Origin of the sequence: Salegentibacter sp. 24 (assembly GCF_004362395.1) — a bacterium.
Classification (GTDB): Bacteria; Bacteroidota; Bacteroidia; order Flavobacteriales; family Flavobacteriaceae; genus Salegentibacter.
Genome location: NZ_SNWE01000006.1, coordinates 1 through 115,343, shown reverse-complemented (window position 1 = coordinate 115,343; position 115,343 = coordinate 1). Strand labels below are relative to the sequence as shown.

112 protein-coding genes and 1 pseudogene (1 of these 113 running past the window's edge) are annotated in these 115,343 nt (G+C 36.1%); 60 read left to right on the top strand and 53 right to left on the bottom strand.

What is annotated here, in order from left to right:
* The 4 genes in view from DET49_RS05925 to DET49_RS05910 are tightly spaced (at most 25 nt apart) and all read right to left on the bottom strand, a layout consistent with a single transcriptional unit that may run on beyond the window.
* Nucleotides 1-325 carry the 5' end (the start) of a nucleoside phosphorylase gene (locus tag DET49_RS05925; protein ID WP_133547176.1) on the bottom strand. 545 nt of this gene lie to the left of the window's left edge, so the window shows 325 of its 870 coding nt (coding positions 1-325); its start codon is at nucleotides 323-325; its stop codon lies beyond the left edge, outside the window.
* Between the two features lies 1 nt (nucleotide 326).
* On the bottom strand, nucleotides 327-1,259 hold the full coding sequence (locus DET49_RS05920) for a DUF1835 domain-containing protein (RefSeq protein ID WP_133547175.1): 933 nt from the start codon (nucleotides 1,257-1,259) through the stop codon (nucleotides 327-329).
* A 25-nt stretch (nucleotides 1,260-1,284) separates the two neighbouring features.
* A complete protein-coding gene (locus tag DET49_RS05915; RefSeq protein ID WP_133547174.1) occupies nucleotides 1,285-1,635 on the bottom strand; it encodes a translation initiation factor in 351 nt (116 codons plus the stop codon).
* A 3-nt stretch (nucleotides 1,636-1,638) separates the two neighbouring features.
* Complete coding sequence (locus DET49_RS05910) at nucleotides 1,639-2,589, bottom strand: isopenicillin N synthase family dioxygenase (protein ID WP_133547248.1); 951 nt, start codon at nucleotides 2,587-2,589, stop codon at nucleotides 1,639-1,641.
* A gap of 127 nt (nucleotides 2,590-2,716) precedes the next feature.
* On the opposite strand from DET49_RS05910, the gene DET49_RS05905 reads away from it, so the two are divergent.
* The 14 genes from DET49_RS05905 to DET49_RS05840 all read left to right on the top strand — a co-directional run bounded on the left by DET49_RS05905 (nucleotide 2,717) and on the right by DET49_RS05840 (nucleotide 15,689).
* A complete protein-coding gene (locus DET49_RS05905; protein WP_133547173.1) occupies nucleotides 2,717-4,723 on the top strand; it encodes a thiamine pyrophosphate-dependent enzyme in 2,007 nt (668 codons plus the stop codon).
* Nucleotides 4,724-4,851: 128 nt separating this feature from the next.
* Nucleotides 4,852-5,013 (top strand): DUF1328 domain-containing protein, encoded by a 162-nt coding sequence (locus DET49_RS05900; protein WP_070055250.1) that lies wholly within the window; start codon nucleotides 4,852-4,854, stop codon nucleotides 5,011-5,013.
* A 94-nt stretch (nucleotides 5,014-5,107) separates the two neighbouring features.
* On the top strand, nucleotides 5,108-5,587 hold the full coding sequence (locus DET49_RS05895; protein ID WP_133547172.1) for a lipocalin family protein: 480 nt from the start codon (nucleotides 5,108-5,110) through the stop codon (nucleotides 5,585-5,587).
* 15 nt (nucleotides 5,588-5,602) lie between these two features.
* Nucleotides 5,603-6,301: an OmpA family protein gene (locus DET49_RS05890; protein WP_133547171.1), complete on the top strand. Its 699-nt coding sequence runs from the start codon at nucleotides 5,603-5,605 to the stop codon at nucleotides 6,299-6,301.
* A gap of 74 nt (nucleotides 6,302-6,375) precedes the next feature.
* Nucleotides 6,376-7,503: an NAD(P)/FAD-dependent oxidoreductase gene (locus tag DET49_RS05885; protein ID WP_133547170.1), complete on the top strand. Its 1,128-nt coding sequence runs from the start codon at nucleotides 6,376-6,378 to the stop codon at nucleotides 7,501-7,503.
* Nucleotides 7,500-8,219, top strand: coding sequence for a methyltransferase domain-containing protein (locus DET49_RS05880; protein ID WP_243729543.1), 720 nt, complete (start codon nucleotides 7,500-7,502; stop codon nucleotides 8,217-8,219). Before DET49_RS05885 ends, DET49_RS05880 begins: the two co-directional genes overlap by 4 nt.
* The gene (locus DET49_RS05875; RefSeq protein WP_133547169.1) at nucleotides 8,216-9,268 is read left to right on the top strand and encodes a type III polyketide synthase; all 1,053 of its coding nucleotides are present in this window, start codon (nucleotides 8,216-8,218) and stop codon (nucleotides 9,266-9,268) included. The genes DET49_RS05880 and DET49_RS05875 overlap by 4 nt, the downstream gene beginning before the upstream one ends.
* Complete coding sequence (locus DET49_RS05870; RefSeq protein ID WP_133547168.1) at nucleotides 9,262-10,056, top strand: enoyl-ACP reductase; 795 nt, start codon at nucleotides 9,262-9,264, stop codon at nucleotides 10,054-10,056. The genes DET49_RS05875 and DET49_RS05870 overlap by 7 nt, the downstream gene beginning before the upstream one ends.
* A 7-nt stretch (nucleotides 10,057-10,063) precedes the next feature.
* Nucleotides 10,064-10,510, top strand: a complete 447-nt coding sequence (locus DET49_RS05865) for a 3-hydroxyacyl-ACP dehydratase FabZ family protein (protein WP_133547167.1) — start codon at nucleotides 10,064-10,066, stop codon at nucleotides 10,508-10,510.
* Between the two features lie 10 nt (nucleotides 10,511-10,520).
* Nucleotides 10,521-11,783 (top strand): beta-ketoacyl-[acyl-carrier-protein] synthase family protein, encoded by a 1,263-nt coding sequence (locus tag DET49_RS05860; RefSeq protein ID WP_133547166.1) that lies wholly within the window; start codon nucleotides 10,521-10,523, stop codon nucleotides 11,781-11,783.
* 10 nt (nucleotides 11,784-11,793) lie between these two features.
* Nucleotides 11,794-12,048 (top strand): acyl carrier protein, encoded by a 255-nt coding sequence (locus tag DET49_RS05855; protein WP_133547165.1) that lies wholly within the window; start codon nucleotides 11,794-11,796, stop codon nucleotides 12,046-12,048.
* Nucleotides 12,045-12,608, top strand: a complete 564-nt coding sequence (locus tag DET49_RS05850) for a 4'-phosphopantetheinyl transferase superfamily protein (RefSeq protein ID WP_133547164.1) — start codon at nucleotides 12,045-12,047, stop codon at nucleotides 12,606-12,608. Before DET49_RS05855 ends, DET49_RS05850 begins: the two co-directional genes overlap by 4 nt.
* A 73-nt stretch (nucleotides 12,609-12,681) precedes the next feature.
* Entirely contained in the window at nucleotides 12,682-13,398 is a 717-nt protein-coding gene (locus tag DET49_RS05845) for a hypothetical protein (protein ID WP_133547163.1), read from the top strand.
* A gap of 269 nt (nucleotides 13,399-13,667) precedes the next feature.
* A complete protein-coding gene (locus tag DET49_RS05840; protein ID WP_133547162.1) occupies nucleotides 13,668-15,689 on the top strand; it encodes an aconitate hydratase in 2,022 nt (673 codons plus the stop codon).
* A 149-nt stretch (nucleotides 15,690-15,838) separates the two neighbouring features.
* On the opposite strand, the gene hpf is transcribed toward DET49_RS05840, so the two are convergent.
* Complete coding sequence (hpf, locus tag DET49_RS05835) at nucleotides 15,839-16,144, bottom strand: ribosome hibernation-promoting factor, HPF/YfiA family (RefSeq protein WP_133547161.1); 306 nt, start codon at nucleotides 16,142-16,144, stop codon at nucleotides 15,839-15,841.
* 239 nt (nucleotides 16,145-16,383) lie between these two features.
* Here hpf and DET49_RS05830 point away from each other — a divergent pair, with 239 nt between their 5' ends.
* Nucleotides 16,384-16,878, top strand: a complete 495-nt coding sequence (locus DET49_RS05830) for a DUF4251 domain-containing protein (RefSeq protein WP_133547160.1) — start codon at nucleotides 16,384-16,386, stop codon at nucleotides 16,876-16,878.
* A gap of 148 nt (nucleotides 16,879-17,026) precedes the next feature.
* Here the strand turns inward: DET49_RS05830 and DET49_RS05825 are convergent, their stop codons facing one another.
* Nucleotides 17,027-17,920 carry an AraC family transcriptional regulator gene (locus tag DET49_RS05825; RefSeq protein WP_057483189.1) on the bottom strand — a complete coding sequence of 298 codons (894 nt, stop codon included), beginning with the start codon at nucleotides 17,918-17,920 and terminating at the stop codon, nucleotides 17,027-17,029.
* Between the two features lie 182 nt (nucleotides 17,921-18,102).
* Between DET49_RS05825 and DET49_RS05820 the strand changes: the two genes are divergently transcribed.
* The 5 genes from DET49_RS05820 to DET49_RS05800 all read left to right on the top strand — a co-directional run bounded on the left by DET49_RS05820 (nucleotide 18,103) and on the right by DET49_RS05800 (nucleotide 22,234).
* Nucleotides 18,103-19,293, top strand: coding sequence for an aldo/keto reductase (locus tag DET49_RS05820; RefSeq protein WP_133547159.1), 1,191 nt, complete (start codon nucleotides 18,103-18,105; stop codon nucleotides 19,291-19,293).
* 79 nt (nucleotides 19,294-19,372) lie between these two features.
* Nucleotides 19,373-20,485, top strand: coding sequence for an alpha/beta hydrolase (locus DET49_RS05815; RefSeq protein WP_133547158.1), 1,113 nt, complete (start codon nucleotides 19,373-19,375; stop codon nucleotides 20,483-20,485).
* 6 nt (nucleotides 20,486-20,491) lie between these two features.
* Nucleotides 20,492-20,965, top strand: a complete 474-nt coding sequence (locus tag DET49_RS05810) for a cupin domain-containing protein (protein WP_133547157.1) — start codon at nucleotides 20,492-20,494, stop codon at nucleotides 20,963-20,965.
* 20 nt (nucleotides 20,966-20,985) lie between these two features.
* Nucleotides 20,986-21,591: a flavodoxin gene (locus DET49_RS05805; RefSeq protein ID WP_133547156.1), complete on the top strand. Its 606-nt coding sequence runs from the start codon at nucleotides 20,986-20,988 to the stop codon at nucleotides 21,589-21,591.
* A 4-nt stretch (nucleotides 21,592-21,595) separates the two neighbouring features.
* Entirely contained in the window at nucleotides 21,596-22,234 is a 639-nt protein-coding gene (locus DET49_RS05800; protein WP_133547155.1) for a carboxymuconolactone decarboxylase family protein, read from the top strand.
* A 532-nt stretch (nucleotides 22,235-22,766) separates the two neighbouring features.
* On the opposite strand, the gene DET49_RS05795 is transcribed toward DET49_RS05800, so the two are convergent.
* The 6 genes from DET49_RS05795 to DET49_RS05770 all read right to left on the bottom strand — a co-directional run bounded on the left by DET49_RS05795 (nucleotide 22,767) and on the right by DET49_RS05770 (nucleotide 27,380).
* Nucleotides 22,767-23,222, bottom strand: a complete 456-nt coding sequence (locus DET49_RS05795) for a KTSC domain-containing protein (RefSeq protein WP_133547154.1) — start codon at nucleotides 23,220-23,222, stop codon at nucleotides 22,767-22,769.
* A gap of 280 nt (nucleotides 23,223-23,502) precedes the next feature.
* Nucleotides 23,503-23,718: a VF530 family DNA-binding protein gene (locus DET49_RS05790; RefSeq protein WP_133547153.1), complete on the bottom strand. Its 216-nt coding sequence runs from the start codon at nucleotides 23,716-23,718 to the stop codon at nucleotides 23,503-23,505.
* Between the two features lie 3 nt (nucleotides 23,719-23,721).
* A complete protein-coding gene (locus DET49_RS05785) occupies nucleotides 23,722-25,023 on the bottom strand; it encodes a DEAD/DEAH box helicase (RefSeq protein WP_133547152.1) in 1,302 nt (433 codons plus the stop codon).
* Nucleotides 25,024-25,146: 123 nt separating this feature from the next.
* Nucleotides 25,147-25,599, bottom strand: a complete 453-nt coding sequence (locus DET49_RS05780; protein ID WP_133547151.1) for a cold-shock protein — start codon at nucleotides 25,597-25,599, stop codon at nucleotides 25,147-25,149.
* Nucleotides 25,600-25,802: 203 nt separating this feature from the next.
* Nucleotides 25,803-26,519: a TVP38/TMEM64 family protein gene (locus DET49_RS05775; protein ID WP_133547150.1), complete on the bottom strand. Its 717-nt coding sequence runs from the start codon at nucleotides 26,517-26,519 to the stop codon at nucleotides 25,803-25,805.
* Nucleotides 26,520-26,528: 9 nt separating this feature from the next.
* On the bottom strand, nucleotides 26,529-27,380 hold the full coding sequence (locus tag DET49_RS05770; protein WP_166636548.1) for an SdiA-regulated domain-containing protein: 852 nt from the start codon (nucleotides 27,378-27,380) through the stop codon (nucleotides 26,529-26,531).
* A gap of 764 nt (nucleotides 27,381-28,144) precedes the next feature.
* Here DET49_RS05770 and DET49_RS05765 point away from each other — a divergent pair.
* Entirely contained in the window at nucleotides 28,145-30,439 is a 2,295-nt protein-coding gene (locus DET49_RS05765; protein WP_133547148.1) for a penicillin-binding protein 1A, read from the top strand.
* An 80-nt stretch (nucleotides 30,440-30,519) separates the two neighbouring features.
* Here DET49_RS05765 and katE read toward each other — a convergent pair whose 3' ends face one another.
* Complete coding sequence (gene katE, locus DET49_RS05760; protein ID WP_133547147.1) at nucleotides 30,520-32,670, bottom strand: catalase HPII; 2,151 nt, start codon at nucleotides 32,668-32,670, stop codon at nucleotides 30,520-30,522.
* Nucleotides 32,671-32,995: 325 nt separating this feature from the next.
* On the bottom strand, nucleotides 32,996-34,510 hold the full coding sequence (locus DET49_RS05755; protein ID WP_133547146.1) for a DEAD/DEAH box helicase: 1,515 nt from the start codon (nucleotides 34,508-34,510) through the stop codon (nucleotides 32,996-32,998).
* 159 nt (nucleotides 34,511-34,669) lie between these two features.
* Between DET49_RS05755 and DET49_RS05750 the strand changes: the two genes are divergently transcribed.
* On the top strand, nucleotides 34,670-35,386 hold the full coding sequence (locus tag DET49_RS05750) for a Crp/Fnr family transcriptional regulator (RefSeq protein WP_166636547.1): 717 nt from the start codon (nucleotides 34,670-34,672) through the stop codon (nucleotides 35,384-35,386).
* Between the two features lie 104 nt (nucleotides 35,387-35,490).
* A complete protein-coding gene (locus DET49_RS05745) occupies nucleotides 35,491-36,048 on the top strand; it encodes a hypothetical protein (RefSeq protein ID WP_133547144.1) in 558 nt (185 codons plus the stop codon).
* A 58-nt stretch (nucleotides 36,049-36,106) separates the two neighbouring features.
* Here the strand turns inward: DET49_RS05745 and cysM are convergent, their stop codons facing one another.
* On the bottom strand, nucleotides 36,107-36,991 hold the full coding sequence (gene cysM, locus DET49_RS05740) for a cysteine synthase CysM (RefSeq protein ID WP_133547143.1): 885 nt from the start codon (nucleotides 36,989-36,991) through the stop codon (nucleotides 36,107-36,109).
* A complete protein-coding gene (locus DET49_RS05735) occupies nucleotides 36,991-37,779 on the bottom strand; it encodes a serine O-acetyltransferase (protein WP_133547142.1) in 789 nt (262 codons plus the stop codon). Before DET49_RS05735 ends, cysM begins: the two co-directional genes overlap by 1 nt.
* Before the next feature lie 762 nt (nucleotides 37,780-38,541).
* Between DET49_RS05735 and DET49_RS05730 the strand changes: the two genes are divergently transcribed.
* On the top strand, nucleotides 38,542-39,471 hold the full coding sequence (locus DET49_RS05730) for an MFS transporter (protein WP_243729541.1): 930 nt from the start codon (nucleotides 38,542-38,544) through the stop codon (nucleotides 39,469-39,471).
* On the opposite strand, the gene DET49_RS05725 is transcribed toward DET49_RS05730, so the two are convergent.
* From DET49_RS05725 to DET49_RS05715, 3 genes are read right to left on the bottom strand one after another with little or no spacing between them, the layout of a single operon-like run.
* A complete protein-coding gene (locus tag DET49_RS05725; RefSeq protein WP_133547141.1) occupies nucleotides 39,460-41,313 on the bottom strand; it encodes a T9SS type B sorting domain-containing protein in 1,854 nt (617 codons plus the stop codon). The genes DET49_RS05730 and DET49_RS05725 overlap by 12 nt on opposite strands.
* Before the next feature lie 18 nt (nucleotides 41,314-41,331).
* Nucleotides 41,332-41,853, bottom strand: a complete 522-nt coding sequence (locus DET49_RS05720) for a DUF6155 family protein (RefSeq protein ID WP_133547140.1) — start codon at nucleotides 41,851-41,853, stop codon at nucleotides 41,332-41,334.
* Entirely contained in the window at nucleotides 41,854-44,097 is a 2,244-nt protein-coding gene (locus DET49_RS05715; RefSeq protein ID WP_243729539.1) for an FUSC family protein, read from the bottom strand.
* 294 nt (nucleotides 44,098-44,391) lie between these two features.
* Between DET49_RS05715 and DET49_RS05710 the strand changes: the two genes are divergently transcribed.
* The gene (locus tag DET49_RS05710) at nucleotides 44,392-45,387 is read left to right on the top strand and encodes an NADP-dependent oxidoreductase (RefSeq protein ID WP_133547139.1); all 996 of its coding nucleotides are present in this window, start codon (nucleotides 44,392-44,394) and stop codon (nucleotides 45,385-45,387) included.
* Nucleotides 45,388-45,491: 104 nt separating this feature from the next.
* On the opposite strand, the gene DET49_RS05705 is transcribed toward DET49_RS05710, so the two are convergent.
* From DET49_RS05705 to DET49_RS05685, 5 genes are all read right to left on the bottom strand, one after another.
* Complete coding sequence (locus tag DET49_RS05705) at nucleotides 45,492-46,238, bottom strand: SDR family oxidoreductase (RefSeq protein ID WP_133547245.1); 747 nt, start codon at nucleotides 46,236-46,238, stop codon at nucleotides 45,492-45,494.
* Between the two features lie 179 nt (nucleotides 46,239-46,417).
* Entirely contained in the window at nucleotides 46,418-47,473 is a 1,056-nt protein-coding gene (locus DET49_RS05700) for an ArsO family NAD(P)H-dependent flavin-containing monooxygenase (protein WP_133547138.1), read from the bottom strand.
* Between the two features lie 11 nt (nucleotides 47,474-47,484).
* Complete coding sequence (arsB, locus tag DET49_RS05695) at nucleotides 47,485-48,522, bottom strand: ACR3 family arsenite efflux transporter (protein ID WP_133547137.1); 1,038 nt, start codon at nucleotides 48,520-48,522, stop codon at nucleotides 47,485-47,487.
* A gap of 49 nt (nucleotides 48,523-48,571) precedes the next feature.
* A complete protein-coding gene (locus DET49_RS05690) occupies nucleotides 48,572-48,904 on the bottom strand; it encodes an ArsR/SmtB family transcription factor (RefSeq protein ID WP_133547136.1) in 333 nt (110 codons plus the stop codon).
* A gap of 99 nt (nucleotides 48,905-49,003) precedes the next feature.
* Complete coding sequence (locus tag DET49_RS05685; protein ID WP_133547135.1) at nucleotides 49,004-49,714, bottom strand: SDR family oxidoreductase; 711 nt, start codon at nucleotides 49,712-49,714, stop codon at nucleotides 49,004-49,006.
* A 243-nt stretch (nucleotides 49,715-49,957) separates the two neighbouring features.
* Between DET49_RS05685 and DET49_RS05680 the strand changes: the two genes are divergently transcribed.
* The 4 genes from DET49_RS05680 to DET49_RS05665 all read left to right on the top strand — a co-directional run bounded on the left by DET49_RS05680 (nucleotide 49,958) and on the right by DET49_RS05665 (nucleotide 52,243).
* Nucleotides 49,958-50,332 (top strand): hypothetical protein, encoded by a 375-nt coding sequence (locus DET49_RS05680; protein WP_133547134.1) that lies wholly within the window; start codon nucleotides 49,958-49,960, stop codon nucleotides 50,330-50,332.
* Nucleotides 50,333-50,433: 101 nt separating this feature from the next.
* A complete protein-coding gene (locus DET49_RS05675; protein ID WP_133547244.1) occupies nucleotides 50,434-51,051 on the top strand; it encodes a YqaA family protein in 618 nt (205 codons plus the stop codon).
* Between the two features lie 168 nt (nucleotides 51,052-51,219).
* Entirely contained in the window at nucleotides 51,220-51,993 is a 774-nt protein-coding gene (locus tag DET49_RS05670) for a DUF1206 domain-containing protein (protein ID WP_133547133.1), read from the top strand.
* Between the two features lie 91 nt (nucleotides 51,994-52,084).
* Entirely contained in the window at nucleotides 52,085-52,243 is a 159-nt protein-coding gene (locus DET49_RS05665) for a YqaE/Pmp3 family membrane protein (protein WP_133547243.1), read from the top strand.
* Between the two features lie 66 nt (nucleotides 52,244-52,309).
* Here DET49_RS05665 and galE read toward each other — a convergent pair whose 3' ends face one another.
* The gene (galE, locus tag DET49_RS05660) at nucleotides 52,310-53,350 is read right to left on the bottom strand and encodes a UDP-glucose 4-epimerase GalE (RefSeq protein WP_133547132.1); all 1,041 of its coding nucleotides are present in this window, start codon (nucleotides 53,348-53,350) and stop codon (nucleotides 52,310-52,312) included.
* A gap of 156 nt (nucleotides 53,351-53,506) precedes the next feature.
* Here galE and DET49_RS05655 point away from each other — a divergent pair, with 156 nt between their 5' ends.
* From DET49_RS05655 to DET49_RS05630, 6 genes are all read left to right on the top strand, one after another.
* Nucleotides 53,507-53,791, top strand: a complete 285-nt coding sequence (locus DET49_RS05655; RefSeq protein WP_133547131.1) for a DUF3817 domain-containing protein — start codon at nucleotides 53,507-53,509, stop codon at nucleotides 53,789-53,791.
* Between the two features lie 3 nt (nucleotides 53,792-53,794).
* On the top strand, nucleotides 53,795-55,102 hold the full coding sequence (locus tag DET49_RS05650; RefSeq protein WP_133547130.1) for a mechanosensitive ion channel family protein: 1,308 nt from the start codon (nucleotides 53,795-53,797) through the stop codon (nucleotides 55,100-55,102).
* 121 nt (nucleotides 55,103-55,223) lie between these two features.
* On the top strand, nucleotides 55,224-56,312 hold the full coding sequence (locus DET49_RS05645; protein ID WP_133547129.1) for an endonuclease/exonuclease/phosphatase family protein: 1,089 nt from the start codon (nucleotides 55,224-55,226) through the stop codon (nucleotides 56,310-56,312).
* Nucleotides 56,313-56,517: 205 nt separating this feature from the next.
* Nucleotides 56,518-58,365, top strand: a complete 1,848-nt coding sequence (locus DET49_RS05640) for a flavohemoglobin expression-modulating QEGLA motif protein (RefSeq protein WP_133547128.1) — start codon at nucleotides 56,518-56,520, stop codon at nucleotides 58,363-58,365.
* Nucleotides 58,362-59,411 carry a glutathione synthetase gene (locus DET49_RS05635; RefSeq protein WP_133547127.1) on the top strand — a complete coding sequence of 350 codons (1,050 nt, stop codon included), beginning with the start codon at nucleotides 58,362-58,364 and terminating at the stop codon, nucleotides 59,409-59,411. The genes DET49_RS05640 and DET49_RS05635 overlap by 4 nt, the downstream gene beginning before the upstream one ends.
* Nucleotides 59,412-59,432: 21 nt before the next feature.
* Nucleotides 59,433-60,353, top strand: coding sequence for a succinylglutamate desuccinylase/aspartoacylase family protein (locus tag DET49_RS05630; protein ID WP_133547126.1), 921 nt, complete (start codon nucleotides 59,433-59,435; stop codon nucleotides 60,351-60,353).
* A gap of 73 nt (nucleotides 60,354-60,426) precedes the next feature.
* Here DET49_RS05630 and DET49_RS05625 read toward each other — a convergent pair whose 3' ends face one another.
* The 3 genes from DET49_RS05625 to corA form a co-directional block, all read right to left on the bottom strand.
* Entirely contained in the window at nucleotides 60,427-60,753 is a 327-nt protein-coding gene (locus DET49_RS05625; RefSeq protein ID WP_133547125.1) for a hypothetical protein, read from the bottom strand.
* 65 nt (nucleotides 60,754-60,818) lie between these two features.
* Nucleotides 60,819-61,946, bottom strand: coding sequence for a lactonase family protein (locus tag DET49_RS05620; protein WP_243729537.1), 1,128 nt, complete (start codon nucleotides 61,944-61,946; stop codon nucleotides 60,819-60,821).
* 7 nt (nucleotides 61,947-61,953) lie between these two features.
* A complete protein-coding gene (corA, locus tag DET49_RS05615) occupies nucleotides 61,954-63,030 on the bottom strand; it encodes a magnesium/cobalt transporter CorA (RefSeq protein ID WP_133547123.1) in 1,077 nt (358 codons plus the stop codon).
* 234 nt (nucleotides 63,031-63,264) lie between these two features.
* Here corA and nhaA point away from each other — a divergent pair, with 234 nt between their 5' ends.
* The 10 genes from nhaA to DET49_RS18820 all read left to right on the top strand — a co-directional run bounded on the left by nhaA (nucleotide 63,265) and on the right by DET49_RS18820 (nucleotide 73,341).
* Nucleotides 63,265-64,590 (top strand): Na+/H+ antiporter NhaA, encoded by a 1,326-nt coding sequence (gene nhaA, locus DET49_RS05610; RefSeq protein WP_133547122.1) that lies wholly within the window; start codon nucleotides 63,265-63,267, stop codon nucleotides 64,588-64,590.
* Nucleotides 64,591-64,663: 73 nt separating this feature from the next.
* Complete coding sequence (locus DET49_RS05605; protein WP_133547121.1) at nucleotides 64,664-67,069, top strand: heavy metal translocating P-type ATPase; 2,406 nt, start codon at nucleotides 64,664-64,666, stop codon at nucleotides 67,067-67,069.
* 60 nt (nucleotides 67,070-67,129) lie between these two features.
* Nucleotides 67,130-67,318: a cbb3-type cytochrome oxidase assembly protein CcoS gene (gene ccoS / locus DET49_RS05600; protein WP_133547120.1), complete on the top strand. Its 189-nt coding sequence runs from the start codon at nucleotides 67,130-67,132 to the stop codon at nucleotides 67,316-67,318.
* Between the two features lie 2 nt (nucleotides 67,319-67,320).
* Complete coding sequence (gene ccoN, locus DET49_RS05595; protein ID WP_133547119.1) at nucleotides 67,321-69,522, top strand: cytochrome-c oxidase, cbb3-type subunit I; 2,202 nt, start codon at nucleotides 67,321-67,323, stop codon at nucleotides 69,520-69,522.
* Nucleotides 69,523-69,524: 2 nt separating this feature from the next.
* Nucleotides 69,525-69,713, top strand: coding sequence for a CcoQ/FixQ family Cbb3-type cytochrome c oxidase assembly chaperone (locus tag DET49_RS05590; RefSeq protein WP_133547118.1), 189 nt, complete (start codon nucleotides 69,525-69,527; stop codon nucleotides 69,711-69,713).
* Nucleotides 69,710-70,591, top strand: a complete 882-nt coding sequence (locus DET49_RS05585) for a cbb3-type cytochrome c oxidase N-terminal domain-containing protein (protein WP_133547117.1) — start codon at nucleotides 69,710-69,712, stop codon at nucleotides 70,589-70,591. Before DET49_RS05590 ends, DET49_RS05585 begins: the two co-directional genes overlap by 4 nt.
* A gap of 23 nt (nucleotides 70,592-70,614) precedes the next feature.
* Entirely contained in the window at nucleotides 70,615-72,030 is a 1,416-nt protein-coding gene (gene ccoG / locus DET49_RS05580) for a cytochrome c oxidase accessory protein CcoG (protein ID WP_133547116.1), read from the top strand.
* Nucleotides 72,031-72,041: 11 nt separating this feature from the next.
* The gene (locus DET49_RS05575) at nucleotides 72,042-72,488 is read left to right on the top strand and encodes a FixH family protein (protein WP_133547115.1); all 447 of its coding nucleotides are present in this window, start codon (nucleotides 72,042-72,044) and stop codon (nucleotides 72,486-72,488) included.
* Complete coding sequence (locus DET49_RS05570) at nucleotides 72,489-73,190, top strand: sulfite exporter TauE/SafE family protein (protein ID WP_133547114.1); 702 nt, start codon at nucleotides 72,489-72,491, stop codon at nucleotides 73,188-73,190.
* Between the two features lie 16 nt (nucleotides 73,191-73,206).
* Nucleotides 73,207-73,341, top strand: a complete 135-nt coding sequence (locus DET49_RS18820; RefSeq protein WP_262707971.1) for a hypothetical protein — start codon at nucleotides 73,207-73,209, stop codon at nucleotides 73,339-73,341.
* Between the two features lie 89 nt (nucleotides 73,342-73,430).
* Here DET49_RS18820 and hemN read toward each other — a convergent pair whose 3' ends face one another.
* Nucleotides 73,431-74,786, bottom strand: coding sequence for an oxygen-independent coproporphyrinogen III oxidase (gene hemN, locus DET49_RS05565; protein WP_133547113.1), 1,356 nt, complete (start codon nucleotides 74,784-74,786; stop codon nucleotides 73,431-73,433).
* Between the two features lie 295 nt (nucleotides 74,787-75,081).
* On the opposite strand from hemN, the gene DET49_RS05560 reads away from it, so the two are divergent.
* The 6 genes from DET49_RS05560 (at nucleotide 75,082) to DET49_RS05535 (ending at nucleotide 80,694) form a co-directional block, all read left to right on the top strand.
* Nucleotides 75,082-76,152 carry an AI-2E family transporter gene (locus DET49_RS05560; protein ID WP_133547112.1) on the top strand — a complete coding sequence of 357 codons (1,071 nt, stop codon included), beginning with the start codon at nucleotides 75,082-75,084 and terminating at the stop codon, nucleotides 76,150-76,152.
* 43 nt (nucleotides 76,153-76,195) lie between these two features.
* On the top strand, nucleotides 76,196-77,026 hold the full coding sequence (locus tag DET49_RS05555) for a DUF1853 family protein (protein WP_133547111.1): 831 nt from the start codon (nucleotides 76,196-76,198) through the stop codon (nucleotides 77,024-77,026).
* A gap of 86 nt (nucleotides 77,027-77,112) precedes the next feature.
* Nucleotides 77,113-77,994 carry a cation diffusion facilitator family transporter gene (locus tag DET49_RS05550; RefSeq protein ID WP_133547110.1) on the top strand — a complete coding sequence of 294 codons (882 nt, stop codon included), beginning with the start codon at nucleotides 77,113-77,115 and terminating at the stop codon, nucleotides 77,992-77,994.
* A 227-nt stretch (nucleotides 77,995-78,221) separates the two neighbouring features.
* Nucleotides 78,222-79,382: a hypothetical protein gene (locus DET49_RS05545; protein WP_133547109.1), complete on the top strand. Its 1,161-nt coding sequence runs from the start codon at nucleotides 78,222-78,224 to the stop codon at nucleotides 79,380-79,382.
* Between the two features lie 91 nt (nucleotides 79,383-79,473).
* Complete coding sequence (locus DET49_RS05540) at nucleotides 79,474-80,214, top strand: NYN domain-containing protein (protein WP_133547108.1); 741 nt, start codon at nucleotides 79,474-79,476, stop codon at nucleotides 80,212-80,214.
* 81 nt (nucleotides 80,215-80,295) lie between these two features.
* A complete protein-coding gene (locus DET49_RS05535; protein WP_133547107.1) occupies nucleotides 80,296-80,694 on the top strand; it encodes a GlcG/HbpS family heme-binding protein in 399 nt (132 codons plus the stop codon).
* Between the two features lie 59 nt (nucleotides 80,695-80,753).
* Here DET49_RS05535 and hisIE read toward each other — a convergent pair.
* The 21 genes and pseudogenes from hisIE to DET49_RS05430 all read right to left on the bottom strand — a co-directional run.
* Nucleotides 80,754-81,374, bottom strand: a pseudogene (hisIE, locus tag DET49_RS05530) (bifunctional phosphoribosyl-AMP cyclohydrolase/phosphoribosyl-ATP diphosphatase HisIE); the annotation flags it as partial.
* Nucleotides 81,375-81,414: 40 nt separating this feature from the next.
* On the bottom strand, nucleotides 81,415-82,170 hold the full coding sequence (gene hisF / locus DET49_RS05525; RefSeq protein ID WP_133547105.1) for an imidazole glycerol phosphate synthase subunit HisF: 756 nt from the start codon (nucleotides 82,168-82,170) through the stop codon (nucleotides 81,415-81,417).
* Nucleotides 82,171-82,200: 30 nt separating this feature from the next.
* Nucleotides 82,201-82,941 carry a 1-(5-phosphoribosyl)-5-[(5-phosphoribosylamino)methylideneamino]imidazole-4-carboxamide isomerase gene (gene hisA / locus DET49_RS05520; protein ID WP_133547104.1) on the bottom strand — a complete coding sequence of 247 codons (741 nt, stop codon included), beginning with the start codon at nucleotides 82,939-82,941 and terminating at the stop codon, nucleotides 82,201-82,203.
* A 43-nt stretch (nucleotides 82,942-82,984) separates the two neighbouring features.
* On the bottom strand, nucleotides 82,985-83,566 hold the full coding sequence (hisH, locus tag DET49_RS05515; RefSeq protein ID WP_133547103.1) for an imidazole glycerol phosphate synthase subunit HisH: 582 nt from the start codon (nucleotides 83,564-83,566) through the stop codon (nucleotides 82,985-82,987).
* A gap of 46 nt (nucleotides 83,567-83,612) precedes the next feature.
* A complete protein-coding gene (hisB, locus tag DET49_RS05510; protein ID WP_133547102.1) occupies nucleotides 83,613-84,755 on the bottom strand; it encodes a bifunctional histidinol-phosphatase/imidazoleglycerol-phosphate dehydratase HisB in 1,143 nt (380 codons plus the stop codon).
* A 40-nt stretch (nucleotides 84,756-84,795) separates the two neighbouring features.
* Nucleotides 84,796-85,839 carry a histidinol-phosphate transaminase gene (gene hisC / locus DET49_RS05505; RefSeq protein ID WP_133547101.1) on the bottom strand — a complete coding sequence of 348 codons (1,044 nt, stop codon included), beginning with the start codon at nucleotides 85,837-85,839 and terminating at the stop codon, nucleotides 84,796-84,798.
* Between the two features lie 141 nt (nucleotides 85,840-85,980).
* A complete protein-coding gene (gene hisD / locus DET49_RS05500) occupies nucleotides 85,981-87,270 on the bottom strand; it encodes a histidinol dehydrogenase (protein ID WP_133547100.1) in 1,290 nt (429 codons plus the stop codon).
* 1 nt (nucleotide 87,271) lies between these two features.
* The gene (gene hisG / locus DET49_RS05495; RefSeq protein ID WP_133547099.1) at nucleotides 87,272-88,135 is read right to left on the bottom strand and encodes an ATP phosphoribosyltransferase; all 864 of its coding nucleotides are present in this window, start codon (nucleotides 88,133-88,135) and stop codon (nucleotides 87,272-87,274) included.
* A 293-nt stretch (nucleotides 88,136-88,428) separates the two neighbouring features.
* Entirely contained in the window at nucleotides 88,429-89,727 is a 1,299-nt protein-coding gene (locus tag DET49_RS05490) for a serine hydrolase domain-containing protein (RefSeq protein ID WP_133547098.1), read from the bottom strand.
* Between the two features lie 7 nt (nucleotides 89,728-89,734).
* Complete coding sequence (locus DET49_RS05485) at nucleotides 89,735-90,553, bottom strand: prohibitin family protein (RefSeq protein WP_133547097.1); 819 nt, start codon at nucleotides 90,551-90,553, stop codon at nucleotides 89,735-89,737.
* Nucleotides 90,554-90,567: 14 nt separating this feature from the next.
* Complete coding sequence (locus tag DET49_RS05480) at nucleotides 90,568-92,598, bottom strand: vWA domain-containing protein (protein ID WP_133547096.1); 2,031 nt, start codon at nucleotides 92,596-92,598, stop codon at nucleotides 90,568-90,570.
* 63 nt (nucleotides 92,599-92,661) lie between these two features.
* Nucleotides 92,662-93,408 carry a 3-oxoacyl-[acyl-carrier-protein] reductase gene (gene fabG / locus DET49_RS05475; RefSeq protein WP_133547095.1) on the bottom strand — a complete coding sequence of 249 codons (747 nt, stop codon included), beginning with the start codon at nucleotides 93,406-93,408 and terminating at the stop codon, nucleotides 92,662-92,664.
* A 102-nt stretch (nucleotides 93,409-93,510) separates the two neighbouring features.
* On the bottom strand, nucleotides 93,511-96,483 hold the full coding sequence (locus tag DET49_RS05470; RefSeq protein WP_133547094.1) for a M16 family metallopeptidase: 2,973 nt from the start codon (nucleotides 96,481-96,483) through the stop codon (nucleotides 93,511-93,513).
* Between the two features lie 90 nt (nucleotides 96,484-96,573).
* On the bottom strand, nucleotides 96,574-97,449 hold the full coding sequence (gene sucD, locus DET49_RS05465) for a succinate--CoA ligase subunit alpha (RefSeq protein WP_133547093.1): 876 nt from the start codon (nucleotides 97,447-97,449) through the stop codon (nucleotides 96,574-96,576).
* A 140-nt stretch (nucleotides 97,450-97,589) separates the two neighbouring features.
* Nucleotides 97,590-97,985, bottom strand: coding sequence for a nuclear transport factor 2 family protein (locus DET49_RS05460; protein ID WP_133547092.1), 396 nt, complete (start codon nucleotides 97,983-97,985; stop codon nucleotides 97,590-97,592).
* A 5-nt stretch (nucleotides 97,986-97,990) separates the two neighbouring features.
* Nucleotides 97,991-98,920, bottom strand: coding sequence for a UDP-3-O-(3-hydroxymyristoyl)glucosamine N-acyltransferase (locus DET49_RS05455; protein ID WP_133547091.1), 930 nt, complete (start codon nucleotides 98,918-98,920; stop codon nucleotides 97,991-97,993).
* A gap of 135 nt (nucleotides 98,921-99,055) precedes the next feature.
* Nucleotides 99,056-99,622 carry an elongation factor P gene (efp, locus tag DET49_RS05450; RefSeq protein WP_133547090.1) on the bottom strand — a complete coding sequence of 189 codons (567 nt, stop codon included), beginning with the start codon at nucleotides 99,620-99,622 and terminating at the stop codon, nucleotides 99,056-99,058.
* Nucleotides 99,623-99,632: 10 nt separating this feature from the next.
* Nucleotides 99,633-100,418: an acyl-ACP--UDP-N-acetylglucosamine O-acyltransferase gene (gene lpxA / locus DET49_RS05445; protein WP_079734985.1), complete on the bottom strand. Its 786-nt coding sequence runs from the start codon at nucleotides 100,416-100,418 to the stop codon at nucleotides 99,633-99,635.
* 5 nt (nucleotides 100,419-100,423) lie between these two features.
* A complete protein-coding gene (locus DET49_RS05440) occupies nucleotides 100,424-101,824 on the bottom strand; it encodes a bifunctional UDP-3-O-[3-hydroxymyristoyl] N-acetylglucosamine deacetylase/3-hydroxyacyl-ACP dehydratase (protein ID WP_133547089.1) in 1,401 nt (466 codons plus the stop codon).
* Nucleotides 101,814-102,842, bottom strand: a complete 1,029-nt coding sequence (lpxD, locus tag DET49_RS05435; protein ID WP_133547088.1) for a UDP-3-O-(3-hydroxymyristoyl)glucosamine N-acyltransferase — start codon at nucleotides 102,840-102,842, stop codon at nucleotides 101,814-101,816. The genes DET49_RS05440 and lpxD overlap by 11 nt, the downstream gene beginning before the upstream one ends.
* Nucleotides 102,843-102,866: 24 nt before the next feature.
* Entirely contained in the window at nucleotides 102,867-104,096 is a 1,230-nt protein-coding gene (locus DET49_RS05430) for an HD domain-containing protein (RefSeq protein ID WP_133547087.1), read from the bottom strand.
* Nucleotides 104,097-104,204: 108 nt separating this feature from the next.
* Between DET49_RS05430 and DET49_RS05425 the strand changes: the two genes are divergently transcribed.
* The 6 genes from DET49_RS05425 (at nucleotide 104,205) to DET49_RS05405 (ending at nucleotide 108,897) form a co-directional block, all read left to right on the top strand.
* A complete protein-coding gene (locus DET49_RS05425) occupies nucleotides 104,205-105,755 on the top strand; it encodes a PglZ domain-containing protein (RefSeq protein WP_133547086.1) in 1,551 nt (516 codons plus the stop codon).
* 84 nt (nucleotides 105,756-105,839) lie between these two features.
* On the top strand, nucleotides 105,840-106,244 hold the full coding sequence (gene tsaE, locus DET49_RS05420; RefSeq protein WP_133547085.1) for a tRNA (adenosine(37)-N6)-threonylcarbamoyltransferase complex ATPase subunit type 1 TsaE: 405 nt from the start codon (nucleotides 105,840-105,842) through the stop codon (nucleotides 106,242-106,244).
* Between the two features lie 280 nt (nucleotides 106,245-106,524).
* Nucleotides 106,525-106,671 carry a hypothetical protein gene (locus tag DET49_RS18415; protein WP_166636546.1) on the top strand — a complete coding sequence of 49 codons (147 nt, stop codon included), beginning with the start codon at nucleotides 106,525-106,527 and terminating at the stop codon, nucleotides 106,669-106,671.
* Nucleotides 106,610-107,206: a hypothetical protein gene (locus DET49_RS05415; protein ID WP_133547084.1), complete on the top strand. Its 597-nt coding sequence runs from the start codon at nucleotides 106,610-106,612 to the stop codon at nucleotides 107,204-107,206. The genes DET49_RS18415 and DET49_RS05415 overlap by 62 nt, the downstream gene beginning before the upstream one ends.
* A 59-nt stretch (nucleotides 107,207-107,265) precedes the next feature.
* Entirely contained in the window at nucleotides 107,266-108,465 is a 1,200-nt protein-coding gene (locus tag DET49_RS05410) for an alanine dehydrogenase (protein ID WP_133547083.1), read from the top strand.
* 42 nt (nucleotides 108,466-108,507) lie between these two features.
* Nucleotides 108,508-108,897: a DUF4258 domain-containing protein gene (locus DET49_RS05405; RefSeq protein ID WP_133547082.1), complete on the top strand. Its 390-nt coding sequence runs from the start codon at nucleotides 108,508-108,510 to the stop codon at nucleotides 108,895-108,897.
* Nucleotides 108,898-109,013: 116 nt separating this feature from the next.
* Here DET49_RS05405 and bcp read toward each other — a convergent pair whose 3' ends face one another.
* Entirely contained in the window at nucleotides 109,014-109,469 is a 456-nt protein-coding gene (gene bcp / locus DET49_RS05400; RefSeq protein ID WP_133547081.1) for a thioredoxin-dependent thiol peroxidase, read from the bottom strand.
* A gap of 118 nt (nucleotides 109,470-109,587) precedes the next feature.
* Here bcp and DET49_RS05395 point away from each other — a divergent pair, with 118 nt between their 5' ends.
* Nucleotides 109,588-110,244, top strand: a complete 657-nt coding sequence (locus tag DET49_RS05395; RefSeq protein ID WP_133547080.1) for an endonuclease III domain-containing protein — start codon at nucleotides 109,588-109,590, stop codon at nucleotides 110,242-110,244.
* 52 nt (nucleotides 110,245-110,296) lie between these two features.
* On the opposite strand, the gene DET49_RS18410 is transcribed toward DET49_RS05395, so the two are convergent.
* Together DET49_RS18410 and DET49_RS05390 are read right to left on the bottom strand one after the other, a co-directional pair.
* Nucleotides 110,297-110,449: a hypothetical protein gene (locus DET49_RS18410; RefSeq protein WP_166636545.1), complete on the bottom strand. Its 153-nt coding sequence runs from the start codon at nucleotides 110,447-110,449 to the stop codon at nucleotides 110,297-110,299.
* 59 nt (nucleotides 110,450-110,508) lie between these two features.
* Entirely contained in the window at nucleotides 110,509-111,093 is a 585-nt protein-coding gene (locus DET49_RS05390) for an RNA polymerase sigma factor (protein ID WP_133547079.1), read from the bottom strand.
* Nucleotides 111,094-111,327: 234 nt separating this feature from the next.
* Here DET49_RS05390 and uvrA point away from each other — a divergent pair, with 234 nt between their 5' ends.
* Nucleotides 111,328-114,114, top strand: coding sequence for an excinuclease ABC subunit UvrA (gene uvrA / locus DET49_RS05385; protein ID WP_133547242.1), 2,787 nt, complete (start codon nucleotides 111,328-111,330; stop codon nucleotides 114,112-114,114).
* A gap of 179 nt (nucleotides 114,115-114,293) precedes the next feature.
* On the top strand, nucleotides 114,294-115,343 hold a 1,050-nt coding region (locus tag DET49_RS05380), incomplete at its 3' end, for a hypothetical protein (protein WP_133547078.1).

Sequence of the window (115,343 nt, the reverse complement as noted above, 5' to 3'; positions counted from 1 at the left end):
AACTTGTAGTTTCCTTTTTAAGCTCTCGGGTTTTAAAATCAATGTTAACCAGAGCGTCGAGTTCATTTAAAACAATATCAATATTATCCGATCCAATTCCCGTAGAAATTACGCTGATACGTTTTCCTTTGTAAATTCCGGTTTGGGTATGGAACTCCCTTTTTTTTATTTTGAATTCTATTTTATCAAAATGCCTTGTAATTCTTTCTACACGATCCGGATCACCTACAGTAATTACGGTATTTGCAAGATGTTCCGGAAGTAAATTTAAATGGTAAACGCTACCATCGCTATTTTGTATAAATTCTGAAGCTTTTATTGGCATATTATAATTTTAAAACTTTGTGAGAATCAGAGTCGTAAAGAAAGTCGAAAACTCGTGCACCTCCTAAAAATTCATCATTTTTAAGTTCCTGGTAAAAATTTTTCTTTTTATTTAATACTTCCTGGCCTTTCTGGCTAAGTATCACCCGATCTTCTTCTACATTATAGAAAATATCTAGTTTATTCAGCACTCTTTCCATTTGAGAATCGCTATAACCGTAATATCCCTGATACTGTAAGGCATAACCTAATAGTTGGTTCTTGGAAGTTATATGTTGATTTTCCACTAATTTAAGGACATTTTTCTCAAGAGAATTAATGCCTGTTTTACTGTTTGGGAATCGCTCTATATGAGCCCTTATGCAACTGGATAAATATTCAAAATTAGAAGTTTTCTTAATCTGTTGTTTTAGTTTTATAGGATCTTTACCACAATAAAGTTCCCATACCAAACTCGCAAGCTCCAGATCTTCTTCCTGTAATTGAATTTTATGTTTAAAATGGTTAAGTAAATGCTTATCAGTAAGCCTGGAGAGGGGTAGGAATTCATCTTCACCTTTCAACCGCTTACTGCAAACCAGGTAAAAAGGAACCTTTGGTTGATGCTCTAGATAAAAACTTATTGCAGCGATCATATTAATATGACAAAAAAGATCGAACTCAAACCAGAGAACCACGTGATCATAATCTTTAGCTTCTTTTAGCCTTTTAAGCTGAGAAACAAAGCGCTGCTGATAATTTTCAGAAGAAATATCGTAAGCTTGCTTTAAAAAATTTTCCCTTTGTTTAATGAATTTTAAAGATCCTACCTCTTTAACACATGGGCCTTCACATAGAAGTTCCCGCCACACAATAATTTGTCCTCTTAGGTCGAGTTGCTCAACTTGTTCGGTTAAGCTATCACCATTCACTATATGCAGCGCTGTACCATCCATAGGGAGAATTTAAAAGTAGTGAAAATTAACCACCTACCCGTTTTACATTATATCCATCTTTTTCAAGCAGTTCCATAATCTTTTCGCGATCATCTCCCTGAATAATAATTTCACCATCCTTTGCCGAACCACCAACACCGCATTTCTTCTTTAGCTTTTTTCCAAGAATGACCAGATCATCATTAGTTCCCTGGAAACCTTTAATAATAGTCACCGTTTTACCACCGCGACCTTTACTGCTAAAATGAGCTTCGAGTTGCTGTTCTTTCGGGGCTAAAGTTATATTGGTTTCCTCGTGTTCATTTCTATCAAAATCTTCGTTTGTAGAAAAAACAAAACCGCCTAGGTCTTCAAGTCCCAATTTTTTCTTTGCCATGATTTATTTTTTTAAGAGTCCGATTTCAACCAGACGTTGATGTAAAAATTCGCCTGCACTAATATCCTCGTATTGTTTTGGATTTTTTTCATCGATACATTCTTCAAGACAATCAAGACGCATTTCACTTCTGGGATGCATAAAGAAAGGTATGGAATATCTTGGCTTGCTCCATTCTTCTTTTGGAGGATTAATGACTCTATGAATGGTAGAACGTAACTTGTTATTGGTATGTCTTTCCAACATATCACCAACATTTATAACCAGTTCATCCTCCTGTGGGATAGCATCAATCCACTGACCATCTTTTCTCAACACCTGCAAGCCACCGGTAGAAGCTCCCATCAATAAGGTGATAAGATTTATATCTCCGTGAGCACCTGCTCTCACAGCGCCTTTGGGTTCCTCAGTAATCGGAGGGTAGTGTATAGGCCTTAAGATGCTGTTTCCATTGCTGGCCCAGTGGTCGAAATAATGTTCTTCTAAACCAATATATAAAGCTAAAGCCCTTAGTACATAAATACCAGTTTTCTCCAGCATTCTGTAAGCTTCCATCCCTACTTTATTGAAATCCTTAAGTTCAGCCACCTGCACGTTTTCAGGATATTCCTCAGTTAGTTTAGCATCCTTTTCGGGTTCCTGACCAAAATGCCAGAATTCCTTTAAATCACCTTCCTTTTTACCTTTGGCGTGCTCTTTTCCAAAGGAAATATAACCTCGCTGCCCGGCAAGTCCTTCAATTTCATATTTCTTTTTAACCTCCAATGGCAGGCCAAAAAAACTTTTTACCTCTTTATAAAGGTTTTCTTCCAGCTCGCTTTCAAGAAAATGATTTTTTAAAGCTACAAAACCAATTTCTTCATAAGCTTTACCAATTTCCTCAACGAATTTTTGTTTTCTATTTGGATCGTCAGAAAGAAAATCAGCAAGATCTACACTGGGGATATTATTCATCGCCATAATATGCTTTGTTTTTTGAGAATTTAACATACAAAGTTAAATAAAAATAAGGAGTTGTCGAGGCTTTTAATATTTCTTAGCATATATAATTTTGGTTACATTTGGTAAACAATTTCATATTATGCAACCAAATTCTACAGCAGAATCCACTATAAAATTTAATAAAGGCATACTCTCCTCTGCTCAATTATTAGATTTATATAAAGAGCTATTAAAACCCCGGCTTATTGAAGAGAAAATGCTAATTCTGCTCAGACAGGGTAAAATATCCAAATGGTTTAGTGGAATAGGGCAGGAAGCCATTTCTATAGGAGTAACTAAATCGCTAAATGCACAGGAGTATATTTTGCCGATGCATCGAAATCTGGGAGTGTTTACTGCCCGGAATGTCGCTTTAAAACGCCTTTTCTCACAATGGCAGGGTAAGCAAAACGGATTCACCAAAGGGCGTGATCGAAGTTTCCATTTTGGAACGCAAGAATACAAGATTATAGGAATGATCTCCCACCTTGGCCCGCAACTTGGCGTTGCCGATGGGATTGCATTAGCGCACAAACTAAAAAAAGAGAATATGGTCACGGCGGTTTTTACCGGTGAGGGAGGAACAAGTGAAGGGGATTTTCACGAAGCCCTAAATATTGCTTCCGTATGGGATTTACCAGTTTTGTTTTGCATAGAGAATAATGGCTATGGACTTTCAACCCCCACAAATGAACAATATCGTTGTAAAGATTTGGCCGATCGTGCTAAAGGATACGGTATGGAATCCCATATTATAGATGGCAATAATATTATTGAAGTCTATACTAAGGTAAGTGAAATTGCAGCACGTATAAGACAAAATTCCCGTCCTGTTTTATTGGAATTTAAAACCTTTAGAATACGAGGCCACGAAGAAGCCAGTGGAACCAAATATATACCTGATGACTTATTGAATTTCTGGCAGCAAAAAGATCCGGTAGATAATTTCAGGAGATTTTTAACCGATGAAAATATACTTTCTAAAGAGCAGGATGCTCATTTTAAAAATGAAATTAAATCCGAAATAGATTTAAACCTTAAGGAAGCTAACCAAGAAGCAGGTTCGGAATTCAATAAAACCATTGAATTAAATGATGTTTATCAAGAGTTTGTTGATGAGCAATATAAGGAAGGAGACCACACTGAGAATATAAGGTTTGTAGACGCCATTGCACAAGCTATCAGACAATCTATGCAAAGGCATAACAACCTGGTTTTGATGGGACAGGATATTGCAGAATACGGAGGAGTTTTTAAAATTACAGAAGGATTGCTGGAAGAATTTGGTAAAGAAAGGGTTAGAAACACTCCCATTTGTGAGTCAGCCATTGTAGGGACCGCAATGGGACTTTCCATCAATGGGATGAAGGCCATGGTAGAAATGCAGTTTGGAGATTTTGTGAGCTCAGGTTTCAATCCCATTGTGAATTACTTGGCTAAAAGTAATTATCGGTGGAATCAGAACGCGGATGTGGTGATAAGAATGCCTTGTGGTGCAGGCGTGGGAGCAGGACCTTTTCATAGCCAGACAAATGAAGCCTGGTTTACTAAGATTCCCGGACTAAAAGTAGTTTATCCTGCCTTTCCTTACGATGCAAAGGGTTTACTCAATACCGCTTTTAACGATCCAAACCCTGTAATGTTTTTTGAACATAAAGCCTTGTACCGAAGTATTCGCCAGGAAGTCCCTATTGATTACTATACCTTGCCATTTGGAAAAGCATCAGTTTTAAAAGAAGGGGAAAAACTCACTATAATTACTTATGGAGCCGGAGTACATTGGGTTTTAGATATTATTGATGAAATGGAAATAAAAAGTATTGAACTTCTAGACCTGAGAAGCCTGCAACCTTTAGATAAAAATACAATTATAAACTCGGTGCAGAAGACCGGTAAAGCACTTGTTCTTACAGAAGATTCTTTATTTGGTAGTTTGGCGTCAGAGGTTTCAGCGATTATTTCAGAGGAATGCTTTGAGTATTTAGACGCCCCTGTTATGCGGTTAGGTAGTGAAGAAATCCCCATTCCTTTTGCTACAGCGCTCGAAGATGGCTATCTTCCTAAAAAAAGATTGAAAGAGAAAATACAGCAATTAATAGACTATTAATAATAAGTAGCCCAATAATTATATATTTTAAGATTCCTTAACAGTTCTGCTGTTAAAGTATTAATAATCTTTTGTCTCAGGACTATACCTACTGTAATTTAGATTTAACTAATCAAAAATCTTATATTATGATACGATTAATCGTTATTTTTCTAATCATTGCTTTGGTGGCAGCCATCTTTGGTTTTGGTGGAATTGCTGAAGGTTTTGCAGATATTGCTAAAATAATTTTTTACATTTTTCTTGTATTGTTAGTGATTTCATTAGTAAGCAGACTTTTCAGAAGATAAAACATAATTAACTATAAAGGAAAAAATCCAATGTATTGCGCCAGATGATTATCGGCAAACATTGGGTTTTTATGTATAACCCAAATAACTAAAAATGAAAAAAATATTAATTCTTGGTTTGGTAGCCGTATTATTTGCCGCATGTGGACCGAGTAAAACTGCAAAAGAAGCAAGAAAAACCTTCAATGGAGACTGGACCCTTACCAATGTTACTTACCCAAATAGTTCGGGAGAGTATGATGTAACTTTGTTTAATGATGCTGATGCTTCATGTTTTGAAAATAGCACATGGAATTTTGTTTCTAATAACAATCAAGGAGCATATTCTGTTCAGGGTGCTAATTGCAATGGAGGCCAGCGATATTTTATATGGTCAATAGACGAGGAAAATACTGTTAACGGCGTTTACGATTTCTTACTGAAACCTACCGATGAAGATTATAATTCAACAACCGGAAATCAAGGATTCCGTTTAAATTTAAAATCACTTTCGGAAACCCAAATGGTTTGGGAGCAATCTGTAATGTTAGAGGGCTCTCCCTTTGTGATTCGAATGAATTTTTCTAAACTTTAAATAAATCAATTTACTATGAAGACAACTATAAACAGAATATTTGTTATTCTATTCTCAGCTACTTTACTTTTTAGTTGTGAAGCCACTAAGAATGCAAATAATAAACAAAAAGGAGCCGTAATTGGTTCAGCTGGCGGTGCCGTAATTGGCGGTGTTATTGGAAATAATACCGGTGATGGAAATACTGCACTTGGTGCTATAATCGGTGGAGTTGTAGGTGGAGCAGCTGGTGCAATTATAGGGGATAGAATGGATGAACAGGCAAAGGAAATAGAACAAGAAATTCCTGGCGCTGAAGTCGAAAGAGTTGGTGAAGGTATAAACGTTACTTTTGATGAGAGTAGCGGGGTATATTTTGACAGTGAGCAATATAATATCAACGCCAAATCTGAGGCTACCTTAAATAAATTAGCAGATATTTTTGAAGAATACCCAGACTCTAATATACTGATAGAGGGCCATACTGATAATACTGGTAGTGAATACTACAACTTAACGCTGTCTAAAAATAGAGCTCAGGCTGTGACTGGTTTTTTATTAAACCAGGGTTTAAACAGGGAAAGGTTCGAAACCAAATGGTATGGAGAATCTCAACCTAAGTATGATAACTCAACAGCTGAAGGCCGTGCTAAAAACCGCAGGGTAGAGTTGGCAATTGTTGCCAGCGAGGAATTAAAAGAGGAAGCCAAAAAAATGGCAGAACAGCAGGATTAACCTTTATCCCTAAAACAACTATTAAATCCCGGAATTTTCCGGGATTTTTTTATCCTTTTATTTATCTTCAACCGATGGCAGACTTTAAAGTGATTATTGTAGGTGGAGGCCTGGCAGGATTAACTGCTGCAATCCATCTTTCCCGGGAAGGCCAGCAGGTTTTGCTAATTGAAAAAAAGGCTTTTCCAAGACATAAAGTATGTGGGGAGTATCTTTCCAACGAAGTGCTCCCTTATTTCAATTTTCTAGATATAGACCTCAAGGGCAGCTTAAAACCCATAAATATTCAAAGATTGCTCTACAGCACTCAGAATGCAAAGACTATTGAAACCAAGTTGGAACTTGGCGGAATGGGAATAAGCCGTTATAATTTGGATAACTTTCTCTTTAAGAAAGCGCAAGAATATGGCACGGAAATTCTCTTGGGATCAGTGGAAAATATCAATTTTGAAAATGATGAATTCAGACTAAAACTTTCTTCTGGAAAAGAATTTAAAACTGCAATAGTTTTAGGAGCATTTGGAAAACGCGCTAATCTTGATAAAAGTCTCGGACGGGAGTTTGAAAAGCAAAAATCCTCATGGCTAGCTTTAAAAGGACATTACGAGAATCCTGAATTTCCGGATAATTTAGTAGCCCTGCATAATTTTGAAGGCGGATACTGTGGTTTATCAAAAATAGAAACTGGTTTGGTGAATGCCTGTTATATGGTTTCTTATAAAAGTTTCAAAAAGTATAAGAATACCAAAGAATTCAAAAAACAAATTTTATTTAACAATCCATATCTAAAGGGGTTTTTTATAAAAGCAAAACCTGTTTTTGAAAATGATCTGAGTATCGCTCAGATTTCATTTGAGGAAAAATCAATTATTAAAGAACACGTTTTAATGTTGGGAGATGCTGCTGGATTAATTCATCCCTTATGTGGCAACGGAATGGCTATGGCAATTCATTCTGGAAAAATAGCCTCAGAAGCTGTCCTGAGTAATTTACAAGGAAATAATTTAAATCGGGAAAACCTGGAAAATCAATATAGAGAGAACTGGAACTCCCAATTCCGTAGCCGATTAAGAACAGGAAGAATACTCCAGAAGATACTAATAAATCCTCTTCTAGCTACCACTTCACAAAATTTGGTCAAAAATTTTCCATACTTATTAGAGAAAATTATTAATAGAACCCACGGACAACCAATTATATGAGTATAGATACCTCAAAAAGAATCAAAGCGGTTGAAATTATGGATGATTTTGATCTGCAAGGAAGTGAATTGGATAAAACTTTGCGTGATCTGGATAAGATTAATAAATGGCTAGGGGGAAATAAAATTACCCTGGAAGGAATTAAAAATATTGTTACCAAAGTTTCGTATAATCAACAGCTCCATATTGTTGATGTAGGTTGTGGTAATGGAAGCGTTTTGCGGGAGATTGCAGATTGGGGAAGAAAACAGGGGTATAAACTTAAACTTACCGGTATTGATGCCAACTCCCATGCCATTGCCCTTGGTAAAACAATGTCTACTGACTTTCAAGAGATAGAATTTCATGAAATAGATATGCTTAGCGAGGATTTTAAAAGCTTAAGATGTGATATTATTTTATGTACCCTAACGCTTCATCATTTTAAGGACAGAGAGATTTTAGCCTTATTGAAAAAATTTAATGATCAATCTAAATTAGGAGTGATTATAAATGATTTGCACCGATCAAAATTTGCTTATAGATTATTTCAAGCTTTTTGTGCGGTGTTTATCAATAATGAGATTGCTCGAAAAGATGGTTTAATTTCTATTCTACGCGGTTTCAAAAAGGAGGAACTACAGTATTTTGCTGAAAGAATTCCGCGGACTAGTCATAGAATTACCTGGAAATGGGCATTTCGCTATCAATGGATAATTCAGAAAGAAAAAATATGAGTGTAAAAATTGTAAGTGTAGAAAAAGAACTGCCTGATTATTCCAGTGAGACCAAAGATATTCTGCCATTTGTGGAGGATTGGCTGGGAAAGCAAGATGATCGATTCCGTAGAAAGGTTTTAAAAATCTTTGAGGGAGCAGATGTAGATAAACGCTATTCCATTATGGATCCTAAGGAAGTATTCACAGCGAGTTCCTTTGAACAGAAGAATAATATTTATGTCAGGGAGGTAAAAAAACTTGGGAAGAACGTATTGCAAAAAGCTCTAAAGAGTATGGAATGGAATGCAACTTCAATAGATTTTATTATCACCGTGAGTTGCACAGGAATTATGATTCCCTCCTTGGATGCCTATTTAATCAATTCATTGGAAATGCGAAAAGATATAACCCGTTTGCCGGTTACAGAAATGGGTTGTGCGGCCGGAATTTCCGGAATTATATATGCAGCAAATTTTCTTAAAGCCAATCCAGGAAAACGTGCTGCTGTAATCGCGGTTGAAAGTCCTACTTCAACATTTCAGCTAGATGATTTTTCTATGGCTAATATGGTAAGCGCTGCTATTTTTGGCGATGGCGCCGCCTGTGTTTTGCTTTCTTCAGAAGATCAAGCCCAAGGTCCAAGAATTGTAGGTGAAGAAATGTATCACTTTTATGAGGCTACTCATTTAATGGGTTTTGATCTCACTAATCATGGACTTAAAATGATCCTGAATGAAGCAGTACCGCAAACTATCGCAACGCATTTTCCCGAGATTGTACATCCATTTTTACAAAAACTGGATTCAAATATAGAAAGGCTTAATCATCTGATTTTTCATCCAGGAGGTAAGAAAATTGTACAAACTGTTGAAGATCTTTTTGGTAACTTAGGGAAGAATATAGACGAAACTCGTGAAGTACTGCGGAAATATGGGAACATGAGCAGTGTGACAGTTTTATACGTACTAGAGGAATTTATTAAAAAACAGCCAAAAACTGGAGAACAGGGCTTAATGCTAAGTTTTGGTCCGGGTTTTTCGGCACAAAGAATTTTATTAGAATGGTAACCGAATTTAAAGACAAAAACTACTGGGCAATTATTTTAGGAGGGAGTAGTGGCCTTGGGTTTGCTACAGCCAGGAAACTGGCACATCACGGAATGAATATAATTATTATTCATCGTGACAGGCGTGCTGATATAGCTGAAATTGAAGAAGCTTTTGAAGATATCAGAGAGCAGGATGTCCATTTTGAAAGTTTTAATATTGATGCAACAAATGCCGAAAAAAGACAAATTCTGATCGACCAAATTCATAAAATTCTGGGAAAGGAAGGCAAAGTAAGGACTCTGGTACATAGTTTAGCTAAAGGAAATTTAAAACCGATGACCGGGGAGGGACCGAATCTTGAAAATGTAGATTTCCAGCTCACCATAGATGCTATGGCCATTAGCCTCTACGATTGGGTAAAAACTATTTTCAATGCTAAATTATTTGCCAAAGACGCTAGAATTATTTCCTTCACCAGTGAAGGCAATAAAAAAGCCTGGGCCAATTACGCAGCAGTTTCTGCGGCCAAGGTTGCACTAGAAGCAATAACCAGAAGTATTGCCCTGGAATTTGCACCTCACGGTATCCGTGCCAATTGTATTCAGGCTGGAGTTACAGTTACTCGGTCTTTTCAAATGATACCCGGCAACGAAACTTTAAGGGTACACGCGCTAAAACATAATCCATTTAAACGGCTTACGGTTCCTAATGATGTTGCCAATGTGGTTTACCTTTTGAGTAAAGATGAAGCTGGCTGGATTACCGGTACTATAATTCCGGTCAATGGAGGTGAACATTTAAAATAGGCGAATTTTGGATTATACAGAAATACTTGAGAAGCTTCCGTATTCAGTTCCATTTCTTTTTGTAGATAAATTGGTGAATATTGATGAAAAATCTGCGGAAGGTTTTTATACTTTTCCTATAGATTCCTTTTTCTATAAAGGACATTTTAAAAACAATCCGGTAACTCCTGGAGTTATTTTAACGGAATGTATGGCGCAGATTGGTGTAGTATGTCTGGGTATTTTTCTTCTTCAGGAGGAGAAAAATGAGCCATTGGATATAAAATTAGGATTAAGTTCTTCGGAAGTAGATTTTTACCTTCCAGTTTTTCCTGGAGATACGGTTAGGGTAGTTTCTGAAAAGCTTTTTTTTAGGTTTAATAAATTGAAATGTGAAGTAAGAATGTATGATAAATCAGACAAATTAATTTGCCGCGGTAAGATCGCGGGAATGGTGAAAGGCAAATCTGTTTAGAATTTCTTGGATGAATAAACGAGTGGTTATAACTGGAATGGGAGTTGTTGCGCCAAATGCGGTAGGTTTGAGCAACTTTGAAGAAGCCCTTCGAATGGGTAAAAGCGGGATTCGGTTTCAAGAGGAATTGCAGCGTTTGAAATTCAGTTGCCAGATTGCGGGAAAACCTGAAGTTTCTGAAAAAAAAATTGCTGAATATTTCACAGCACTTCAACTTAGAGGTTTAAATTCCAGCGGTTTAATTTATGGAGTAATGGCAGGTACCGATGCCTGGAAAGACGCCGGACTTAAAATTGAAGAAAGCGAAACACCCCAATGGGATAGTGGGATAATTTTTGGCACCGGAATTTTAGGGGTGGATAAATTTAGGGAAGCTATTCACCTTATTGAACAAGGGAAGACAAGACGTTTGGGAAGTACAAGTGTAATGCAAACTATGGCCAGTGGCATTAGCGCCTATCTGGGTGGAATTCTTGGTTGCGGAAACCAGGTGACCACTAATTCTTCAGCATGCACTACGGGAACCGAAGCCTTATTAATGGGTGCTGATAGAATTGTTGCCGGTAAAGCAAAACGAATGCTAATTGGAAGCTGCAGTGATCATGGACCATATATTTGGGGCGGGTTTGATGCCATGCGCATTTTACCGGCAAAATATAATAAGAATCCCACTATAGCTTCTCGACCGATGAGTGCAACGGCCTGTGGTTTCGTCCCTGCAAGTGGGGCTGGAGCACTGGTGCTGGAAGAATATGAAGCTGCTAAGGAGCGGGGTGCAAAAATTTATGCCGAAGTTTTAGGAGGAGCAGTCAATAGTGGTGGGCAACGAGGTGGTGGTAGTATGACCGCTGCCAATAGTGAAGCTGTTATTCGTTGTATCAAAGAAGCTATTGAATGTTCAGGAATTTCTAAAGAAGAAATAGAGGTAATTAATGGTCACCTTACCGCTACTACAAAGGATGCCTTGGAAATCGAGAATTGGAAAATAGCACTTAAACGAAAAGATTTTCCATATATAAATTCTTTAAAAGGAATGACAGGGCACTGTCTGGCTGCATCAGGAAGTATAGAATGCGTAGCAAGTGTGCTCCAACTGGATAAAAATTTTATCTTCGGTAATGTGAATTCCGAAGATTTAAACCCTCAGATTTCTAATCTGATTTCCGAAGATAAAGTTCCAAGGAAAACTATAGAGAAATCTGTGAAGATTATCGCTAAGTCGAGTTTTGGATTCGGAGATGTAAATGCGGTAGTGATTTTTAAGAAATTATAATTTTAAAAAAATGAATGATACAAAAATACTTGATTCCATTAAAAAGATTGTGACGCCTTATACTCAGAGAAAAGAAGGTCTAGATAATTTCAATGAGGATACGGATTTTATAAAGGATCTTGAAGTGAACTCAGCTAACCTGGTCGATGTTATTCTAGATGTAGAAGACGAATTTAATATAGAAATAGATAACGAATCTATGAGTGGAATGCTTACTGTGGGCAATGCTAAGAATATCATTGAACAGAAACTAGGAAAAACATGATAGGCAATGATATTATAGACTTAAATTTAACTAAGTTTCAGAGTAACTGGTCAAGACGGGGTTTTCTTCAAAAAGTATTTACAGAGAAGGAGCAAAGGTTTATATTGAATTCGGCAAATCCTGAAGTTAATATTTGGTTATTTTGGAGCATGAAAGAGGCCGTTTATAAAGCTGTGCAGCGAAAATATAAATTGGTCCGTTTTTATAATCCGACACGATTTATCTGCCACCAAATTGATTTTAATTCCAAAAGGTCTATGGGAGTTGTCAATTTTGATAATGAACTTATAAAGACCATTTCAGTTTTAACTTCCGATAAAATCCACTCATTTACAGCCAATACTGAATTTTCATTGATTTCAGAAGGTAATAATTCCAATTCCAATCTTCTCCATAAAATCTCCAACCAACTTAATATTACATTAGAATCCCTTAACATTAGTAAAGATAAGGAGGGAATACCTTTTATAACCTACCATGGTGATAATCTGAGAATTCCATTTAGTCTTTCTCACCACGGAGCTTATTCTGCTTATGCTGTCTCGTTAAATATGTCCTAAAACCCGATTCCAGCATTGTAAAAGCCTCGCCTTATTTGTATCTTGAAACAACTAATTTAAAACGATTTTGATTATGAAGACTGTTGATAAAATGGAAGTACTGCACAGCCAAAGTGCTGAATTTGTTGAAAAAGGTGAAAGCGGTAAATTTTTAAAATTAATTCCCGATACTTTTATAATTAAAGGTGAAGAAAAGGATGGTATATTCAATCAGGGTTACGCTCTAAGACATATTAATAGACAAGATATTTTACTAATAGATGTGGTAGAAGATTCTACCAAAGATGCGGTAAAGAAATTACTTACGGATGGTTATAAAATTAAAGGTATTTTAATCACCTGCGACGGAATTTTAAAAGATGCTTATGCCGATCTAAAAACTATTTCTGAAGATGCCGGTGGTGCGCCTATTTTCGCCCATCCACGTAACAATTTTAAAGATAATTTTAAAACAAAAGATATTACCGAAAGAAAAGGAGTCTTAAAAGATTTCGGTCTAAAAGTATTTGATTTACCTGGTAATGGCGGAGCTACAGTGGTAATTTATTCAGAGATCAATGACGGTATGTTATTTCCGGGGGAAGATGCGGAAGGCTCCCCATATAATTCTGATTTAAATACTTTTAAACGTCCAAAAATGGACAGGTCGAATGATGATTTCGGTCTAGCAGGGAGTTGGAGTGCTTTTGATGAAGAGTTTACATATTTATTTCCCAGAAAAGGTAAACCGGGCTTTAACATTGAAGAAGGTCAACAGACCGATATTCTAAATACCCTAAGTAAGAATTGAAAAATAATCAGGCTGTTTCGAGAATAACCGGATGGATATTTCACAACTAAGGTTCAGAATATTTTAAAGGCTATTTTTCAAACAGCTTTTTTAGAAAGCAGCCATAAAAAATGAAGTTGATCTTCTTTTTTATGGCTTTTTTTCTGCTGAATAATTTGAAATTGATTCGTTAATAGAAGATTAAGTTTAGCCCTTAAGATATAAGATATTGTTAAACGGAGCCATTTTTCTTCGAAATTGTAATATTTTAAAGTTTAAAATAACCAACTATGTCGAAATTAAATGTAACACAGAAATTAATTAAGGAACATTTGCTTAAGGGGGAAATGACCGCCGGAAAGGAAATTGGAATTAAAATAGATCAGGCTTTACTTCAGGATGCAACGGGAACCTTAGTACAGTTGGAATTGGAGGCTATGGGATTGGATAAAGCACAAACCGAAGTAGCCGTTCAGTATGTAGATCACAATTTATTGCAAACTGATTTCAAAAATGCGGATGATCACTTGTTTTTACTATCTGCTGCACAAAAATTCGGGCTATGGTATAGTCGACCAGGAAATGGAGTAAGTCACCCGGTGCACATGGAACGCTTCGGAAAACCTGGAAAAACTATGGTTGGATCCGATAGTCATACACCAGCTGCAGGATCTTTAGGAATGCTTGCCATTGGAACCGGTGGACTTGACGTAGCTGCAGCTATTGCGGGTCAACCTTATTTTGTAAAAATGCCCCAGGTTTGGGGCGTTAAACTTACCGGTAATTTACCTGATTGGGTAAGTGCGAAAGACGTGATCCTGGAGATGCTTCGTCGGCATGATGTAAAAGGTGGAGTTGGAAAAGTAATAGAATATTATGGTGATGGCCTTAAAAATCTAAGTGCCATGGACCGTCATGTAATTGCTAATATGGGTGCTGAACTTGGTGCAACAACTACTGTTTTTCCAAGTGATGGGGAAACAAAAAGATTTTTAAAATCTCAGCAAAGAGAAAACGATTGGCGCGAATTATTAGCCGATGAGGGTTGCGAATACGATCTTCATGAAGAAATAATTTTAGATGATCTTGTTCCACTAATTGCCTTGCCAACGAGTCCCGGAAATGTAGTGCCGGTAAGCGAGGTTGCAGGAAAACCTATTAGCCAGGTGGTTATTGGTTCCTCGGCAAACCCAGGTTTACGTGATTTCTGGATAGCAGGAGCTATAGTTGAGGATAAAGCAATAAGTAGCGATGTCTCATTTGATATTAATCCCACCTCCCGGCAGATTATTCAAAATATGATCGAAAACAAGACTTTTGCTAATTTAATTAAGGCAGGAGCACGTTTTCACCAGTCTGGATGTATGGGGTGTATAGGTATGGGACAAGCACCTGCATCCAATACTATTAGTTTACGTACGATGCCAAGAAATTTTCCAGATCGTTCAGGAACAAAAGATGATCAGGTATATTTATGCAGTCCTGAGACCGCAGCTGCTTCAGCTTTAACCGGAAAGATCACAGACCCCAGGGATTTGGAAAAGCTGTACAATATGAAATATCCTCAGTTTGAATATCCGGAATTTCATATTATTAAAGAGGATATGCTTGTAGCTCCGCCGGAGGACGGATCCAAAGTTGAACTTCAGAAAGGACCGAATATTAAATCACTTCCTTATATTGAACCAATGCAGGATCATTACAGTGTTCCCGTAATGCTTAAGATGGGCGATAATGTTTCTACCGATGAAATTCTCAAAGCGGGAGCAGAGGTGTTGCCATTTAGAAGTAATCTTCCTGAAATCAGTAAATTTTCTTATACGGTTATTGATGAGACATTTTATGATCGTGCTATAAAAGCCAAAGGGGAACACGGTGGCCATATTGTAGTGGCAAAAGATAACTATGCCCAGGGATCTAGTAGGGAACACGCGGCAATTGCACCAAAATATTTGGGTCAGGTGGCTGTAATCGCTAATAGTTATGCCAGAATTGCCTGGCAAAACCTTGTGAATTTTGGAATTCTTCCCTTGGAATTTATAGATATTGCGGACTATGAGAAAATAGAGCAAGATGATCAGATTATTTTCAAGAATCTTAGAGAGGATATTAAAAACCGAAATAATATAAAGGTAATTGTAAGAAAAGCAAATGGTGAAAAATTAGAATTTGAAACCAAACACAGCATGAGTGACCGGCAAATTAATATTCTATTAAAAGGTGGAATTATTAACGAATTTAAAGAGCGTATAGAAGCCAATGAACTCGGGGAGGGGAAAGCAAAGGATGCTGATCAAGCAGAAACAAAATAAAGGTAGAAAAATCTTTGAACTTGATCATAATTCTAAATTTTACTAATCTGATCCAATTGAGATTATATATAAGTTTTTAGAATAAAAAGAGGTAAAAAACCCTGATATAAGAAATATCAGGGTTTTTATTTTATGCATAAATCCAAAATCTAATTGGAATGTGTTTTCATCTGGCTTTTTTTCTTGGATAATTGCCGATCAAGATCTTTTACACTCTCTGCTGTGGCAGATTCGAATGAATCTTTATTAGATTCAGCAAAAAGTTGAGGACCAGGAACACTTAATTTAATATTGCAGATATATCCATTTGTATCCTGCGCTTCTTCCTTTTTAAAATAAACCTCAGCTTTAACTATAAAATCGTATTTTACTTCAAGTTTATTCAATTTTTTTTGTGCGAATTCCTGTAAGCTTTCGCTCTTTTCAAGTTTTACGAACTGATATATTGCTTCCATAAATAATTTTGTTTTATGGCAACAAGAAACCCATAATTATACAAGTACCCAAATCAATTAAGTGATTCTTAGCAAAGCTTTAAGAATATTTTGATTGGATTAAAATTATTCACTAGGTGATGGTCCTTACAATTCAATAGGATATAAGAATTGCAGCTTCAGGATTGAATTTAAAATTCTTTTAAGATCAATCCTGAATTAAACATTGTATCTTAAGCTGAGTTCTATTACAATTTATTATGAAACTAAAAATTAATTATTTATATATTTTAGGATTCCTACTAATTCTGCAAAGCTGTGGTGGTAGTGCAGATGCAAGCAAGGTTTCAAAAACAAAGCTGCTGGTAGATAGTATGCAATTTGAAATTCAGCATGAATGGGCAAATCCCATAATTGGAGGACGGATAAATCTTATTGGCAATCCAAATTACATTAGGTTTAATAAGGACTCCGTTGATTTATTCTTACCTTATTTTGGGGAGCGATATTCAGGTGGTGGTTATAATTCGGAAGGCGGTATAGTTTATAAGGGGCTTATAGAAGATTTGGATGTTAACACCGAAGATAAAAATACCCAAATAAAATTTTCTGCCGATAAAGGTACCGAAAGTTTAAATTTTATGATCACCGTATATTCTGAGGGAAGCGCAGACACAAGAGTAACTAGTAGTGATCGTTCTTTTATTTCTTATCAGGGGCAAATTGATGAACTTAAAAATGAAAAAGAGGAGTGAAAAACAATTCACTATTATCTAATCTTAATTATTCTATTTTACAAGTATCCAATGTAGAATGTTCATAAATACTATTTATATCTTAATTGACAAGTGTTGAGAGAATATTCCAAAAAAATATGTTCATAACCCATGTTCATGAATGAGACTAATTCAAATTCCTATACTCATTTGGAGTATGACCAGTATTTTTCTTAAACATCCTGTTGAAGTGCTGAGGGTATTTAAATCCTAATTCATAAGCGATCTGGCTAATGGAGCTATCGGTATCGAAAATCCGGTCTTTAGCAACATCAATTAATTTCAAATGAATATGATCCATAGCCGATTTACCGGTTTCCTTTTTCACCAGGTCTCCGAAGTAATTTGCAGAAAGATTTAGATGATTAGCAAAATAACCAACAGAAGGCAGGCCGTATTTCTGAGGGTTTTCAGACTGAAAATAATCATTCAGTAAACCTTCAAATTTGGACACTATACCCTGATTCAAATTTTCTCGGGTTATAAATTGCCGGTCATAGAATCGTTCACAATAATTAAGCAATAATTCAATATTACTGGTAATGATAGTTTTACTGTGTTTATCAATATTTTGATCGAGTTCGTAATCTATCTTCAGGAATAATTCGGTAATGATCTGCTGCTCTTTTTCAGATAAATGCAGGGCCTCATTAAGGTCGTAGGAAAAGAAGGAATACGTATGAATCTTGCTTGCAAGCGGTGTGCCTTTGATAAAATCAGGATGAAATAATAGGGCGAAACCTTTTGGGTTATAATCCTTGGCACTTTTAATACCTACAACCTGGCCTGGTCCCATAAAAACCATGGTTCCTTCTTCGTAATCATAAGTATTTCTACCGTATTTCAATTCACCACAGTTCACTCCCTTCAAAAAGATCGCATAAAACTCAAAGCTAAACTTCCCACTTGACAAGGGTTTTGCTGTTCCGCTATCAAAAGATGTGATTAAAGGATGCCTGGTTTTAATCTCTTTAAGAGCATTGTATTGGGCAATACTTTCAACCTTCAATATATCTTCCATAGTTCTTGCTTTTTTACTTCAATACAAATATATCAATCTGTGTTTTAAGAAATTGATCTCGTGACTAATATCAGTAATTATGGTTAGAATATCAGTAATCTGTATACCAGATATACCTCTAGATTGGGGGATATTTGTATTAAGATTTTTAGTAAAGCAGTAATAACATATAATATATAATTATGGAAAATAGAGATTCTAATAGTTTTCAGAATGGGAAAAGCTTTAGCCGAAGGAAATTTTTAAGTAGTTCTACTATAGCTGGTGTTGGGCTTAGTTTGAATCCGTTTTCAATGTGGGCAAATACAAAAGGTAATGACACAAGCCAGGGAAAGATTAATAAATCTCAACAACAGAATATAAATCCGGATAAAAGAAGACTTGGAAATCTGGAGGTTTCTCCACTTGGTCTAGGAGCCCTTTCTGTGGTTGGGTTTTATACTGGCGGGGTTCGCGATCAATACAAGGTAAATAAGCTTTATCGGGAAGCCTATGACAATGGAGTTACATTTTTTGATACCGCAGAGGTCTACGGACCATTGATCAGTGAAAGACAGATAGGTGAAGCGGTTGAGCCGTTTAGGAAAGATGTGAAGATCGCTACAAAGTTCGGTTTCGATATTAATCCTGAGACCGGCGAACGAGGAGGATTAGATAGTAATCCAAAAACCATTCGCAGAGCCGTGGAAGGTATGCTGAAAAGGCTAAGAACCGATTATATAGACCTGTTATATCAACACCGGGTAGATCCGAATGTTCCAATTGAAGATGTTGCTGGTACTGTTCAGGATTTGATGAAAGAAGGAAAGGTGCTTCATTGGGGATTATCTGAACCAGGATTAAATACGATTCGTCGTGCTCACGCCGTGGAACCACTTACCGCGATCCAGAATGAATATTCTCCCTGGACGCGCAATCCAGAATCTGATGTGTTGCCCCTTTGTGAAGAATTGGGAATAGGTTTCGTACCATGGTGTCCCCTGGGTTATGGTTTTTTTGCCGATGCTATTAACGAAAATACCAGGTTTTCTGAAGGTGATTTTCGCATCATTCTACCACGAACAACTCCTGAAAACATACCACAAAACCTCCAAATTCTTTACTATATTGAGGAATGGGGTCTTCGAAAAAATGCAACACCAGCGCAAATAACCTTAGCCTGGTTACAGGCTCAAAAGCCCTGGATAGTTCCAATTCCCGGAACCTCTAATTCTGTGCACCTCAGGGAAAATTTAAGAGCTAATGAAATTTCATTCAGTAAGGAAGAATTAAAGGAATTTGATCTGGGTCTGTCTAAAATTGAAATTGTAGGAGCACAAAATGCAGAGCCTGTTATGGCTGCTATGGGGGTTGAAGCACCAATAAAGAAATAGATTCTTTTAGGAAGAATAATTATAAAATCTAACCTTTCCTGATACTTTTACTAAATTGTAGAAAACTGAACAATATAAAATGAAACTGCTGTACCAAAAAATAAGAATAAGCTTTATACTAGGAATATCTCTATTTCTTTGTTCTTGCTTAGGATCTAAATCTATTTCCACCGATGCAATTGTTTTAAAAAAACAAGGAAGTTTTGCCGTGGGAGGAACAGTAAAGGAGAGTCCTGGAACATTTGATCCTATAGAACATGGAGCTTTCAATCCCAGCAATCAAAGTACCGAAGGCCAAACCCTGCATGGAGATCATGCTACCGTATATTACCAAATTCCGGTAAATGCTAATGAATTTCCTTTAGTATTCTGGCACGGCTATGGGCAGTCTATGAGGACCTGGCAAACCACCCCTGATGGCAGAGAAGGTTTTCAAAGTATTTTTCTGCGGAAAGATTTCCCGGTTTATTTACTGGATCAACCTCGTCGAGGTCTTTCCGGGCGAAGCACAGAACCTACTCGTATTAGTGCAGCTACAGATGATCAACTTTGGTTTGGCATTTTCAGGCTTGGCTTAGGAAATAATTTTTACCCAGGAGTTCAATTTTCTAAAGATCCTGAAGCTTTAGATCAGTTTTACCGCCAAATGACCCCGGATACTGGGCCCTTGGAAATTGATGTAAATATCGATGCCGTTTCAGCATTGTTTGATAAAATAGGTCCTTCAGTACTTGTTACACATTCTCATAGCGGAGGACAGGGATGGCTCACGGCCCTTAAAAACGATAATATTAAGGCAATAGTTTCCTATGAACCAGGAAGTAATTTCGTATTTCCTGAAGGAGAAGTGCCTGAACCAATGCCTTATCTCGGTGGAGAGTTGAGTGCCAGGGGTGTTCCTATGGATGAATTCAATCGCCTGACAGAAATTCCAATTATCATCTATTATGGGGATTATATTCCTGAGGAGCCTGTGCAGAATCCTGGAAAAGAACAATGGAGGGTTGCACTGGCTATGGCCAGGAAATGGCGTGATACGGTAAATAAATACGGGGGAGATGTGACTTTAGTACCACTTCCTGAAGCAGGATTAAAGGGCAATACCCATTTCCCCATGTCAGACCTTAACAATAAGAAAGTAGCGGAATTAATGTATAGCTGGCTAAAAGAAAAAGGATTAACTAAAAAATAGAATAAAATGAAAAATCTAATCACAGTATTATTATTTATTGTTCCAATATGTGTTTTTGCTCAGGAGGAATCTTATTCAGTCTCATCATATCTGGAGGAAGGCACCAAAGCTCCTAATACCCATTATTTAGGAGAGGCCTGGTTAAATGGATTGCTGGAGGTTGAGAGAGATTTAAATTTTCATATCACCAAGGCCACTTTCAAAGCAAATTCTACTCTGGACTGGCATAAACATGCCTCTACCCAGGTGTTGATTTATGTTGAAGGCGAAGGCTACTATCAGGAAAGAGGAAAAGCCCCTGTTGTCCTAAAAGCTGGTGACGTGATAAAATGTGAAAAGGAAACAGAGCATTGGCATTCATCCACCAAAGACAGTGATGTAACTTATCTGGCTGTGTATGGAGGAGAACAACCCACTACCTGGACCGAGGTACTCACCCAGGAGTATTATGATAAGGTAGCGGAAAAGCTGAAAAAATAAGTCTTTAAATAATAATTGAAATGAAAATTGTTCAATCAAATAAACTCTTTGGTCTATTTGTAATCGTCTTTATGATTATTGGTATTCAATCTAATGCCCAGGAAAAAATCGCCGTTGTTTATTTATCGAGAACAGAAAATACAGAAGCTGTAGCTAAGCTTATTCAGGAAAAAGTTGGGGGTAATTTAATTGCCTTGGAAAAGCAAGATCCATACCCGGAGAATTATCAGGAAATAGTTGCTCAGGTAGACAGGGAAAATGAAGAAGGATACCTACCTCCTTTGAAAACTAAAATTGAAAACCTTAAAGACTATGATATTTTATTTGTTGGTTTCCCTACCTGGGATATGCAAATGCCGCCTCCCATGAAGAGCTTTTTAACTGAAAATGATCTGAGCGGTATAACTGTAATCCCCTTCAATACCAATGCAGGTTTTGGGGTAGGTCAGGGATTTGACCAGTTAAGAGAATTATGTCCAGATAGTAAGATCCTGAAAGGCTTTTCGGTAGAAGGAGGATATGAAAAGAAAGGGGTTTTACTGGCGATCAAAGGAGAACGCAAGGAGAAGGTCGAAGATCAGGTTATAACCTGGTTAACCAGCATCGGGTTATTAGAAAAATCATAGAATTATGAAATTGAAAACTATAAGATTAATTATTACTTTATTCATCGCAGCCAATCTGTCTGTTTTCGCACAAACAGAATCTGAAGAATTAAGTCCGGAAGAGTATAGCATAGCCAGAATTTCTGCGGCTACCGCGAAGGGTGATCTCGAAACCTTAGAGGATGCGTTACATGAAGGCCTGGATAACGGGCTTAGCATAAATAAGATTAAGGAGGAACTTGTTCATCTATATGCCTATTGTGGATTTCCGCGAAGCCTTATGGCGATAAATACCCTGACGGAAGTTTTAGAAGATAGAAAAGACAGGGGGATTAAAGACGAAACAGGAGAAAAACCGACTGATTTAAAGAATGGTGATAAATATGAAATTGGAAAGGAGGTTCTTGCTGAGCTATCCGGAGTTGAAAACAGGCCAAAGGCGGCCTATGCTAAAACCGTACCGATCATTGAGGTATTCCTGAAAGAGCATTTGTTCGCAGATATTTTTAAAAGAGGCGTATTGTCTTTTAAGGAAAGGGAGATAGCCACCGTAGCGGCATTATTAACTATGGGAGATCTTGCTCCAATGGCTAAAGGTCATATGAATATAAGTATGAGGCTGGGAGTTTCCCAATCCCATTATAGTCTGTGTAATCCAGACTAAAAAGTTTCTAATTTTACAAAGGTGATTGTTGTAAGTTAAAGGAGAAGTATTAAAACCTTTTTGATTATCAATACAATTGTTGTTTAACCAGGATATTAAACTTTCAGAATAATCATAAATAATTTTAGAATTTTTATTTATAATAATTTCTTTTTCGAATTCAATATTTATTGACTGATAGAAATCCAATAATAATTTAATAGAATTTAAATAGCTATATTGAATTCTGTATGATTTGGACTTTAATTTCAGAATGTAGAATTTCAATGGCAAATAACAGGGAGTAAAATCCTGTATAAGAATTGGAACCTGATTATTGCTTTTAAATTGTACTGATATAATTCTCATAATAAGGAAAATAGAGATTCTACAATTTAAGAAAAGTAAATTAAACTTTGATAATCAAAGAATAAACTAACAAGAATATGAACGTTGGTTACATTGGGTTCAATTTTACATAATATAAATTATAGTGCATTTAACTGATAAGGTCATCCGATACTGGATGACCTTCTATAATCAGACTATGAAATTAGGCTGATTGTAGCTCAAGATCCTTTTTGGATTTTCTATATAAAAAAGAATTATAAATATTTCTCTTCGCAAATCTTACCTGTTTGTCGGAACTTATAAATTTCATGAAAAGCTTTCTATTTACTCCAAAATATTCATAAGTAGTTCCATTGGTAAAGGAAATCTCCAGTAAATTCCCTTTATGTTGGTAATCGGCAATTCCTGCTTCGTTTATAGTACGATTATACTCCTCAAGATTGGCGTCCCTGGTTTGTGGTGCAATACTTACCAAAAAATGGTATCCATCTATAATTTCTTTACTTTTAATCTCAGCTTCAGCGTGTTTTTCATCGGTTTCCCTAAATTTATCAGGATGCCATTCTTTCACTAAATTTCGATATGAAGTTTTAAGTTCCTTAAGTTCTATCTCTTTTTCGATATTGAAGAGTTTTTTGTATTTGTTTACCCGTTTCATCCTGTTAATTTTAAATAGTCGGCAAAACTACTTCTTTTTACTGAATACTTCACGAGTTATTTTGACTGTATTTTTCTCTTGCTTGTAATCAAAGTTTTTGCAGATACAGCCAATCGAGTAATTCGTAGGTTATTAAACCAGCTATAATGGCAACAAACAATTTTAACCAATTATATTTTAACCAAATTATTAAGCTTCTCATCTACTATTTATATAACATCAAAGGTATTTCCTCTCTTTGATGTTTTTTTACGGAAATCCACATTCGATATGTTAAAAGCTAAATTGAGTCAAGATAGAGCTTTTCCACCTTACTTCTGGCCCAGGGAGTTTTACGTAAAAATATTAAGCTGGATTTAATAGAAGGATCCTTGGCAAAACATTTTATATTAATCTTGTTAGCCATTTCTTGCCAGCCATAGTATTTCACCAGAAATTCAAGAATATCTATAAGTTTTACTCCATGGAGTGGATTATTGATCTGGGAATCTTCCATCTTTTAAATATAACGAACTCTAACCTTTTTCTTTTTAAGCTTAGAATTATTTAGTAAATTAATAAGTTCTTCTGCTTTCTTCTCTGGTACAGCAACAAAAGCACAGTCCTGCTTAAGTTCAATGAGTCCAAGTTGCTCTTTCTTAAGTTTTCCCTGTTTTAAGAAAAGTCCCGCGATATCTCCTTTTGATATCTTATCCTTTCTTCCTCCCGAAATGAATAATGTAGTTTTTTCAACTATATCAGTATCTTTTTTTGCGAGCTGAACTTTATAATCATTAGTTTTAATAAAATCCGGCAGTGTATCTCTATCAGATAATACATAGGCGATTCCTTCCTGACGCATTCTTGCGGTACGCCCATTTCTATGAGTGAATTCAGAGGCTTTAAATGGTAACTGATAATGAATTATAAAATCAATTTCAGGGACATCAATTCCCCGGGCTGCAAGATCGGTTGCTATTAACAACCTGTGGGTTCCATTTCTGAATTTAATAAGAGATCTCTCCCTGTCTTTTTGTTCCATTCCACCGGAAAAAGTGCCATGCTCAATTCGATTTTCACTCAGGAAATCACTTACCTCGGCAATACTATCTTTTAAATTGCAAAAAATAATCCCGGAACCTTCATGATTTTCAGAAAGTAAATTTAACAGACTTTGTAGCTTTAATCTGGGATTGACCTGTATGGTTTTAATCTCCAAAGACGGTTGCTCTCCTTTTAAATAGTCTATCCGTTTAGGCGCCGTTAAATTTACAAAGTCAGGAATAGTAATGTTTTGGGTGGCAGATGTCAGAATTCGCTTTTGTAAACCAGAAAGTTCAGCAATAATTTCCTTCATCTCATTTTCAAACCCTACTTCTAAAGATTTATCAAATTCATCTAAAACTAGCGCTTTAATATTTTTTGTGGAAAAAGTTTTTCTTCTAAAATGGTCAGCAATTCTACCGGGAGTGCCTATTAATATTGCAGGAGGGTGATGTAGATCTATTTTATCTTTAGAAAAGGCCCTTCCGCCGTATACCGCATTTGCCTTGAAACCTGCACCCATTTCTCTGGTTACCTGTTCTATCTGGATCGCCAGTTCTCTGGAAGGAACTAGAATCAAAGTTTGTACTTCAGCCAGGTCTGTGTCTAAAATTTCGAGTAAAGGAAGTAAAAAGGCCAGTGTTTTCCCTGAGCCTGTTGGTGAAAGTAAAATAGTATTTGAACTATTCCTGATAATTTTAAAAGCTTCCTGCTGCATCGCATTAAGCTCGGAAATCTCCAATTTATTCAGGATCTCCTGTATATTCTTAGTTTGCATGTAGTTTGAAATAATTAGTCTTAAAGAAGACTATGAAGGGATATATCCTAAATAGGAAAGATAAGTAATAAGAAAAGAAAGGCTCAGCAATCTTAATTTGCCGAACCTTTAGGATGTTGTAAACTATTGTTGTTTAACGCGAACGGCATTCATGCCTTTCATTCCACGTTCGAGTTCAAAAGTTACCTTGTCATTTTCATCAATCTCATCAATTAATCCGGTAACATGAACAAAATATTTTTCGTTATTTTCTGAATCTATAATAAATCCAAAACCTTTAGAATGATCAAAGAAAGATACCTTTCCGTTTCTTTGCGGATCTTCTTCCGGCATATCTTCTTTTTTTGGAACACCAATTTCAATACTATCAGCTTCCACTTCAACCTTTTGAGAAGGATCTGGAGGAGTATCGGTAAGATTTCCATCAGCATCTACATAAGCGATCATATCCTCGAAATTACCTCCTTTATTAGAGTTTTCCTTGCGCTCTTGCTTTTTGGCCTCTTTTTCTTTCCGTTTTTTTATTTTCTTTTTTTCTTTTTCAGTTTTACTGAATGTTTGTTGCGATTTGCCCATTAATTAATTTTAATTAGTAATTGAGTGAGTAAGCTTGAATTTTGTGAAGATACCAGTCGTAGAAACCCGGCCTGTATTGCCTTTAACCTTCTGTAAATATAAAGAATCCTTATAAGGATACTGCTTAAACTTCTACAAAGATAAGTGATAGGAATTAAATTACTTAATTTGAAACGAATAAAAAATGAATGTTTTTAAAAGTTCTACTTCCCTCCTATTTTTTTACGCTTCTTTTTATCCCACCACACGTATAGAATAAAAATCACTAAACTGACAACAGATCCCCATAATAAACCGGTCTTAAGGCCATCGGTGCTCTTTCCTATTATTGCGATAAATATGGTGAGCGGTGCAATACCCACGAGGGTAGCGCCGATAAACCTCCAATATCCCATCTTAAGGATTCCTCCTACAAGACTAATAGCATCGTTTGAAAGAAAGGGGTTTATTCGGGTAACGATTACAGCCCAAAAACCATAATCTTCAATAAAGTCTTCTATTTTATTTTCATTCTTATGACCAATTAATTTTTGAACGATCACCGGACCAAAATACCGCCCTATAAAATATCCAACGCTGGAAGCTGAAAAAATAGCTGCAAAAATGATTAAACTACCAAAAACAGGACCATACGCTAAAATGGAAACCACCATTAATGCTACCGAAGGAATAACGATTAAAAACATTTGCGCTATCATTGCTAAAATAAGAATAGTTGGACCCATCCACCCAAAGTTGGAAACCCATTGGGTAATTTTCTTCTCGTCGTTACTGGTCAAAACAGACCAGGCTTCAGTAAAAAAATCCCTAATACCAGGAACGAAAAAATATGAGGCAATAAGAGTAGCTATTATTACTCCAGATACAATTAATGGAATTTTACTTTTACGTACAGAGGTAGTTTCAATAGAATCGGGCATATAATCTGATTATTTAAGTTTGACCCTTAAAATATTTGCGGGTTGCAGTCGTCTTTCATTTGATATATAAAGTCGGTTTTCTTCATCAAATGCAAGGCCTTCTGGCTGAGGGAAAGTTTCCGGATCTAATAGGTGAATTTTCACCTCTTCCCCATACCTATCCAGAATAATTAATTTTGGCTGATTTGCTTCTAAAATATATAATTCACCAGTCTTTGGATGCAACCTTATTGCGGAGGGTCTTATAATTTGGGAAGAGTTCCCTCCTTTTAATTTTTTGTAAATTTCATCCCCTCCATCCAGGGTAAAATAACGCTCAGGATTAAGTTTTTCTGTTAGGAGATTAAAGCTATATACTCCTTTGGTTTCTTGGCGATTATTGTATTCTTTTACGGCAAACAACAAACGATTATTCTTTACATCTACTTCCAGACTCTCCATTTCATTGATATCAATTCCAGAAATTTCAAAGGTGTCGACCTGGGGTGATTTATTTCTGAAATTAGCAATTTTAAATATTGTTCCATCGCTTTGAGCCACATAAGCATTCTCTTTTGTCACGGTTAAAGCTTCATAATCTCCCCTCTCACCAAAAGTAATGCGCGATGATATTTTAAAAGTTTTCAGGTCAAAAATGTATAGGATGCCTTCTTCGTCTGTTATACAGGCAACTTTGTTATTCCCAAGGATACTAATTCCAGAAATTTCTTCCAGGGTTGAAGGTAACTCCCATTTTTTTTCAACAGTATAAGTTTTATTATCCTCATCGAAGGAGATATAACTATTGTCTTTAAAAAACCAATAGATAAGTCCAGCCAAAATAAAAACAGCAGCAATTATTCCTGTTATAATTCTATTCATTTTCATATATGATGGAAGTGAAATTCTAAAATAGGTTTAATATTAAATCCTGTCATCATAATTAAATATTATTAACATTTGATTTTAAAAATTAGCTAAATGAAAGGATCCAAAAACATTTAAATGAGCTTTACATGTTAAAAATTAGTTAATTTAGTACTATTTATAGCATAGTACTGTAACAAACCATTTATTAAGCAGTCTATTAGATATAACCTTTAAAATTTAGAAATTATGAAAACTTTTGAAAGTATTAGCAGACCGTTTTATAACCAGGCTAAGCATAGCAATAAAAACACCTGGAACAACAAAAGACGTTATTTAAAATAATCTCAAAAATTAGCAATCATGAAAAATTCACAAAACAGACTATTTTTAAATCAGGAAAAATCTTCTAACCATAGCAGCTGGGATACTAAACGCCGTTTCTTTAAACTATAAGACCATGAAAATTCAGGAATATATAAACTTAAATTCTGGAATTACTCTAGAGTCCCAGGTTTTTGGAAAGAAACTAGGCTGTAAATTCCACGAGAACTTCACCAGGAATAACTGGTGTTTAAATGTGAGAACAATGTGATAATTAAAAATTCCCTCATGACACTCCATAAAACCTAGCCGGAACAAATATTAATTTGTGACCGGCTTTTTTATTTCTTAAGACTATCATTTTTGTAACACCGACTTTTATAAAACCTAAATTATCTTTAAATTTTAAATCTCATTTGTATGGTATTTGTTTATTTGTAGTAATAATACCTACTATGATAAATAAGATTAAAAAATCTCCCAAATTTAAATGGGCTATAATTATATTAATCAGCCTTTTCTCCATCTTCGTGCTATTTTTTGCCAGTGTTTATTTTGGCGCATGGGGTGAACTCCCCTCCTCTACCGAATTAAGGGAACTTAAACAAAACCGGGCTACCGAAGTTTTGGCCAAGAATGGAAAGCTTATTGGTAAATTTTATATTTTTGACAGGCAGCCTATATCTTATAAAGAACTTCCTCCCCATTTAATTAATGCCTTAGTGGCTACCGAAGACGCCCGTTTTTTCGAACATGACGGAATAGATAAACGAAGCCTTTTAAGGGTGCTTTTCAAGTCTATATTGCTTCAGGATGAATCAGCGGGAGGTGGAAGTACCATTAGTCTGCAACTAGCAAAAAATATTTATGGCCGAAAAGATTATGGTACGCTGGGAATTATTGTAAATAAATTTCAGGAAGGAATTATTGCGAAAAGATTGGAAGATATCTATTCAAAAGAAGAAATTATCAGGCTCTATTTTAATACCGTACCTTTTAGTGATAATACTTTCGGAATTGAAAGCGCGGCTATGAAATTTTTCGGAAAACATACTTCCGAATTAAATCTTGAAGAAGCCGCAGTCCTAGTGGGTACTTTAAAGGCTTCTCATTCCTATAATCCAAGGATTTTTCCTGAAAGAAGCAGGTTGCGAAGAGATGTAGTCCTGGAACAGATGGGAAAATACGGTTACCTTACAGAATCAGAAGTAAAGCAAGCCAAACAACGCGAATTAGTGCTGGATTATAAAAGTTACAGTCATGATAAAGGACTTGCTCCATATTTTCGGGAACAGGTAAGAAAAGATGTAAGCCAGATTTTGGACACCTTAAAAAATAAGGATGGAAAAAAATTCAATATTTATAGAGATGGCTTAAGCGTTCACACAACGCTGGACTATAAAATGCAAGTATTAGCTGAAGAAGCCTTAACCCAACATCTTCAAATATTACAAAAACAGCACGAAGAAGCCTGGGGAAAGGATGCCCCCTGGTTAACTAATATGAAAATAGTAAAAGATGCATTAAAAAAGACTTCATCCTGGAGAAACCTGGTAAAAGAAGGTTATAATGAAGCCGAAATTATGGAAGTTTTAAACCGGAAACATCCTACAGAATTGTTTAATTACGATGGAAAAGAAACCAAAAATGTCAGCGTAAAGGATAGTGTAGCCCATTACCTGAAATTTCTCAATGCAGGAATGTTAGCTGTTTCTCCAGAAACCGGGGCGGTAAAAGCCTGGGTTGGCGGAATTGATTTCAGGTACTTTAAATACGATCATGTTTCTCAAAGCAAACGTCAGGTGGGTTCAACTTTTAAGCCATTTGTTTATGCGGCCGCTTTGGAAAATGGTATAAAACCATGTGAATATTTTTCAGCCAGGGAGGTAACATATGCCAATGGATGGACACCTTCAAACTCCGGTAGCCCGCAGGACGATCCGCATATGAATTATAATTTAAAAGAGGCTTTGAGCAAGTCTATGAACACTATTGCGGTTAAAGTATTGATGGAAACCGGAATTGAAAATGTAGTAAATCAGGCTAAGGCGATGGGGATTACCTCAGATTTACCGGAAGTACCTTCTATAGCCCTGGGAACGGCTTCCTTGAATTTATTGGAATTAACAGAAGCCTATACTCCTTTTGTAAATGAAGGGAAAACGAGCAGGGCCTATTATATTACAAAAATAGAAGATGGTCAAGGTAATGTTTTGGCGGAATTTGAGCCTGAAATTTCAGAAAATACTTCTATTTCTGATACCAACCGGCAAATCATGATCGAAATGATGAAAGCCACCGTGAATGAAGGAACAGCAAGAAGACTAAGAACAACCTATGGTTTACGAAATGACATTGCAGGTAAAACCGGAACTACACAGGATAATAAAGATGGATGGTTTGTGGGCATTACTCCTAATCTTCTAGTAGTAACCTGGGTTGGGTCTGACGACCATCGTATAGGTTTTAGAAACACCTATATTGGACAGGGCGCCAATTCGGCCTTGCCGGTTTTTGCTAGACTAATGCAGAAAATGAATAATGATTCGGATTTTAATGAGATTACTCAAGCTAAATTTGCACCGGTTTCCTCGGACATCAAAGAAATGATGGACTGTCAACCAGAAAAGCGAAATAATTTTTTTAAACGACTTTTTGGTGGTAAGAATAATAAACCAAAAAAAGAAGAAAAAGAGGAAGAAAAGAAAGGGTTCTTTAAGCGACTTTTTGGTGGTAAGGATAAAAATTAATAAAGGCATCATTATTTACCTGACTCCGTTCCAGGTGAGCTAATGATGCCTTACTTATAAAATCCTTGCTTTGGACAAAATTATGCAGGAATATAATCCTTTTCCTCTCTTTTCCAGAAACGGTGTTTTCCAATGGCTTTAATAAATTCTGATGATTTATCTTTCCCTAAAATTATACCGTCTTCAATCAGATTTTTCTTATCCAAATTCTTCCAGAAATAAGTTTGGTCAAGCAAGCCTTTATCCTGTACCGAGGCAATAGGTTTACAATGCTTATAAGCTTCATTTAAAAAATGTATCGCTTTGGGTATATTCGAGAGAGCCTTGTGAGCTTTATTTCCTGAAGGAATATAAAAAGCATCAAAAACTACGGATGCAGTCGTTCTAAATGCCTCATCTATTTTTAGCGATTTGCCCTCCGCAGTTTTAATTTCAGTAGAATTTGGTCCAAGGATTTTTACCATAGCACCTTTATTTTCCAAAGCTTTTTTCATCTCCTGCACGGAAGCATCCTCCACACCTTCTGCACATAAAAAGGCTATTTTGCGGGTGGCTATATTTCCAAAGCCTTTATGCATCATACTTAGCGCGGGATCTTTTTCTAAGGAGGGGTTGCTTTTACTGGGCTCGTATCGTTTTGGATCAAAATCCGCTGGAACCCCGTGATTTAACTGTTCTTTTCTGCGAGGCACATTTACCCCTAAATTAGCAGCAACCTTGTTAGCCAAATCACCACTTACCTCATTTAGTAATCCCAGTACTCTTTCCTGTACTTCCGAGACACCAACTTTCCCTAATTCGAAACTAAAGGCATCTATGATATGGCGTTGCTCAACATCCGTCTGGCTCTTGAAAAATAAAGTGGCCTGGCTAAAATGGTCTTTAAAACTTTCACTGCGTTCGCGAACTTTTTTAGCATCAATTTTTTCAGGATAACTATCAAAACCACCCTCTTCAATTTTAGCCTGAAATGGGCATCCACCACGTAGGGAATTAGGTTGGTAACTGGTTTGACCTTTATTAATTTCCTGCCTCATATGTCCGTCCCGTTGATTATTATGCACTGGAGCAATTGGGCGGTTAATTGGGATTTCGTGAAAATTCGGACCACCCAGACGTTTTAACTGGGTATCGGTATAAGAGAATAATCTTCCCTGTAAAAGCGGATCGTTGGTGAAATCTATTCCCGGTACAATATGGCCGGGATGGAAAGCTACCTGCTCAGTTTCCGCAAAGAAATTATTGGGGTTTCGGTTTAAGACCATTTTTCCTATTTTTTTAACCGGCACTAATTCTTCAGGAACTAATTTTGTAGCATCCAATAAATCAAAATCAAATTTATGTTCGTCTTCTTCTGGAATTAACTGAACACCCAGTTCCCACTCTGGAAACTGCCCATTATCGATAGCATTCCAAAGATCTCTTCTATGAAAATCGGGATCATTGCCTGAAATCTTTTGCGCTTCATCCCATGTCACCCCATGAGTTCCTAATAAGGGTTTCCAATGGAATTTCACAAAAGTTCCTTGCCCTTCTTTGTTCACCAATCGGAACGTATGAACCCCGAACCCTTCCATCATTCTTAAACTTCTGGGAATAGCTCTATCTGACATTGCCCACATAATCATATGCATAGATTCTGGCATTAGGGAGACAAAATCCCAAAAGGTATCGTGAGCTGAGGCTGCCTGAGGAATCTCATTATGAGGTTCAGGTTTTACAGCATGGATTAAATCGGGAAATTTTATCGCATCCTGAATAAAGAAAACCGGGATATTATTGCCTACAAGATCATAGTTTCCTTCATCAGTGTAAAACTTAACCGAAAAACCTCGTACATCCCGAGCTAAGTCAGTAGAACCTTTAAACCCGGCAACTGTAGAAAACCTTGTAAAAACTGGTGTCTTTCTAGTGGGATCCTGTAAAAAACCAGCTTTGGTAAATTTCTCCATGGATTCGTATACCTGGAAGTAACCATGGGCTGCAGAACCGCGAGCGTGAACTATTCTCTCTGGAATTCTCTCATGGTCAAAATGTGTGATCTTTTCTCTGAGAATAAAATCTTCTAATAATGATGCACCTCGGTCTCCGGCCTTGAGCGAATTTTGATTATCATTTATTCTTACTCCTTGGTTAGTGGTTAGATACTGGTCCTGAGCATCTTCTCGATTTCTGTCCAGGTCTTGAAGTTTCTTGTTAACTTCAGAATTCTTTTTTTTCTCATTTTTCATAACTCTGGTTTATTTAATGGTTTGTTTAAAATTCCAAAATAAATGGCTATTTTAAAATTTAACCTTGTTAAATAAAACCTATAATTAAAACACTAATTTGAAACGGAATACAGTCATAATTCTGGGAGTTTATAAATAAATCATATGGTAAATAAAACTTGTGCAATTATTTTACAAATACCGAATAAGAAATTGGTTCTAATAACCTAGATGCCTAGTTCGAATAAATGATGCTCGATATAGGTTTGTAAAAAAGTATCTGCATGAGCTTTCTACCCTTGCCGGGGTATCAATTACACTTTTAGATTCAAATAAGAAAAATAATCTAAAATTCTTTATTAATGGCCATTCTTAATTTTCGGGAATAATCCTCTTCAAGCCAATCGCGGTAATTTTTGGTACTTTTACTAATACAATAAGAATATTGTTTTATCCGGGATGCAATATCATCCTTAAGCTCTTTCGCCAAGATTCGGGCATCAAATACATCCTCTGAATTTTCTACACACATTTTTACATGTTGCTCCATGGACCATTCAAGAACAGCTTTAGACTTCAAGCCTGTTTTAATTACCTTGTCATAGGCCTCTTCTACATCAAAATCTACATCTTCGGTATTAGAAAATTGTTCTCTGATCTCAGGAGGCATCACGTATTTAAATTCACGTTCGATTTCTTCATCACTCAACAGGTTTTCAAAATAGAAATCCGGAGCCCTAAAGATCTGTTTCCAGTCTACCGGTGCACTCCATTCTCCAAAGCGAGCAAGGTTGTTTCCTAGATCTATCACGTTGAATTCCGATTTCCCCGGTAATACCCTGGAACCACGACCTATCATTTGAAAGTACAGGGTCAATGATTTTGTGGCCCTGTTCAGGACAATGGTTTCAACAGTGGGTTCATCAAAACCAGTAGTAAGAATACTGACTGATGTTACAATAGCGTCTGGTGTATGCTTGAACCATTTTAGTATATCTTTTCTATCCTGTTTGCTTGTAGTGTTATCTAAATGGCGAATAGGTAAACCTGCATTTCTAAATGTCTCGTAAACTTCAATGGAAGTATTAATACCATTATTGAAAATGAGGGTTTTTTTTCCACGTGAGCGTTCATAATACGCCGTGAGTAATTTCTCTTGCATGGAAATATTAGAATACAATTCTTCGGAAGATTTTACAGTATAATCTCCATTCATACCAACTTTTAAACTGGTTAAGCCTACATTATAACTAAAGGTGTTCGCTCTGGCTAAAAAGCCTTTTTCAATCAGCGAGCCTATGGAATCACCTACGATTAGCTCTCGGTAATTATCCTTCATAGGTAATTTAATATTGGAACTAAGCGGAGTAGCCGTTACCCCAAGGATAAAGCACTTTTCAAAGAATTTAAATAATTTTCGAAAGGAATTATAATGTGCTTCATCAATAATTACTAATCCAATATCCTGGATTTCCAGTTTTTCGTCATGTAGGCGGTTGTTTAAGGTTTCAACCATTGCCACAAAACACATATAGTCTTCCTGATCTGGTAATTCCTTTACTTTAGAATTTATGATTTTATTTAGCACACCAAAACCATCTAACATATTAGAGGTTTGTTTACACAATTCTATTCTGTGGGTAAGAATAAGCACTTTCTTTTGAGTACGTTGAATATATTCCCGCACCATTTGTGAAAAAATCACCGTTTTACCACCACCGGTAGGCAACTGATAAAGCAGGTTGTAATGTTCAGGATGCTCATCTATAACATTAAAGATCTTATCTATATCTTTTTGTTGATAGTCGTAAAGTTCCTTATCTACTTTTTTGTCTTCTATTCCAAAGGTTTCTACCGCCATAATTTTTTTTCAGATCTGCAAGTTTGCAAAAATAGCTGATTTCTTAGGTTTAAAGAAATATTTAGGATAGAAATACAAACTGACAAACTAAAATTAAGTAAATTTAGGTTTCAATTTTTCTCCCTCCGAAAATGCTTCATTTTATCAAACTATATGATTATGAACCAAAAAGGAGGAACAAATAATCTTGTTTTTAAAATCATAAGCAATCATATTCTTTTCAAAGATTTTGATAAAGAACTCATTTCTAAAATTGCTTCCAATTTTACTGAAGAAATATGGCCGGCCCATACTTGTAGCCATTGCCACTACCTAAAACATAAATTTCACATTATAGCTTCTGGCCGTTTAAAAATTTTTAATACAGATAAAGAGACCGGTCGTGAGTTTACTATCTTTTTACTTAGCAAAAATGATTTTTTTGATGTGATTTCTTTACTTGAAGCCGGTCCTCACACAATTTATTATGAATCTCTGGAAAAGGTTAGAATGATTTCAATTCCTATGCTAACCATGCACGAATGGTTAAGAAAATATCCTGTTTTAAATCAGAAATTACTTCCCTATGTGATAAAACAGCTTTTAACTTTAGAAGAATACGCTATTAGTCATACTCTATTCGAAATTCCCGTTCGTCTTGCTCGTCTTATTATTAAAAATCTTAATCCAGATTCAAAAAAAATAGAACTCATTGATGATCTATCCAACGATGAAATTGCAAATCTAATAGGCACTACGCGCGCTGTAGTTAACCGGCATTTTCAGGAATTTAAAAAGGAGGGAATACTTAGAATTGGCAGGAAAAAAATGGAGGTTATTAATGTGCCATTACTATTTAAAAAAGCATTGAACAATCCAAAGAAAACAATAAGTTAAATACTGTTAAATACTGTTTTATTGATACTTAAGTAGTTTAACCTAAAGTAATACAAGATTATCTTTAACAAACATTTATTTATTAATCTCTAAACAAAATTATTATGAAAAAGTTAATCTTAAGCTTATTGTGTATAGCCATATCAGGGGTGGCTTACTCACAGGGAATTATTAAGCTAGATGAAATGATGGTTAATCCACCAAATCTTGAAATTGATGAAGCTACCAATGCTATAACCTTGAATGTCAATGAGGATTATAAGGGACAGTTTCATTCCAATCCTCTTAAGTATGCTAAGGATAATTTTAATTTAATGGAATTAATTCAAGCCAACAAGGGTAAAGATTTTGATACCTATGAAGTAACTTTTAAAACCAACAAAGGAAATTTAAAGGTGAATTACAATGATAAAGGAGAAATCATTTCTAGCTACCAAATGTTTAAAGATGTCAGGTTGCCATATAACGCTATGATAAGTATTTTAAAAGCTAATAAAGGGTATACACTGACTGGCACTAAACATTTAGCTTATTCAGGTTCCGGGGAAGAAATAGAAAAAGAATTTTACAAGGCCAAACTTGAAAATGGAAATAAAAGTAAAATTGTAAAATTAAATATAAGTAAAGATGCCTCAGGCATGGCCGTTGCGACAATTGAATAAATTTTTTGATGTTCACTCCGGAAGTTGATGGATGCCATTACTTCCGGAGAATTATTACTTAATCAAAAAGATTAGAAGACAAATAGCGATCTCCACGATCGCACACAATACTTACCACAATACCTTCATCGAGCTCCTTTGTTAACCTAACCGCGGCAGCAGCGGCGCCTCCACTACTCATTCCTGCAAAAATCCCTTCTTCCCTAGCTAATTTTTTACTCATAGCTATAGCTTCATCTTCGCTGACTTCCAAAATACGATCAACTTTTTCAGGTTTAAATATTTTAGGCAGATAGGCTTTCGGCCATTTTCTTATCCCTGGAATACGGGAATTATCGGTTGGTTGAACGCCAACAATTTGAATGTCTTTGTTTTTTTCTTTTAAATATGTCGAAGTTCCCATTATTGTTCCCGTGGTGCCCATAGAAGAAACAAAATGGGTGATCTTATGCTTGGTATCATTCCATATTTCAGGCCCAGTAGAATTATAATGCGCCTGCCAATTATCATTATTACTAAACTGGTTGATCATAAAATAATCTCCATTAGCCATTTTTTCTTCTGCATAATCACGAGCACCTTCAATACCCTTTTCAGCATTGGTGAGGGTAACTTTAGCTCCATAAGCGCGCATCGTTTGTACACGCTCAATGGTAGAGTTTTCAGGCATAACGAGTTCAATATCCAACTTAAAGATACCTGCGATCATTGCTAGAGCAATTCCTGTATTTCCGCTGGTAGCTTCGAGGAGTTTGGTGTCTTTGTTAATATCTCCTCTTTCTAATGCACTTTTAATCATATTATAAGCGGCCCGGTCTTTAACGCTACCACCAGGATTCTGTCCTTCCAACTTGAAATAAAGTTTAACCTTCGGATTTCGAACAAGTGTTTGTGCTTTAACAAGAGGGGTATTCCCTATTAAATCTAAAATTGAATTACTCATTATTTACTCGTATTTTTAATATTGATCTGAGGATTATGAGAAACCATCGAGTCTTTTGGAACTGAAGCTGTTAACCAAACATTTCCTCCAATTATACTATTTGCACCTATAATGGTCTCCCCTCCTAAAATTGTGGCATTCGCGTAAATTGTAACATTTTTTTCGATTGTAGGATGTCTTTTTATATTTTTTAAATTACGGTCTACAAAAAGTGCCCCAAGAGTTACTCCCTGGTAGATCTTTACATTATCTTCTATTACTGCTGTTTCTCCTATCACCACTCCTGTAGCGTGATCTATAAAAAATGGAGTTCCTATCTGGGCTCCGGGATTAATATCAGTTCCTGTAAGTCCGTGAGCACATTCTGTCATTAAACGAGGTACTAAGGGAAGACCGAACTTATAAAATTCGTGACTAAAGCGATAAATGGCAATAGCAAAAAAACCTGGATATGAAAGTATAACTTCCTCTATCGAATTGGCGGCCGGATCATTTTGAGATATAGCTTCCGCATCTTTATTGAGCTTTTCCAGGATCTCAGGTAAGAGATCTAAATAATCTTGCCAAATATCACGACAGGGAGTGTTTGGCCTCCAGCATACCAAATTTGCCAGTTCTTCAAAATCTTTCCCTAACTTTATAATATTTTCTTCTACTGGTGTTTCTTCATCAAACAGCGTATAAAAAAGTTTTTTTGTAAAAGCTTCGGTTTTTTCTTTAATACTGAATTTTAAATTTGGTATTTTCTTTTGTGCTTTTATTTTTTCTATAACTTCGTTCTGGCCCATTTAAAACTTTAATTTTAGAAGGATAACTTTTGTTCTATTTCAAAAGTAAACAATAGCAAATCAAATTGCATTTATTTTCCTATAAATGCTTTCGATTAACCTATATATTTTCTAGGGTATTTGGATTACTTTAAAAAATATCTGAGTTAATTATTTCATAAATAACTTTAAATCAGTTTTTTATAATTATATCTTTATTCTATAAACCAATTAAATTTAATTGAAATGGCACAGCAAGGAAACCAAAAAATGGGAGATGCTAAGAAAGAGCCTAAAAAAACATCGGCCACACCCAAAAAACAACCACCCAAACAAGACAAGGCTAAAAAATAATTTGGGTGAATTTAGAAAAAATCAAAATTCAGGCCACCTCTCAAGGGTGGCTTTTATATTTGAAATGAATTTAAACTTATAGACTTTCAATTTTTTCCAGGTAAGCTTAACTTTGGAACTTTCTACATCTGAATAAAGCATTTTTGATAACATACTTTTACTTTTTACGCGATAATTTCAAGAAAGTTAGTTTTGGTTGGCTACTAACGTTTTTATCAAGTTTCGGCCAGACTTTTCTTATTTCGTTATATGTGCCGGAAATTGTTGAAGCTTTCTCGATAACCGAAGGTGCTTTTGGGGCTATTTACGCAGGCTGTACGGTGACAGCTTCAATAATAATGCTTAGTGTCGGCCATATGGTAGATCATAAACCGGTAAAAAAAAGTAACTGCTTTCACGGTTTTAAGTCTGGGTTTATCCAGTATTTTATTGGGCTTTTCTTATAATATCGTGGTACTTTTTATCGCTTTAATTGGACTTAGGCTTTGTGGTCAGGGGTTGATGAGCCATATTAGTATGACTATTATTTCTAAATATTTCGATAAAAACCGGGGGAAGGCTCTTAGTATTTCTTCACTCGGTTATTCTATGGGGGAAGCTGTGTTTCCCATAATAATTACTTCAGTTATCGCTTTTTTTGATTGGAGAATTGCTGCTATTGTGAGCGGTGTAGCTTTACTTTTGTACTTAATAAGGTTGAAGTTTACAAATCTTTTAGATTTTGACAAACAACTTTCTGTGGAAGGTAAACCTTCTACCTTGTCACTCTTAAAAGATTATAAGGAAGTGGTTTCAGATAAGCGTTTTGGTATTATGATGCCCGCTAGTTTTATTTTAAGTTTCACCAATACTGCTATTTTCTTTTATCAATATGTTTTTGTAGAAGATAAAGGCTGGTCACCCCAACTTTATGCTATTTTTTTTACTGTTTATGCAATTTCAAGATTTATGTTTTCCTTATTTGGAGGAACCTGGGTGGATAAATTCAGTGCCCGGAAAATGTTCAAAGTTTATCTTATTCCAATGACATTAGGCCTGATTCCTTTTGCTTTAATGGATAGCATTATCGGTGCACTTTTATTTTTAATTACGGCAGGAATTACCACAGGAATGGCGGGCACAGTAAAGACCTCTCTTATTGCCGAAATTTACGGGACTCATAAAATGGGGGCCATCAGAAGTGTTTTTACGATGTTTATGGTTATTAGCACCGCACTAGGGCCTTTACTTGTGGGGTTTATGATTGATAGCGGGTTTGACTTCCATACAATTATACTCGGTTTATTTGGAGCAATGTTCTTGATCAGCATTAATTCACAACGAATAATGAACGTTACCAAAACAACTTCAGCGTTTTAAACTAAAAGATCCTTTGAGCGTTTTATAACCTTGAATTATTATATGGTACCAATAATCATCAGATGGAAGGGGTCGGTTGTTAAGAGTTCCATCCCAGGTGAATGTGCTCCCTTGTCCCATTTTCAATAATTTTCCATACCGATTAAAAATTTTTATTTCTGAAGAAGGAAAATATTCAAGTCCGTTAATGCTAAAATGATCATTGTAGCCATCTACATTGGGCGTTACAAATTGAGGAACTACAATATGTGGAAATTCTTGCATAACGGTTTTACATGCAGAAAGATCCCGCATATATATGGTATAAATTCCACTGGGAATAGAAGTGAAAATTCCGGAAGTTTGGAAATTTGTACCATCTATAGAATATTCAAAATTCCCCTGGTTGCCTGGGGTTACCAGTATCTCATCTAGATTAGAAGTCACTGACCCTATTTCCGCAATAGCTGTCTTTTTTATTTCAAAGTTTTTAATGGCCGTGCAACCACTAGCCGTGGTTAAAATAACGCTGTAATTTCCTGCTGATCGTATTTCGATTTCTTGTGAACTTTCCTCTGTAGACCACTGATAAACAAGTCCAGGTATACCGGCGTTGAGAATTAAACTACCGCCATCGCACAGATCTAAAAATTCATCGTCTACCTGAGGACTTTCATATATAGTAAATTCAATAGCCGTTTTTGCACTCGGTTTACAATCAAATCCTTTAATAACAGCCTGAGCATAATATATTCCGGAACTTTCCGGTAAAAAGGAAGTAGTATTTTCAGAGACTAAGTTGTTGTCTTCATCATACCAATTTACAGTTTCATTTTCATTAACTTCAACATTCAATTCAGGGATGGGAGCGTCACTGCAAATACTCACATCGCCTTCACTTCTTGGGGGAAGTGGCATATCGAAAATATTCACTGTAAAAACTTCAGAGACTGAACTACATAGGTTAGTATTTAGATTCATAGGGTCTTCGGCCACTATTACTCTATAAAACCGCGACGATATTAAAGGTGGTGTTTTAAAATTTTCGTCATTCTCCCCGGGAATATCTGTCCAGATTTCATTATTCGTACTTTCCTGCCACTGAAAAGCGTGGGAGTTATAAACAGAATAATCCGGGATTGCTTCCAAGATTAGACTAACAGGTACGTCTGTAGCGCAAATATCTATTCTATTTTGATTATTTTCTGTGGTAACAGTGGTGAGATCTCCACAGGATCTAAAAATAATATCATCTATAGCCAAATCGTTTCCACAGCCTCCATTTCCGTTATTAAACATTTTTAAAATAACGGCTTCCTGCCCTACTTCTGTCTGAAATGTAAGAGCATATTGTTCCCACTCAGCCGTGGAAAGTGAAGCAATGTCTCCAGTGTTGCCTTGTTTTAGTAAATTGGAATCGTTTTCATTCCAAATTTCAAAACGTACATTTATAGGAATTCCTCCATTGGTACAAACCGCACTGGATCGATCGTAAATATTAATTAGAAAAGCTGAAAACTCATAGCTGGTGTTCTCACATAGTCCCGTGATCTTCGTTTGGTAAAAAAGACCTGAGGTAAATGATGCATTTACAATAAGAGCATTTTGATTAGAAACTGTTGTTGACGGTAAATTGGAGCGCCAGGAGGTAATTAAATTACCAATTTGGTTTGAAACCGTATACTGGCCATCTTGAGGATCCTGATTGATATAAGAATAATTAGTAGTACCAGCAGGTAATTCCGAGGCCGCTTCAAAATTCTCGTGAAAAATAGGATTACCGGTGTTTCCCTCACAAAAACCCAGCTGGGCAGATACGGAAGAAGAAATTATAAGAAAACAAAAAAATAAGTAAATTTTCATTTTCTCAAAAATACACAATTACGACACACCCTGAAATTGCATTCCAATTTTTTCGAATTTATAAGCATTTGGCCATTCTTGACTTTCGGTCTCTTCGGAAATATTTAAAATTCTAGGTTTGAAATCTGATACAATCCCTTCTTTGATCATAAACTTCACCGCTTCCTCAAAAGATCTGAAAATACTTTTATAAAAAGGATCCTTTAAATTGTTTTTTTCCTTAGCGAAAGTCTGGGAAAGTTCAATATTAAAAAGCATCAGGTCTGCAACTAAATAAGGTTCTACACCAAGTTGCTGAAACATCTTTATTTCCTTATGGGCTACAGATCTTCGGGCTTTGGGCCTTCGTTTTGTCTCAGGAAAATATTCTTTGGAAATCTTAAGTTTGGCTTTCCGCATTAACTCATCCTCCCGTGGATTAAATACAAAATCATAAAAGATTTTTACCGGTTTAAAACGTTCATAGAGGTCTAAAATTTGATCTTCAAGCTGGTCTTTATCTAACTCCTCAAGGTATTTCTTCAATTGACGCTTACTCATTTAACTGAATTTTGTTTTTGCTATTGTTTTTTGAAGATTCTCTGAAATTTCCAGCAACCATTGCAGTTGGCTGCTTACAAGTTGAGCTTCTTGCAATCTCAGTTGTACATCTTTTTGATTTCGATTTGGCTTTTCTTTCAATTGTTTCTCCCTTTCATTAAGTAATTCCTTATAGGCTTTAAATAAATCCGAGGCTGCTTTTTCTGTTCTCGAAGGATCAAGGCTTTTTAATGCTTTAGTTTCTTCAAGACCCTTTTTAGCATTTTCAAGATTTGTGCAAATATGTGAAACAAAAATCTCAAAGTTTTTCGAAGCCGCAGTAGTTTTATGATTTTGAATAAAAGTCCCTAAAGAAGCCAAAGCTGAAAGAAAGGTCTGATTTAAACCTACGATTTTATATAACTGGCTCAATTCTTTTTGTTTGAATTTTGGCTCTTGCGTCATCCTTTGAAAAGAGGCACTTAAATTTCCCATTTCTAAAAAAGCCTTTTTTCTGGAGAGTTTATAGGAAGTGGGCAAGCTTCCTTTTTCGTGGTAAAAATCATCAATTTGCTCCAAATATTTTTTATTGGCGCTAATACTTTGAACAATCACATTTTTAATATGCTGCGATTCCCAGGTGGGCCATAAAATCAAATTTCCAAGTGCAGCCAGGCCGGCTCCCAATACAGTATCTATTACTCTGAATTGAATCACATTGAAAACATCTGGTTTTAAAAGTGCATAAATAAAAATAATACTCAGGGTAATAAAAACTGCTGCGGTACGGTAATTTCTTTGTAATAAGGAAAAAGCCAGTGTAAGGGAAAACAACCCTAAAATTCCATAAACAACCTGGTTTTTGGTTACAGAAATGATACCCAGGGCGATCACGGCGCCAATAAGTGTTCCTATAATTCGCTGTTTAGACCGGTCTTTGGTAAGGCCATAGTTAGGGCGCATAATTACCACTATGGTAAGAATGATCCAATAAGCATTTTCAAAAGAAAAATACAAACCTACACTAAAACCAACAAGAATAACAATAGCAAGCCTCAGGGAATGTTTAAAAATGGGTGAGCCGAAATTAAAATTCTCTACTAGAGTTTTTGGATCGTAATCCTGAGGAGTTATAAACTGGGAAACTTCTTTATTTTTCAATAAAAGAGGCTCACGCGTATCCAAGTTATGTAAAACTCTGACTATGGTATTGATTTTTTGTCCTTGTTTTTCCAGATAATCGAACAAATTCTGAAGCAAAAATGTTTTTTCAGTATTCTCCGAAGAAATAAGAACACGAACATCCTTGAAATTTTCTTCTATTCCTGCTAAATATTCCGAAATTTCTTTAAATGAAGATTTTTTCTTCGTTTCGATAACTACCGAAATTTCATCAAGTTGAGCAGCGATCTTTTTAATCAATTTTTTAAAGCGTTCCAGTAATGCCCGATCATCTTTTAATACTGCATCCATTTTTTTGTAGTCCACTGGATTGGCCATCGCCAATTCCAAAATATCTACTAACTCTATGAAAACCATTAAGCGCTTACGAGCGTAATTGGAGTTTCCTGAAGCTCGTCTGGCAGTAATGAGTAAATTTCGCAAACTTTCGTGTTTCTCATTAAGGTCGGTTTGCAGGGTAAATAATTCTTTCTGCAGCCTCTCCCTTTCCCTGGTTTCAGTAAGTAAATGTGCCCTTGTTTTTAGGTATTTGGCGGTAAGTTCGAAACATTCTGCTAAAAGCTGTTCGGTATGGTGCTTCGGATATATAAATGTCCATAAATTACTTAACAGTAAATACCATAACCCACCCCCGGATATAAGCAAACCGCGTTCCCAGGCTAAGATTTCCGTGGAAATATTCGAAAAACTCAATACAATGGCAAACAAACCTGCAAAGGCAACCAGGGACGCCCTAAAACCATAAACTGCCAGATAGGCGATCCCAAACATTAAAAGTCCTAGCAAGGGTATTACCAACCAAAGATATGCAGCCGCATATGCCATGATTACGGAAACAATACCCGCCAACAGGGCTGCAAGTATCACCCCAATATTTCTGTGTCTAAAACTTCCTGGAATATCACTGGGTGAGCTCAGTAAAGCCCCCATTGCCAGAACAACCCCTATTTCAAATTTTCCCATCCAAATAAAAATTCCAACTGGGGAAGCTATTGCTAGGGTAAGTACCATAGCCTTAGAGAAGTCCGTACTTCTGAGATACTTCAGGAATTCCTGCCAATAATTTGGTATTATGTTGGGCAAATTTTGTGCTTTTATATGGGCAAAGTTACGGTGTATTATAGACTATTAGTCTTTACTTTAAGAAATCATAACATTTCCAGATAAAAGAAATTAAATAATTGCTTTCCTGCCTTCAAAATATTTTTTCAGATATAAGAACTTCATTCTTATTTCCAAATATTGACTTTAAGTTTAAATTAATAATTCTGAGTTGCAGAGTTTTCAACTTAACAGTACATTAATCGGGAAGTGAATTTCTCGGAACCAGTCTTTATATTTTTGGCTTCCAAAATACTAATTAAATAATACTGAAAAATGAATAAAAGTATATTGTTAAAAAACCGCCCAACAGGAAAACCCAGTCTTTTAGATTTCGAAATAACCAAGATTGATGAACCAACTCCTAAAAATGGTGAAATTTTGCTAGCCACTAAGTATATTTCAGTGGATCCGTATTTACGAGGTAGAATGCGAGATGAGGAATCCTATATCCCTCCATTTAAATTGAATAAGCCATTAGAATCTATGGTGGTTGCTGAAGTAATTAAAAGTAATCATGATAATTTCAAGGAAGGAGATTTTGTGAGTGGAATGTTGGAATGGAAACTTTTGCAAACCAATAAAGGAGAGAATTTAAATAAAATTGACACCAACCTGGCTAAACCCAGTGCTTATCTTGGTATTTTAGGCTTGACTGGCTTAACGGCATACTTGGCATTAAAACATATTGGAAAACCTAAAAACAATGAAACGCTTGTAGTTTCTGGGGCGGCTGGTGCTGTCGGAAGTATAGCAGGACAAATTGGAAAAATTAAGGGTTGTAGGGTAATTGGAATCGCGGGAACCGATAATAAAATTAATCATATCAAAGAAAAATTTGGATACGATGAAGGTATTAATTACAAAACTACTGATAATATGCAGGAAGCTATCGCTAAAAACTGCCCCGACGGAGTAGATGTGTACTTTGATAATGTTGGTGGTGAAACCCTGGACGCGGTTATGATGAATATTAATCGTTTTGCCCGGATTATTAATTGCGGTGCTATCTCAATTTATAATGAAAAGGAAATACCTACGGGTCCAAGACTGGAAGGAATTTTAATTAAAAAAAGTGCATTAATGCAAGGTTTTTTGGTTCGAAATCATGTTGAAGAATTTGAAAGTGCCATTAAAGAGTTGGCAGGATGGTTAAAGGATGGAAAATTAAAATATGATGAAACCATAATAAAAGGTTTTGAAGAAACCCCGCAGGCATTTTTAGATCTTTTTGAAGGTAAAAATACTGGGAAAATGGTGGTTGAAGTTTAATTAAAATTATACAAGAGAGATAAGATTTAAACTCGTGAATACTACAAAAAAGAGGTTGCCTGGATAAACTCCATTCAACCTCTTTGCAATTGCTTTAAAAAAGTCTATTGTTCTTGATCAGTGGGCATAATATAAACATCGTTGATATTTGCTCGTTTAGGCTGGCTTAAAGAATAGTAAATTGCATCCGCAATATCCTGCGCTTGCAATGGGGTCAGCTCTTTAAACATTGGTTCCATATCCTTTTTAATCTGCTCATCGGTAATGGTATCGGTCAATTCTGTTGATACAAAACCTGGATCAATTGAGGTTACATTAATTCCGAAATGAGGAGCTAATTCAGCTCTAAGTCCCTCGCTAAACATTTTTACTGCGGCCTTAGTAGCGCAATAGACTGCTCCGCCTGGGTAATACTTATGTCCCGCACTTGAAGATATGTTGATAATGTGCCCACTTTTTTGTTCCATCATCGTTGGAAGAACGGCCGCTACCCCATTGGTTACGCCTTTAATATTCACATCTATCATCTTATCCCATTCATCAGTATGAAGATTTTTAACATATGACAACGGCATTAATCCTGCATTATTAATAATTCCATCAATACTTCCAAATTTCTCTAAGGTTGCTGATATAATGTTTTTAAAATCTTCTTTTTTAGTGACATCGCCCGGAACAACCAAAGCCATTCCTCCGTTTTTTTCAATTTCATCTTTCAAAGCATTTAACCGCTCCTTTCGGCGTGCACTTAATACTACATTTGCACCTTCCTGAGATAATTTTTTTGCGGTAGCTTCTCCAATACCACTTGAAGCCCCGGTAATAATTATTGTCTTTCCTTTAATACTCATATCTATATTTTTTATTTTCATTCAAAACTAGATTAATGAGTAGCTAAACACCAGTAATTTTAGAATTTTAGTATGCATTTAACGGAAAAACCTAACATATATCAATAGAAATATCGCCGAGGTCTTAAAATTTTTAGAAAGGATTTTACTTTGGAATTTATTGTTCTAAGCTGGATGATTTATTCTTCAAGAAAATCACTAATTTCTTTAATAGTGGTTCTAGCACTTCGCCCAACTCCAATCAAAGTTGCTGAAGCATAACCAGTCCAACCGCCATAACCTACTAACCAAAGTCCATTTGTATGTTTGGCTTTAGTTCCCTGGGTTTTGATTTTGCCCTGGGAATCAGGTTTTACAATATTATTTAAATGATTTGTAGCATAATGAAACCCGGTGCACCATATTACGACATCAAATTTCTCTTTGGTTCCGTCACCCCAAATTACTCCATCTTCGAAAAATTCTTTAAAACTGCCCCTGCTTTCCAGCACTCCCCTTTTTCGGGCTTCTTTTACACTTGGAACCATCACTATCTTACCAAGATTATATTTTTCAGGATTAAATTTCTTTCCTTCTTTTTCAGCTTTATATTTTGCCGTAGCTATATTAAAAAGCTCCCTTCCATCAACCTTATCTGGCAGATAATCAGGATCCTTTAAAACAGCCCAGCCTGTATTGGTTACCTTAGAAACTTCGGCTAAGATTTGAGCACCAGAATTACCTTCACCCACAATGAGTACATTTTTATCTTTAAGACCATTTGGATTTCTATAATGAGCTGAATGAAGTTGTTTTCCTTTGAAAATCTCAATTCCTTTAATCTTTGGAATCAAGGGTGTTTTCCAGGTGCCAGTAGCGGAAATCACAGCTTTTGCCGAAAAACCTCCCGCTGATGTTTTAAGATGAAAAGTACCTGATTCTTTTGCCAAATTTTCTACCAGAACAGGACGTTTTATAGGGAACTCATATCGCTTTTCATAGTTGCATAAATAATTAATTACATGACCTTTAGGTGGAAACCCTTCTTCTGATTTTGGCATCAACCAACCTGGAAGCGAAGAATGATCGGCTGGGGAGAAAAGCCTAAGGGAATCCCAGGTGTTTAACCATGCCCCCCCACAGGTTTTTTGGTCGTCAAGAATTAGATATTTCAGTCCGGTTCGCCTTAAATAATAGGCGCAAGCAAGTCCGCTTTGCCCACCACCAATTATAATTACATCATAAAAGTTAACCATTATTCTAATTTTTATTGAGGGTAATATTTTTGCTTTAACCAAAAGGCGACACTGACCAACCCGATTAAAACAGGGACCTCTACTAATGGCCCAATCACCCCTGCAAAAGCCTGTCCGCTATCAATTCCGAAAACAGCAATTGCTACAGCAATTGCGAGTTCAAAATTATTTCCGGTTGCCGTGAAAGAAATAGAGGCATTTTGTTTATAGGCGGCCCCAAAAAATTTCGATAAGAAAAAACTAATAAAAAACATAAGGATAAAATAAACAACTAAAGGAACTGCAATAAGCATTACATCTAAAGGGATCTCTACTACGGTTTCCCCTTTTAGACTAAACATTACCAAAATTGTAAATAAAAGTGCCATAAGAGTAAGGGGAGAAATTGTCGGAAGGAATTTTGTTTTATACCATACCTCCCCTTTAGCTTTAACCAGGAAAAACCTACTTAGAAAACCTGCCAGAAAAGGAATTCCCAGGTAAATCGCAACACTTTCTGCAATCGTGCCTATAGAAATATCAACAATGGCTCCCTGGAAACCAAAATACGGCGGTAAAACGCTAATAAAAATCCATGCATAAAAGCTATAGAAAAACACCTGAAAAATACTGTTTAAAGCAACTAAACCAGCACCGTATTCGCTACTTCCCTGGGCTAGGTCGTTCCACACCAAAACCATAGCGATACAACGAGCGAGACCAATTAGAATTAGCCCTACCATATATTCCGGATGATCCTGAAGAAAAATTATTGCCAGAAAAAACATAAGAACAGGCCCAATGATCCAATTGAGCAATAAGGAGATGCTAAGGATTTTTATATTATTAAAAACCCGGGGGAGGTATTTATAATTTACTTTCGCAAGTGGTGGGTACATCATTAAAATTAAACCAATTGCAATAGGAATGTTCGTTGAGCCAACACGGTAAGAACCAATAAAATCCGCACTCTGGGGAGCGAAATATCCAATGGCAACGCCAATAAACATTGCGAGGAAAATCCAAAGGGTGAGGTATTTGTCAAGAAAATTCATTTTTTTTCGAGCCATATGGAGAGTGATTTTTTTCTATGATATAATGTATATATAGCCAAGGTAATTAGCAGCATTCGTCTCTTTCAGTAATTTGGGAATCGAAAAAGGTCATAAAAAGTTCTTTTATTGTTATCCATTTTTCATTGTTGATGCAATAGCAAACCCTCGTGCCCTCAATATCTCCTTTAATTATACCACTGTTTTTAAGCTCTTTTAAATGTTGTGAAATGGTGGGTTGAGCAAGTCCAACCTCTTGAACTAGATCACCACATATACAGGATTTCGATTTTATAATTTCTTGCAGGATAGCAATTCTTGCAGGATGCCCTAATACCTTTGCCAGACCGGCCAATTCATTTTGTAAAGGGCTAAATATTTCGGATTTTGTCAGTCCCATTTTTTAATTGTTTATTGCAATATTACGATAAATTGATTTCTAAAAAAAGAGGTCTCTAAGCTAAACTTATATAACCTCTCTTATTAGAATTACATGCTATTATTTCTTTGGTGGCTGTGATGGCCTTACTTCTATCTTACTGGGTAAGGTTCGTTTATTCATTTTAAGCAGATCTACCACTAATTCACCTATATCTTCTGGCTGAATTTTCCATGCATCCTCTTTATTTGGAGTGTGGTCATTAAAATGGGTAGCCACCGATCCTGGCATAATGGTACTTACATTAATCCCTTTTTGCCTAAGATCTAACATTACGGCTTGAGTAAATCCGGTTAAACCAAATTTACTGGCGTTATAGGCAGCACCCCCCGCAAAGAAATTAGTTCCGGCAAGACTGGAAATAGTAATAAGATACCCCTTGGATTTTTCTAAAGCTTCTAAACTGGATTTAACGCTATAAAATACCCCTGTTAGATTGGTGTCTATTGTTTCCTGCCACTTATTAGGAGTAAGTTCATCTATAGATCCAAAGTGCCCAATTCCCGCATTGGCGACCATCACATCAAGTTGTCCAAATTTATCTAATGCTGCATTTACAGCTTTCTGCTGACTTTCAAAATTTCTGACATCGGCTTCTAGTCCTAAGGCATCGGTAGCGCTTAATTCCTTAGCCGCTTTTTCAGCTGCATCTTTAGACCGGCTGGTAATGGCCACTTTCATGCCCAGGGCTAAAAGTGATTGTGCTACACCGTAGCCAATACCCTTACTTCCTCCGGTTATAAATGCAACTTTTCCTTTTAATGAACTCATAGTATTTTTATTTTTTTTGATTACGTTAAAACTAATAAACAATGCTATTTTAATAAAATTTGAAGGACTAAGATATTGTTAATTTTAAAAGTTAAACCTGAAGTTTCTATACTGTTCCAATCCAAAAAATGCTTTTTAAAAACTTTTTGATTTCGCTTAATTTCTTTGTTAAAATGTTTTATAAAACGACTAAAGCAGTACATTTGCAAAAAATATAGTGTAACCTGATTAACTTATATTCTCTTGAATAATATCAAAGCTCAAAAATTACTCAATAAAATTCAACGCGATTTAATGCGTAACGGAATTATTACCAATACCTTGGTAAGTGAACTGAAAGAATTAAGAACTCTTGTTGTAGAAGAAGGACAGCCTTTGTTGGCAAAAACCATCAGGTTAACCTACGAACATGTAGACGCTTATGATTCATTCAATATTGCCATCCCCGAAGATGATCCTTTAGAAGAGGGCCAGGAAGCACCGCTACAGGAAGAAACCACTGGACAGGAAAGTCTGGATTATTTACTATCTCTAATGGCCGATCCTTCGAATCGTGTGAATGAAATAGAATTGCGTGAGTACGTAAGGGCTTTCAATGAATATGCTGAAGAAAATTAAATCATAACTTAAATATATACTACGGCCTGATATTTGAAAGACAGTCTACTTACAAATCTTATTGAAATACCTCGATAAGAGAATTGCTAAAGGAGAATTTGATGAAGAAAAATGCGAAATCTAAAAAGAAGTCGCGCATACGCTTGTTACACCAATATTATAGCTATACCGGTTTTTACAGCTTTGTTTGGAAAAGTGTTAAAAAGGCAATTTTACCCATAATTTTATTTGTAGCAGCATTATTGGCACTGGATCGTTGGGTGCTTGATATAGAACAAATGCTGGTCACAGTAACCGAGACTTACTCTCCACTTGGTATTATCAGTGTTTTCTTTGTTTCAGAATCCCTACTGGGACTTGTTCCGCCAGAATTATTTATTGCATGGTCAGGAAAATCTGCTAGTCCTATTTTATACCTTTCGTTATTAGCGCTCGCTTCTTATTTCGGCGGAGTGGTCTCCTATTTTATAGGAAGATGGATGACAAAGATCCCTGCCGTGCATGAAGCTATTGAAGTTAAAATGGCACAGCATATTAAAAATACACGAAAATGGGGTGGTTTTTTAATTATCGTAGGAGCCTTGTTACCTATTCCATTTGCTATGACCAGTATTGCGGCAGGAATAATCAAATTTCCTTTTCCAAGCTACTTGATGTTTGGTTTGCTTCGCTTTATACGTTTTTATCTCTATGCACTGGTTATTTTTGAAATGGTTTAAACCCCATAGGCACATAAATTTATGATAACTTAAGTCTGAGCTTGTACCAAAAATATTAATCTGTTTCCATCTCAATCTCGATAGTAAAAGTTTAAAATTTTCCCAAGTTTTCTTTTATCTATTTTCAATGGAGTAAATTTAATTTACTAACCAAAAATTTTCTTGAAAATGGATTCTAAATTAAAAAAGATGGCTAGGGTGGGTTATTTCGCCAAGGCCACTGTCTATGGAATTACTGGAATACTCACCTTTCTTGCGGCCTTCAATATGGGAGGGCAAAAAACAGGGAATTTACAGGTGATAAAATTTTTAGAAAATCAGGCTTTTGGTAATGTATTACTTGTTCTAATTGGAATAGGACTGCTTTGTTATTCCGCATGGCGTTTTATTCAGTCTATCCAGGATCCTGAAAATATTGGAGATGATAAGAATGGAAAAGGGAAACGCGCAGCTTATTTCATCAGTGCGTTTTTATATCTTGGTCTTGCTATTTTCGCTTTTATGAGACTTATCAATGCCGGTTCTTCTGGAGGCTCCGGTGGCCAGGTTCTTACCGGAACCCTTGGGGTCGTTGTTTTTGCAATTATAGGGATAGGTCTTATTATCGCAAGTATTGCCCAGTTCAAAAAAGCTAAATCAAAAGAATTTTTAAAAGATTTTGGATATGATTCCATCGGGGATGAAAAAAAACGAAAAACAATTAAAAATACCGGTTATCTTGGCTTAATAGCCCGTGGAATTATTTTCGGAGTTCTGGCTTATATTTTTATCAGAGCAGCCCTGGCATCAAACACTTCCAATATAAAAGGAACAGCTGATGCCTTCTCTTTTTTACAGGAATCTCAATATGGTTCGTGGCTGATGGGATTAGTTGCAGCAGGTTTTGTGTGTTACAGTATATATGTATTTATGCTGGCTAAATACCGAAAATTCAAAGCATGATATTTTGTTAAACCCATACCAAGAACTCGTTAAATCTAATTAAAGGAGTGGTTTTTCTACGTAATTTCGATGGAAATAACCAATAAAAAAAATAATTATGTTAACGATCATTCTAAATATTCTATTACCACCATTGGCTGTTTTTTTAAAACATGGCTTAGGAGTTACTTTTTTAATAAGTTTATTGTTAACCGCCTTGGGCTGGATTCCAGGGGTGATCCATGCCTTCATAGTAAATGGAACAAGATAATTTTAACAACAGCAAATCAAAAAGGTCTGGACTTAAAACCAGACCTTTTTGATTAAAATTAAAAAATTAATTTTCTTTCTCCTCTCTTCTTACAACCTCTTTCTGCCAGTCCCAAGCACTTTTTAATGCTTCATCCAAATGTTTTTCAGTTTTCCAACCTAATTCTTCGTTGGCCTTTTGTGTATCAGCATAGGCAGCAATAATATCTCCTTCCCTTCGGGCCACAATTTTATAAGGTAGTTTTTCGCCGGTTGAGCGTTCAAAAGAATTAATTACCTCTAAAACAGAACTACCTTTTCCTGTTCCCAGGTTGAAGACTTCAAAATTGCTTTTTTCTTTATTTTTATGAAGTCGTTCCAAAGCCACTACATGGGCTTGAGCCAGATCCATGACATGAATATAATCTCTTATACAAGTGCCATCTGGTGTAGGATAATCATCACCAAAAACCGATAGTTCCTTTCTTTTTCCTATGGCGGTTTGCGTAATAAAAGGAATTAAATTTTGGGGAGTACCAATTGGTAGTTCTCCAATTTCAGCGGAAGGATGCGCACCTATGGGATTAAAATATCGAAGAGAAATCGACTTAAAATTCTTGTTTATCTTTGCTGTATCCGTAATGATCTCCTCTCCTATTTGCTTGGTATTTCCATAAGGAGATTCCGCTTTTTTTACCGGGGCGTTTTCAGTAATTGGCAAGCTATCAGCCTGACCATAGACTGTACAAGAAGAACTAAAGATAAAATATGCCTTTTCCTTCAACTGTAACTCCTGCAGCAGATAAATTAAACTCGCAAGGTTATTCTCGTAATACAATAGAGGGTTTTCAACACTTTCTCCCACTGCTTTAGAAGCAGCAAAGTGAATTACTCCTTCTATATCCGGGTATTTTTCAAAAAAATCCTTTACTTCCGATTTATTACGAAGGTCTATATTCTCAAAAATTGGAGTCTTTTGAGTGATTTTGGTTATTCCGGCCAGGACATCTATTGAAGAATTGGACAGGTTATCTATAATAACCACTTCATAACCCTGTTCCAGGAGTGCAACTACCGTGTGAGAACCTATAAATCCAAGTCCACCGGTAACCAATATTTTAGAGCTCATTTTTTAAAATTTTGTTGGTATGCAAATTAATAAAAATGAATTTGTAAAACCCATAGAGCAAATACTAATTCAGAATTAAAAAAAGATTGAACTAAAACTTAATCAAAAAGACCAGAATCTCTATAAAACCTATCTTTGCAATCTAAAAAATATATTATGCCCTTAAAAAAACAAAAAATGGTTTTTAAATATGTGAGTATTCTTGAAGGCCTCTCATTTTTATTATTGCTTTTTATTGCGATGCCATTAAAATATATTTGGGAAATGCCCCAAATGGTACAACAAATAGGTATGGCTCACGGGGTACTTTTTATTGCATATGTAATCGGCGCTATTTGGTTATTTAAACCTCTAAATTGGAGTTTTAAAGAACTCTTAATTATTTTGGGTTGTTCCCTTGTCCCATTTGGGCCTTTTTATGTTGAAAAAAAATATCTCTAAATTATGAACTTATCGGAAGGATTTAAAAACCTAATTTGTCTTTTTGAAACTTTTCTCATTGACCAGGGTGTAAACCCCACAGTCGCCCTTTATTTTAATTTACTCCTCAATCTTTTAATCCTGATCCTTCTGATTATCGGTTTAAATTATCTGATAAAAACATTTGTGATCGAAGCCTTTAAAACCTTCAGTAACAAGACACAAACTACTTTTGACGATTTTCTTATTAAGACAAAGTTTCCTAAATATATAGGTCAGATACTCCCGATTATTATAGTCTATCTCTCGCTACCTTATATTCTAGTGGATTTTCCATTAGCCATTAAAGCATTCTTTTACCTGATAGACATTTATATCATATTACTTATAGTTTGGATTATTAGAAGTCTATTACGGACGACAAAAGGCTATTTGAAAACCTTAGAAAACTTCCAGGATAAACCTGTGGAAAGCTATATACAGGTAGTGATGATCATTGTCTGGCTTTTTGCTTTATTATTTATAGTCGCAGAGCTTACCCAAAAAGATGTTCTTAAATTTATTATTTCTTTGGGTGCGGCCTCTGCCATCCTATTATTAATCTTTAAAGATACTATTTTAGGGTTTGTAGCTTCTATTCAGGTTACTGTTAACGATATAGTGAGAATTGGAGACTGGATTACCTTTAGTAAATATGGTGCCGATGGTACCGTGACTGAAATTACCCTGGCCACAGTTAGAGTTCAGAATTTCGATAATACCTTTACATCCATCCCTACCTACAGTCTAATTTCTGAATCTTTTCAAAACTGGCGGGGGATGCAGGAATCTCCAGGAAGAAGAATTAAACGTTCAATTTTTATTAAGCAGAATTCTGTAAAATTTATCACTCCGGAAGATTTTGAAAAATTTAAAAACATCCAGTTAATTTCAACGTACCTTGAAGAAAGGCAACAAGAAATAAACGAGTATAATAAAACAAATAAAGTGGATACCAAGTTACCCCTTAACGGAAGAAACCAAACGAACTTAGGTATTTTTAGAAAGTATATAGATACTTATTTAAACAATCACTCCGCTGTTCACAAAGAAATGTACATTATTGTGCGACATTTGCAGCCTACGGAACACGGAATCCCTTTAGAGATTCTATGTTTTAGCCGGGATAAACGCTGGGAAAATTTTGAATACATTACTGCGGATATTTTTGACCACGTTATTGCTGCCGTTTCCTTTTTTGATCTTCAATTATTCGAAGCACCCTCGGGAGATGATATTCGAGATTATCTCATTAAAAAAGATACAGTTAACACGCCTGGAAAGAATCTATGAATTAAAACTTGATTTAAAATAAATTAGGCTTAATTACAGCCCTTTTAACTTTTAGATTTCCTTTAAGAATGAAATACGAATTAACGAGTATATTTCAATTCGCTAAACAACTCAAATAAAAATGACATTGAAAGGTTTTCTTCAGGTCTTTGGAATCATAGCCGTTCTGATGACTCTGATTCCATTAATAGCTGCTGACTTTTGGTGGATTCGCATTTTTGATTACTTACATATTCAGTTAACTCTGCTCACCCTTACAGCGATTGCTGCCTATTTTATCAGGTTTGATATAAAACGAGTCGAAGATTATGTCTTTATGGTTGTATTGCTTGGTTGTTTCTTTTTTCAGGTGATTAAGATTTATCCTTATTTTCCACACGATAATTACGAAGTTGGGGAAGTTTCCGAAGAGAATTTTACCAATAAATTTAGTTTATACGCGGCTAACGTATTGCAGAAAAATAAAAATCCAAAAAAGCTTATTGCCGATATTAAAAAACAGAACCCGGATGTTTTACTTTTTACTGAGACCAATACGCGTTGGAAGGAGGATCTATCGGTGATAACTGATACATATCCCTATAAAATTGAAGTTCCTCTGGATAATACCTATGGGATGTTATTTTATTCCCGGCTAAAGCTTAAAAAACCCCGAATTAGTTATTTGGTGGACGACAGTATTCCTTCTATTCATAGTGTTCTTGAATTGAGATCTGGTAAGGACATTATGTTCCATGCGATACATCCCACTCCACCTATGCCCCAGCATAACCCTTCTTCTACTGCAAGGGATGCTGAAATGATGAAAATCGCATTTATGGCAAAGGACTCAAGGCTTCCGGTTGTGGTTGCAGGAGATTTTAACGATGTAGCCTGGTCAGCTACCACAGCACTATTCCAAAATGTTGGAGGTCTATTAAATACCAGGGTTGGGCGTGGTTTCTATAATTCTTTTGATGCCACCAGTTCTATTATGCGATGGTCTCTAGACCATATTTTTGTAACCGAAGAATTTAGAGTGGCCGATTTTAAATTAGGCAGCGACATAGATTCAGATCACTTTCCCATTTATATAGAGCTCAATCTTGAGCCGGATAAAGCTGAAGAACAAAAGCCCAAACCACCGACTAAAGAGGAATTAAAAGATGCGAGAGAGCAAATAAGAAACCTGGAGGAAAAAGCCAAAGAAGAGCTTAAAAAAAAGAATTAAATTAATTTTAGAAGTCTTTTGCGCATTTAAGTAATTATTTACGCTATCTCTTAAATAAAACCCAAAGTAGGCTTGTAGGATAGATTTCCCTAGTTTTCTTTCTAAATTTAATTATTGTTCAACCATAATCTGACTATTTATTTGGCTTAAAAACAGGGGTTTTGGTTTAATAGTATTTAATTTAAAAATTTAGAAGAAACGCATAATGCTGGAGATATCTGAATTATCGGAGAAATCAATTAAACAAATTTTAACAATCCTTGAAGAAGACGGGAAAATAGGGGCTACTCTTCCCGGTGGGGGCTTAATCCATATAGAGGATAATTTACCTTACCTGGTGGTATATCGAAAAAAGCAGAACGATATTGGTACCGAGAGAATAATTATTAGTGAGGCTTCCTATTTACTTATTGGGGATAAGTTTTTTGAAGCTTACCAGAAACTGATATACGCCCTTTCCGATAAGCTGTCTTCAGATTTTAAATCTTATATGATTTTTGAGATTTATACAGGTGAACCAAACAATTGTTTCACAATAAAAGCGCCTGCACAAAAATTACCAACCTCGGTAAAGGTTTTGGAAAGAGAACTTAATAAAATAAATGAATCCTTTTCTGGACTTTATTTAAAAGCTGAAATTAAAGATACCCCTAATCGTCAAAAAGAGGGCGATCAGGAACTTTTAAGCATTGAGGAAGCAAAAAAATCAGGAGCTGTAATCGTAGGTCTTGAAATTCCACCGGTTTACCGTGATGAGAATAATGAACTCTACCCTGTTTTCCTCAGAGAGTTTAAAGATTATCTTATAACCTGTATTCATAAGGCGATTTTTGATTATGTTAGGGTTCAAACCACCAGTGGCGTAGGAAGTTATTTGGCTCTGGGACGAAAGCACCTTAAAGAAAAAGTATTCGAAGTAGATAAAGCTTTGGCCAAAATAGAGCGTTCTTATCAGTTTTTATGGTTGGTCTCGCCTGCGAATATCCAAGATATTAAAAACACTTTTTTTGAAAGTAACTACGAAAAAGTATTAGACTACCACTATCGCTTGCTTCCAATAGATCCGGATCTTTTAAAAAGAGAACTTTATAATCTTAAAATTGAAGAAATAGACGATCCGGCGATGTCGCATATTTTCAGGGAAAAGCGGGAAGAGCTGGATCAGCAAATTACTATGTTAAGTGAGCGAGGGACCTCTAATTTCTTTTATAATAGTATCCGGCTTTACAAAGGCTTAAGCCCGAAATTAAGTCAGGAAGCAGGAAAAATACTACGGGAAGTAGATGAAGCTGAAACCTCTGGAAATACAGAAATAATAGATGCTAAAGGCTTTAGTAGTCTTGCCCGTCGGGAGTTCGATTATTTTGCAGAACAGGACAAAAATTTCAAAAGTAAAGTTCACATCCGAAAAGACGTGAATATTATGATGGTTAACAATGGTGAATTATATGTGCCAGCGGATTATAACATGAATAAAACAGAGGCCACAGCACTTATTCAACACGAAGTAGGAACTCATGTGCTTACCCATTACAACGGAACACGTCAACCTTTAGAGTTACTCAGTAGTGGGCTTGCCGACTATGATCCACTTCAAGAAGGACTTGCAGTGATGTCTGAATATTTAGTAGACGGGCTTACAGCTAATAGGTTACGAACGCTTGCCGGAAGGGTAATTGCGGGATCTGCTTTAATGGAAGGAGCCGAGTTTCCACAACTTTTCAGATTACTAAAAATGGATTATGGATTTTCTGCCGAAAGAGCATTTAATATTACTTCCAGAATTATGCAGGGAGGTGGATTTCTGAAAGATATTATTTATCTAAAAGGCTTGGTACAGCTTCGTGACCATCTTCAAAATGGAGGGGAATATGAACCTTTACTAGCTGGAAAATTCGGATTAAAACACACCAAAATTATTGAAGAGTTAACCGAAAGAAAAGTATTAAAAACTGGCGCATTGCGTCCAAGTTATTTATTAACCGAGAATATTACCAACAAATTAAACCTAATCAGAGAGGGATTACCCCTATCACAAATGATAACAAAATGAAGATTTGCTTTGTATTAAACGATATTGAAAATGAGAGCTGTGGAACATCGGTAATGTTAATGACCACTGCCCACGCTCGGGGCCACGAAGTGTATGCTATGGGGGTTGGTGATTTCAACTTCCACCATGATGCTCCTATAAGTATAAATAGTACTCAAGTGCCTAAAAACACAAAAACAAAATCTCCTAAAAAGTTTCTGGAAGCTTTACAGAGTTCCAAAGCCAGAAAAAAGAGAATTCAGTCAACAAAACTGGACGTGCTTTTTATTAGGAATAATCCTACAGAAGAGGATTCTGGCCGGGAATGGGCAGAGCAAGCGGGAGTTGCTTTTGGAAGAATGATGCAGCAACAGGGAGTTTTAGTGTTGAATGATGCCTATGCCCTATCCCATGCCTTTATTGATAAACTTTATTTTGAAGAACTTCCTCAGGAAATAAAGCCAGATTCTTTAATAACCAGAAACAAGGAAGATATTTTGAGGTTTTGGGAAAAGAACAATAAGAAAATTGTTTTGAAGCCTTTAGAAGGATCCGGGGGCCAAAACGTTTTTCTTATTGATGAAAATGAAAAAAACATCAACCAGATAATTGAAACCATTAGTCAGGATGGTTATGTTATAGCTCAGGAGTTCCTTCCAGCCGTAAAAGATGGGGATGTTAGAATTATTCTAATGAATGGTCGCGTTATGGTAAAAGATGGTAAGCAGGCCATTATCAGGCGTGTAAGTGGGGAAGGTGAATTTCGGAGTAATTTCGCATTGGGTGCCACTGCAGATAGTAGCGACCTTACCCCGGAAATGCAACGAATTGTAGATCTGACCGCTCCCAAGCTAATCCGTGACGGTCTTTTTTTCGTTGGTCTTGATGTGGTAAAAGATAAACTTATTGAAATCAATGTTTTGAGCCCCGGAGGCATGGAGCATTTTAAGGATATTGGTTTACCGGATTTCACTGGTACCGTAATAGAAGCAATTGAACGTAAGGTGGAATATAAAGTGCTTTACGGCCATCAATTTGATAACAGGGAAATCGCCTGTATGGAATAAGAAGAATAGAAAAAATACATTATGAGTAATCCATCAAACAAAAATATTCCCAGAATAATTGGGAAGTATACCAGTAATAATAAAGGACCTTTACTTTTTGTAACTGCAGGAATTCACGGCAACGAGCCTAGTGGAGTAAAAGCTTTGGAAGAAGTATTTAAACAGCTGGAAAAAACCAAACCAATAATTGAAGGGACTATAGTTGGGGTATCCGGTAATCACAAAGCCCTTAACCTGAACAAGCGTTATATAGATGAGGACCTTAACCGCGTTTGGACTAAAGAAAATATTGAACAAAAAAAATCCATAACCCACGAACAAAAAGAAATGTGGCAGATCATAGAGATCTTAAACCAATTTCCGGAAAAAGATTTCACCAAACGGTACTTCTTGGACTGCCACACGACTTCATCGGCAAGTTTACCCTATGTTTCGGTTCAGGAAGTAAATGATAATGATATGTGGGCGCACAATTTTCCCACCTATATCGTACGCGGATTTAGCGATATCATTACCGGAGATATAGATCATTACTTAAGCCGAATAGGCATGACCGGCTTTGTATTTGAAGCCGGACAACATGAAGATAAAACTTCAGTTGAAAATCACGAAGGGGTTATCTGGCTGGCCCTAAAGGAGGCTTGCAAACTAGATATTTCAAAAATTCAAACCTACCCTGAATGTGTAACCCGTTTTACAGAAAAGAATGCTCCGGCACAAAAAACTTTCGAACTGGTACATCGTCAAGGACTTAAAGACTCTGATGTCTTTGAGATGCAACCGGGATATGAGAATTTTCAGAAAATTAAAAAAGGAGAACTTCTCGCAAAACACAATGGCAAAGAAGTCAAAAGCCAATGGGAGGGCAGGATTTTTATGCCGCTTTATCAGGCTCAGGGAAATGATGGATTTTTTGTTATTCAGGAAGTTGAAAGCAGATAATCTTTTGGAAAACTTTAGAGACCTCTCAGGGAATTTTTCTACCTGTGAGGTCTTTTCGAATAGTTATCAAAGATTACTTTTTTACAATCCCGATAAGTTGGCCGGTTTCACAATTTAAACGTACATATTCATTATGATTTAGACCATACTTATATTTGGGCACCCTATAATCTCCAATTCCATTGCCCCAGGAACGAATCATAATAAGTTCCGTGCCATCTTTGGGATCTAACATCGGACTTTTACAGGTGTTTTCTTCAAAAAACATACCTTTTGCCAGGGTGAATTTTGCAGGAGCATCTTCAGGTTGTCTTATGATGTCATCTGAATCGGGTTCCATTATAGATCCGCATGCTATTAGCAGGCAAGCTAATAGCACAATTAAAACTTTTGCTTTCATATTTTCTGATTTAGTGTATTAAATTTAAGAAAATCAGAAATCAGTTTTTAATTTTATTTATAGCATTAATTTTCTACAAATTCTAAGCAAACCGGTGACATTACTTCGATTGGAAGTAAGTGTTCTTCCAATTCCCCGGATTGGAAATTAATTTTAAAACTACTTATTGTTGAAGTGTCCTGATTTGCGGCATACAGGAATCTTCCATCAGGAGAAATAGCAAAATTTCTTGGAGTCTCCCCTTTTGTGAGATAATGTCCAATCGTACTTAATTTTCCGGACTTTTGATCTACTTTAAAAGCAGCGATACTATTATGACCACGGTTAGAAGTGTAAAGGAATTTTCCAGAGGGATGCAAATGGATATCTGCTCCTGAATTTTTCCCTTCAAAATCTTTGGGCAAACTTGAAATATTCTGAATAAGGCTTAGATTACCATCTTCTTCCACTTTAAAGACGCTAACTGTAGAATTTAGTTCATTCATTGAAAAAGCGAAATGCTCATCATTTGACAAGGTGAAATGCCGTGGACCGGAGCCTTTTTCTAATTCAATAAATGGTTTTTGGTTTTGTTCCAACCTACCGGATTGCGCATTAAAATTGTAGATCCAAATTTTATCATTTCCCAAATCTGCTATATATGCAGTTTTATTTTCGGAAGAAAGTGTTACTGAATGGGCGTGGGATTTTTCAGGATTTTCTAATTGTATTTTTTGATGTTTGGTCAGCTCGCCATTCTTTCCTCTTTTGTAAACCATAACTACACCACCCATATAATTGGAAACAAAAACATAATTTCCATTTTTGTCAATTTCAATATGGCAGGGTGCAAAACTTTCGGTAGAGAGTTTTCCTACTTCCTCAAGGCTATGATCCTCATTTCTCTTGTAGGAATAAATAAAACCTGAGTGGGCATCTCCACTCCCAAGTTCACTTACCGCATAAAGGTTTTTTCCATCGGGAGAGGTTTTTACAAAACTGGGGTTTGTAATTTCAGCAACAGTTTTTTTTGGTAGCAAACTTCCATTTTCGGGATCTTGCATGGCTAAGAATATCCCATTGGCTTTTCCATCTACATGACCTTCCTTCTTAGTATATGTTCCGATATACATAGGATTTTTAGCATTTTGAGCAGCACAGTTTCCAGTGATGAGCACCACCAGGCTAATTAAAGTAAATCTTATCATATTCATAATAGCGTTAAAGCCAGTTTTTTCGTTTAAAATAATAAATCATCAGAATAAATATAGTGATCATAATTCCCCAAAGTACGAAATAGCTATATTTCCATTGAAGCTCTGGAATGTACTCAAAATTCATTCCGTAAATACCGGCAATAAAGGTCAGGGGAATGAATATAGAAGCCATTATGGTTAATACCTTCATCACCTCATTCATTTTATTGCTAATGGTTGTCATATACATATCCATAAGTCCCCAGGCCATCTCACGATACAGATCTATATTTTCCGAAACCTGCAGAATATGATCGTGTAGATCGTTTATATAGTTTTTGGTTCTTGTTTTTATAAGATCATTTTCCAAATTTTGAAATCTTGAAATCACTTCTTTAAGAGGGAAAACTGCCCGTCTAACTCTTAGGATAGACCTTTTGAGTTCCTGTATCTCATAAGTAATATCATCGCTTGGCTGACTTTCAAATAACTGTTCTTCCAAATTTTCTACTTTCTCACTCAGCTCATCTACAACAAGGAAATAATGATCAACAATAGCATCTAGAAGGGCAAAAACCAGGTAATCTGAACCATTGGTACGGATGCGACCATATGCCTTTTCCAGCCTCCCACGTACGCCATCAAAAACATCACCACCGGCTTCCTGAAAGCTTAAAACGTAGTCCTTACCTAAAACAAAACTTATATGCTCATTGACCAACTGGCCATTCTGGTAATAAAGCATTTTTGCAACGATAAATAAATAGTCTTCATACTCATCTATTTTTGGACGTTGGGTGGTATTAACTATGTCTTCAATGATTAAAGGATGAAGATCGTAATATTTACCAAGTTTTTCGATTTCCTCAGTATTGCTTAAGCCGTCAATATTAAACCAGGTTATTCGATCCTCGGCTTCAAATTTAAAAGCATCTTCAGGTGAGGAGGAAGTAAACTTTTCATAATTATCTTTATTGTAATCTATAACTTCAAGCTTGGTTTCACTGGATTCTTTTTTTCCAACATAAGTTACCGTTCCCGGCGGCTGGTTGACAGATTTCATCTTGGGCCTAAGGAAATTTTTGGTTAATTTTTTTACCATTGTCTTTTTTTGTAGGTCTAAAGGTAGCAAAGTTTTGTTTTTTAGGAATAATTAAAATCTAATCAAGCGGGTTATTTAAGTTAGTATAAAAATCGACAGAATCAAATCCTGATTACAAAATTATTTGGATTTCATTTTATTAATAAACCTGAGACTGATCATATTTTGAGTTTAAAAAAGGCCATAATTTTAGGGAACTGTACCAATTGACATATTCTCTAGAACCAGGTTACTATGAAAAAATCCCACCTTGATACCTACCTGCTATTGCCAATTAAAAATTTTATTGAGAAAAAAACTTCTGTTGGTTTACTACTCATCTTCTCTGCCTTGCTGGCCATGCTCGTGGCAAATTCTCCCCTTGCTGATGCTTACCACAATCTCTGGAAACAATACATTCATATTGGAGTAAACGAATTTGTTATAAAGAAAAATCTGCTTCACTGGATTAACGACGGCCTGATGTCGATTTTCTTTTTTATGATTGGTCTGGAATTAAAACGAGAAATTTTACAGGGTGAACTTTCAAGTTTTAATAAAGCTATACTTCCAGTTGGAGCAGCCCTGGGAGGAATGCTTTTTCCCGCACTTATTTATTACTATTTTAATTCCGGTTTGGATTCTGTTTCGGGCTGGGGTATTCCCATGGCAACGGATATCGCCTTTGCCTTAGGTATTCTTTTCTTACTCGGAGATCGCGTTCCTTTACCTTTGAAAATTTTTTTAACGGCCATTGCAATTGTAGACGATCTTGGTGCAGTATTAATCATTGCATTCTTTTATACCTCAGATATTTCTGTACAAAGTCTCGCCATGGCCAGTGTATTTTTACTCATCCTGGCAACAGCCAACCTCATCGGAATTAGAAATACACTTTTTTATGCGGTTATGGGAATAGGTGGGTTATGGTTAGCCATTTTACTTTCTGGTGTTCACGCTACCATTGCAGCTGTTTTGGCCGCTTTTGCTATTCCAAATACCAAACGTATCAATACGCCTTTGTTCCTTCGAAAAACTAAACTAATATCCTATGAAATTCAACAGGAATTTAGAAGTAAAAAGAAAAACCCAAAAGAAGCTGAAGAACGAATTACCCATAACATAGAAAAATTCTCATCATTAACCGAGGATGCCACTCCCCCACTTCAGCGCTTAGAGCACGCTCTTTATCCATTTGTTAGTTTTGTGATCTTACCAATCTTTGCCTTCGCTAATGCAGGAGTTAGCTTCGAAAAAGCTTCTTTTGATGGAATGCTAAGTACGGTAAGTATTGGTGTGATTTTAGGGCTTATTTTTGGAAAATTTGTGGGTATTGTGTTATTCTCAAGACTTTTGGTTTGGTTTAAAATTGCAGCACTTCCCCATAAAGTGAAATGGAAGCATGTCTATGGCATTGGTTTTCTTGGGGGCATAGGTTTCACCATGTCCCTATTTATTACCGAACTCGCCTTTAAAAATGAAAATTATTTAGCCCAAGCAAAAACCGGAATTTTTTTAGCCTCCCTTCTTGCCGGTATAGTTGGATACTTCTATTTGCGAAAAATTGGTAATGGAAATTAATTTTTCCGGAAGCTGACCCTGGTCATATTATCTTAAGCTAATTTCCTGAAAATTTGTAACCAAATATGCTAGTATGGACAGTTGTTTTCACTGTGGTGAAAAATGTAAGGAGGAACTCATAATTTTTCAGGAAAAGGTTTTCTGTTGTAATGGTTGCAAAACTGTTTTTGAGATTTTAGTTGAAAGTAATCTTACATATTATTATGAGCTTCAGGAAAAACCAGGAATCTCCCCTGGTGCTTCTGAGATGAAATTTGATTTTCTGGATAATTCAGAAATAGTTGAAAAGTTGCTAGAATTCAATGAAAACAAGAACCAAATCGTCTCTTTTTTAATTCCATCAATGCATTGCAGTTCCTGTATATGGGTTTTGGAAAATTTAGGAAAACTTAACCAGGGGATAAAGTACTCACAAGTAGATTTTCCCAAGAAAACAGTTCGGATTAATTTTTCTTCGGACAAAATAAATCTTAAGGAACTCGTATATCTTCTAAGTAGGATTGGTTATGAACCTTATATTTCTCTGAAAGATTATGATGAAAAAAACCATAAAATAGACCGAAGCTTAATCTATAAATTAGGAGTTGCCGGATTTGCTTTTGGCAATGTTATGTTTCTTTCCTTTCCCGAGTATTTCGAAGTCAAGGAATTCTGGCTTGAGCAATTTAAACATTTGTTTCGATGGTTAATGTTCGCATTTTCCCTTCCTGTAGTATTCTATAGCGGATCTGATTATTTTATTTCTGCCTTCAAAGGTTTGCGCGCTAGAATTTTAAATATAGATGTTCCCATTGCCATGGGAATCGCCGTGCTTTTTATTAGGAGTTCCACTGAAATTCTATTTGATCTCGGCACTGGTTTCTTTGACAGTCTTACCGGATTGGTTTTCTTTCTTCTTCTAGGGAAATTCTTTCAACAAAAAACCTATTCCTATTTATCTTTTGAGCGGGATTATAAATCATATTTCCCAATGGCAGTTACAAGATTAGGTACTAATACCTCCAGGGAAACTACAGAAGAGCAAGTGCAAGTTTATAAGGTAAAGCCAGGTGACCGTATTTTAATAAGAAATGCGGAATTGATCCCAATCGATTCTGTTTTGATTAAGGGCATGGCGAATATAGATTACAGTTTTGTGACCGGTGAGGCTGAAGTGGTTAAAAAAGAATCCGGTGAAACACTTTATGCAGGTGGTCGCCAGCAAGGAGGAATGTTAGAAATTGAAGCTATAAAAGCCATAGATCAAAGTTATCTTACTAGACTCTGGAGTAATGAGATCTTTAAAAAAGATAAAAGGGGACAATTTCAAAATTTAATCAATCAGATAAGTAAAAGATTCACAGCAGGAGTTTTAAGCATAGCTTTTTTGGCCACAATGTTCTGGCTTTTTTACGACCCTTCCAAAGCGCTAAATGTTTTCACAGCAATTCTAATAATAGCCTGTCCGTGCGCCCTTGCTCTAGCTACCCCATTTACCCTTGGAAATTTACTGCGCATCTTTGGAAGGAATAAATTCTACCTAAAGGAAGCCGGTGTCATTGAACAAATTGCAAAAATTGATTGCCTTGTTTTTGATAAAACCGGCACGATTACTTCTAATAAAAAAACCGAAGTTTACTATGAAGGTTTAAAACTTAATGCTTTTGATAAACAATTACTCAGCAGTAGTTTAAGGGCTTCAGGTCATCCTCTTAGCATGCAACTTTACCAGATTCTGGAGAAGAATAAAATCCTGAGTTTAGATGAATTTAAAGAGTATTCCGGGAAAGGAATTAGCTCAGCAGGCAATGGCAGTAAAATGAAAATTGGCTCTGCTTCATTTGTAAAAGAAAGTGCTTGTGATACTAAAGAATTTAATAAAACTACGGTTCACATAAGTAGTAATAATGAATACAAAGGCTGTTACATTTTTAAAAATTCTTACCGAGAAGGCCTGGTTGATTTGTTTAGAAAATTAGGAGATAGCAAAGAGCTTTTTATTCTTTCAGGAGATAATGATGGAGAAAGGGAAAAACTTGAAAATATGTTGCCGATGAAAACTAAATTTCATTTCAACCAGCAGCCCGAGGATAAGCTTAATTTTATAAAGAAACTTCAACAAGAAGGAAAATCTGTAATGATGATTGGCGATGGGCTTAATGATGCTGGGGCCCTTGCACAAAGCGATGTGGGCATTTCAGTTTCTGAAAATATCAATGTTTTTTCCCCGGCTTGTGACGGTATCCTCGAGGCTTGCAATCTTACCAGTTTGAATGAATATTTTAAACTTTCAGAAAAAGGCGTGAAAATTATCAAGTGGAGTTTTGTGTTGAGCCTTTGTTATAACATCGTAGGACTTGCTTTTGCAGTCAGTGGAAACTTAATGCCGGTAATTGCCGCTATTTTGATGCCACTGAGTTCTATTAGTATTGTGACTTTTACAACCCTGGCCACAAATCTTGCTGGGAGAAAATTTAAACCTTTAGTGAGCAAAACCTGATCTAGATCATATTTTAAACTTTAACACAGTTTTAAGTTTGTCGAAATAATCAAAAATACAATGAACATTATTTACCTCTTGCTTGCTTTAAGTATCCTGGTTGCTCTCATCTTTTTTATCGCCTTTATTTTTTCGGTTAAAAAAGGACAGTATGACGATGTATATACTCCATCAGTAAGGATGCTTTTTGATGATGAATTAGTCAGGTCAGATAAATCGGATTCCACCAAAAACAAGAAATCGAATTAACTATGGAAATAGAACAATTTCATTACGATAACAAGATCGTAAAAAAGTTTACTATGGCTACCATTTTCTGGGGCATTGTAGGTATGAGTATAGGCCTTTTACTGGCCCTTATGTTTTTGTTTCCCAATATAACCGATGGAATTTCTTGGTTAAGTTTTGGTCGTTTAAGGCCTTTACATACCAACGCGGTCATCTTTGCTTTTGTTGGAAATGCAATTTTCGCCGGGGTTTATTATTCAACGCAGCGCTTGCTGAAGGCCCGAATGTATAGTGATTTTTTAAGTAATTTCAACTTTTGGGGGTGGCAGGCTATTATCGTTTCCGCTGCGATCACACTCCCAATGGGTTTTACAAGTTCTAAAGAATACGCAGAACTTGAATGGCCAATAGATATTGCTATTACATTGGTTTGGGTTGCCTTTGGGGCCAACCTTATAGGTACTATGATCAAAAGAAGGCAACGGCATTTGTATGTTGCTATTTGGTTTTATTTGGCCACATTCGTAACCGTAGCGGTTCTTCATATTTTTAACAATATTGAAATTCCAGTGAGTGCCTTTAAGAGCTATTCGGTATATTCAGGTGTTCAGGATGCTTTGGTACAATGGTGGTACGGACATAATGCGGTGGCATTTTTTCTTACAACTCCATTCCTAGGTTTAATGTATTATTTTGTTCCCAAGGCTGCCAACAGACCGGTTTATTCTTACCGACTGTCTATTATCCATTTCTGGTCGCTGATTTTTATTTATATCTGGGCTGGACCTCACCATTTATTATATTCAACTTTACCGGACTGGGCACAAAACCTGGGGGTAGCATTTTCGGTAATGCTATTGTTTCCTTCCTGGGGAGGTATGATCAATGGACTTCTAACCTTACGGGGTGCTTGGGATAAAGTACGAACTGATCCTGTTCTTAAATTTTTCGTAGTGGCTATTACTGGTTACGGGATGGCTACATTTGAAGGACCAATGCTATCGTTGAAAAATGTAAATGCAATAGCACACTTTAGCGACTGGATTATTGCCCATGTACACGTTGGTGCTTTAGCCTGGAATGGGTTCTTAACTTTCGGGATGGTATACTGGTTAGTACCTAGATTATTTAAAACAAAACTATATTCTATAAAGTTGGCCAATGCACATTTCTGGATAGGAACTCTGGGAATCATCATATATACATTACCATTGTATGTTGCCGGATTTGTTCAAGCTTCTATGTGGAAACAATTTAATCCTGACGGAACCCTTACCTATGGGAATTTTCTGGAGACTGTAACTTCTATAATGCCCATGTATTGGATGCGAGCAATAGGTGGTAGTTTATATATTATTGGAGCCTTTATTTTACTTTATAATATTGTTAGAACGGTAAGACAGGGAAGCGCGGTTGAAGATGAACTGGCTGAAGCAGCGCCACTTCAAAAAGTAACACGAAAAAGAACTTCAGGGGAAGCCTACCATTCCTGGCTGGAAAGAAGACCTGTGAAACTTACCATTTTTGCAACTATAGCGATTCTAATAGGTGGAATTGTTCAAATTGTACCTTCTTTAATGGTAGATGAATATGTACCGGTTATTTCCAGTGTAAAACCCTATACGCCATTAGAGTTAGAGGGTCGGGATATCTATATTCGTGAAGGTTGTGTTGGTTGCCATTCACAAATGATTAGACCATTTAGGAGTGAAGTAGAACGCTATGGTGAATACTCTAAAGCTGGAGAATATGTTTACGATTATCCTTTCTTATGGGGCAGCAAGCGTACCGGGCCTGATCTTATGCGTGTTGGCGGAAAGTATTCCGATAACTGGCACCTAAATCATATGTACGATCCACAGAGTACTTCGGCAGGTTCTATTATGCCGTCATACAAATGGTTAATTACCGATGAACTTGACAAAAGCGATACCCAAAAGAAGATGAGAGTCCTTAAAAAGTTAGGTGTACCCTATACTTTAGAGGAAATTGAAAATGCACAGCAGTGGATGGCAGATCAGGGTACTCAAATTGAGAAAAACTTATATGCAGATCCAGACTTCGTTAAGACATATGAAGCTGAAAAAGAATTTGCGGAGCAAAATGATACCGAGTTTGTAGCAATGCGAAACCGTGAAATAGTAGCCCTTATCGCTTATTTACAGCGCCTGGGAACTGATATTAAAGTAAACGATATAGAAGTTTCAAAAACTAAAAATAACTAAGCATGTTCAAATTTGTAAAAGGCCACATGGAAAGTATAGACGGCGTGATGATCTATCCGTTAATTTCCCTTCTTATTTTCTTTATTTTTTTTGTAGTGCTTTTTGTCTGGGTAATTACTGCTGAAAAAAAGAATATAGATGAGGTAAGCAAATTACCATTAGACACTAACCCATTAAATGAGGAATTATGAAAATTATATCTTATTTAAGAATTGCCGGATTTTTAATTCTCGCCCTGATTTTAATTGAACTTACGGTAGAATCAAAAAGCGGTTGGGCCATTGAGCAATATCCGGTTATTTGGTGGATTTTAGTAGTAGTAATCGTTTTTGCTTTGGCTATAGAAATTTCTATTACTGCTTTAGAAAATACGGTTTACAGAAGTTTAAAGCCTGATGCACAGGCGCGTTACACAAAACTGCTAGCTGAAAATGCTGAAAAACAGTTTTCAGGCTTGAAAAAGTTTTATAAGAAAATGTTGAATCAAAAGCCTGTAGAAAAAGAGCAGGAGATTCTTTTAGATCATAATTACGATGGCATCAAGGAACTGGATAACGATCTTCCCTCATGGTGGCTTTATGGTTTTTACATAAGTATCTTATTTGCCTTTGTATATATGGCTTATTACCACATTTTTGATGGGGAGACCCAGCGAGAAGAATATCTGGCTGAAATTACAGAAGCTAAGGAAGAAATTGAAGCTTACAAAGCTGCTCATCCAGATCTTATTGATGCTTCTTCTGTAGAACTTTTAACTAAAGCCTCGGATCTCCAATCCGGAGAGGAAATTTTCATGACCAGTTGTATGGCTTGTCACCGAGCTGATGGTGGTGGTGCTATTGGACCTAACCTTACCGATAAGCACTGGATCTTAGGCGGAGGAATCAGTAATGTTTTCCAAACAATTTCTGAGGGTGGCCGTGATGGAAAAGGAATGGTCGCCTGGAAATCCGAATTAAATGCAAAAGAAATTGCGCAAGTAGCCAGTTATGTTTTAAGTCTTCAGGGCAGCAATCCTGTAGATCCTAAAGCTTCCGAAGGCGAAGTTTGGGAAGCTGGAAAAGAGTAAATTAATTTTAAGAAAAGAAGGTTTTGGGTAATAAAGAAGAATTCAGGGATACCATTGCCACGGCGGACGATAAGGGTAAAAGATTATGGGTTTTCCCAAAGAAACCTTCAGGAAGATTTTATGAATATAGAAAATATGTTAGTTATGTATTGCTCATAATACTTTTTGCCGCTCCATTTGTTAAAATAAACGGTAACCAGTTTATGATGTTCAATATTTTGGAAAGGCGTTTTAATATTTTTGGATTTCCTTTTTGGCCACAGGATTTTCACATTTTTGTAATTATGATGGTTATAGGGGTAGTTTTTATCATTCTCTTTACCGTTGCCTTCGGAAGGATTTTTTGTGGTTGGTTCTGTCCCCAGACCATTTTTATGGAAATGGTTTTCCGCAGAATAGAATACTGGATTGAAGGAGACCGTGGTAAACAAATGCGCCTAGAAAAACAGGATTGGAACGCCGAAAAAATTAGAAAACGTTCTCTTAAATGGTTTTTATTCTTTATCATCTCTTTTCTGATTGCAAATGTCTTCCTGGCTTATTTAATGGGGAGTGACCGGCTTATTCAATATGTGACCGACGGTCCATTAAATCATTTGAGCACTTTTATATCCTTATTGATTTTTACGGCAGTTTTCTATTTTGTATTCGCCTGGTTCCGAGAACAGGTTTGTGTAATTGCCTGTCCCTACGGAAGGCTCCAAGGTGTTTTATTAGACAATAAATCTATTGTTGTTGCGTACGATCATAAGCGCGGAGAAAAGAAAAAAGGAAGGGCTAAGTTTAAAAAGAACGAAGATCGTAGTGCAGCTGGGAAAGGCGATTGTATAGATTGTTTTCAATGCGTTCAGGTTTGCCCCACAGGAATAGATATCAGAAACGGCACACAACTCGAATGTATCAACTGCACCGCTTGCATAGATGCCTGCGATAATATGATGGAGGCTGTAGATTTGCCGAAAGGCTTAATTAGGTATGCCAGCGAAGAAAATATTGAAAAGAAGGCAAAATTTAGAATTACTCCCAGACTAAAGGGTTACAGCATCGTTTTAGGAATTTTAACCGCAGTCTTAGTTGGAATATTATTTATAAGAAGTGACGTTGAAGCAAGGATTTTAAGATTACCGGGGCAATTGTATGAACGAAAGGCAGAAAATATTATAAGCAATGTATATACCTATAAATTAGTTAATAAAACTACGGCTGATTTTGAAGATATTGAATTCAGATTATTATCCCATCGGGGAAAAATTATGCCGGTAAAGCAATCAAATATATTGGTGCCTGGACAAGAATTAACTGAAGGCACTTTATTTATAGAAATACATACTGCAGCCCTGGAAGAAGAAAAAGAAAGATTAAAGATTGGTATTTACAGCGGAGAACGATTAATAGAAACAACCAGCACAATGTTTATGGGGCCGCGTAGTTTTAATTAAAATTAGAAAAGATGAAAATAAACTGGGGAACAGGAATTGTAATTGGAATGGTGCTTTTTATTAGCTTCATAATGTTTTTGGTCATCAATATGCTCACTGATAAAAAGTTCGACCACGATTTGGTCACTGAGGATTATTATAAAAGAGAATTACATTATCAGGATGAAATTAATGCAGAAACCAATGCGTTTGCTTTAGAAAAGAATATTAGTGATCACAGGGCAAAAAATGGTTGGATTATTGAATTTCCAAAGAATCTTGAGCTTTCTAAAATTTCAGGAAATATAAATTTCTATCGTCCATCAAATCAAAAATTAGATTTTAATATTCCATTGAACCTCAAAGCACATCAGGTGCTTATACACGATGATAAATTGGTTAGTGGACGATGGAATATTAATATTCACTGGAAATATGAAGGGAAACCTTATTTGTATAAAAACGAAATAGTTTACTAAATGTTGATATCGGCATTAATATTTGGACTTCTGGGAAGTTTTCATTGTGTAGGTATGTGTGGTCCGATTGCATTTTTATTGCCGGTAGACCACAAGAATGAACTTAAAAAACTTGGCCAAATCACCTTATACCATCTTGGACGATTAAGCTCTTACTCGATCATCGGATTTTCATTTGGATTGTTAGGCAGGAGTTTGAGATTGTTTGGGCTTCAGCAGCAGCTTTCTATACTAGTGGGAGTTTTAATGATTTTAGTAATCCTTATTCCATATAAAACTCTTAATAAATACAATGGCTCAAGACCTATTTTCAAAATGGTTTCCAAAATAAAAAGCAATCTTGGAAGACAGTTAAAACAAAAATCTCCTGATACTTTTTATACTATTGGTTTTCTAAATGGTTTTCTTCCTTGCGGACTAATCTATATGGCAGTTTTTGGTGCCATTGCTTCGGGGACGGCCTTAGAAGGTAGTTTATATATGGCAGTTTTTGGTCTGGGAACAATTCCGTTGATGACCGCTGCAATTTATCTTGGTAATTTTATCAACCTTAGTTTACGCTCTAAAATTAGAAAAGCGGTACCGGTTTTTGTAGTGCTTATTGGATTGCTATTTGTACTAAGAGGAATGGGGCTTGGAATCCCATATCTGTCTCCCCGGGAAATGACTCCAGAAATCACAGCAGCCAAGCGCTGCCATTAACTTAAAGTATATTGTAATGAAATTATTAGACACTATTGGATTGGTGAACTGGGAAATGGGAAGTTTCCTTATCGCGATGTTTTTTGTTGTTTGTGCCGGCCTGGTTCTTATCGTTTTGAATATGATAAATAGCGGGAATGATAAAGAATAAAAGTTGATTTGAAAATAAAATACAAAGTAATAAAAGAAACAGTCCGACAGAAACATTCCTGCCGGTCTGTTTACATTCCCGGTTTCCTTTTACACGGTCATGGAAAATAATTGGGTATTTGGTTTTTCTGCCTGCATTTTTAAATCGAAGGCCATACAAATGTTCCTTACAAATGGTCTCCCTTTTTCAGGAATTGATAATCCCGTATCTGAGAAGATGACAAGATCATCAGCTTCCATTTCTCTTAGTTTAATAAGCACCTCGGGTAATTCCTCAAAATATTCTTCAGGGTCTTTCCAACTTGTTTCTAAACGGCACATTAGATTGAGAATATGCTTCCTAATAATTAGATCTTTATCGCTTAAAATGTGCCCGCGAAAAATAGGAATAATTCCTTGTGAAATAAGATTTTGATAGGATGCTAATGATTTTTCATTTTGAGCAAATCCATACCAGCTATCACTTATGGCCGAAACACCTAGACCAATCATTGACGATCCTGAAGATGTAGTATACCCCATAAAGTTTCTATGTAGGCTTTTTTCTTCTGCAGCCTTATATAGAGAATCTGTTTTAAGAGCAAAATGATCCATTCCTATTTCTATATAACCGGCTGCTTCTAACATTTGCTTTCCTGTTTCGTACATTTCCCTTTTTTCATTAGCAGTCGGAAGATCTGAATCCTTAAAGCCGCGTTGTCCATTTCCTTTTATCCAAGGGACATGCGCATAACTGTAAAATGCAATCCGGTCCGGCATTAGTAATTTGGTCTTTTGTATGGTTTCAATTATATCTGTTTTTGTTTGAAATGGTAAACCAAATATGATATCGTGACCAACCGATTTAAACCCAGCCTGCCTTGCCAGTTCTGTTGCATTCTTTACATTTATAAAAGGCTGTATTCGATGTATTGCTTTTTGAACCTTTTCATTATAATCCTGGACTCCATAACTTACACGCTTAAAATTAAGTTCGGCAAGGGTTTCTAAATGTTCCTTGGTAGTATTATTAGGATGTCCCTCAAAACTTAATTCTGTTGCACAATCTCGGTGAGCCTTACGGAAAAGCATTTTCAATAAAAATTTAAGATTTTCAGGAGCAAAGAAAGTAGGTGTTCCTCCCCCAAGATGCACTTCCCGAATTATAGGTTTTTCACCCAGTATTTCAAGGTAAAGATCCCATTCCCTCAATAAACTTTCTATATATGGAGATTCAACTTCATGGTTTTTTGTAATTCGTTTATTGCATCCACAAAACGTGCATAAGCTCTCACAAAACGGCAAATGAATATAAAGGCTAATCTCCTTATTTTTATTAAAACTACGGATTAAACTTTTTTTCCACCCTGACAAAGAAAATCTTGTTCCATCCCAGTATGGAACAGTTGGGTAACTGGTGTACCTGGGCCCAGGTACGTTATATTTATTGATTAGATTTGAGGACATAGGCTTAAGTTTTTACAAACTTAAATCAACTTACTTTTCATTAATATGATGATAATCAGGTTCTCATATTTTTTTTATACAAACTATTGAAAATAGTAATAAACTTCCTAATCTTTAAAAAATGTAGAAAACATTTAAATTTAATTGAAGGAAGTATTTGAATCTGGTCAGCTTTATTTGGAATTTTAGTGGTTTTCTGGGTTGGATGATAACAATTAAAATTCCTTTCATTCAAACAAGCTATGGAAGAACTGAATAACTTTCTCTATCTTCCTACTTCTAAACCAAGCATTTGATGAACACCGCCCATAAGACTTTACTTTACCCAATTGTTGCTCTTATAGTGGGAGCTTTTTTCCTTTTCTCGGGTTTGGCCGATGCAAAAGGCTTTCTAGCTCCATTGGTAACTGCCATAATTTTGGCCTTGTTATTAATTCCCTTAAGTAATTTGATGGAAAGAAATCTCACCCGGGTATTTTCTTCCCTTCTCAGTACCATATTATTACTATTATTTAGCCTGGGGGTTTTTGTTTTGCTTTCCTTTCAAATTAAAAACTTTGTAGATGATTGGGATAAAATTAAGGAAACAATGGCGCCCAAAATAGAACAATTACAAAATTACGCATATGAGCATACAGCATTAAGCAGTCAGGATTTAGAGGAATATAAAAAGAATAACGATGTGCAAAGTATTCTGACTTCCAGTGGGAATTCCGGACAAAAAGCTTTTAATTTTATAAATTCGGTTATTAGTTTTATCAGTAATTATCTCCTGACTTTTATCTATATTTTTTTTCTCTTAAATTACAGAAAGCGCTTTAAAATCTTTATTCTAAAGTTATTCTCTAATGAACGCAAAGAGGAAGTCAAAAAAATCATTAATGAAACGGCAAGGGTAGCCCAGTTCTATTTAAGGGGAAAATTAATATTAATCATAATACTTTCTGTTCTTTATAGTATTGGTTTAGGAATTTCGGGGGTGAATAATTTTATACTTATCTCGGTAATTGCGGCTTTCCTGACCTTAATTCCTTTTATTGGCAACATCATAGGAATGGGTTTAGCTTTAATTTTTGGTTACCTTACCCAGGGCGAAATCAGTATCCTTATTGGTATTATCCTAACCTTTTCGATAGTCCAGTTTATCGAAAGTTATGTTTTGGAACCATACATTGTAGGAGATAAAGTAGATATCCATCCATTCTTTGTTATTCTTGCCATTATTTTGGGTAATATGATATGGGGTATAATGGGAATGATTTTAGCCATTCCAGTTATGGGTATTTTAAACGTTATTTTTAATCATGTTGCGGCCTTAAAGCCTTTTGGTTATCTTTTAAGTACGGATCAGGAGGATGAAAAATAGAAGAAAATCCCAGAGAATTTCAAACAAATCTTTTGTCTGAAAAATGAAGAATCGCTTAATAAAACAATTTCAAGGTTTTTTGAAGACCCCACCACTTTGGGATCATCATTTTCAGGAACTCATTCAGTTTAATTTACCTGAACCTGATAATTTTTCACCTACAAACCTGGAAAAATGCCTGCCCTCACTTGCTAAAAATTTTGTTATGGGGAAACGGGTAGAACGTTTTTTTGAATGGATAATTCAACAGGATTCAGGATATAAATTATTGGCTCAAAATATACAGATCAATCGTGATAACATCACCCAGGGAGAGCTTGATTTTTTGATTAGAGATCTAATCAATAGGCAAAATATTCATGTAGAAATGGTTTACAAATTCTATCTCTACGATCCTTCTTTTAATTCAGAAATTAACCGCTGGATAGGTCCGAACCGAAAGGATTCTTTACTTCAAAAAACCGAAAAACTAAAACAGAAACAATTTCCGCTGCTATTTAAGGCTGAGACTAAAAACTTATTGAATTCTTTAGATATAAATTCTGAAAAAATTATTCAGCGAACCTGTTTTAAAGCCAATTTATTTATTCCCAGGCAATTTAGAGATAAGTATTTTGCGTATATAAATAACCGATGCATCGCTGGAATATGGCTCTATTTTGAGGATTTCAACTCCACTGAGTATAATGGTTATCAATTTTATGCTCCAAAAAAACAAGATTGGCCAATTTTACCTAAAGATGGTGAAACCTGGTTTTCTCATTCTGAAATAATCAGCCAAATTCAAAGTTTATTTCAAAAAAATAGGGCACCATTAATTTGGGTAAAAAAACCTGGAAATATTTTTGAACGCATATTTGTAGTCTGGTGGTAATTTAAATAATTTTCCATAATGCTACTGGAAATGGTATAGATTCCTTTAATTCCCATTAAATTTGCAAACCAAACCACACCTCTTAAATGGATCACAATACCCATGAAGCGATAAAAGCCTCCTGGCTCAGTATAATAGGAAATGCTCTGTTAGCCATTGCCAAGTTTATTACAGGGATTTTCGGAAATTCCTATGCGCTTATTGCAGACGCCATAGAATCTACTACAGATGTATTTTCATCCTTTTTAGTCCTACTTGGGCTCAAGTATTCCAGTCGTCCTCCGGATAAAAACCATCCTTATGGGCATGGAAAAGCAGAACCATTAATAACCTTTGCAGTAGTTGGTTTTTTAATAGTCTCAGCTACAATTATTGCGCACGAAAGCATACAGCATATACAGACCCCACATAAAGTTCCCGAGCCCTACACTTTAATTGTACTGGGTATCATTGTGATTATTAAGGAATATTTCTACCGTAGAGTTTCAAAAAAAAGTGATGAAACCAAAAGTACTTCATTAAAAGCGGATGCCTGGCATCACCGTAGTGATGCCATCACCTCCTTAATGGCCTTTATAGGAATTTCCATCGCACTTTTTATGGGTAAGGGTTATGAAACCGCAGATGATTGGGCGGCTCTTTTTGCATCAGGATTTATACTCTATAATGCTTATCTTATACTAAGACCAGCACTTGGAGAGGTGATGGATGAACATATGTATGATGATATGATTTCGGAAATTCGTGAAATCAGTCTTAAGGTACCTGGGGTTTTAGGTACCGAGAAATGTAATGTTCGTAAAACAGGCATGATTTATCATGTAGATTTACATATTATGGTAAATTCCCAAATAAGCGTAAAAGAAGGTCATGATATTGCTCACCTTGTAAAGAACCATCTCCTTTCCCACTTTCCTGAGATCTTTGATGTGCTTATTCACGTGGAACCTGCCCATTGCTTAAAGTAGTAAAAAGTGTTTGAATCTTTGGACTTTGAATGAAATTTTGATTTTGTTCAGTATTTTCGATCTATAATATTCAATTCCTTCTTTAAACTGAATTCCAGGCAAAAGAGAACAAGTTCAACCAAGCATCTTAAGAAAGTTTTAGCGTTAAAGCCCTGCTAAACCTCATTGAATTCAGCTGAAATCAACTTATATTCCATAGTACGTTAACCAAAAAATGAAATGATATTATGAGTATAATAAATGAAAAGGATTTGGAAAAACTAATGAACATTCAGGAGAGAACTTGCGTTTCAATATTTATACCTACACAGCGCGGAGGAAAAGATGTTTTAGAGGGAAAGAATAAAACCCACCTCAAATCTCTATGGAAAGATGTGAGAAACCAACTTAATGAAAAAGGACTAGATGAAAATATAATATCCGAAATAGGTAAACCTATTGAAACTTTAATTAATGATAAATCATTCTGGCGCAACCAAAGTGATGGTCTTGCGATATTTTCTGCAAAGGGATTTTTTGAAAAATATACGCTTCCGGTAAATTTTGAAGCGCATACGTATATATCGGAAGAATTTTACATAAAACCGATGGTGCCTATGTTTAACCAAGACAGCCGATTCTATTTACTAGCGCTTCAACTGGAAGATGTGGTGTTATATGAAGCTACTAAATACAGTATTGGCAAAGTGGATATAGACGATCTCACCCCTTCACGACTTGAGGAGCGGGTAGGTTTTGATTATAAACAAAAGCATCTGGATTTTAGAACACAAGGTGCAGGTGGTGAAAAAGCAATTTTTCACGGCCATGGGAGTGGCGGAGAAGAAGAAAGAAAGGAAGAAATCTTAAAATATTTTAGAGCAATAGATAAAGGTTTAGATACTATTTTAAACAAAGAGAAAGTTCCCCTTGTCATTGCAACTCAGGATTATCTTTTTCCAATTTATAAAGACATAAATACTTACAATTATTTGTTTGAAGATGTTGTACCGGGTAATCCATCAGAAACAGATATGTTTGGATTGCATGAAAAAGCGTTACAAACTTTAGAACCTTATTTGCAAAAAACAATGCGAAATAAAATGAAAAAGTTTGAGGAACTGAACAATACTGAAAATACCGGGACTTCTGTAACCGATATTTTACCGGCCATACAACAAGGTAAAGTTGAAACCTTATTTCTTGAAAACCGAAGTGAAATTTGGGGTAATTACAATAAAGATAATATGAATGTCACCATAGATGATGCTCATAAAACCGGAAATTATTCTCTGATGAACTGGGCCGCAAAAGAAGTTCTCCGACAGGGAGGAGAGGTATTTCTAATCCCGAAAGCACAAATGCCTGAAAAGCAATCAAAAATGAATGCACTATACAGGTTTAACTAATAATTCCATTTATTATTAAAATAGGGAAAAGGACGGCTTATAGCCGTCTTTTTTATGCAAAAAAAGTATCTTTACTAAAACTTAAAAACTTATGGATACAAACCTTGCGGTATTAATTGATGGAGATAATATTCCATCTGCCTATATAAAAGAAATGATGGAAGAAATTGCCAAATATGGAAATCCTACCATTAAACGAATTTATGGAGACTGGACAAAACCTCATTTAGTTAAATGGAAAAATGTTTTGCTGGAAAATGCCATAAATCCAATTCAGCAATATGGTTACACCCAGGGAAAAAATGCCACGGATTCTGCTATGATCATCGATGCGATGGATATTTTATATTCAGACAAAGTAGATGGTTTTTGTCTGGTATCCAGTGATAGTGATTTCACAAGACTGGCGACCAGACTTCGCGAAGCCGGAAAAAATGTAATTGGAATCGGGGAGAAGAAAACTCCAGAACCTTTTATTGTAGCCTGCGACCGATTTATCTATATTGAAATCTTGAAAAATTCTGATAAGGACAGTGATCCAAGTGCGGAAAAAGGTGGTAAAAGTAACAAAAAGAAAAACGTTGATAAAATTACCCCAAAGGTCGTTCGACTTATTTCCCAAACTATTTCAGATGTCGCAGATGAAGATGGATGGGCATTCCTAGGGGATGTTGGTAGCTTGCTTCAGAAAAAACAACCTAATTTTGATTCCCGTAATTATGGGTTTCAAAAATTAACTCCCATGATTCATTCTATTGATAAATTTGAAATTGAATCTCGCACCAATCAAAACAGCAAATTCAAATTAATTTACGTTAGAAACAAGGATTAAACTTTAGTTATATTCCTCTTAAAATCATTGTGTTGATTATAATATGCCATAATTTAGGTTTAATTAAAAAAACTGTAAATCATGAATATTACCTTATCACAGGCACAAAAAATTATTTCTGCCGCGGAAAAGAAATCGAAAGAACTGGATGTGAAAATGAACATTGCGGTAATAGACTCTGGAGCAAATCTTATGGCCTTTGCCAGGATGGATGGCGCTTGGTTGGGATCGGTAGATATTGCCATTAAAAAGGCAAAAACTGCTAGATATTTTGATATGAATACCGGAGAAATAGGAAAATTAGCTCAACCCGGAGGACCACTTTATAATATTGAACATTCTAACGACGGACTTATAACATTTCCCGGCGGAATCCCTTTAAAGAATAAAGATGGTGAAATTATAGGCGCAGTTGGAATTTCTGGCAGTAGCGTAGATAACGACCATGCCGTGGCAAGTTTTGCGGCCGAAAATATTTAGCTCTTATTAAAAAAATCCAAAAAAATCCGACCCTTATGTTTTTATACCGGTCGGATTTTTTAATGTCTTTTTTCCAGGACCCTGCTAATATCTTTTAAAGAATATCCTTTAGCTTTTAGTAAAATAAGATAATGAAAAAGCAAATCTGCACTTTCATTTAGAAACAATTCCGCATTATCATCCTTAGCTTCAATAACCGTTTCTACGGCCTCCTCTCCTACTTTCTGGGCTATTTTATTGATCCCTGAATCAAAAAGTGAAACAACATAACTGTTTTTATCTTCACGTAGTTCAGGCTCAACCTCACTCATTCGCTTCCTTTTCGCTATAATGCCTTCCAGTTTTGAAAGAAATCCGAAAGTAGGTTCGTTTTCTTCGCCCCAGCAGGTATCGGTTCCTTTATGACAGGTTGGACCTTCTGGATGAACCGAAATTAACAACGCATCATTATCACAATCATTTTTGATATTAACCAAATGCAAATAATTACCACTTTCCTCACCTTTGGTCCACAAGCGGTTTTTAGACCTGCTGAAAAATGTTACTTTTTTAGTATCATTGGTTTTCAAAAATGCCTCCTCATTCATATATCCCAACATCAACACATTTTTAGTGGAAACATCCTGAATAATCACGGGGACCAAGCCGTCTTTATTTTTGTTAAAATCTATATTCATATTTTTTCTCTTCTCTTTATTTTAATTCTATTCTTGTTTCAGTTTAAAGCCTAACCTCTACTCCATTTCGACGAAGCTCTTCTTTTAAATCCTTAATCTCAATTTCTTTAAAATGAAATACGCTTGCTGCCAGGGCGGCATCTGCTTTGCCTTTTATAAAGGTATCAGTAAAATGCTGCATATTGCCCGCTCCCCCAGATGCTATGATAGGAATATTCAATTTAGAAGATAATACTGCCAGGGCTTCATTTGCAAAACCGGCCTTTGTTCCGTCATTATTCATGGAGGTAAACAAGATCTCTCCTGCTCCGCGTTCTTGTACTTCCTTAGCCCATTCAAATAAATTTAGTTCAGTTGGTACTTTGCCACCAACCAAATGCACCATCCATTGACCCTTTATCTGCTTGGCGTCGATGGCCACGGTAATGCACTGACTACCAAACTTTGCTGCGAGTTCATTGATTAATTCTGGCCTTTTCACCGCCGATGAATTTATCGAAACCTTATCTGCACCATTTTTCAGTAGAATATCCACGTCTTCCACCGAGGAGATCCCGCCACCAACGGTAAAAGGAATATTTACTTTTTCAGCCACTCTTCGCACTAAATTCGCGAGTGTTTTTCGTTTTTCTTCCGTGGCAGAAATATCAAGAAAAACAAGTTCATCTGCACCGGACCTGGCGTAGATCTCAGCAAGTTCCACAGGGTCACCGGCATCACGCAAATCGATAAAATTCACGCCCTTGACAGTTCTTCCGTCTTTGATATCCAGGCAGGGTATAATTCGTTTTGTAAGCATCTTTTCAGGATTGAAAAGAAGAAAGCAATACTAACTTCTTTCTATTATATAATTTTCTAGTTCTTTTAATTGTATTCGGCCTTCATAAATCGCTTTCCCAATTATAGTTCCTTCACATCCAAGCTCAGCCAGTTTAGGTAATTCTCCAAATTCTGAAATTCCTCCAGAAGCGATTAGATTCATTTTTTTCTCATCTGAAGCTGTTTTCGATAAAATTCTTTGATAAAGTTCAAAGGAGGGACCCTGGAGCATACCATCTTTAGAAATATCGGTACAAATCACAAATTTGATACCTTCCTGCTGATATTCCTGGATAAAAGGAATTAATTCTTTGGAGGATTCTTCCTGCCAGCCGCTCACAGCGATCATCTCCTTATTAGCATCAGCACCCAGAATTATTTTTTCCGGGCCGAATTTTTGAATCCATCCTATAAAAATTTCAGGATCCTTTACAGCTATACTGCCGCCGGTAACCTGGTGTGCACCGCACTCAAAAGCTATCTCTAGATCTTTATCAGTTTTAAGTCCTCCACCAAAATCTATTTTTAAACTGGTTTTTGAAGCGATCTCTTCCAGTATTTTATGGTTGACGATATGTTTTGATTTTGCCCCATCTAAATCTACTAAATGTAAATACTGAATTCCATGCGCTTCAAAATTTTTAGCTACTTCCAGAGGATGCTCATTATATATTTTTTTGGTATTATAATCGCCTTTTGAAAGACGAACACATTTACCTTCAATTATGTCTATAGCTGGAATTATTCTCATTTCTTTATTTTAGTTAGTCTATTGATCGATAGCTTGTATGAACTTAAACCTTCAGAAAGTTTTCAAGAATTTTTTCTCCTGCGTCACTGCTTTTTTCAGGATGAAACTGAAGACCATAGAAATTATCTTTCTGAATACCGGAAGTATATTCTACTCCATATTCGGTAGAAGCGATAGTTTCTTCACATTCCTTTACATAATAACTATGCACCAGGTATACGAACTCCCCTTCTGATATTCCTTTAAATAAATCTGATTTTAAATCGTGAATACGGTTCCAACCAATTTGTGGAACTTTAAGTTGATTACTGAATTTCACCACCCTAGCGTGAAAAATACCAAGTCCTTCAGTATCACCTTCTTCGCAATATGTACACATTAATTGCATTCCAAGGCAAATTCCTAATACCGGCTGTTCTAAAGCCGGAATCACCTTATCCAAACCAGCTGACTTAAGCATTCTCATCGCACTGCTTGCCTCTCCTACCCCGGGAAAAATAACTTTGTTGGCCGATTTTATCTCATCCGCATCTCGGCTTAAAATTGCAGTATATCCCAGGCGCTCGATTGCGAATTTTATACTCTGGATGTTTCCTGCACCGTAATCAATTATAACTATTTTCAATTTATATAGTGTTGTAAGTCAGAAGTATATTCTTCTAACTTCAGATTTATAACATGCCTTTTGTAGAAGGCAGAATCATTTTCTCAGTGTCCCGCTTTACTGCCATTTTAATAGCTTTAGCAAAGGCCTTAAAGATCGCTTCGATCTTGTGATGTTCATTCTGGCCTTCGGCTTTTACATTTAGGTTAGCCTTTGCACCATCGGTAAAAGATTTGAAGAAATGATAGAACATCTCTGTAGGCATTTTACCTACCATTTCACGATTAAATTCAGTTTCCCAAACAATCCAGTTTCTGCCTCCAAAATCAATAGCCACCTGTGACAGGCAGTCATCCATCGGAAGACAAAAACCGTAACGTTCTATTCCCAGTTTGTTTCCTAAAGCTTTACTAAATACTTCCCCCAGGGCAATTGCTGTGTCTTCTATGGTATGGTGTTCATCTACTTCCAAATCCCCACTAACGCTCACGGTAAGATCCATTTGGCCATGACGGGCGATTTGATCAAGCATATGATCAAAAAATGCAATTCCCGTACTTATTTCAGATCTACCGGTACCATCTAGATTCAACCAGATATAAATATCGGTTTCATTGGTTTTCCTTGAAATTTCAGACGTTCTGTCATTTAACTTTAGGAATTCATAAATCTTTTTCCAGCTACCTGTTTTTAGAACAATGGTTTCTTCAAGCTCTATTGGATCGTTCTTGACTTCATCAGTAGCTAAATCCTCATGAGTATCGATAAATATCCCCTTACCACCAAAATTATATGCAAATTCAATATCTGTAAGACGGTCACCGATCATAAAGGATTGTTTTAGATCATATTCCTTTTCATTGTTCAGATATTTTTTCTCTAATAACCCGGTGTTAGGCTTTCGGGTTTGGGAATTTTCCTTTGCAAAAGTACGATCCATCAAAATTTCATTAAATACGACCCCTTCATTTTTAAAAGTTTGTAATATAAAATTTTGAATAGGCCAGAATTTTTCTTCAGGATATGACTCGGTGCCCAATCCATCCTGATTGGTGACCATAACGAGTTCATAATCCAGTTCAGTTGCAATTTTCTTAAGATAGAACAATGCCCCCGGATAGAATTCCAACTTTTCAATGCTATCTACCTGATAATCTTCGGGCTCATGGATTAATGTTCCATCACGATCTATAAATAAAACTTTTTTCATAATTCATTCTTACTCAATTCCGCGTATGCGAAAATCCTTATTATATACTTTTTAAAGCCTCTATTAATTTCTGATTCTCCTGAGCAGTACCAACTGTAAGGCGCAATGTATTTTCGCACCTGGGTTGACTAGTTCTATTTCTGATTACTATCCCTTTTTGAAGTAACTGCTGGTATCTTTTATTAGCATCATCCACTTTTACCAGGATAAAATTAGCATCTGAAGGATATATATATGTAATAAATTTCACTTTAATTAAAGCCTTTTTTAAATGCTTCCTCTCCTTTAGTAATTCAGCGACTTCCGAATTTACATTTTCGATATCCAGTACACGATTAAGTGCCCTGACCTGGGTTAATTCGTTCACGTTGTAAGGGGGCTTTATTTTGTTTAGAATCTCTATTATCCCAGAGGAGGCATAACAAATCCCCAGCCTAATTCCAGCCATTCCGAAGGCTTTCGAGAGCGTTTGAGTTATTACAAGATTAGGAAATTCCCCTAACCTTTTTAACCAACTTTCCTTTGCGGAAAAATCGATATATGCTTCATCAATAATTACCAGTCCCTTGAAATTCAAAAGAATTTCTATCACACTATTTTCTGAAAAAGAATTCCCTGTCGGGTTATTTGGAGAACACAGGAAAATGATCTTTGAGTCCTGATCCACCGAATTTAAAATTTCTTGGACATTAGGTTCAAAATCTGAATTCAGTAAGATTTCTCTGTTTTCTATATTGTTAATATTGGCCAGTACTTTATACATCCCATAAGTTGGCGGTAAGGTGATAATATTATCCTTTCCAGGTTCACAAAATGCTCTAAACAATAAGTCCAGAACTTCATCACTACCGTTGCCAAGTAAAATATTTTTGGCCGGAACATTTTTTAGCTTTGCTAATTCAATCTTGAGGTTGCGCTGCTGTGGATCGGGATATCGGTTAACATCAGTTTGAAATGGATTCTCATTTGCATCAAGAAAAACCATTTCAGAACCCGTAGCCTGATATTCATCCCTGGCCGATGAATAAGGTTTTAAACCAGCTATATTAAGCCGAATAAGTTTTTTAATATTGAAATCTTTCATTCTTCTATAAAGGCTACCTGAATCTTATTTTTTCTTCTCATAAATCTGTTTTCCGGTTCGTGCTTTGGAAGGCAATACCTCTTAAAACTGTCATTAAACCGAGCTTGAGAACTAAAAGTAATGTCCAAATAGGCACTTTGTTTATTTGGTTTTTAATTCCTTTAAACGTAAACTCACAGCATTTTTGTGAGCGTGTAATCCTTCTGCTTCTGCCATAAATTCAATAGCCGGACCTATTTCCCGTATTCCATTTTCTGATATTTTTTGAAAGGTCATACTCTTCATAAAACTATCCAGATTCACTCCACTATATTGTTTGGCATAGCCATTTGTCGGTAGCGTATGATTGGTTCCGGAAGCATAGTCTCCAGCACTTTCCGGAGTGTAGTTGCCAATAAATACTGAGCCAGCATTTTGTATACCACTGGTATAAAAATCCTCATTTTCTGCACAAATAATGAAATGTTCAGGTCCGTATTCATTAATTAATTTTAAAGCATCCTCCTGATTATCAATAAAAATTAATCTGGAATGAGCAATAGCTTTCTCAGCAATGCTTTTTCGAGGTAGGACTTTTAATTGATTTTCCAATTCAGCTTCCACGCTAGCTATGAGTTCCTTTGAATTTGATACTAAAATTACCTGACTATCAACTCCGTGCTCAGCCTGGCTTAATAGATCGGATGCAACAAAGGCGGCATTAGCTGAATCATCAGCGTAAACCAATAATTCTGATGGTCCAGCTGGCATATCTATAGCTACATTATGTCCCGTAGCCAGTTGTTTAGCGACAGTTACAAATTGATTACCGGGACCAAAGATTTTATACACTTTGGGAACATTTTCGGTACCAAAGGTCAGGGCAGCAATGGCTTGAATTCCACCAATTTTGAAAATTTTTGTGACTCCGCATAATCCCGCAGTGTATAGGATTGCCGGGTGAACATTACCTTTTACATCTGGAGGCGTACACAGCACAATTTCATCACACCCTGCTATATTTGCAGGAACGGCTAACATTAAAATAGTGGAAAACAAAGGAGCACTACCTCCTGGAATATACAAGCCAACTTTTTGGATGGCTCTTTTTTCCTGCCAGCAATTTACACCACTTGAGGTCTCTACCTCAATTTTCTCTGTTTTTTGGGCAGCATGGAATTTTTCAATATTAATTTTGGCCAGGTGAATGGCCTGCTTTAATTCATCTGAAATTTTTTCTTCAGCTGCATTTACCTCTGTCTTAGAGACTCGTATATTATCAAGACTTATACCATCAAAAAGTTCAGTGTATTTTGAAACAGCTTTGTTTCCTTTTGCTTTTACTTCAGTAAAAACCTGGTTTACCGTTTCTTTAATATCTTCTAATGTTTGGGTTGGTCTTTTTAGAATTTCTGGCCATTCTTCCGGCCTTGGATTATCAAATTTATTCATTTTAAAGTACCATTTTTTCAATTGGCGCTACCAGAATACCTTCTGCGCCATTTTGTTTTAATTCGTCTATTACTTCCCAAAATCGTTCTTCGTTAATTACGGTATGAATTGAACTCCAACCTTCTTCTGCCAGAGGTAACACGGTAGGGCTGCGCATTCCAGGTAGTAATTTAATAATGTTCTCAAGATTTTCATTTGGAGCATTTAATAAAATGTATTTTGAAGTCCTTGCGTTTAAAACGGATTTAAGTCTGAACTGTAATTTTTCCAATATTTCTTGCCGAGCCCCTGATATTTTTGGTGAAACAGCAAGTACTGCTTCACTTTTGAGCATTACTTCTACTTCTTTTAATCCGTTTTTAAATAAAGTGCTACCACTGGAAACTATATCACATATGGCATCTGCCAGACCTATATTTGGTGCAATCTCAACCGAACCGTTTATAATATGCAGTTCAGCACTAATGCCCTTTTTATCCAAAAATTCATTTACCGTATTTGGGTAAGAAGTAGCGATCTTTTTGCCATTAAGGTCACTAATTCCCGTATATTTCATTGATTTTGGTACGGCCAGTGAAACACGACATTTTGAAAAACCAAGCTTTTCACCCTGGATGATATCTTTTCCTTTTTCAATTAGCACGTTCTCACCAATAATAGCCACATCTACAACGCCATCACGTAAATACTGTGGAATATCACCATTTCTAAGATACATAACTTCCAACGGAAAATTTCGGGAGGAAGCCTTAAGTTGCTCCTTTCCGTTATCTATAGAGATTCCTGCATCTTTTAATATTTTCAGCGAATCTTCGTTTAACCGACCTGATTTTTGAATAGCAATTCTTAATTTTTCCTGACTCATTTTAAATATTTATTTTAACCTATCTGGTATTGATATTATAATTATAAAATAAAAAGACCCGTTTGAATAGCTCAAACGGGTCTTAAAATATGCTGAAAATTACAACACACCAAATTTACCTCGCCTGAGCGTAGTTGTAATGATGGTGGTGATGTAATTGAAATGTCTTCATTGTGATTACAAATCTAAATATAAATTTTTAACTGTAAAACAGGTTTTTAATTTATTATGAGTTGTTTTATTAAAATATATGATATGAAAATAATTTTCACCCCCAGGACGTAGCTACCATTTTAGTCATCAATAGCACTAAAGAGCATTTGCCTGAACTTCCACCCGGTTTCATCTCCAGAATTACCCTGTGTTTGCTTAAGCAAAATTCCTATTAATTGCTCCTTCGGATCGGCGAAATATTGCGTATTAAAATAACCTCCCCAATCGAAAGTACCTGCACTACCCTGGCCTCCAGCAACCTCACCTGATTGGCTAACTACGCCAAAGGCAAGACCATAATACTGATTAGGAAAATTAAATTTTTCACCGGTATGGTTACCTAAAATGATATCTACGGTTTTTCGACTTAATAATCTTGTACCATTATATTCTCCGCCATTGAGATACATCTGCAGAAATTTGGCATAATCCTTTGCTGTTCCAGAAAGTCCGGCGCCACCAGAGAAAAAAGTTTGGGCTCCTTTAATTGGATAATTAGTCTGGTAAAATGTATCGGGGAAATTTTCCCAATCCCCATCCTCTTTGTGCTGGACTGCCACCAATCGCTCCCAATTTACCTTGGGTTGATAAAATCTGGTGTCATCCATTTGCAATGGATTAAAAATCCTTTCCTTTAAAAAATCATCGAAGTCCTGTCCGGAAATCACTTCAACAAAATACCCTAACACATCTAAACCTAAACTATAGGTGAATTTTTCACCTGGTTCGTGATGTAATGGTAAAGTTGCTAATTTCTTTACTGTTTCTTCAATGGTTAAATCTTTGGTAGTAAACAATTCGGTTACACCGGCTTTGGCGTAAATTTTTTTAATGCGTTCATCGCTATCTATCATTCCATATCCAAGTCCTGAAGTATGGGTAAGCAATTGCCTAATAGTAATTTCATTTTTAGCAGGAATAGCATCGTAACTACTGTCTTTTTCCCTGAAAGTCACTAAAATCTCAGGATCTTTAAACTCAGGAATATATTTTGAAATAGGCTCATCTAAGCGAAATTTTCCCTCTTCCCAAAGCATCATCACTGCCGTTGCAGTAATCGCTTTTGTTTGAGAAGCAAGTCTAAAAATGGCATCTTTTTCAAGTTCTTTTCCTGAGGCATTGGCTTTACCATAGGCTTTATGTAAAATAATCTTTCCATCACGTGCTATTAAAGCTACAGCTCCGGGAATTTGCTCTTTTTCAATAGCAGATTTTAGCATGGATTCAATCTTCTGAATTCTTTCAGTAGACATTCCAACTGCTTCTGGTTTTCCTTGTTCAAGTGTTCCTGAATTATTTACAGAAGCAGTTTGTGCTAAAAGTCCAATACTTCCTAAAAAAACAAAAAGCTTTACTATGTGCAATAAAATTGATTTCATATTCAGTTTAATTTGAACCACCTAAAATCAGAGGTAATCCCCCCTCACCTGAACCTATAACAACTGTTTTTGCATTGTTGGATTTAGCCAGTTCAAGGGTTGCCTGAATTCCTTTTTCCTTTAAAATATTAGGAGTTAAAGAAGCATTTAAAATCTCATTGGCACGAGCTTTACCCTCGGCATCAATACGTTGGCGTTCGGCTTCTTGAGTGGCTTTGGTCAATCTAAACTCATACTCCAAAGATTCCTGTTCCTGGCGCAGTTTACGCTCTATAGCTTCCTTAATATTATCAGGTAGAGAAACATCCCTTACCAAAACTTCATTTACTTGAACGTATTGGTCTTCAAGCAATTTTTGGGTTTCTTCTAGAATTTCATTCTGAATGGCTTCCCGCTTACTTGCATATAATTGCTCCGGATCATACCTTCCAACCACCGCTCTTGCAGCAGACCTCACAGCCGGTTGCAGTAATCGTTGAATATATTCCTCTCCTTTCTCACGGTGGAGTTTTCCAAGATCTTTGTAAGAAGGCTGGAACCAAGTCGATGCATCAAGTTTAATCTCAAGTCCGTTAGAACTTAATACCTGCATTTTTTCTTCTAAAGATTGTTGTCTTACTTCATATACAAAAACCTTGTTCCAGGGCGCTACAATATGAAAACCTTCATTGAGAGGAGGTTCATCGGTAACTACACCGCCCGAAAATGTTTTGTAGAGCACACCGGCTTTACCAGAATCAATGGTAACGGTAGACTTAGCGATAAAAATTATTAAAAGCACGATTCCTATGACGATAGGAATTCCAAATTTGGGTAATCTTTCCATCTATATAATTATATTTAAATTAATCCTTTGTATTTTCTGAAAAACCATTCTGCGGAGAGGATAATAATAAGCAGAAAGAGTAGATAGTACCAATCTATCAAAGGTACTGTTTTTTCATGGCTTTTTTGAACTGGTTTGTATTTATCATTATTTAAAAGTGTATGAACAAGATTCGTAACCTGGCCATTATAATAAGCTTTGGTACCAGAATTTCTGGCTAGAGCTTCCATTGCATTTTTATTAGCCGATATAAACTGTTGCTCGATATTATGATCAATAACCTCAAAACTTCCAGAGCGAGAGATTTGGGAAGCTTTTTCCGTAATCTTAAAGTTATAAGTGGCCGGAGTTAAATTTCCCAGGTTTACCATATAGCCATTATTCTTCAATATTAGTTGTGATTCCATGGTCTTGTCTGTATTTTCCACCGTAATATTTAGATCTGCATTTGGATCAAACTGATAATTTTGATCAAAAAAATTAGCGGAGATCTCAACTGGTTCATTTTCGTAATAGAAGGAATTATAATCTACCGTTAAGCGCTCCCTTTGATTTGCAGAGACCAGGTTTTGGACGAGCTTTCCTATAAAATTATCGAATTTTTCAAAGGTTTCATTCTCTAAATAAGTGGTGGAACGCCACCTCCAAATATTTTCGCCAAAAATAAATCCTTTTTTATTCCCTGCGCTACCTTGCACCGCAACTAAAGGTTGGATAGTTTCTACGTTTTCAATTTTCTGAAAGTAGATACTTTCAAGATTATTGCTAAGGACCTTAATTTTGCCAAATTTATCTTCTAGGGGAGGAAACCGGGAAAAACCAACCTTCTCAAATTGAAATTGTTTAAAGTTAAGGTTTTGACGTGCGAAAATTTCCTGGCTTTGATTAACGAAATCTTTATTAACGAAATCCTGGATTCCATTAACAAAATTCCAATCGGTTTTAGTTCCGGTAACCAGCAGATAATTTTGATTGTTATCTTTTAATTCATCAAAAACATGAGCAAATCCCGAAGTTGGTTGGTATACTATTACCAATTGATAATCTTTTAAATCAGATAAGTCATCCGTAAGATATTTTATATCAAGTTGCCTTTGTTTATTACTTTCTATCGACTTCTTAAAAGTTCCAAGGTCAGGATGGGGGATTGAGCTTATCAATAAGATCTTACTGCGTTCATCAATTACTTCTACCGCAAACTTTTTAGTATTATTTTCTATATTTTTCTCAATAGCTAAGGGAATAATTTCAGCCTCATATGAAAGAACGCCGAGCCTGGAGGCCGGAAGTTCAGCTCGAATGACCGCAGAATTTATTTCAGAACTAAGTGTAAGTTGTTCAGAAAAAATTATACTTTTTCCCGATTTAATTACAAACGTTGATTTCACCTCTTTTTCCCCTGAATAGGAAACAAAGGTTTCCACGGGAAAACGGTTATTTAAAAATGCATAGGTATTTACATTTAATTGTGATATTTCTACATCTGAATATTGAGTAGTATCCCCAATTACAAGAGGATAAATTTCCTGATTACTTCTGGGCATAAAATAGCGAAAATCCCTACCGGTGCTTTGGTTGCCATCAGAAATAAGAATTACTGCAGTCTGTTTTTTTCTTGATATTTTTTCCACTGACTCCAGGGCAGCAAAAATATTTGTCTGGGGAGCTTCAAATTTTGGATGGTTTGAATTTAAAAGGCCATTCCCGAAATTATATTGAACCAAATCAAATCGCTCGTGAAGATCTTTATTGGATTTCAAATCTTTTAATAGCTTCCTAACGGTATCCTGCTGTTGTAAATGGGAAATAGACTCCGAATCATCGACTGCCAGTATTAAATTGGTTTTTTCTAGCTCGTAAGTTGTTGATGTTATTTTTGGATTGATTAGTAATAAAAGCAGTATAAATACGGAAAGAAACCGTAATGCAAAAAACACATACGTTTCCCTATTTTTAATGTGCTTTTTAAAAAGGTATTGAAAAAAAGCGAACCCCAGCGCGATTACAATGGCTAGGGTTATAAGTATGGTGTTGGTTAGATTCATGTATGGAAAATAGAAATAAAAGTAATTATCTTTTAACCAATAACTAATTACCTCTTTACTTTATTAGGTGTGCATGCCACCATCCACGTGCAATACCTGTCCCGTGATGTAAGAGCTGAGATCACTTCCAAGAAAAACACAGGCATTTGCAATATCTTCTGGAGCACCGCCACGTTTTAAAGGTATTGCCTGTCTCCAACCCTCTACCACTTTTCCATCGAGCTTCTCGGTCATTTCGGTTTCAATAAACCCTGGAGCGATTACATTTGTTCTAATATTTCGAGAACCAAGTTCCTGCGCCATTGATTTGGAAAATCCGATAATTCCTGCCTTCGAAGCTGCATAATTAGCCTGTCCGGCGTTACCAGTCACACCAACTACCGAACTCATATTAATAATACTGCCTTTTCGCTGCTTCAACATAGTACGCTGTACTGCTTTAGTCATATTAAAGATAGATTTCAGGTTTACTTCAATGACCTTATCAAAATCTTCTTCACTCATTCGCATTAATAAGTTATCCTTAGTAATGCCAGCGTTATTTATTAAAATATCAATTCTTCCAAAATCTTCTGATACATCTTTCACCAATTGATCCGCTTCGGCATAGCTTGCAGCGTTAGATTTATAGGCTTTAGCTTTTATTCCTAATTTACGCAATTCATCAGCTAGGTCGTTTGCAGATTCAGCAGAAGAATTATAGGTAAAAGCAACGTTTGCTCCGTGCCGAGCAAAGACTTTTGCTATACCTTTTCCTATTCCGCGGCTTCCACCGGTTATTATAGCATTTTTTCCTTCTAATAATTTCATTTTTGGCTTATTTTTTAATATAAATCAAATATAATAATACTAAACTTAGGGGATTAAAAAACTCCTGAAATTTCAGGAGTTTTTTAATTATCAAATTGGCTATTACATTTGCACCTGAGCAGCAGGTACCTGTTTTTCATAATTGAATAAGAAATCAATATCCATCTCCTGTACTTCCCCAAGTTTAGCTAGTGCATTCATATCTACCTCATTCCTATTTCCAATTACCATAACATCATAATTTTCTCCTTTAATGTTTTCATTAAAAAAAGTCTTTAAATCAGCCAGGCTCATATCCTGAATAGTTTCGTACATTTCTTTACGCATATCTTTTTCTAAACCTCTTTTCTTCAAAGACTCATAGTTCCAGAAAATTGAAGTTTTCGTAATTCGTTCTGCAGCAATCTGTTTTAGGGCAGCTTCTTTAGCCGCTTGAAATTGCTCTTCGGCTTCCGGCATATTAGTCATTAACTCCATCATGGCTTCAACGGCCTGTGGCATTTTATTAGCCTGTGTACCTATATAAGCCATAACATAATTAGGCTTATTAACCTCCGAAGCCATTTGATAACTGGAATAAGCAGAGTATGCCAGGGATTTGGATTCTCTAATTTCCTGAAAGACTATAGAAGAAAGTCCACTACCGAAATAAGTGTTGAAAAGCGAAGTTGCCGCCATATTTTTTGGATCAAAATTTTGCCCTTTAGCCAAAAACAACATTTCACTTTGGACCATATCATAATCTACAAAATAAACATTGCCTCCGTTTTCTTTTTCAGTATAGGTTTTAGCTTCAGGGTATTCTTTTAAAACAGTAGGGACCTTATAATTCTGATCCAAAGATGTAACGGCATTTTCTAGATCTTTGCCATAATAAAAAATACGTTGCTTATAATTTCGTAAATCTTTTAGTTTTTGAACTAATTCGGCTGGATCTTTTTTCTGAAGTTCTGAAGCAGTATAGACATTTCTTAAACGTGAATCTTCACCGTATTTGCCATAATTCATTAAACCGTTAAACAGTATATTGCCCTTCTGGGTTTTACCATCCTGACGAGATTTCAGTATTTGTTTTACGTATTTCCCGTAAGCTTCTTCATTGACTGTCGCATTCTCCCAAAGATGGTTTAAGAGTTTCATTCCCTCTGGAAGATTTTCTTTTAATCCGCTTAAACCAACGTAAGTTCTGTCGGTTCCTGAACTAATAAAATAATTAATCCCAAGTTTATAGAATTCCTGTTTTACTTCCTCTGGAGAATATTTATCAGTTCCCAGATAATCAAGATAGCCTGATGCCAGGGCTAACTCCTTATCATTATCCTGACCCATATCAAAAATGAAGTAAAGATTAAAAAGATCGTTTGTCTCATTTGAAATATATGAAATGGGAAGACCGCTTTTTGTTTCAGATTCTCTTATTGCTTCCTTATAATCTATTAATTGTGGTTGCAATGCCGGAGATTCGGTTTTATTGAATTCAACTATAAAATCCGATTCTTTGTCCCTGTTTAACTGAATTGGAGTAATTCCAGGATTTTCTACTTTAGTAATATTTGGATCCTCACCTTTGCGCTTATATACCGCTACGTAATTATCTTTATAATGAGCATTAGCGAAATCTACCAATTCCTGTTTTGAGATTGTACTGAGTTCATCTAAAAATTTAAGATTTTCTTCCCAATCCTGAAAATGGATAAATGCATCTAAATGGGCATAAGCTACTGCGGAGGCATTTTCATATTGACGGATTTGTGATAATTTCAGGTCGTTTATAACCGCCTTAATAAGCCAGTCTTCAAACGCTCCGCTCTTTATTTTTTCTACCTCTGCAATCAACAGGTCTTTTACTTCTTCTAAGGACTGGTCTGCTTTAGGCATTCCATAAAGCATATGAAAACCGTAATCGTTATCAAAATTGGTAAAAGATGAAGCTCTTTGTACTTTTTGCTGCTGATTAAGGTTTAAGTCTATTAATCCTGCTTGTGAATTGGCCAGAATATAGTCAATTAAAATCACTTTCTTTTGGTCTTCACTACCTACACCTTTTGTCCTATAGGCCAGGTAAACAGATTCGGATGTTGGTCCAAATACTTCTTTTTCTACTGGAGCCGTAATAGGTTCTGCCTCGGGAAAAGAAGGGTGGATCACTTCTTTTTGCTTATAACCTCCAAAAGCATCATTTACTTTTTTAATGGTAGTATCAAAATCCAGATCTCCGGATAAAATTACCGCCATATTATTGGGTACATAATAGGTGTTGAAATAATCGTGTATGGCCTCCATAGATGGGTTTTTTAAATGCTCCGATTTCCCAATGGTGGTTTGAGTGCCATAAGGATGATTTGGATAAAGACCTTCTAATATTGCTTGATACTGCTTACGTCCATCACTATCCTGTCCTCGGTTAAATTCCTCATAAACAGCTTCTAATTCTGTATGAAATAATCTCAATACCAATTCGCTAAATCGTTCGCTTTCCACAGTTAGCCAACGATCAAGCTCATTGGAAGGAATTTTATTGACATAAACAGTTTGTTCACTGGAGGTAAAGGCATTTGTACCTTCAGAACCAAGGGAACTAACCATTTTATCATATTCGTTTGCTATAGATAATTTAGAAGCTTCCTGTGAAACAGAATCTATTTTACGATAGATATTTTTCTTTTCTTCCGGGTTGGAAGTTTTTTTGTGTTCTTCATATAGATTTGATATCTCTTTTAATAAGACCTTTTCTTTTTCCCAATCCTGGGTTCCTATTTCGCTGGTCCCTTTAAAAACCATATGCTCTAAATAATGTGCAAGTCCGGTATTATCCGCAGGGTCGTAAGTAGAACCTGCTCTCACGGCAATAAGCGTTTGAATTTTTGGTTCTTCCTCATTCTGGCTCAAATAAACCTTGAGACCATTGTCTAGTGTGTAAAGACGTAATCCTGTGGGATCGTTCTTGTAGGTCACGTAATTAAAGCCGGCCTCATCAGTGTGATTCTTGGAAGCCTTGTCATCCTTTTTATCACTATTACAAGCCGCAGCCATCATAAATAAAAAGATCAATAACGGTAAATGAAATTTCCTCATACTAAATAAAAATTGGTTAAAAACAAAAAGTTCGCTAATGTTAGACATCAGCGAACTTAAAACGTTACATTTTTATTTAGATTTTCACAATTAGCCTTTCATAACCTCAGCTACCTTTTTTCCAATTTCTGCTGGAGAATCAACGACATGAATTCCATTTTCTTTGAGAATAGCCTTCTTGGCCTGTGCTGTATCTTCGCTTCCACCCACAATAGCACCTGCGTGTCCCATAGTACGACCGGCTGGTGCAGTTTCTCCTGCAATAAAACCTACAACTGGCTTTCTGTTTCCATTTTCCTTAATCCAGGTTGCGGCATCTGCTTCAAGTTGACCGCCAATTTCACCAATCATCACAATACATTCGGTTTCATCATCGTTCATCAACAATTCTACGGCCTCTTTGGTAGTAGTCCCAATAATTGGATCTCCACCTATACCGATAGCCGTGGTGATCCCCAGACCTTGTTTCACAACCTGATCGGCAGCTTCGTAGGTCAAAGTTCCGGATTTTGATACAATACCTACTTTTCCCTTTTTGAAAACAAAACCTGGCATAATTCCCACCTTGGCTTCTCCGGGAGTAATAACACCAGGACAATTAGGACCTACCAAACGGCAATCCCTGTCTTTAATGTAATCATATGCTTTTACCATATCAGCAACTGGAATTCCTTCTGTAATGGTGATGATGACTTTAATTCCAGCATCCGCAGCTTCCATAATTGCATCAGCTGCAAAGGCTGGTGGTACAAAAATTATAGAAACATCGGCATCTGTCTTATCAACAGCTTCTGAAACCGTATTGAAAACCGGTTTGTTCAGATGTTTTTGACCTCCCTTTCCAGGAGTGACACCTCCAACTACGTTGGTTCCGTATTCTATCATCTGTTCTGCGTGAAATGTACCTTCGCTACCGGTAAATCCCTGAACTATTATTTTTGAATTTTTATTAACTAAAACGCTCATAAATTTTTTGATTTTTGCGATTACAAAAGTAGGTTTTTAAATATAAAACCTAAAGTTTTTGATGGGTTTATTAGGGCTAAAGTCTTAAAATTGAACTAAACTTTTAGCCTTGAAAAGATTTTAAGAAATAATTTCAGCCTTTAAGACCAGGGACTTTCATCGATTTCCTCACCAAGCTGTGAGATTTGTACACCTTTAAAGAGCTTATCGTCTTTTAATTCCCAAATAGCCAAAAAATGAGCAAGTGGCATTTCCTCATCCGGGTTTTCTATAGTCTTTACGTGATAAGTAAACTGAATAGCGATCTGGTTCCCTTCCTGAATTATTTTCTCAACTTCAGCCTTAAGCGATTCAAAGTTTTTAGCCATATCGTCCCTTAAGTGCTGGATTTCATTAAAATCCAATTTTTTAAGGCCGGTAGTACCATACCAGGTAAGGGTTACATTGGGATGTAAGTAATTGTCTAATGTATCGTTTTCCCCATTGAATAGGGAAGTATAAAAATTCTCAACAATATCTTTACTTTTTACGCCCATAGTATTTATTTTAATTTGTCCAGCAATTTAGGTAATTGCCTTAAAAGTGCCAACTCTTTTAATTTTGCTCTTGATTCCATAGCAGGATTCCCGGTGTAGATTTTATTGGCTTTGGTAGATTTAGTAATTCCTGCCTGGCCCATCAGGACCCCACCCTTCTCAACGGTTATTCCGCTTCGCATTCCTACCTGTCCCCAAACCGTAACTTCATCTTCAATAATCACACAACCGGCAATACCCACCTGGCTGGCAATAAGACATTTTCTACCAATGACAGTATCGTGACCAACCTGGATTAAATTATCTAGTTTCGTACCCTCTTTAATTCTTGTATCACCAGTCACGCCTTTATCTATAGTACAATTAGCACCAATTTCTACATTATTCTCAATTACTACACGTCCACCTGACTTTAACTTATCAAAACCTTTTTCTCGATTCTTGTAATAAAAGGCATCTCCACCTAAAACGGTGCCCGAATGAATTATTACATGATTTCCAATAACGGCATTATCATAAATACTTACGTTGGAATGAATCAGGCAATTACTGCCAATTCTTACATTATTCCCAATAAAAGTATTGGGCTGAATATGTGTGCCCTCCCCTATTTGTGCAGAGTCCGAAATAGATTTACCGGCTTTTTTAAAAGGTCTGAAATACTGGGTGAGTTTATTAAAATCTGAAAAGGGATCTTCCGAAATTAGTAGGGCTTTTCCTTGAGGACAATCAACTTGTTTATTGATTAGAATTACAGTCGCTGCAGAATTTAAGGCCTTATCATAATATTTTGGATGATCTACAAAAACGATATCACCTGGGGTTACCACGTGAATTTCATTCATTCCCAGTACAGGGAAATTGGCATCACCAATATATTCAGCATTAATAATAGTAGCAATTTGCTGCAGCGTATGTTCATTTGGAAATTTCATAAAACTAATCTTGTTAAGATCCCATCTTTGATAGATAAGTCATCCTGTATTTTTTTGCGGATGTTATTTATTCTCGTTTTTCCTACAGGCTGAAAATAAATAGCATCACGAACTCTGAACTTTTAAGCTCACAGCCTATTCTTTCATTCGTTCCTTATAGGTCCCCTTTTCGGTTTCTATTTTAATTTTATCCCCTTCATTGATAAATAACGGAACGTTTACTTCTGCACCTGTTTCGACCGTAGCAGGTTTAGTGGCATTTGTTGCAGTATTTCCTTTTACTCCGGGCTCGGTATGGGTGACTTCTAAAACGACACTTGCAGGCATCTCTACAGAAAGTGGTGCATTGTCTTCAGTATTGATTATTACAGTAACCACTTCGCCTTCCTTTAGAAGCTGTGGCTGATCTAAAACACTCTCAACCAATCGAATCTGTGTATAATCTTCAACATTCATAAAATGATAGAATTCTCCATCATTATACAAATACTGGAACTTATGAGTTTCCACACGCACATCCTCAATCTTATGTCCGGCAGAAAATGTATTTTCAATTACTTTTCCGGTAGTTACACTTTTTAGCTTGGTTCTGACAAAAGCAGGCCCTTTCCCAGGTTTAACGTGTAAAAATTCAGTTATTTTATAAATATCGTGGTTATAACGAATACATAATCCGTTTCTAATATCACTTGTACTAGCCATTTTTTAGGTTTTAATTTGAACTAAAGTATCCTTTCATGATACCTCGCTGTGAGTTTTTAATAAATTCTAAAATTTCGTCCCTCTCAGCCGTTGCCTGCATTTCTGCTTCAATTATGGCAACTGCCTGGGAATTATTATAATTTTTTTGATATAAAATTCTATAAATATCCTGTATCTCCCGAATTTTTTCTGTAGTAAACCCCCTTCGGCGTAAACCTATGGAATTTATACCCACATAAGAGAGCGGTTCTCTTCCTGCTTTCACAAAAGGCGGGACATCTTTTCTAACTAAAGACCCACCGGTGACAAAGGCGTGTCTTCCTATGCTACAAAATTGTTGAATGGCCGCCATTCCTGCAAGAATAACATAGTCCCCAACATTTATATGACCTGCAAGTGTACTATTATTGGAGAAAATACAGTTATCGCCCACAATACAATCATGAGCAATATGGCAGTAAGCCATTATCCAACAATTTTTTCCGATCACTGTTTTCATTCGGTCTGTAGTACCACGATTAATGGTTACGCACTCCCTAACGGTGGTATTATCTCCAATAACGGTTATGGTATCTTCATCATCAAACTTTTTATCCTGCGGGATAGCAGAAATAACGGCTCCCGGAAAAATACTACAATTCTTTCCAATTCGGGCACCTTCCATAATAGTTACGTTAGATCCTATCCAGGTTCCTTCTCCAATTACTACATTATTATGTATGGTAGTAAAAGGTTCAATCACTACATTCTTAGCAATTTTGGCTCCCGGATGTACGTAAGCTAAAGGCTGGTTCATATTTTTTATTTTGATTTTACAATTTGCGCCATGAGTATAGCTTCTGTAGCCAGTTTCCCATTGACATAAGCGTAACCCTGCATTTGGCAGATTCCACGTCTGATGGGCGCAAGTAATTCTAATTTGAATATTAAGGTGTCACCAGGTACAACCTGTTGTTTGAATCTTACATTATCAATTTTCATAAAATAAGTAAGATAGTTTTCAGGGTCCGGAACGGATTTTAAAGCAAGAATTCCTCCGGTTTGAGCCATAGCTTCTACCTGGAGTACGCCAGGCATTACCGGTTTCCCTGGAAAATGTCCCACAAAGAAGGGTTCATTCATAGTGACATTTTTCATACCGATTACACAAGTTTCTGTACAACTATAAATTTTGTCTACAAGCAGAAAGGGTGATCTATGAGGCAGAATATCCATGATGTCTGTAACGTCCATCAAGGGTTTTTGATCAAGGTCTATCTTGGGAACATTATTTCTTTTTTCAGCCTTGATTATTTTAGCCAGTTTTTTTGCAAATTGGGTGTTTACGTAATGGCCCGGCTTGTTAGCAATGACTTTTCCACGAATTCGGGTTCCTATCAAAGCCAGATCTCCAAGTACATCTAACAGTTTATGTCTTGCTGCTTCATTGGGATAATGTAAGGTGAGGTTATCAAGAATCCCGTTTTGTTTTACTGAAATATTATCACGATTAAAGGCAATTCGAAGTTTTTTAAAGGTTTCTTCGTTTATCTCTTTATCTACATATACGATAGCGTTATTTAAATCACCACCTTTTATTAAACCGTTATCCAGCAATGCTTCCAGTTCGTGTAAAAAACTGAAAGTTCTTGCATCTGAAATTTCGTCCTTGAACTGGGATAGATGAGAAATCGAGGCATTTTGTGTCCCTAGAACTTTTGTGCCAAAATCTACCATTGTTGTTACCTGGTATTGATCGGCAGGCATAACAATAATCTCGCTTCCGCTTTCATCGTCGTGATAAGAAATAACTTCCTCAACAATAAATTCTTCACGCTCTGCTTCCTGAGCTACAACTCCTGCTTTTTCAAGAGCCTCCACGAAAAATTTTGAGGAACCATCCATAATTGGAGGTTCAGAAGCATTTAATTCAATTAAAATGTTATCTATATCCAGGCCAACACAAGCAGCAAGCACATGCTCTGAAGTCTGAATTTTCACACCATTTTTTTCAAGATTGGTACCACGCTGTGTATTTACCACATAACTCACGTCAGCTTCAATCTCTGGTTCCCCTTCTAAATCTATTCTTTTAAATACATATCCAGAATTTTCCGGACCTGGTTTAAATGTGATCTTAACCTTTTGGCCGGTGTGCAGACCAACGCCATCAAGAGAAACCTCCTGATCGATAGTATGTTGTTTCGCTTTTTTATAAGCCATTTTTAATCTTTTTTTCTAGTTGATTAAGTGTATCTACGGTTTTAGGTAAGTTTTTAAAATGAACATAAGATTTTGCGAAATCTCCATAACCAAATGCGGGTGAACCCTGTAACATTTCATCGTTCTTTACATTTCTACCAATCCCGGATTGCGCCTGGATTTTCACTCGGTCTCCTATCTGTAAATGTCCTGCTATACCGGCCTGCCCACCAATAAGACAATTCTTACCAATTTTGGTAGAACCAGCTATTCCGGTCTGTGCAGCTATGGCGGTATTAGAACCAATTTCGACATTATGAGCGATCTGAATCTGATTATCCAGTTTCACCCCTTCCCTTATTATAGTGGAACCCAAGGTAGCCCGATCTATGGTGGTACCGGCTCCAATATCAACATTATCTTCGATAATCACATTTCCTATTTGCGGTACTTTGGTATATTTTCCATTCTCATCTGGACTAAAACCGAAACCATCAGCTCCTACTATTACACCACTATGTAGTACGCAATTACTGCCAATAACTGTTTCTGAATAAACTTTTACTCCGGGAAAAATGAGTACATCGTCCGCGATGCTAACATTATCTCCGATATATACATTGGGATAAATTTTTACATTATTCCCAATACTTACGTTCTCTCCTATATAAGCGAAAGCTCCCAAATAAAGATTTTCGCCAAATTTTGCTGAATCAGAAACAAAACTGGGTTGTTCAATTCCTTGCTTGTTTAACTTTATTTGGTTATAATATTCTAATAATTTTGAAAATGCCTTATAGGCATCTTTTACCTTTATTAAAGTAGTAGTTATAGGTTCTTCGGCTTTAAAATCACTATTTACAATAGTTATAGAAGCCTGAGTGGAATAGATATAGGAAGTATATTTAGGATTGCTTAAAAAGGTAAGGGAGCCTTTACCTCCTTCTTCAATTTTAGCTAATTCAGATACTTCGACCTCAGGATTACCCTCAATTTTTCCCTCGAGAATCTCTGCTATTTGTGCTGCTGTAAATTTCATTCTGGCAAAAGTAAAAAAAAAGCGTTAATGTTTGACCTTCGGGTAACACATATAATACTTGACCACAGTTTTTGAAAGCGCTTTCAAATTCAATTGGTCCGAAGCTTTGGCCACATCACTAATCTTTCCGTTCTTATGTAAAATATTAATACTATTGTTTTCACTCTTATAAGCGGTATTGGTCACTTCCCCGCTAAATACAAAATAATCAGCTTCTTTTGCTGAAATATTCTCCTTTTCCTGAAGAGCCAGGCTGTGTTTTTTAAGTTTTTCAGAAGAAGGTTTTTTCTTCTTGATTTTCACCTTTAAAAGTTCCCTATTGATAATCATATTACATAAATTTCGCAGCACAAAATCCTCATGGTCCTGCCACTCCTTCATAGCCGAAATAATATCGTAATCGTCTAATCGCGCAAAGACCGATAAGGTTTTTGAAGTAAAATTTTCCGGGCCAATTTTATTGTATAGAAAATATGAAAGCGACTTACTGGCATTAAGGGTTTCACCTTTTTCCACAAGTTCCTTTGCGCGCTTCAATACCCTTATTAAAAGCTGCTCGGCAACCAGGCTGGTTTTGTGTAAATATACCTGCCAGTACATAAGCCTTCTGGCCACCAAAAATTTCTCTACCGAATATATTCCCTTTTCTTCTATGACCAGGTCGTCATTGACCACATTAAGCATCGTAATTAGGCGTTCACTATTAATGTTTCCTTCTGCAGCCCCTGTGTAAAAACTATCGCGTTTTAAATAATCCAAACGGTCCATATCCAGTTGACTTGAAATTAATTGATTCAGAAACCTTCGGTTATAGGTACCTCGAAAAATTTTTAGCGCCAGCGTTAAACTTTGGTTAAAGTCTCGGTTCATTTCTTCCATAAAAAGCAACGAAATACTTTCATGATCAACGCCTTCTACAATGCTGTGTTCCATCGCATGCGAGAAAGGCCCATGGCCTATATCGTGCAATAGAATAGCAATTTGAAGGGCTTCTTCCTCGGCCTGGGAAATCATAACCCCTTTATGCCGAAGGATCTGCACTGCTTTCTGCATTAAATGCACACAGCCTATCGCATGATGAAATCGGGTATGATGTGCACCGGGATATACCAAATACGACATACCCATTTGCGATATTCGTCTGAGGCGTTGAAAGTAAGAATGCTCAATAATACTGAAGATCCGCTCACTGGGGATGGTAATAAATCCGTAAATTGGGTCGTTTAATATTTTGAGTTTATTAGTTGAAATCAAGCTTTGTAAGTATTAATTTACAACAAAGATACATATATAGACTTTGGAAGTTAAAAAAGCTATAATTAAGTTATAAAAAAACCGGAGTTCCGGTTAAAAGTATAAGATATGAATAAGATAAAAATCCTTTGGGTAGATGATGAAATAGATTTACTGAAACCACATATTTTGTTTTTGGAATCAAAAGATTATCAGGTTGTAACCTGCCAAAGTGGGACTGAAGCTTTGGAACAAATAGAAGAGGAAAGTTTTGATATTGTTTTTCTTGATGAAAATATGCCGGGGCTAACAGGTCTGGAAACTCTAGCAGAAATAAAGGAGAAGCTTGAAAACCTTCCTGTTGTAATGATCACAAAAAGCGAGGAGGAATATATCATGGAAGAAGCCATTGGCTCCAAGATAGCCGATTACCTTATAAAACCGGTAAATCCAAACCAGATCTTACTAAGTATCAAAAAGAATCTGGATCATTCTCGACTTATTTCTGAAAAAACCACTTCAAATTATCAGCAGGAATTCCGGAAAATCGCCATGGATCTTAGCCAGGTAAATACCTTTGAAGAATGGGCCGAGCTTTATCAGAAATTAATTTACTGGGAACTACAACTGGAAGGTCTGGAAGACAGCGGAATGTTTGAAATTCTGGAATCTCAGAAAAACGAAGCCAATACGCAGTTTTGTAAGTTTATCGATAAGAATTACCCCGCATGGTTTGAGAAAGATACGCAGGCACCAATAATGTCTCACACGATTTTTAAGCAAAGAGTTGTTCCGGAAATAACTAAGGAGCAACCCACCTTACTTGTTGTTGTTGATAATTTGAGATATGACCAGTGGAAAGCACTGGAACCGGTAATTGCCAATTATTATAAGAAAGAAAAGGAAGAACCTTACTATAGTATTTTACCTACAGCCACGCAGTATGCGCGTAACGCAATGTTCTCAGGACTTATGCCGAGCGAAATGGAAAACTTATTTCCTCAGTACTGGAAGAACGATACCGAGGAGGGTGGAAAAAACAATCATGAGGCTGAATTCTTAAACGAACAACTCAAAAGGCTAGGGAAAAATTTTAAGCATGAATATCACAAAATCACAAGTTTAAAAGCCGGAAAAAAACTGGCGGAAAACTTCAAAACACAAAAAGATAACGATCTGACCGTTGTAGTTTACAATTTTGTGGATATGCTTTCCCATTCCAAGACCGAAATGGAAGTAATCAAGGAATTAGCTTCCAACGATAAATCCTATAGATCTTTAACTTATAGTTGGTTTAAGAATTCCCCCCTACTTGATATTATTCAACAGGCGCGCCAACTCGGATTTAAATTAATCATCACTACCGATCACGGTACCATTAATGTAAAAAATCCTTCAAAGGTCATTGGGGACAAAAACACCAGCTTAAATTTGCGATATAAAACGGGAAAAAGCCTTACCTATGAAGAGAAGGATGTTTTGGCAGCTACAGATCCTAAGAGCATTCATTTGCCTAGTATCAATATGAGTAGCTCCTTTATCTTTGCAAAGGGGGATCTATTTTTTGCCTATCCTAATAATTTTAATCATTACGTAAGCTATTATCGTAATACCTATCAGCATGGCGGTGTTTCACTGGAAGAAATGATTATTCCCTTTGTAGTTATGAATCCAAAATAAGGATCTCGTGAGTTGATTAATAGATACTTATAGGGAATATTAAATTATTCCCTATCTTTGTTGTGCCTAAAATCTATTACCTATATGTCGATTACCTACAATTTAGCCCAAATTGATGAGGCTGCACAGTATATTATTGAACACGCTAAAAATAAAGTCTTATTATTTTATGGCGAGATGGGTGCTGGCAAAACTACCCTTATTAAAGCGTTAGTTCAAGCTTTAGGTAGCCAAGATAGAGTTTCAAGCCCCACATTTTCATTGGTTAATGAATATCACACTCCCCGGGAACCAATATATCATTTTGATTTTTACAGGCTGGAAGACCCAAATGAAGCCCTGGATATAGGAATTGAGGAATATTTTAATTCTCCCGGATGGATTTTAATAGAATGGCCACAGAAAATACAGGATTTCCTGCAGGAAAATTTTCAAAAAATTGAGATTTCTACGGAAAAGAAAAATATAAGGATGTTAAAGTTGTGTTAATGAAAACTTAAAGCTTTGCTTTTTTGGTCAAAATTTTTGTGTTAGTAGACTGATAGGTTTTAGTAAACAATAGAAAAGGAAAAGTAGTATTTAGAGATTTATTTGTTATTTTTAACCATTATTTTTTTAGCAGTGTAAAGTAAAAACTGTTAAAAAATAGCCATTTTTTTGCTTAAAAAAAGGTGCAAAAGTACGATTAATGTATTAATTTTTAGTGTTTTATATTTCTATAGGTTTGCTTCAGTAAACAAAACGAAATAACAATTAAAACATAAATATTATGAGACTTAAAGCAGTACTTTTCGCAGCAGCAATTTTTGGAGCAAGTTTTTTTGTAACTTCAACTTCGGATAACGATACCAGTAATGACCAAATTAAAGAACAAGCTGTCGACAAAAGACTCATCAAAATTCCTGCTGCTGGGTAGTATAATAGCGCTTAGCATAGCATTTTCACCCTATTTATTTTATTTATATGAAATTTTCCCAAGCGGTCCCGTTTGGGAAAATTCTTTTTTTACCTATGAGAGTAAATATTATGAAGATGTGATGACTGCCGCCTGGACTTATCTAGGTAAGCTTACCCCCCTACTATTACTATTCATATGGTTTTTTACATGCAAACATTGGTGGTATCACGTGATTCTTATTCCAATATCCATGTATTCTTATCAAATTATAGTTACTTTTTATCAGGATGTATATTCGGAAACTGCGTTTATAATGGATACAGACGGTTTAATCTATCTCGCGCCATTTTTTATAGTCATTCTTTCATTGGTTTATCTTATCCGAATCAAAATCTTTGACAGGGTTTATGGGATTGACCTGAGCGAAATCGATGAGACTGATGTTTCGGTCTTCTCCCCGATCTCTGAAACGGACCGCCGGGAATTAAAATCCTTCCAGGAAGAGGGGGAATATTGGGAACCTGCACAGGAGGAATACTATACCAGACTTTAACAATCGCTATTTTTAAAAATAATTGTAAATTCCCTTTTCTAAAGTTTTAGCAGTTAACTATGGGAAAACAGGTTTCGCCTTTCACCAAAGAGCAATTAATTCCGCAGGAAGAAACCCTCGAAATCTATAAGAACAAGGGGAAATTATTTATCGGTATCCCCAAAGAGACCTCTTATCAGGAAAAACGCATTTGTTTAAGTCCCGATGCAGTGGCGGCCATAACGGCCCACGGGCATCGTGTACTAATTGAATCCAATGCCGGGAAATGGGCGCGCTTCAGCGATAAAGATTATTCCAATGCCGGGGCTGAAATTACCAAAGACACTAAAAAAGTCTTTTCCTGTCCTACTATCCTAAAAATCGAACCGCCTTCAATAAAAGAATTGGATCTGATAAATCCGCAAACTATTTTAATTTCCGCCCTTCAGCTCAAAACCCAGTGCAAGGAGTATTTTCAGAAATTGGCTTCAAAAAGAATCACTGCATTAGGCTTTGAGTTTATTCGTGACGACGATGGGAGTTACCCTATAGTTAGAGCCTTGAGTGAGATAGCCGGTACTGCTTCTGTTTTAATCGCTTCCGAAATTATGAGCAATAATATTAACGGAAATGGTTTAATGTTTGGAAATATTAGTGGTGTTCCCCCTGTTGAAGTAGTTATTCTTGGCGCAGGAACTGTTGGTGAGTTTGCCGCAAGGGCTTCATTGGGCCTTGGAGCTAGTATAAAGGTTTTTGACAGTTCCCTTACCCGTCTTCGAAATATTCAAACAAATCTTAATCAAACATTTTATACTTCTACTATCCAGCCCAAAAACCTTAGTAAGGCTATAAAACGTTGCGATGTTCTCATTGGTGCGGTGCGTGGTAAAAATCGTTCCCCAGTGCTGATTACAGAAGATATGGTGACCAGTATGAAACGTGGCGCAGTCATTATAGATGTAAGTATAGATATGGGCGGTTGTATAGAGACCAGCGAGATCACTACCCATGACAAACCTATTTTTACCAAACATAATGTTTTACATTATTGCGTCCCTAATATCCCTTCAAGATATGCGCGCTCCTCTTCGCTTTCCATCAGTAACATTTTCACGCCATATCTCTTGCATATTGCTGAAGAGGGCGGTCTTGAAAACACTTTAAGATTTGATAAGGGTTTGCGAAATGGTTTGTACTTTTACCACGGAATTTTAACCAACAAATCTATAGCCGATTGGTTTGATCTATCTTATAGAGACATTAATTTGCTCATTTTTTAGATCAATTTTCAGCCAAATTCGCTTTTTCAAAATTAAAAAAAGATGAAACTAATTCATAGAATTGGATATTTCTCCGTGGGTCTGTTCTTCGGAATAATGCTTTTACTTTTCTTTTTAGGTGGAAAGAAAACTTCTTGTGATTATTCTCCCCAGGCAAGAGTCTTAAAAAACATCAGAATTAAAGAGCGAAAATTTTCTGACGCTGCTATTAGGTATTTTAAAGATAATAAATTGGATACCGCACTGGTTTCCCAAAGTTTGGAAAATGGTGATGTGGATTTCAGTCGCAGCAACACCGATAGAATCCCCTGTAATATTTACCTGGTTACCAAAGAAGTGAATTCAAGAAGTCTTGAACTTCAAATTGAGAATTGCGACAGCACAGCCACTATTCAAAAGGTAGTTTTAAAAAATAAAATTAATTATAATTGACTTTTTGGGTTTATATTGGTTTTAATCTTTAAATCAAATTGTCACCCTAAGCCTATAATAGAAGGTATTTCGAAATGCCCGAGTGACAATTTTAACTCAAGATCTTAACTCCAATTTTATTCGGAAAGGATTTGATCAGTATGTGCTTTGGTTTTCACCTTTTTGATGACTTCTTCGATTTCAGAATTTTCATTGATAATAAAGGTGGTTCGATGAATACCTTCATATTCTTTCCCCATAAATTTCTTCGGTCCCCAAACTCCATAAGCCTGGATCACTTCTTTATCTTCATCGGCTAACAGTGGAAAGGGAAATTCATACTTATTTTTAAAATTGCTTTGTTTTTTTTGGGTATCGGCGCTAACCCCTAAAATTGCATAACCCTTTTCCTGAAAACGTTCCCAATTATCCCTTAAGTTACATGCTTCTGCAGTACAGCCCGGTGTACTTGCCTTCGGATAAAAAAATAAAACCAGCTTTTTTCCTTTAAAATCGGAAAGATTCACTGTGTTCCCATCCTGGTCCTTTACTGAAAATTCCGGGGCTTTATCACCCGCTTTTAATGTTGTCATAATTCTTATTTTTGCATTTATCAATCCCTGGGCTAAAGCCAGAAGGATATAATTTAGGTTTAAAATTTCTAAATAAAATTAAGTAATTGATCTCACTGAATGAGTAAATTTAAACAATATGACCAAACAAGAAAAACTAAGGTTTGTAATTGATACTTTAGATGATATCTATCCGGAAATCCCTATTCCGTTAGATCATAAAGATCCATACACCTTATTGATTGCTGTCTTACTTTCCGCACAAAGTACTGATGTAAAAGTAAACCAGATTACTCCTAAATTGTTTGAAATTGCCGACAATCCAAAGGATATGATTAAACTTTCAGTAGATGAAATCAGAGAAATAATTAAACCCGTTGGCCTTTCTCCTATGAAATCTAAAGGTATTTATGGTTTGTCCCGAATTCTTTTGGATAAATATCAGGGAGAAGTTCCTGCCAGTTTTGAGGCCCTCGAAGCTTTGCCAGCGGTTGGTCATAAAACGGCCAGTGTTGTAATGGCACAGGCTTTTAATATCCCCGCATTTCCCGTTGACACGCATATACACCGCTTAATGTACCGATGGAATTTAAGCAGTGGCAAAAATGTATCACAAACCGAAAAGGATGCCAAGCGGTTATTTCCAAAAGAGCTTTGGAACAAACTTCATCTACAAATAATTTGGTACGGGCGACAGTATTCACCCGCCCGTGGCTGGAACCTTGAAAAAGATATAATAACAAGGGAAATTGGAAGAAAATCGGTTATCAACGATTATTATAAAAAGAAAAAATAACCTTAATAAAAAAGACCTGTAGGCTAATAAACAGGTCTTTTTTTACTGGATTCTAATTAAGAATGGCGTCAAAAGTAAATCCACGACATTTTACCACTCTTAAGGCTTTTGAGTAATTTAAAAGAAACTGTACAGTTTCTTTCCTGGCTTCCAAATCTTTCAACTGATCTTTTTTAGATAGTTTTTTAGTGTAAAGTTTCCTCATGAGATAATTTTTTGCGTTGGTTTCTTATACTAACGCTATCTTTTGAGGAATATTATAGATTAGTTTGTTAAAACCAGTTTATGTTTTTCAATTATCTTACGAAGGTTTATCAATGCGTAGCGCATTCTTCCTAAAGCTGTGTTGATGCTTACACCGGTGCGCTCAGATATTTCTTTGAAGCTCATATCTTTATAGATTCTCATAGTAAGTACTTCCAACTGATCTTCCGGTAATTCTTTAATAAGTTCCTTTACATCATTTTCAATTTGATCTTTTATGATCTGCGTTTCCACATTTAGATCAGAATCACTCAAAACAGAAAAAATATTAAAGTCACCACTATTATCAAATTTAGGCATACGCTTATTTCTTCTAAAATGATCAATTACTAGATTGTGAGCAATGCGCATCACCCAGGGAAGAAATTTACCTTCTTCATTATATTTCCCTCGTTTTAGGGTATTGATCACTTTAATAAAAGTATCCTGGAAAATATCTTCCGCAACATCTCTATCAAAAACCTTGGAAAAAATAAAACTATAAATTCGGTGGTGGTGTCTGTTAATTAGCTTGCTTAGTGCAGTCTCGTTTCCTTGCATGTACTCACGCACAAGTACGGCGTCTGTGATTTCAACGTTATTCATATCAGTTACTTTTGTTCAGGAGGGTTGGGGTTCCCGAGATTAGGTTATTTAGTTTCTAAAAGTAACTTTATGCTATAGGCAGGTGTTTGTTAAATATGAATGACCAAATATAGCAAGATAAATTTGACAAAAGCAAACAAAAGCTTAATTTTTTAACATTACAATAAGATTTTTATGGCTTTTTACACTGCTGCTTATTAAGTACCTTTGCATCCTTGAACTAGAAAAATGAGCATGAATATTGACGTTGCAGAGGTTAATCCTAAAGAGAATATAATTATAAAAGGTGCAAGACTGCATAACCTTAAAAATATAAATGTAGTTATCCCCAGGAATAAATTGGTGGTAATTACCGGACTTTCCGGATCCGGAAAGTCCACTTTAGCTTTTGATACACTTTATGCGGAAGGCCAGCGCCGTTATGTAGAAAGTCTTTCCTCCTATGCCCGACAGTTTTTAGGGCGATTGAACAAACCAAAAGTTGATTATATCAGAGGTATTGCTCCCGCTATAGCTATTGAGCAAAAAGTTAACTCCACAAACCCTCGATCAACCGTTGGTACTTCTACTGAAATATATGATTACCTCAAATTGCTTTTCGCCAGGATTGGACGGACGTATTCCCCTGTTTCAGGTAATGAAGTAAAAAGAGATCGGGTAAGCGATGTAATAAATCATGTAAAATCTTTTGAAGAGCGGGAAAAATTGTTGTTGCTCTCGCCAATCCATATCGAAGAAGGTAGAACCCTAACAGAAAAAATTAAAGTACTGGCTCAACAAGGTTATAGTCGTATCCAAGTTAAAGATCAGGTTCTCAGAATAGATGAGGCCGATCTGGATAAAATTCATCAGAAAGATACTCTTTTGGTAGTAGACAGGATTATTACTAAGGATGAGGAAGATTTTTACAATAGACTTGCGGATGCAACAGATGCAGCTTTTTTTGAAGGTAAAGGAGAACTTTATATCGAAAATTTAAAAACTGGGACGAAGAGACATTTTAGCAATAAATTCGAATTAGACGGAATTAGTTTCCTGGAGCCCAATGTACATCTTTTCAGTTTTAATAATCCTTATGGCGCCTGTCCTAAGTGTGAAGGATACGGGGATGTAATTGGAATAGACGAGGATTTAGTGGTTCCCAATACGGGTCTTTCAATATATGAAAATGCTATTTTTCCATGGCGAGGCGATAGTATGAGCTGGTACCGTGATCAATTGGTGAATAATTCACATAAATTTGATTTTCCTATTCATAAACCCTGGTTTCAACTCACCCAGGAGCAAAAGGAACTGGTTTGGAACGGAAACCAATATTTTGAAGGTTTAAATGATTTCTTTCAGTTTTTAGAGAGTAAAGCTTATAAAATACAAAATAGAGTAATGCTATCGCGCTACCGCGGAAAAACGCGTTGTACCACTTGTAAAGGGAAAAGATTACGTCCCGAGGCTGAATTTGTGAAACTTAACGGTCACAGCATCACAGACCTGGTAGGAAAACCTCTTGATAAAGTACGGGAGTTTTTTGCTCATATAGAACTAAATGAATATGATCAACAAATTGCAAAACGTCTTTTAACCGAAATCAACAATCGACTCAAATTTTTATCAGAAGTTGGACTGGATTATCTCACTTTAAACCGTAAATCCAATACCTTATCAGGTGGAGAATCCCAGCGAATTAATCTTGCAACCTCCCTTGGAAGTAGTCTGGTAGGCTCTATGTATATTTTGGATGAACCCTCCATTGGTTTACATCCGCGAGATACAGAGCGCTTAATAGGCGTGTTAAAAAACCTGCGGGATATTGGGAATACTGTAATTGTGGTGGAACACGATGAAGATATTATGAATGCAGCCGATGAGATTATTGATATTGGTCCAGAGGCAGGAACTCATGGGGGTGAAGTTGTAGCCACTGGCACCCTAAAAGAAATATTAAAATCAAACTCCCTAACCGCTCAATATTTAAACGGAAAAGAAGAAATCCCGGTTCCTAAAATACGCAGAAAAGCTTCAGGAGAAATACGAATATTGGGAGCGCGGGAACATAATCTTCAAAATATAGATGTTACGATTCCACTAAAAACCTTTACAGCGATAACGGGAGTTTCGGGAAGTGGGAAAAGTACTTTGGTAAAGAAAATCCTTTATCCTGCAATTCAAAAGAAAATTGGAGGTTATGGAGAAAAAGCCGGGCAATATACCGATATAGAAGGTGATTTTAAAAATCTTGGGAGCGTGGAATATATTGATCAAAATCCAATTGGTAGATCCTCCCGTTCCAACCCGGTAACCTATATTAAGGCCTACGATGACATCCGAAACTTATTTTCCGATCAAAAATTATCAAATATTCGAGGTTTCAAACCAAAACATTTCTCCTTCAATGTGGAAGGTGGACGCTGTGAAGTTTGTAAAGGTGAAGGGGAGGTTACTATAGAAATGCAGTTTATGGCCGATGTCCACCTGGAATGTGAAGCTTGTAATGGCAAGCGTTTTCAAAAAGATGTACTGGAAGTCCAGTTTGAAGGCAAGAACATTGACGATGTCTTAAACATGACTATAGATGATGCCACCAGCTTTTTTGCTGAACATAAGTTGGATAAAATCGTGAGAAAACTAAAACCTTTGCAGGACGTTGGTTTAGGCTATGTTCAATTAGGGCAAAGTTCCTCTACTCTTTCAGGTGGGGAAGCACAGCGAATAAAATTAGCTTCGTTTCTTGTAAAAGGCGCTACTAAAGAAAAAGCTTTATTCATCTTTGATGAACCGACTACAGGACTTCATTTTCACGATATAAAAAAATTACTAAAATCTTTTAATGCCCTTATTGAAAAGGGACACAGTATAGTGGTTATAGAACACAATATGGATCTGGTTAAATGCGCAGATTATATTATTGACATTGGTCCGGGTGGAGGTATAAATGGTGGAAAAATTGTAGCCCAGGGAACCCCTGAAGAACTTGTTAAATCTAAAAAATCTTTCACAGGAAATTATCTGAAGGAAAAACTATAGATTTTGAAAAAATCAACCAATATTAATATTCTTTACAGACTTTATATTTAAAGCTTAGTTATTAAATAAAAATCTTTAAGAACAGGCTTTTTTTAGAGCTTTTATATTTTGGCACGTAGTTTGTATTTTATGTTTTGATTCTATTATTGAATCTGGTTAAAAACACTAAAATGCAACTTATGAAAAATATCGCCTTTTTATTTAGCTTTTTATTCATTGGTATTTCCGCAATGGAAGCTTCAGAAGCTAATTCCCGATCTGTTTACAAAGACGCTTTTATCTTTGTTGAGAATGGTGTTGAGTTTGCCGTTTATCCAAATGGAGAATTTGATTTCTATTATAATCCTGAATTCCGAAGAACCCAGGTTTTGAATATCTCCACTCCAAATATGAATATTAGCTATAATGCAGGTTATAATTATGATGCCTACATTCAATATGATGATTATGGTGCGGTGATTCAAATTGAAAGTGTTCCGGTTTATTATGATTACTATGGTAGAATTATTAGAGCCGGAAATGTCGATATAAATTATAACCGTTATGGACGTATTGCAAGAGTTGGAAATTTATATATTCATTACAATCGTTTTAACCGAATAACCAATTATACTGGTTTTATAAATCATTTTAACTATAGATACGCTTACAGGCCATGGCACCAATATTATACAAGACCCCATAGAAATGTAAGTATTGTATATGGACAGCCTTATAGAGCATATTATCAGCCAAACAGGCTTACTTATGTACAGCACGTAAACTATTTTAACAATCATTATTCTAATAATGTAAATCAAAATTTTTACAGACCTAATCAAACCGTTGTTTCCTATAATAAAGGAAGAAGAACTTCTGGAATGCGGGATTTAAAGGAAATTAGGTCTAATCAGGGCCAGGTAGCTTCCAATGACTATAATATAAGAAGTAATCGTAATTCTGAAAGGTCTAGTAAAGTGTCCAACAGAAGCAGAACAATTCAGTCCGAAAGAAAAAGCAGTAATAATTCCCGCCGAAATTCGATGAGCTCGTCCAGAAGTATGTCTTTAGATGAAGCTGCAGGAACCAGAGAAAATTATGCCGGGAATCAGATCAGAAACAATAGAAGCAGAACAAGCGGAAACACTGCATCAAGAAACAGGTCCTTTGATTCAGAAGTAAATTCATCTCGGAGAAGTTCTCAAACAATAAATAGTGGTCCATCCAGCCATAATACTAGGCTAAGAACC

Excerpts from the sequence above, each read along its gene's own strand:
- DET49_RS05710 (WP_133547139.1), top strand. The coding sequence starts at position 44,392 with ATGAATAAAAGTATATTGTTAAAAAACCGCCCAACAGGAAAACCCAGT.
- DET49_RS05570 (WP_133547114.1), top strand. The coding sequence starts at position 72,489 with ATGTTGATATCGGCATTAATATTTGGACTTCTGGGAAGTTTTCATTGT.
- DET49_RS05535 (WP_133547107.1), top strand. The coding sequence starts at position 80,296 with ATGAATATTACCTTATCACAGGCACAAAAAATTATTTCTGCCGCGGAA.
- DET49_RS05460 (WP_133547092.1), bottom strand. The coding sequence starts at position 97,985 with ATGGGCGTAAAAAGTAAAGATATTGTTGAGAATTTTTATACTTCCCTA.
- tsaE (WP_133547085.1), top strand. The coding sequence starts at position 105,840 with ATGTCGATTACCTACAATTTAGCCCAAATTGATGAGGCTGCACAGTAT.
- nhaA (WP_133547122.1), top strand. The coding sequence starts at position 63,265 with ATGAAAAAATCCCACCTTGATACCTACCTGCTATTGCCAATTAAAAAT.
- hisD (WP_133547100.1), bottom strand. The coding sequence starts at position 87,270 with ATGAATAAATTTGATAATCCAAGGCCGGAAGAATGGCCAGAAATTCTA.
- DET49_RS05625 (WP_133547125.1), bottom strand. The coding sequence starts at position 60,753 with ATGAAAGCAAAAGTTTTAATTGTGCTATTAGCTTGCCTGCTAATAGCA.
- DET49_RS05810 (WP_133547157.1), top strand. The coding sequence starts at position 20,492 with ATGAAAAATCTAATCACAGTATTATTATTTATTGTTCCAATATGTGTT.
- uvrA (WP_133547242.1), top strand. The coding sequence starts at position 111,328 with ATGAATATTGACGTTGCAGAGGTTAATCCTAAAGAGAATATAATTATA.
- DET49_RS18410 (WP_166636545.1), bottom strand. The coding sequence starts at position 110,449 with ATGAGGAAACTTTACACTAAAAAACTATCTAAAAAAGATCAGTTGAAA.
- hisG (WP_133547099.1), bottom strand. The coding sequence starts at position 88,135 with ATGAGTCAGGAAAAATTAAGAATTGCTATTCAAAAATCAGGTCGGTTA.
- DET49_RS05560 (WP_133547112.1), top strand. The coding sequence starts at position 75,082 with ATGAACACCGCCCATAAGACTTTACTTTACCCAATTGTTGCTCTTATA.
- DET49_RS05390 (WP_133547079.1), bottom strand. The coding sequence starts at position 111,093 with ATGAATAACGTTGAAATCACAGACGCCGTACTTGTGCGTGAGTACATG.
- DET49_RS05885 (WP_133547170.1), top strand. The coding sequence starts at position 6,376 with ATGGCAGACTTTAAAGTGATTATTGTAGGTGGAGGCCTGGCAGGATTA.
- DET49_RS05915 (WP_133547174.1), bottom strand. The coding sequence starts at position 1,635 with ATGGCAAAGAAAAAATTGGGACTTGAAGACCTAGGCGGTTTTGTTTTT.
- hpf (WP_133547161.1), bottom strand. The coding sequence starts at position 16,144 with ATGGAAGCAATATATCAGTTCGTAAAACTTGAAAAGAGCGAAAGCTTA.
- DET49_RS05655 (WP_133547131.1), top strand. The coding sequence starts at position 53,507 with ATGCCCTTAAAAAAACAAAAAATGGTTTTTAAATATGTGAGTATTCTT.
- DET49_RS05860 (WP_133547166.1), top strand. The coding sequence starts at position 10,521 with ATGAATAAACGAGTGGTTATAACTGGAATGGGAGTTGTTGCGCCAAAT.
- DET49_RS05820 (WP_133547159.1), top strand. The coding sequence starts at position 18,103 with ATGGAAAATAGAGATTCTAATAGTTTTCAGAATGGGAAAAGCTTTAGC.
- DET49_RS05705 (WP_133547245.1), bottom strand. The coding sequence starts at position 46,238 with ATGAGTATTAAAGGAAAGACAATAATTATTACCGGGGCTTCAAGTGGT.
- DET49_RS05485 (WP_133547097.1), bottom strand. The coding sequence starts at position 90,553 with ATGGAAAGATTACCCAAATTTGGAATTCCTATCGTCATAGGAATCGTG.
- DET49_RS05725 (WP_133547141.1), bottom strand. The coding sequence starts at position 41,313 with ATGAAAATTTACTTATTTTTTTGTTTTCTTATAATTTCTTCTTCCGTA.
- fabG (WP_133547095.1), bottom strand. The coding sequence starts at position 93,408 with ATGAAATTATTAGAAGGAAAAAATGCTATAATAACCGGTGGAAGCCGC.
- DET49_RS05830 (WP_133547160.1), top strand. The coding sequence starts at position 16,384 with ATGAAACTAAAAATTAATTATTTATATATTTTAGGATTCCTACTAATT.
- DET49_RS05790 (WP_133547153.1), bottom strand. The coding sequence starts at position 23,718 with ATGGAAGATTCCCAGATCAATAATCCACTCCATGGAGTAAAACTTATA.
- DET49_RS05620 (WP_243729537.1), bottom strand. The coding sequence starts at position 61,946 with ATGAATATGATAAGATTTACTTTAATTAGCCTGGTGGTGCTCATCACT.
- DET49_RS05840 (WP_133547162.1), top strand. The coding sequence starts at position 13,668 with ATGTCGAAATTAAATGTAACACAGAAATTAATTAAGGAACATTTGCTT.
- DET49_RS05775 (WP_133547150.1), bottom strand. The coding sequence starts at position 26,519 with ATGCCCGATTCTATTGAAACTACCTCTGTACGTAAAAGTAAAATTCCA.
- DET49_RS05470 (WP_133547094.1), bottom strand. The coding sequence starts at position 96,483 with ATGAGGAAATTTCATTTACCGTTATTGATCTTTTTATTTATGATGGCT.
- DET49_RS05735 (WP_133547142.1), bottom strand. The coding sequence starts at position 37,779 with ATGGGCCAGAACGAAGTTATAGAAAAAATAAAAGCACAAAAGAAAATA.
- DET49_RS05895 (WP_133547172.1), top strand. The coding sequence starts at position 5,108 with ATGAAAAAAATATTAATTCTTGGTTTGGTAGCCGTATTATTTGCCGCA.
- DET49_RS05845 (WP_133547163.1), top strand. The coding sequence starts at position 12,682 with ATGAAGACTGTTGATAAAATGGAAGTACTGCACAGCCAAAGTGCTGAA.
- DET49_RS05555 (WP_133547111.1), top strand. The coding sequence starts at position 76,196 with ATGAAGAATCGCTTAATAAAACAATTTCAAGGTTTTTTGAAGACCCCA.
- corA (WP_133547123.1), bottom strand. The coding sequence starts at position 63,030 with ATGGTAAAAAAATTAACCAAAAATTTCCTTAGGCCCAAGATGAAATCT.
- DET49_RS05825 (WP_057483189.1), bottom strand. The coding sequence starts at position 17,920 with ATGGAAGATATATTGAAGGTTGAAAGTATTGCCCAATACAATGCTCTT.
- DET49_RS05415 (WP_133547084.1), top strand. The coding sequence starts at position 106,610 with ATGACCAAATTAAAGAACAAGCTGTCGACAAAAGACTCATCAAAATTC.
- DET49_RS05690 (WP_133547136.1), bottom strand. The coding sequence starts at position 48,904 with ATGGGACTGACAAAATCCGAAATATTTAGCCCTTTACAAAATGAATTG.
- hisA (WP_133547104.1), bottom strand. The coding sequence starts at position 82,941 with ATGAGAATAATTCCAGCTATAGACATAATTGAAGGTAAATGTGTTCGT.
- cysM (WP_133547143.1), bottom strand. The coding sequence starts at position 36,991 with ATGAGTAATTCAATTTTAGATTTAATAGGGAATACCCCTCTTGTTAAA.
- efp (WP_133547090.1), bottom strand. The coding sequence starts at position 99,622 with ATGGCTAGTACAAGTGATATTAGAAACGGATTATGTATTCGTTATAAC.
- DET49_RS05540 (WP_133547108.1), top strand. The coding sequence starts at position 79,474 with ATGGATACAAACCTTGCGGTATTAATTGATGGAGATAATATTCCATCT.
- DET49_RS05550 (WP_133547110.1), top strand. The coding sequence starts at position 77,113 with ATGGATCACAATACCCATGAAGCGATAAAAGCCTCCTGGCTCAGTATA.
- DET49_RS05395 (WP_133547080.1), top strand. The coding sequence starts at position 109,588 with ATGACCAAACAAGAAAAACTAAGGTTTGTAATTGATACTTTAGATGAT.
- DET49_RS05770 (WP_166636548.1), bottom strand. The coding sequence starts at position 27,380 with ATGAATAGAATTATAACAGGAATAATTGCTGCTGTTTTTATTTTGGCT.
- arsB (WP_133547137.1), bottom strand. The coding sequence starts at position 48,522 with ATGGCTCGAAAAAAAATGAATTTTCTTGACAAATACCTCACCCTTTGG.
- DET49_RS05480 (WP_133547096.1), bottom strand. The coding sequence starts at position 92,598 with ATGAATCTAACCAACACCATACTTATAACCCTAGCCATTGTAATCGCG.
- ccoN (WP_133547119.1), top strand. The coding sequence starts at position 67,321 with ATGGAAATAGAACAATTTCATTACGATAACAAGATCGTAAAAAAGTTT.
- bcp (WP_133547081.1), bottom strand. The coding sequence starts at position 109,469 with ATGACAACATTAAAAGCGGGTGATAAAGCCCCGGAATTTTCAGTAAAG.
- DET49_RS18820 (WP_262707971.1), top strand. The coding sequence starts at position 73,207 with ATGAAATTATTAGACACTATTGGATTGGTGAACTGGGAAATGGGAAGT.
- DET49_RS05905 (WP_133547173.1), top strand. The coding sequence starts at position 2,717 with ATGCAACCAAATTCTACAGCAGAATCCACTATAAAATTTAATAAAGGC.
- DET49_RS05670 (WP_133547133.1), top strand. The coding sequence starts at position 51,220 with ATGGATTCTAAATTAAAAAAGATGGCTAGGGTGGGTTATTTCGCCAAG.
- DET49_RS05755 (WP_133547146.1), bottom strand. The coding sequence starts at position 34,510 with ATGGCGGTAGAAACCTTTGGAATAGAAGACAAAAAAGTAGATAAGGAA.
- hisF (WP_133547105.1), bottom strand. The coding sequence starts at position 82,170 with ATGCTTACAAAACGAATTATACCCTGCCTGGATATCAAAGACGGAAGA.
- DET49_RS05490 (WP_133547098.1), bottom strand. The coding sequence starts at position 89,727 with ATGAAATCAATTTTATTGCACATAGTAAAGCTTTTTGTTTTTTTAGGA.
- hemN (WP_133547113.1), bottom strand. The coding sequence starts at position 74,786 with ATGTCCTCAAATCTAATCAATAAATATAACGTACCTGGGCCCAGGTAC.
- DET49_RS05425 (WP_133547086.1), top strand. The coding sequence starts at position 104,205 with ATGAATAAGATAAAAATCCTTTGGGTAGATGATGAAATAGATTTACTG.
- DET49_RS05405 (WP_133547082.1), top strand. The coding sequence starts at position 108,508 with ATGAAACTAATTCATAGAATTGGATATTTCTCCGTGGGTCTGTTCTTC.
- DET49_RS05700 (WP_133547138.1), bottom strand. The coding sequence starts at position 47,473 with ATGGTTAACTTTTATGATGTAATTATAATTGGTGGTGGGCAAAGCGGA.
- hisC (WP_133547101.1), bottom strand. The coding sequence starts at position 85,839 with ATGAAAGATTTCAATATTAAAAAACTTATTCGGCTTAATATAGCTGGT.
- DET49_RS05590 (WP_133547118.1), top strand. The coding sequence starts at position 69,525 with ATGTTCAAATTTGTAAAAGGCCACATGGAAAGTATAGACGGCGTGATG.
- ccoS (WP_133547120.1), top strand. The coding sequence starts at position 67,130 with ATGAACATTATTTACCTCTTGCTTGCTTTAAGTATCCTGGTTGCTCTC.
- DET49_RS05650 (WP_133547130.1), top strand. The coding sequence starts at position 53,795 with ATGAACTTATCGGAAGGATTTAAAAACCTAATTTGTCTTTTTGAAACT.
- DET49_RS18415 (WP_166636546.1), top strand. The coding sequence starts at position 106,525 with ATGAGACTTAAAGCAGTACTTTTCGCAGCAGCAATTTTTGGAGCAAGT.
- DET49_RS05850 (WP_133547164.1), top strand. The coding sequence starts at position 12,045 with ATGATAGGCAATGATATTATAGACTTAAATTTAACTAAGTTTCAGAGT.
- DET49_RS05685 (WP_133547135.1), bottom strand. The coding sequence starts at position 49,714 with ATGAGTTCATTAAAAGGAAAAGTTGCATTTATAACCGGAGGAAGTAAG.
- DET49_RS05910 (WP_133547248.1), bottom strand. The coding sequence starts at position 2,589 with ATGAATAATATCCCCAGTGTAGATCTTGCTGATTTTCTTTCTGACGAT.
- DET49_RS05785 (WP_133547152.1), bottom strand. The coding sequence starts at position 25,023 with ATGCAAACTAAGAATATACAGGAGATCCTGAATAAATTGGAGATTTCC.
- DET49_RS05575 (WP_133547115.1), top strand. The coding sequence starts at position 72,042 with ATGAAAATAAACTGGGGAACAGGAATTGTAATTGGAATGGTGCTTTTT.
- DET49_RS05875 (WP_133547169.1), top strand. The coding sequence starts at position 8,216 with ATGAGTGTAAAAATTGTAAGTGTAGAAAAAGAACTGCCTGATTATTCC.
- DET49_RS05920 (WP_133547175.1), bottom strand. The coding sequence starts at position 1,259 with ATGGATGGTACAGCGCTGCATATAGTGAATGGTGATAGCTTAACCGAA.
- DET49_RS05900 (WP_070055250.1), top strand. The coding sequence starts at position 4,852 with ATGATACGATTAATCGTTATTTTTCTAATCATTGCTTTGGTGGCAGCC.
- DET49_RS05720 (WP_133547140.1), bottom strand. The coding sequence starts at position 41,853 with ATGAGTAAGCGTCAATTGAAGAAATACCTTGAGGAGTTAGATAAAGAC.
- DET49_RS05630 (WP_133547126.1), top strand. The coding sequence starts at position 59,433 with ATGAGTAATCCATCAAACAAAAATATTCCCAGAATAATTGGGAAGTAT.
- DET49_RS05455 (WP_133547091.1), bottom strand. The coding sequence starts at position 98,920 with ATGAAATTTCCAAATGAACATACGCTGCAGCAAATTGCTACTATTATT.
- DET49_RS05800 (WP_133547155.1), top strand. The coding sequence starts at position 21,596 with ATGAAATTGAAAACTATAAGATTAATTATTACTTTATTCATCGCAGCC.
- galE (WP_133547132.1), bottom strand. The coding sequence starts at position 53,350 with ATGAGCTCTAAAATATTGGTTACCGGTGGACTTGGATTTATAGGTTCT.
- DET49_RS05745 (WP_133547144.1), top strand. The coding sequence starts at position 35,491 with ATGAAAAAGTTAATCTTAAGCTTATTGTGTATAGCCATATCAGGGGTG.
- DET49_RS05765 (WP_133547148.1), top strand. The coding sequence starts at position 28,145 with ATGATAAATAAGATTAAAAAATCTCCCAAATTTAAATGGGCTATAATT.
- DET49_RS05855 (WP_133547165.1), top strand. The coding sequence starts at position 11,794 with ATGAATGATACAAAAATACTTGATTCCATTAAAAAGATTGTGACGCCT.
- DET49_RS05645 (WP_133547129.1), top strand. The coding sequence starts at position 55,224 with ATGACATTGAAAGGTTTTCTTCAGGTCTTTGGAATCATAGCCGTTCTG.
- DET49_RS05890 (WP_133547171.1), top strand. The coding sequence starts at position 5,603 with ATGAAGACAACTATAAACAGAATATTTGTTATTCTATTCTCAGCTACT.
- hisB (WP_133547102.1), bottom strand. The coding sequence starts at position 84,755 with ATGAAAAAAGTTTTATTTATAGATCGTGATGGAACATTAATCCATGAG.
- katE (WP_133547147.1), bottom strand. The coding sequence starts at position 32,670 with ATGAAAAATGAGAAAAAAAAGAATTCTGAAGTTAACAAGAAACTTCAA.
- DET49_RS05635 (WP_133547127.1), top strand. The coding sequence starts at position 58,362 with ATGAAGATTTGCTTTGTATTAAACGATATTGAAAATGAGAGCTGTGGA.
- DET49_RS05640 (WP_133547128.1), top strand. The coding sequence starts at position 56,518 with ATGCTGGAGATATCTGAATTATCGGAGAAATCAATTAAACAAATTTTA.
- DET49_RS05545 (WP_133547109.1), top strand. The coding sequence starts at position 78,222 with ATGAGTATAATAAATGAAAAGGATTTGGAAAAACTAATGAACATTCAG.
- DET49_RS05870 (WP_133547168.1), top strand. The coding sequence starts at position 9,262 with ATGGTAACCGAATTTAAAGACAAAAACTACTGGGCAATTATTTTAGGA.
- DET49_RS05410 (WP_133547083.1), top strand. The coding sequence starts at position 107,266 with ATGGGAAAACAGGTTTCGCCTTTCACCAAAGAGCAATTAATTCCGCAG.
- DET49_RS05805 (WP_133547156.1), top strand. The coding sequence starts at position 20,986 with ATGAAAATTGTTCAATCAAATAAACTCTTTGGTCTATTTGTAATCGTC.
- DET49_RS05880 (WP_243729543.1), top strand. The coding sequence starts at position 7,500 with ATGAGTATAGATACCTCAAAAAGAATCAAAGCGGTTGAAATTATGGAT.
- DET49_RS05795 (WP_133547154.1), bottom strand. The coding sequence starts at position 23,222 with ATGAAACGGGTAAACAAATACAAAAAACTCTTCAATATCGAAAAAGAG.
- DET49_RS05750 (WP_166636547.1), top strand. The coding sequence starts at position 34,670 with ATGAACCAAAAAGGAGGAACAAATAATCTTGTTTTTAAAATCATAAGC.
- DET49_RS05440 (WP_133547089.1), bottom strand. The coding sequence starts at position 101,824 with ATGGCTTATAAAAAAGCGAAACAACATACTATCGATCAGGAGGTTTCT.
- DET49_RS05585 (WP_133547117.1), top strand. The coding sequence starts at position 69,710 with ATGAAAATTATATCTTATTTAAGAATTGCCGGATTTTTAATTCTCGCC.
- DET49_RS05780 (WP_133547151.1), bottom strand. The coding sequence starts at position 25,599 with ATGGGCAAATCGCAACAAACATTCAGTAAAACTGAAAAAGAAAAAAAG.
- lpxA (WP_079734985.1), bottom strand. The coding sequence starts at position 100,418 with ATGAACCAGCCTTTAGCTTACGTACATCCGGGAGCCAAAATTGCTAAG.
- DET49_RS05605 (WP_133547121.1), top strand. The coding sequence starts at position 64,664 with ATGGACAGTTGTTTTCACTGTGGTGAAAAATGTAAGGAGGAACTCATA.
- DET49_RS05675 (WP_133547244.1), top strand. The coding sequence starts at position 50,434 with ATGAAGAAAAATGCGAAATCTAAAAAGAAGTCGCGCATACGCTTGTTA.
- sucD (WP_133547093.1), bottom strand. The coding sequence starts at position 97,449 with ATGAGCGTTTTAGTTAATAAAAATTCAAAAATAATAGTTCAGGGATTT.
- lpxD (WP_133547088.1), bottom strand. The coding sequence starts at position 102,842 with ATGAAATTTACAGCAGCACAAATAGCAGAGATTCTCGAGGGAAAAATT.
- DET49_RS05815 (WP_133547158.1), top strand. The coding sequence starts at position 19,373 with ATGAAACTGCTGTACCAAAAAATAAGAATAAGCTTTATACTAGGAATA.